Annotated in this window: 104 protein-coding genes, 3 tRNA genes and 1 other RNA gene (2 of these 108 running past the window's edge); 40 read left to right on the top strand and 68 right to left on the bottom strand. The window is 62.4% G+C overall.

From position 1 onward, the window contains the following. The 3 genes from DWB85_RS05905 to htpG form a co-directional block, all read right to left on the bottom strand. Window positions 1-406: the 5' portion of a SixA phosphatase family protein gene (locus DWB85_RS05905; protein WP_117953280.1), read on the bottom strand. The gene continues 98 nt to the left of window position 1, outside the view; the window shows 406 of its 504 coding nt (coding positions 1-406); it begins with the start codon at window positions 404-406; its stop codon lies beyond the left edge, outside the window. Window positions 407-427: 21 nt separating this feature from the next. Then, window positions 428-1,444: an NAD(P)H-dependent glycerol-3-phosphate dehydrogenase gene (locus DWB85_RS05900; RefSeq protein ID WP_117953279.1), complete on the bottom strand. Its 1,017-nt coding sequence runs from the start codon at window positions 1,442-1,444 to the stop codon at window positions 428-430. An 89-nt stretch (window positions 1,445-1,533) separates the two neighbouring features. Next, window positions 1,534-3,450, bottom strand: coding sequence for a molecular chaperone HtpG (gene htpG / locus DWB85_RS05895; protein WP_117953278.1), 1,917 nt, complete (start codon window positions 3,448-3,450; stop codon window positions 1,534-1,536). Between the two features lie 167 nt (window positions 3,451-3,617). On the opposite strand from htpG, the gene DWB85_RS05890 reads away from it, so the two are divergent. Then, window positions 3,618-4,151: a hypothetical protein gene (locus DWB85_RS05890; protein WP_117953296.1), complete on the top strand. Its 534-nt coding sequence runs from the start codon at window positions 3,618-3,620 to the stop codon at window positions 4,149-4,151. A gap of 69 nt (window positions 4,152-4,220) precedes the next feature. On the opposite strand, the gene sucD is transcribed toward DWB85_RS05890, so the two are convergent. The 9 genes from sucD to sdhC all read right to left on the bottom strand — a co-directional run bounded on the left by sucD (window position 4,221) and on the right by sdhC (window position 15,428). Next, window positions 4,221-5,093, bottom strand: coding sequence for a succinate--CoA ligase subunit alpha (sucD, locus tag DWB85_RS05885; RefSeq protein ID WP_117953277.1), 873 nt, complete (start codon window positions 5,091-5,093; stop codon window positions 4,221-4,223). Continuing rightward, window positions 5,093-6,262: an ADP-forming succinate--CoA ligase subunit beta gene (sucC, locus tag DWB85_RS05880; protein WP_117953276.1), complete on the bottom strand. Its 1,170-nt coding sequence runs from the start codon at window positions 6,260-6,262 to the stop codon at window positions 5,093-5,095. The genes sucD and sucC overlap by 1 nt, the downstream gene beginning before the upstream one ends. Before the next feature lie 129 nt (window positions 6,263-6,391). Continuing rightward, window positions 6,392-7,831: a dihydrolipoyl dehydrogenase gene (gene lpdA, locus DWB85_RS05875; protein ID WP_117953275.1), complete on the bottom strand. Its 1,440-nt coding sequence runs from the start codon at window positions 7,829-7,831 to the stop codon at window positions 6,392-6,394. A 64-nt stretch (window positions 7,832-7,895) separates the two neighbouring features. Then, complete coding sequence (gene odhB / locus DWB85_RS05870; RefSeq protein ID WP_117953274.1) at window positions 7,896-9,122, bottom strand: 2-oxoglutarate dehydrogenase complex dihydrolipoyllysine-residue succinyltransferase; 1,227 nt, start codon at window positions 9,120-9,122, stop codon at window positions 7,896-7,898. 21 nt (window positions 9,123-9,143) lie between these two features. Continuing rightward, window positions 9,144-11,996 carry a 2-oxoglutarate dehydrogenase E1 component gene (locus DWB85_RS05865; protein WP_162846024.1) on the bottom strand — a complete coding sequence of 951 codons (2,853 nt, stop codon included), beginning with the start codon at window positions 11,994-11,996 and terminating at the stop codon, window positions 9,144-9,146. A gap of 209 nt (window positions 11,997-12,205) precedes the next feature. Beyond that, window positions 12,206-12,910 carry a succinate dehydrogenase iron-sulfur subunit gene (locus DWB85_RS05860; protein WP_117953273.1) on the bottom strand — a complete coding sequence of 235 codons (705 nt, stop codon included), beginning with the start codon at window positions 12,908-12,910 and terminating at the stop codon, window positions 12,206-12,208. Between the two features lie 12 nt (window positions 12,911-12,922). Beyond that, window positions 12,923-14,695 carry a succinate dehydrogenase flavoprotein subunit gene (gene sdhA / locus DWB85_RS05855; RefSeq protein ID WP_117953272.1) on the bottom strand — a complete coding sequence of 591 codons (1,773 nt, stop codon included), beginning with the start codon at window positions 14,693-14,695 and terminating at the stop codon, window positions 12,923-12,925. Window positions 14,696-14,700: 5 nt separating this feature from the next. Next, window positions 14,701-15,060: a succinate dehydrogenase, hydrophobic membrane anchor protein gene (gene sdhD / locus DWB85_RS05850; RefSeq protein WP_117953271.1), complete on the bottom strand. Its 360-nt coding sequence runs from the start codon at window positions 15,058-15,060 to the stop codon at window positions 14,701-14,703. Further along, window positions 15,054-15,428 (bottom strand): succinate dehydrogenase, cytochrome b556 subunit, encoded by a 375-nt coding sequence (gene sdhC / locus DWB85_RS05845; RefSeq protein ID WP_162846023.1) that lies wholly within the window; start codon window positions 15,426-15,428, stop codon window positions 15,054-15,056. The genes sdhD and sdhC overlap by 7 nt, the downstream gene beginning before the upstream one ends. Window positions 15,429-15,743: 315 nt before the next feature. Between sdhC and gltA the strand changes: the two genes are divergently transcribed. Further along, window positions 15,744-17,033, top strand: coding sequence for a citrate synthase (gene gltA / locus DWB85_RS05840; protein WP_117953269.1), 1,290 nt, complete (start codon window positions 15,744-15,746; stop codon window positions 17,031-17,033). A 117-nt stretch (window positions 17,034-17,150) separates the two neighbouring features. Then, window positions 17,151-18,272, top strand: a complete 1,122-nt coding sequence (locus tag DWB85_RS05835; RefSeq protein ID WP_117953268.1) for a beta-ketoacyl-ACP synthase III — start codon at window positions 17,151-17,153, stop codon at window positions 18,270-18,272. Between the two features lie 3 nt (window positions 18,273-18,275). Here DWB85_RS05835 and hisC read toward each other — a convergent pair whose 3' ends face one another. Next, window positions 18,276-19,334: a histidinol-phosphate transaminase gene (gene hisC / locus DWB85_RS05830; RefSeq protein WP_117953267.1), complete on the bottom strand. Its 1,059-nt coding sequence runs from the start codon at window positions 19,332-19,334 to the stop codon at window positions 18,276-18,278. A 297-nt stretch (window positions 19,335-19,631) separates the two neighbouring features. On the opposite strand from hisC, the gene DWB85_RS05825 reads away from it, so the two are divergent. From DWB85_RS05825 to DWB85_RS05815, 3 genes are read left to right on the top strand one after another with little or no spacing between them, the layout of a single operon-like run. Continuing rightward, a complete protein-coding gene (locus DWB85_RS05825) occupies window positions 19,632-20,606 on the top strand; it encodes an FHA domain-containing protein (protein WP_117953266.1) in 975 nt (324 codons plus the stop codon). 33 nt (window positions 20,607-20,639) lie between these two features. After that, complete coding sequence (locus DWB85_RS05820; RefSeq protein ID WP_117953265.1) at window positions 20,640-22,349, top strand: SulP family inorganic anion transporter; 1,710 nt, start codon at window positions 20,640-20,642, stop codon at window positions 22,347-22,349. Between the two features lie 45 nt (window positions 22,350-22,394). Further along, a complete protein-coding gene (locus tag DWB85_RS05815; RefSeq protein WP_117953264.1) occupies window positions 22,395-24,935 on the top strand; it encodes a fatty acid cis/trans isomerase in 2,541 nt (846 codons plus the stop codon). 9 nt (window positions 24,936-24,944) lie between these two features. Here DWB85_RS05815 and sohB read toward each other — a convergent pair whose 3' ends face one another. Both sohB and nudC read right to left on the bottom strand, forming a co-directional pair. Then, window positions 24,945-26,003 carry a protease SohB gene (gene sohB / locus DWB85_RS05810; RefSeq protein WP_117953263.1) on the bottom strand — a complete coding sequence of 353 codons (1,059 nt, stop codon included), beginning with the start codon at window positions 26,001-26,003 and terminating at the stop codon, window positions 24,945-24,947. Between the two features lie 14 nt (window positions 26,004-26,017). Further along, entirely contained in the window at window positions 26,018-26,830 is an 813-nt protein-coding gene (nudC, locus tag DWB85_RS05805) for an NAD(+) diphosphatase (RefSeq protein WP_117953262.1), read from the bottom strand. A 163-nt stretch (window positions 26,831-26,993) separates the two neighbouring features. On the opposite strand from nudC, the gene nhaB reads away from it, so the two are divergent. Next, window positions 26,994-28,499 (top strand): sodium/proton antiporter NhaB, encoded by a 1,506-nt coding sequence (nhaB, locus tag DWB85_RS05800; RefSeq protein ID WP_117953261.1) that lies wholly within the window; start codon window positions 26,994-26,996, stop codon window positions 28,497-28,499. Between the two features lies 1 nt (window position 28,500). On the opposite strand, the gene dnaQ is transcribed toward nhaB, so the two are convergent. From dnaQ to DWB85_RS05785, 3 genes are read right to left on the bottom strand one after another with little or no spacing between them, the layout of a single operon-like run. After that, window positions 28,501-29,250: a DNA polymerase III subunit epsilon gene (gene dnaQ / locus DWB85_RS05795; protein ID WP_117953260.1), complete on the bottom strand. Its 750-nt coding sequence runs from the start codon at window positions 29,248-29,250 to the stop codon at window positions 28,501-28,503. Window positions 29,251-29,283: 33 nt separating this feature from the next. Further along, window positions 29,284-29,718, bottom strand: coding sequence for a ribonuclease HI (gene rnhA / locus DWB85_RS05790; protein WP_117953259.1), 435 nt, complete (start codon window positions 29,716-29,718; stop codon window positions 29,284-29,286). Further along, on the bottom strand, window positions 29,715-30,530 hold the full coding sequence (locus DWB85_RS05785) for a methyltransferase domain-containing protein (RefSeq protein WP_117953258.1): 816 nt from the start codon (window positions 30,528-30,530) through the stop codon (window positions 29,715-29,717). Before DWB85_RS05785 ends, rnhA begins: the two co-directional genes overlap by 4 nt. A gap of 73 nt (window positions 30,531-30,603) precedes the next feature. On the opposite strand from DWB85_RS05785, the gene gloB reads away from it, so the two are divergent. From gloB to DWB85_RS05765, 4 genes are all read left to right on the top strand, one after another. After that, window positions 30,604-31,377 carry a hydroxyacylglutathione hydrolase gene (gloB, locus tag DWB85_RS05780; protein ID WP_117953257.1) on the top strand — a complete coding sequence of 258 codons (774 nt, stop codon included), beginning with the start codon at window positions 30,604-30,606 and terminating at the stop codon, window positions 31,375-31,377. A gap of 170 nt (window positions 31,378-31,547) precedes the next feature. Beyond that, complete coding sequence (locus DWB85_RS05775; protein WP_239017229.1) at window positions 31,548-32,828, top strand: LysM peptidoglycan-binding domain-containing protein; 1,281 nt, start codon at window positions 31,548-31,550, stop codon at window positions 32,826-32,828. Window positions 32,829-32,836: 8 nt separating this feature from the next. Beyond that, a complete protein-coding gene (locus DWB85_RS05770) occupies window positions 32,837-33,952 on the top strand; it encodes a class I SAM-dependent methyltransferase (RefSeq protein WP_117953255.1) in 1,116 nt (371 codons plus the stop codon). A 114-nt stretch (window positions 33,953-34,066) separates the two neighbouring features. Next, on the top strand, window positions 34,067-34,936 hold the full coding sequence (locus tag DWB85_RS05765; RefSeq protein WP_117953254.1) for an LLM class F420-dependent oxidoreductase: 870 nt from the start codon (window positions 34,067-34,069) through the stop codon (window positions 34,934-34,936). Here the strand turns inward: DWB85_RS05765 and DWB85_RS05760 are convergent. After that, window positions 34,933-38,274, bottom strand: a complete 3,342-nt coding sequence (locus DWB85_RS05760) for a UvrD-helicase domain-containing protein (protein ID WP_133300569.1) — start codon at window positions 38,272-38,274, stop codon at window positions 34,933-34,935. The two genes, DWB85_RS05765 and DWB85_RS05760, sit on opposite strands and share 4 nt — an antisense overlap. Beyond that, on the bottom strand, window positions 38,271-40,949 hold the full coding sequence (locus tag DWB85_RS05755; protein ID WP_162846022.1) for a PD-(D/E)XK nuclease family protein: 2,679 nt from the start codon (window positions 40,947-40,949) through the stop codon (window positions 38,271-38,273). Before DWB85_RS05755 ends, DWB85_RS05760 begins: the two co-directional genes overlap by 4 nt. Window positions 40,950-41,070: 121 nt before the next feature. On the opposite strand from DWB85_RS05755, the gene DWB85_RS05750 reads away from it, so the two are divergent. Next, window positions 41,071-42,147: a 3-deoxy-7-phosphoheptulonate synthase gene (locus tag DWB85_RS05750; RefSeq protein ID WP_117953251.1), complete on the top strand. Its 1,077-nt coding sequence runs from the start codon at window positions 41,071-41,073 to the stop codon at window positions 42,145-42,147. Between the two features lie 646 nt (window positions 42,148-42,793). Here DWB85_RS05750 and nfuA read toward each other — a convergent pair. Further along, window positions 42,794-43,369, bottom strand: coding sequence for a Fe-S biogenesis protein NfuA (gene nfuA / locus DWB85_RS05745; RefSeq protein WP_117953250.1), 576 nt, complete (start codon window positions 43,367-43,369; stop codon window positions 42,794-42,796). Between the two features lie 157 nt (window positions 43,370-43,526). On the opposite strand from nfuA, the gene metH reads away from it, so the two are divergent. Continuing rightward, window positions 43,527-47,213, top strand: a complete 3,687-nt coding sequence (gene metH / locus DWB85_RS05740; RefSeq protein WP_117953249.1) for a methionine synthase — start codon at window positions 43,527-43,529, stop codon at window positions 47,211-47,213. Between the two features lie 15 nt (window positions 47,214-47,228). Next, window positions 47,229-47,456 (top strand): DUF2970 domain-containing protein, encoded by a 228-nt coding sequence (locus DWB85_RS05735; protein ID WP_117953248.1) that lies wholly within the window; start codon window positions 47,229-47,231, stop codon window positions 47,454-47,456. A 22-nt stretch (window positions 47,457-47,478) separates the two neighbouring features. Here DWB85_RS05735 and DWB85_RS19635 read toward each other — a convergent pair whose 3' ends face one another. Then, entirely contained in the window at window positions 47,479-47,601 is a 123-nt protein-coding gene (locus tag DWB85_RS19635; RefSeq protein WP_205422666.1) for a methionine synthase, read from the bottom strand. A gap of 191 nt (window positions 47,602-47,792) precedes the next feature. Here DWB85_RS19635 and DWB85_RS05730 point away from each other — a divergent pair, with 191 nt between their 5' ends. The 3 genes from DWB85_RS05730 to DWB85_RS05720 all read left to right on the top strand — a co-directional run bounded on the left by DWB85_RS05730 (window position 47,793) and on the right by DWB85_RS05720 (window position 51,300). After that, the gene (locus tag DWB85_RS05730) at window positions 47,793-49,457 is read left to right on the top strand and encodes a nitrite/sulfite reductase (RefSeq protein ID WP_117953247.1); all 1,665 of its coding nucleotides are present in this window, start codon (window positions 47,793-47,795) and stop codon (window positions 49,455-49,457) included. After that, complete coding sequence (locus DWB85_RS05725) at window positions 49,441-49,872, top strand: DUF934 domain-containing protein (protein WP_117953246.1); 432 nt, start codon at window positions 49,441-49,443, stop codon at window positions 49,870-49,872. The genes DWB85_RS05730 and DWB85_RS05725 overlap by 17 nt, the downstream gene beginning before the upstream one ends. Window positions 49,873-50,130: 258 nt before the next feature. After that, on the top strand, window positions 50,131-51,300 hold the full coding sequence (locus tag DWB85_RS05720) for a cation:proton antiporter domain-containing protein (protein ID WP_117953245.1): 1,170 nt from the start codon (window positions 50,131-50,133) through the stop codon (window positions 51,298-51,300). 55 nt (window positions 51,301-51,355) lie between these two features. Here DWB85_RS05720 and DWB85_RS05715 read toward each other — a convergent pair whose 3' ends face one another. Beyond that, entirely contained in the window at window positions 51,356-52,285 is a 930-nt protein-coding gene (locus DWB85_RS05715) for an electron transfer flavoprotein subunit alpha/FixB family protein (protein ID WP_117953244.1), read from the bottom strand. Then, on the bottom strand, window positions 52,282-53,034 hold the full coding sequence (locus DWB85_RS05710; RefSeq protein ID WP_117953243.1) for an electron transfer flavoprotein subunit beta/FixA family protein: 753 nt from the start codon (window positions 53,032-53,034) through the stop codon (window positions 52,282-52,284). Before DWB85_RS05710 ends, DWB85_RS05715 begins: the two co-directional genes overlap by 4 nt. A 324-nt stretch (window positions 53,035-53,358) precedes the next feature. Here DWB85_RS05710 and DWB85_RS05705 point away from each other — a divergent pair, with 324 nt between their 5' ends. After that, window positions 53,359-55,011: an electron transfer flavoprotein-ubiquinone oxidoreductase gene (locus DWB85_RS05705; RefSeq protein ID WP_117953242.1), complete on the top strand. Its 1,653-nt coding sequence runs from the start codon at window positions 53,359-53,361 to the stop codon at window positions 55,009-55,011. A gap of 95 nt (window positions 55,012-55,106) precedes the next feature. On the opposite strand, the gene DWB85_RS05700 is transcribed toward DWB85_RS05705, so the two are convergent. From DWB85_RS05700 to DWB85_RS05690, 3 genes are all read right to left on the bottom strand, one after another. After that, window positions 55,107-55,568: a hypothetical protein gene (locus DWB85_RS05700; RefSeq protein WP_117953241.1), complete on the bottom strand. Its 462-nt coding sequence runs from the start codon at window positions 55,566-55,568 to the stop codon at window positions 55,107-55,109. Between the two features lies 1 nt (window position 55,569). Continuing rightward, complete coding sequence (gene topA / locus DWB85_RS05695; RefSeq protein ID WP_117953240.1) at window positions 55,570-58,221, bottom strand: type I DNA topoisomerase; 2,652 nt, start codon at window positions 58,219-58,221, stop codon at window positions 55,570-55,572. 142 nt (window positions 58,222-58,363) lie between these two features. Further along, entirely contained in the window at window positions 58,364-58,822 is a 459-nt protein-coding gene (locus DWB85_RS05690) for a hypothetical protein (protein ID WP_117953239.1), read from the bottom strand. A 105-nt stretch (window positions 58,823-58,927) separates the two neighbouring features. Here DWB85_RS05690 and DWB85_RS05685 point away from each other — a divergent pair, with 105 nt between their 5' ends. Continuing rightward, on the top strand, window positions 58,928-59,368 hold the full coding sequence (locus DWB85_RS05685; RefSeq protein ID WP_117953238.1) for a universal stress protein: 441 nt from the start codon (window positions 58,928-58,930) through the stop codon (window positions 59,366-59,368). A gap of 23 nt (window positions 59,369-59,391) precedes the next feature. Here the strand turns inward: DWB85_RS05685 and DWB85_RS05680 are convergent, their stop codons facing one another. Continuing rightward, a complete protein-coding gene (locus DWB85_RS05680) occupies window positions 59,392-59,607 on the bottom strand; it encodes a glutaredoxin family protein (RefSeq protein ID WP_117953237.1) in 216 nt (71 codons plus the stop codon). 177 nt (window positions 59,608-59,784) lie between these two features. Between DWB85_RS05680 and DWB85_RS05675 the strand changes: the two genes are divergently transcribed. From DWB85_RS05675 to DWB85_RS05665, 3 genes are read left to right on the top strand one after another with little or no spacing between them, the layout of a single operon-like run. Further along, a complete protein-coding gene (locus DWB85_RS05675) occupies window positions 59,785-60,699 on the top strand; it encodes an IclR family transcriptional regulator (RefSeq protein WP_117953236.1) in 915 nt (304 codons plus the stop codon). Window positions 60,700-60,725: 26 nt separating this feature from the next. Beyond that, window positions 60,726-61,781 (top strand): AraC family transcriptional regulator, encoded by a 1,056-nt coding sequence (locus DWB85_RS05670; protein WP_162846021.1) that lies wholly within the window; start codon window positions 60,726-60,728, stop codon window positions 61,779-61,781. Continuing rightward, window positions 61,778-62,560: a TrmH family RNA methyltransferase gene (locus DWB85_RS05665; protein WP_117953234.1), complete on the top strand. Its 783-nt coding sequence runs from the start codon at window positions 61,778-61,780 to the stop codon at window positions 62,558-62,560. The genes DWB85_RS05670 and DWB85_RS05665 overlap by 4 nt, the downstream gene beginning before the upstream one ends. A gap of 6 nt (window positions 62,561-62,566) precedes the next feature. Here DWB85_RS05665 and DWB85_RS05660 read toward each other — a convergent pair whose 3' ends face one another. The 11 genes from DWB85_RS05660 to ffs all read right to left on the bottom strand — a co-directional run bounded on the left by DWB85_RS05660 (window position 62,567) and on the right by ffs (window position 71,165). After that, entirely contained in the window at window positions 62,567-63,742 is a 1,176-nt protein-coding gene (locus DWB85_RS05660; RefSeq protein ID WP_117953233.1) for a vWA domain-containing protein, read from the bottom strand. Window positions 63,743-63,752: 10 nt separating this feature from the next. Further along, window positions 63,753-64,598: an AAA family ATPase gene (locus DWB85_RS05655; RefSeq protein ID WP_117953232.1), complete on the bottom strand. Its 846-nt coding sequence runs from the start codon at window positions 64,596-64,598 to the stop codon at window positions 63,753-63,755. A gap of 56 nt (window positions 64,599-64,654) precedes the next feature. Next, a complete protein-coding gene (locus DWB85_RS05650; protein ID WP_117953231.1) occupies window positions 64,655-66,151 on the bottom strand; it encodes a vWA domain-containing protein in 1,497 nt (498 codons plus the stop codon). Then, window positions 66,152-66,508 (bottom strand): hypothetical protein, encoded by a 357-nt coding sequence (locus DWB85_RS05645; RefSeq protein WP_117953230.1) that lies wholly within the window; start codon window positions 66,506-66,508, stop codon window positions 66,152-66,154. It abuts the gene before it with no gap. Then, window positions 66,498-66,956: a YcgN family cysteine cluster protein gene (locus DWB85_RS05640; protein WP_117953229.1), complete on the bottom strand. Its 459-nt coding sequence runs from the start codon at window positions 66,954-66,956 to the stop codon at window positions 66,498-66,500. Before DWB85_RS05640 ends, DWB85_RS05645 begins: the two co-directional genes overlap by 11 nt. Then, complete coding sequence (locus DWB85_RS05635) at window positions 66,949-67,221, bottom strand: YcgL domain-containing protein (protein WP_117953228.1); 273 nt, start codon at window positions 67,219-67,221, stop codon at window positions 66,949-66,951. The genes DWB85_RS05640 and DWB85_RS05635 overlap by 8 nt, the downstream gene beginning before the upstream one ends. Beyond that, window positions 67,218-68,336, bottom strand: coding sequence for a ribonuclease D (gene rnd, locus DWB85_RS05630; RefSeq protein ID WP_117953227.1), 1,119 nt, complete (start codon window positions 68,334-68,336; stop codon window positions 67,218-67,220). Before rnd ends, DWB85_RS05635 begins: the two co-directional genes overlap by 4 nt. Before the next feature lie 3 nt (window positions 68,337-68,339). Further along, entirely contained in the window at window positions 68,340-68,939 is a 600-nt protein-coding gene (gene recR, locus DWB85_RS05625; protein WP_117953226.1) for a recombination mediator RecR, read from the bottom strand. A 16-nt stretch (window positions 68,940-68,955) separates the two neighbouring features. Then, window positions 68,956-69,276 carry a YbaB/EbfC family nucleoid-associated protein gene (locus DWB85_RS05620; RefSeq protein ID WP_117953225.1) on the bottom strand — a complete coding sequence of 107 codons (321 nt, stop codon included), beginning with the start codon at window positions 69,274-69,276 and terminating at the stop codon, window positions 68,956-68,958. Window positions 69,277-69,292: 16 nt separating this feature from the next. Further along, window positions 69,293-70,996, bottom strand: coding sequence for a DNA polymerase III subunit gamma/tau (gene dnaX, locus DWB85_RS05615; protein WP_117953224.1), 1,704 nt, complete (start codon window positions 70,994-70,996; stop codon window positions 69,293-69,295). Window positions 70,997-71,068: 72 nt separating this feature from the next. Then, window positions 71,069-71,165, bottom strand: an RNA gene (ffs, locus tag DWB85_RS05610) — signal recognition particle sRNA small type. A 153-nt stretch (window positions 71,166-71,318) separates the two neighbouring features. On the opposite strand from ffs, the gene DWB85_RS05605 reads away from it, so the two are divergent. Genes DWB85_RS05605 through DWB85_RS05595 form a run of 3 tightly spaced genes read left to right on the top strand, consistent with a single transcriptional unit; the run spans window position 71,319 to window position 76,172 of the window. Next, on the top strand, window positions 71,319-72,437 hold the full coding sequence (locus tag DWB85_RS05605) for an efflux RND transporter periplasmic adaptor subunit (RefSeq protein WP_117953223.1): 1,119 nt from the start codon (window positions 71,319-71,321) through the stop codon (window positions 72,435-72,437). Between the two features lies 1 nt (window position 72,438). After that, window positions 72,439-75,555, top strand: a complete 3,117-nt coding sequence (locus DWB85_RS05600; RefSeq protein ID WP_117953222.1) for an efflux RND transporter permease subunit — start codon at window positions 72,439-72,441, stop codon at window positions 75,553-75,555. Further along, a complete protein-coding gene (locus tag DWB85_RS05595; protein ID WP_117953221.1) occupies window positions 75,552-76,172 on the top strand; it encodes a TetR/AcrR family transcriptional regulator in 621 nt (206 codons plus the stop codon). Before DWB85_RS05600 ends, DWB85_RS05595 begins: the two co-directional genes overlap by 4 nt. Window positions 76,173-76,292: 120 nt before the next feature. On the opposite strand, the gene DWB85_RS19845 is transcribed toward DWB85_RS05595, so the two are convergent. From DWB85_RS19845 to DWB85_RS05575, 5 genes are all read right to left on the bottom strand, one after another. Next, window positions 76,293-76,415 carry a hypothetical protein gene (locus DWB85_RS19845; protein ID WP_275399760.1) on the bottom strand — a complete coding sequence of 41 codons (123 nt, stop codon included), beginning with the start codon at window positions 76,413-76,415 and terminating at the stop codon, window positions 76,293-76,295. A 292-nt stretch (window positions 76,416-76,707) separates the two neighbouring features. Then, window positions 76,708-77,970 carry an NADH:flavin oxidoreductase gene (locus tag DWB85_RS05590; protein WP_117953220.1) on the bottom strand — a complete coding sequence of 421 codons (1,263 nt, stop codon included), beginning with the start codon at window positions 77,968-77,970 and terminating at the stop codon, window positions 76,708-76,710. Between the two features lie 140 nt (window positions 77,971-78,110). Beyond that, window positions 78,111-79,505 (bottom strand): hypothetical protein, encoded by a 1,395-nt coding sequence (locus DWB85_RS05585; protein ID WP_133300568.1) that lies wholly within the window; start codon window positions 79,503-79,505, stop codon window positions 78,111-78,113. Then, window positions 79,502-80,662, bottom strand: a complete 1,161-nt coding sequence (locus tag DWB85_RS05580) for a sulfotransferase family protein (RefSeq protein ID WP_117953218.1) — start codon at window positions 80,660-80,662, stop codon at window positions 79,502-79,504. The genes DWB85_RS05585 and DWB85_RS05580 overlap by 4 nt, the downstream gene beginning before the upstream one ends. A 75-nt stretch (window positions 80,663-80,737) precedes the next feature. Beyond that, window positions 80,738-81,586: an SDR family NAD(P)-dependent oxidoreductase gene (locus DWB85_RS05575; protein ID WP_117953217.1), complete on the bottom strand. Its 849-nt coding sequence runs from the start codon at window positions 81,584-81,586 to the stop codon at window positions 80,738-80,740. Window positions 81,587-81,788: 202 nt separating this feature from the next. On the opposite strand from DWB85_RS05575, the gene DWB85_RS05570 reads away from it, so the two are divergent. The 3 genes from DWB85_RS05570 to DWB85_RS05560 are packed head-to-tail and all read left to right on the top strand — an operon-like array spanning window position 81,789 to window position 85,173. Further along, entirely contained in the window at window positions 81,789-82,445 is a 657-nt protein-coding gene (locus DWB85_RS05570) for a TetR/AcrR family transcriptional regulator (RefSeq protein WP_162846020.1), read from the top strand. Window positions 82,446-82,504: 59 nt separating this feature from the next. After that, on the top strand, window positions 82,505-83,770 hold the full coding sequence (locus DWB85_RS05565; protein ID WP_117953215.1) for an acyl-CoA dehydrogenase family protein: 1,266 nt from the start codon (window positions 82,505-82,507) through the stop codon (window positions 83,768-83,770). Beyond that, on the top strand, window positions 83,770-85,173 hold the full coding sequence (locus DWB85_RS05560) for a phosphotransferase family protein (protein ID WP_239017228.1): 1,404 nt from the start codon (window positions 83,770-83,772) through the stop codon (window positions 85,171-85,173). Before DWB85_RS05565 ends, DWB85_RS05560 begins: the two co-directional genes overlap by 1 nt. An 83-nt stretch (window positions 85,174-85,256) precedes the next feature. Here the strand turns inward: DWB85_RS05560 and DWB85_RS05555 are convergent. From DWB85_RS05555 to DWB85_RS19840, 4 genes are all read right to left on the bottom strand, one after another. Beyond that, window positions 85,257-85,333, bottom strand: a tRNA-Arg gene (locus tag DWB85_RS05555). Window positions 85,334-85,362: 29 nt separating this feature from the next. Next, window positions 85,363-85,438: transfer RNA gene (locus DWB85_RS05550), tRNA-His, on the bottom strand. Between the two features lie 49 nt (window positions 85,439-85,487). Next, window positions 85,488-85,564, bottom strand: a tRNA-Pro gene (locus tag DWB85_RS05545). 35 nt (window positions 85,565-85,599) lie between these two features. Beyond that, on the bottom strand, window positions 85,600-85,722 hold the full coding sequence (locus DWB85_RS19840) for a hypothetical protein (protein ID WP_275399755.1): 123 nt from the start codon (window positions 85,720-85,722) through the stop codon (window positions 85,600-85,602). A 77-nt stretch (window positions 85,723-85,799) separates the two neighbouring features. On the opposite strand from DWB85_RS19840, the gene folD reads away from it, so the two are divergent. Together folD and DWB85_RS05535 are read left to right on the top strand one after the other, a co-directional pair. After that, on the top strand, window positions 85,800-86,645 hold the full coding sequence (gene folD, locus DWB85_RS05540) for a bifunctional methylenetetrahydrofolate dehydrogenase/methenyltetrahydrofolate cyclohydrolase FolD (RefSeq protein ID WP_117953214.1): 846 nt from the start codon (window positions 85,800-85,802) through the stop codon (window positions 86,643-86,645). A gap of 333 nt (window positions 86,646-86,978) precedes the next feature. Beyond that, window positions 86,979-88,202, top strand: coding sequence for an aminotransferase class I/II-fold pyridoxal phosphate-dependent enzyme (locus DWB85_RS05535; protein WP_117953213.1), 1,224 nt, complete (start codon window positions 86,979-86,981; stop codon window positions 88,200-88,202). Window positions 88,203-88,255: 53 nt separating this feature from the next. On the opposite strand, the gene cysS is transcribed toward DWB85_RS05535, so the two are convergent. After that, window positions 88,256-89,632 carry a cysteine--tRNA ligase gene (gene cysS, locus DWB85_RS05530; protein WP_117953212.1) on the bottom strand — a complete coding sequence of 459 codons (1,377 nt, stop codon included), beginning with the start codon at window positions 89,630-89,632 and terminating at the stop codon, window positions 88,256-88,258. Window positions 89,633-89,710: 78 nt separating this feature from the next. Continuing rightward, window positions 89,711-91,369: a glutamine--tRNA ligase/YqeY domain fusion protein gene (locus DWB85_RS05525; RefSeq protein ID WP_117953211.1), complete on the bottom strand. Its 1,659-nt coding sequence runs from the start codon at window positions 91,367-91,369 to the stop codon at window positions 89,711-89,713. 192 nt (window positions 91,370-91,561) lie between these two features. On the opposite strand from DWB85_RS05525, the gene DWB85_RS05520 reads away from it, so the two are divergent. Together DWB85_RS05520 and DWB85_RS05515 are read left to right on the top strand one after the other, a co-directional pair. Beyond that, window positions 91,562-92,059, top strand: a complete 498-nt coding sequence (locus tag DWB85_RS05520) for a peptidylprolyl isomerase (protein WP_117953210.1) — start codon at window positions 91,562-91,564, stop codon at window positions 92,057-92,059. Then, window positions 92,060-92,776 (top strand): UDP-2,3-diacylglucosamine diphosphatase, encoded by a 717-nt coding sequence (locus tag DWB85_RS05515; protein ID WP_117953209.1) that lies wholly within the window; start codon window positions 92,060-92,062, stop codon window positions 92,774-92,776. Window positions 92,777-92,814: 38 nt separating this feature from the next. On the opposite strand, the gene DWB85_RS05510 is transcribed toward DWB85_RS05515, so the two are convergent. Next, entirely contained in the window at window positions 92,815-93,429 is a 615-nt protein-coding gene (locus DWB85_RS05510; protein WP_117953208.1) for a MiaE family protein, read from the bottom strand. Then, on the bottom strand, window positions 93,426-93,896 hold the full coding sequence (locus DWB85_RS05505) for a DUF1289 domain-containing protein (RefSeq protein WP_117953207.1): 471 nt from the start codon (window positions 93,894-93,896) through the stop codon (window positions 93,426-93,428). Before DWB85_RS05505 ends, DWB85_RS05510 begins: the two co-directional genes overlap by 4 nt. Window positions 93,897-94,079: 183 nt before the next feature. On the opposite strand from DWB85_RS05505, the gene acnB reads away from it, so the two are divergent. The 6 genes from acnB (at window position 94,080) to DWB85_RS05475 (ending at window position 99,850) form a co-directional block, all read left to right on the top strand. Further along, complete coding sequence (gene acnB, locus DWB85_RS05500; RefSeq protein ID WP_117953206.1) at window positions 94,080-96,695, top strand: bifunctional aconitate hydratase 2/2-methylisocitrate dehydratase; 2,616 nt, start codon at window positions 94,080-94,082, stop codon at window positions 96,693-96,695. 102 nt (window positions 96,696-96,797) lie between these two features. Further along, window positions 96,798-97,337, top strand: a complete 540-nt coding sequence (locus DWB85_RS05495; protein ID WP_117953205.1) for a manganese efflux pump MntP — start codon at window positions 96,798-96,800, stop codon at window positions 97,335-97,337. A gap of 138 nt (window positions 97,338-97,475) precedes the next feature. Further along, window positions 97,476-97,667 carry a CPXCG motif-containing cysteine-rich protein gene (locus DWB85_RS05490; RefSeq protein ID WP_205422665.1) on the top strand — a complete coding sequence of 64 codons (192 nt, stop codon included), beginning with the start codon at window positions 97,476-97,478 and terminating at the stop codon, window positions 97,665-97,667. A gap of 44 nt (window positions 97,668-97,711) precedes the next feature. Further along, window positions 97,712-98,041 (top strand): DMT family transporter, encoded by a 330-nt coding sequence (locus DWB85_RS05485; protein WP_117953203.1) that lies wholly within the window; start codon window positions 97,712-97,714, stop codon window positions 98,039-98,041. Window positions 98,042-98,097: 56 nt separating this feature from the next. Then, complete coding sequence (locus tag DWB85_RS05480) at window positions 98,098-98,316, top strand: amphi-Trp domain-containing protein (protein WP_205422664.1); 219 nt, start codon at window positions 98,098-98,100, stop codon at window positions 98,314-98,316. A 178-nt stretch (window positions 98,317-98,494) separates the two neighbouring features. Further along, on the top strand, window positions 98,495-99,850 hold the full coding sequence (locus tag DWB85_RS05475; RefSeq protein WP_133300567.1) for a phthalyl amidase: 1,356 nt from the start codon (window positions 98,495-98,497) through the stop codon (window positions 99,848-99,850). Here the strand turns inward: DWB85_RS05475 and DWB85_RS05470 are convergent. Then, window positions 99,807-100,049, bottom strand: coding sequence for a hypothetical protein (locus DWB85_RS05470; protein WP_117953201.1), 243 nt, complete (start codon window positions 100,047-100,049; stop codon window positions 99,807-99,809). The genes DWB85_RS05475 and DWB85_RS05470 overlap by 44 nt on opposite strands. Window positions 100,050-100,157: 108 nt before the next feature. Here DWB85_RS05470 and DWB85_RS05465 point away from each other — a divergent pair, with 108 nt between their 5' ends. Together DWB85_RS05465 and DWB85_RS19500 are read left to right on the top strand one after the other, a co-directional pair. Next, on the top strand, window positions 100,158-100,697 hold the full coding sequence (locus DWB85_RS05465) for a PepSY-associated TM helix domain-containing protein (RefSeq protein WP_117953200.1): 540 nt from the start codon (window positions 100,158-100,160) through the stop codon (window positions 100,695-100,697). Between the two features lie 60 nt (window positions 100,698-100,757). Continuing rightward, complete coding sequence (locus DWB85_RS19500) at window positions 100,758-100,925, top strand: hypothetical protein (protein WP_162846019.1); 168 nt, start codon at window positions 100,758-100,760, stop codon at window positions 100,923-100,925. A 60-nt stretch (window positions 100,926-100,985) separates the two neighbouring features. Here DWB85_RS19500 and DWB85_RS05460 read toward each other — a convergent pair whose 3' ends face one another. The 15 genes from DWB85_RS05460 to DWB85_RS05390 form a co-directional block, all read right to left on the bottom strand. Continuing rightward, the gene (locus DWB85_RS05460) at window positions 100,986-101,471 is read right to left on the bottom strand and encodes an arsinothricin resistance N-acetyltransferase ArsN1 family B (protein ID WP_117953199.1); all 486 of its coding nucleotides are present in this window, start codon (window positions 101,469-101,471) and stop codon (window positions 100,986-100,988) included. After that, the gene (locus DWB85_RS05455) at window positions 101,471-103,456 is read right to left on the bottom strand and encodes a transglutaminase TgpA family protein (RefSeq protein ID WP_117953198.1); all 1,986 of its coding nucleotides are present in this window, start codon (window positions 103,454-103,456) and stop codon (window positions 101,471-101,473) included. Before DWB85_RS05455 ends, DWB85_RS05460 begins: the two co-directional genes overlap by 1 nt. After that, a complete protein-coding gene (locus DWB85_RS05450; RefSeq protein WP_117953197.1) occupies window positions 103,453-104,451 on the bottom strand; it encodes a DUF58 domain-containing protein in 999 nt (332 codons plus the stop codon). Before DWB85_RS05450 ends, DWB85_RS05455 begins: the two co-directional genes overlap by 4 nt. Before the next feature lie 11 nt (window positions 104,452-104,462). Continuing rightward, entirely contained in the window at window positions 104,463-105,392 is a 930-nt protein-coding gene (locus DWB85_RS05445; RefSeq protein WP_117953196.1) for an AAA family ATPase, read from the bottom strand. Between the two features lie 31 nt (window positions 105,393-105,423). Beyond that, window positions 105,424-106,623: an O-succinylhomoserine sulfhydrylase gene (locus DWB85_RS05440; protein ID WP_117953195.1), complete on the bottom strand. Its 1,200-nt coding sequence runs from the start codon at window positions 106,621-106,623 to the stop codon at window positions 105,424-105,426. Window positions 106,624-106,629: 6 nt separating this feature from the next. Then, window positions 106,630-108,153, bottom strand: a complete 1,524-nt coding sequence (purF, locus tag DWB85_RS05435; protein ID WP_117953194.1) for an amidophosphoribosyltransferase — start codon at window positions 108,151-108,153, stop codon at window positions 106,630-106,632. A 19-nt stretch (window positions 108,154-108,172) separates the two neighbouring features. Then, on the bottom strand, window positions 108,173-108,685 hold the full coding sequence (locus DWB85_RS05430) for a CvpA family protein (RefSeq protein ID WP_117953193.1): 513 nt from the start codon (window positions 108,683-108,685) through the stop codon (window positions 108,173-108,175). Between the two features lie 67 nt (window positions 108,686-108,752). Continuing rightward, entirely contained in the window at window positions 108,753-109,379 is a 627-nt protein-coding gene (locus tag DWB85_RS05425) for an SPOR domain-containing protein (RefSeq protein ID WP_117953192.1), read from the bottom strand. Next, on the bottom strand, window positions 109,372-110,664 hold the full coding sequence (gene folC / locus DWB85_RS05420) for a bifunctional tetrahydrofolate synthase/dihydrofolate synthase (protein WP_162846018.1): 1,293 nt from the start codon (window positions 110,662-110,664) through the stop codon (window positions 109,372-109,374). The genes DWB85_RS05425 and folC overlap by 8 nt, the downstream gene beginning before the upstream one ends. Next, window positions 110,657-111,616 (bottom strand): acetyl-CoA carboxylase, carboxyltransferase subunit beta, encoded by a 960-nt coding sequence (accD, locus tag DWB85_RS05415; protein WP_117953190.1) that lies wholly within the window; start codon window positions 111,614-111,616, stop codon window positions 110,657-110,659. Before accD ends, folC begins: the two co-directional genes overlap by 8 nt. 49 nt (window positions 111,617-111,665) lie before the next feature. Further along, window positions 111,666-112,487 carry a tryptophan synthase subunit alpha gene (gene trpA, locus DWB85_RS05410; protein ID WP_117953189.1) on the bottom strand — a complete coding sequence of 274 codons (822 nt, stop codon included), beginning with the start codon at window positions 112,485-112,487 and terminating at the stop codon, window positions 111,666-111,668. Window positions 112,488-112,497: 10 nt separating this feature from the next. After that, window positions 112,498-113,718 carry a tryptophan synthase subunit beta gene (gene trpB, locus DWB85_RS05405; protein ID WP_117953188.1) on the bottom strand — a complete coding sequence of 407 codons (1,221 nt, stop codon included), beginning with the start codon at window positions 113,716-113,718 and terminating at the stop codon, window positions 112,498-112,500. Next, window positions 113,719-114,360, bottom strand: coding sequence for a phosphoribosylanthranilate isomerase (locus DWB85_RS05400; RefSeq protein ID WP_117953292.1), 642 nt, complete (start codon window positions 114,358-114,360; stop codon window positions 113,719-113,721). A gap of 64 nt (window positions 114,361-114,424) precedes the next feature. After that, the gene (gene truA / locus DWB85_RS05395) at window positions 114,425-115,279 is read right to left on the bottom strand and encodes a tRNA pseudouridine(38-40) synthase TruA (protein ID WP_239017227.1); all 855 of its coding nucleotides are present in this window, start codon (window positions 115,277-115,279) and stop codon (window positions 114,425-114,427) included. Next, on the bottom strand, window positions 115,272-115,343 hold the end of the coding sequence (locus DWB85_RS05390; protein WP_162846017.1) for a type IV pilus assembly protein FimV. 2,094 nt of this gene lie beyond the right edge of the window; 72 of the gene's 2,166 nt are visible here — the last part of the coding sequence; its start codon lies off the right edge, out of view — the gene reads right to left on this strand; it ends in the stop codon at window positions 115,272-115,274. Before DWB85_RS05390 ends, truA begins: the two co-directional genes overlap by 8 nt.

The following is a 115,343-nucleotide window of genomic DNA, read 5'->3' as shown; positions in this document are numbered from 1 at the left end:
GGACGAGAGGCGCCACCTGGCCCCGCTCCCCCAGGTAATAATCCACCAGCTGCGATACCAGCGGCTGGTGAGACACCAGCACGAGGTGTTCAGGGCCGTCGCCAGGCTCCAGCTGCTGCGCAAGCAAGGCATCTACCTGGGCCACCCGGCTGCCGGGGATCAGCGCCGGACTGCACTCGCAGCGGGCATGGGTGAAGGCACCGGCGATAAGGTCAGCGGTTTCAGTGGTGCGTAACCATTCACTGTACAGAATCAGCCCGGGCGCGGGCAGCGACCTGGCCTCGCAGTGCTCGCGGAAGCGCTGGCTGCCATAGCCGATATCGTCACGCCCGTTATCCGTCAGCGTGCGCTGCCTGTCCGTCGCGGCGCGGCCGGCCTCGCCGTGCCGCCATATGGTTACGATCAACTCCGCCCCCCGGGTATTACTTCACTGGGTAACAAACTCGACATCCTGCTGCTCTTCCTTGTGCATCATATCATCGAAGACATCGGCGACCGGCCGGTGCTCGTACAGAATAGCGTACAAACCATTGACCAGGGGCATGTGGATGCCACGACGGTCCGCCTCGGACTTCAGCAGGGCCAGGGTGTTGATGCCTTCCGCCACCTGGTCCATTGTGCCGACAATATCATCCAGCGGTTGTCCCCGTCCCAGCGCCAGGCCGACGCGGTAGTTTCGCGACAGGGGCGAGGAGCAGGTGACAAACAGGTCCCCCACTCCCGACAGTCCCAGAAAGGTCATCGGGTTGGCCCCCAGGTGAACGGCAAAGCGTGACATCTCGGCCAGGGAACGGGTCAGCAGCATACCCACTGTATTCTCACCAAACTCCAGGGCCGCACCAATGCCGGCCAGAATCGCATAGACGTTCTTGAGCGCCCCGCCCAGTTCCACCCCGAACATATCGCTGGAACTGTATATGAGGAAAGCGTCACTGTGCAGCAAATCGTGAATCAGGCTATTGATAGCGGGGCTTGCGCTGGCGATCACCGAACCGGCGACCTGGCCGGCGGCGATCTCAGTGGCGAGATTGGGGCCGGACAGCACGCCGCGGGGATTGCCTGGCAATTCCTCGCGCAGAATCTCACTCATCAGCCGGAAACCACCCGGCTCAATACCCTTGGTAAGGCTGATCACCAGGGTCTCTCCGGGCAGGAGCTGGGCCAGTTCCCGGACTACAGCGCGAAACGACTTGCTGGGAACGGCCACGAATACAATATCAACCGCCGCCACCGCGTCGGCGAGCACGCAGGTAGCAGTCAGTTTGCTGTCCAGGGTGTAGCGTGGCAGGTAATCACTGTTTTGGTGCTGCTGGTTGATTTCATCGGCGCGATCGCGGTTGCGCAGCCAGAGCCTGACCCGGTGGCCGTTGCAGGCGATAATGTTGCCGATGACCGTGCCGAAACTGCCACCGCCCAGCACTGCGACGGTGTATGCATCTGCCATGACTTGTCCTTGTATGTTTATCCGGCGAGGCCTGCAGTCTAACAAAAAAGCGGGCCTTACAGCCCGCTCCTGTTACCGCAGACGGCCGCCTATCTGGCGTCGAGCTCAAGCAACAGCTTGTTCAGGGTCGCCACGTAGGCCGCCGGATCCTCAAGCTGGCCGCCCTCGGCCAGGTTGGCCTGGTCAAAGACCACGGAGGCGAGGTCGGCAAACCGATCCTCATCTGCCTCCTTGTCGAGCATGGTCAGCAGCGGGTGCCCGGGGTTGATTTCCAGGATGGGTTTGGAATCCGGCACCGGCTGCCCCGCGGCCTCCATGATGCGCTTCATCTGCGCGCCCATGTCGAAGTCGCCAACCACCAGGCAGGCCGGCGAGTCTGTCAGGCGCGCGGTGGCCCGCACTTCCGCGACCTTGTTTTCCAGCACCCTGGCCATGCGCTCTACCAGGGCCTCGCTCTCCTTCTCCAGTTTTTCCTGTTCGGCCTTGTCTTCCTCGGAAGCATTGCCCAGGTCCAGGGAACCGCGGGCCACGTCCTGGAAGGACTTGCCGTCAAAGTCCTGCAGGTGATTCATCAGCCAGTCATCCACCCGGTCAGAGAGCAGCAGTACTTCGATGCCCTTCTTCCGGAATACCTCCAGGTGCGGGCTGCTCTTCGCGGTATTGAAGTTTTCCGCCACCACGTAGAAGATCTTTTCCTGGCCTTCCTGCATCCGCGCGATGTAGTCCGCCAGTGACTGGTCCTGGTCTTCCTTGTCGGTGTGGGTGGTGGAGAAGCGCAGCAGGCTGGCGATTTTCTCCTTGTTGGCAAAATCTTCCGCCGGGCCTTCCTTGAGTACCTGGCCAAACTCCTTCCAGAACGTGGCGTAGTCATCCCCGTCCTTCTTCGCCAGCTTTGACAGCATGTCCAGCACCCGCTTGGTCAATGCGCTGCGCATGGAATCGACCGCCCCGTCCTGCTGCAGAATCTCGCGGGACACGTTGAGCGGCAGGTCATTGGAATCCACCACACCCTTGACGAAGCGCAGGTACAGCGGCAGGAACTGTTCGGCGTCGTCCATGATAAAGGTGCGCTGCACGTACAGCTTGAGCCCGCGAGCCATGTCGCGATTCCACAGGTCGAAAGGTGCGCGCCGCGGCAGGTACAGCAGGCTGGTGTACTCGAGTTTTCCCTCTACCCGGTTGTGGCTCCAGCTCAGCGGCTCGTCAAAGTCATGGGAAACGTGCTTGTAGAATTCCTTGTACTCGTCGTCGGAAATCTCGGTGCGACCGCGGGTCCACAGCGCGGTGGCTTCGTTCACGGCTTCGTATTCCGGACTTTCCCCAGCCTGCTCTTCCTCACCCTCGGCCGCTGGCGCTGCGGGCTTGAGCATCATCACCGGCACCGAAATATGGTCGGAGTACTTCTTGATGACGCTGCGCACGCGGAAGTCCTCGGCAAACTCTTCGCAGCCGTCCTTCAGGAACAGGGTAATACGGGTGCCGCGGGTGGGCTTTTCCCGCGCTTCAACCGAGAATTCCGATTCGCCGTGGGATTCCCAGACTACACCCGCCTCCGGCGCGTCCCCGGCCTTGCGGCTGTGCACTTCCACCCGGTCGGCGACAATGAACGCGGAATAAAAACCGACGCCGAACTGGCCGATGAGCTGCGAGTCTTTCTGCTGGTCGCCAGTGAGGTTTTCCAGGAACGCCGCCGTGCCGGATTTGGCGATGGTGCCCAGGTGCTCGACGACCTCGTCACGGTTCATGCCGATGCCGTTGTCGGCGATGGTGATCGTTTTCGCGTCCTTGTCGACGTCAACCTGGATCTGGTAGTCGCCCTGTCCCTCCAGCAGGGACTCGTCCGACAGCGCGGCAAAGCGCAGTTTGTCGATAGCATCGGAGGCGTTGGAGATCAGCTCACGGAGGAAAATCTCCTGGTTGGAATACAGCGAGTGGATCATCAGGTGAAGCAGTTGCTTCGCCTCGGTCTGGAAGCCCAGTGTCTCTTTTTGGACGTCGGCAGTCATGAATTAACCTCGGATTGTAACTGGTTGATATTAAAAGATTTGTTTCTGTTAGAGCGATATGGGGACAAGCCCCGGGGTTTTCAAGGCCTGGGGCCGGCCAATGGCGAATTCGCGCAAACAGGAGCCATGGTCTACCTTTTGATGGGAATTCCGTGGAGGAATCAAGCATGCACAACTTCAAGTTTGCTGTACAAACCACCCTGGGCGCACTGGCGCTGGCACTTTCAAGCTCTCCCTCGCTCGCCGCCGACAAGGACGAACTGATCGCCCTGGCGCGGTCCGCCGCGCCGGCCATGGTCAGCGCCGACGCTACGGTGCTGTATCGCGGTGAGGTACTGGCCGAAGGCAGCAACGGCTGGACCTGCCTGCCGGAGACCCTGCCCGACGATGGCGCTCCCATGTGCAACGACGCGGTGTGGATGGAGATGATGCAGGCCATGGGCCAGCAGGCCGACTTCGAGGCCAGCGGCATTGGTATCTCCTACATGTTGCAGGGCGATGCCGGGGTCAGCAATTCCAACCCAATGCACCCCATGGGCAAGAACGCCCCCGACTTCATCAAGGAAGGGGCCCACCTTATGGTGATTGTGCCGAAAGCGATGCTCGAGGGGATTACCGACGACCCGCATGGTGGCGGACCCTATGTGATGTGGGGGGATACGCCCTACGCCCACATCATGATCCCGCTGGAGGATCGCTGAAGCGCTAACCCGCGGGCACAAAAAAGGCCCGTCCGCAGACGAGCCTTTGCGAGTACCCAACCGGGTCTGTTACCAGCCGGTAATCTCCGCGAGGGCGGAACCGATGTCCGCCAGTGAGCGTACCGTCTTCACCCCGGCGTCTTCCAGCGCAGCGAATTTCTCGTCCGCCGTACCCTTACCGCCGGAGATGATAGCGCCTGCGTGGCCCATCCGCTTGCCTTTGGGGGCCGTCACGCCGGCAATGTAGGACACAACCGGCTTGGTGACGTTGGCCTTGATATAAGCCGCAGCCTCTTCCTCGGCGGTGCCGCCGATTTCGCCAATCATCACGATGGCCTCAGTGGCCGGGTCGTTCTGGAACAACTCCAGGATATCGATGAAGTTGGATCCGGGAATGGGGTCACCGCCAATACCGACACAGGTGGACTGACCGTAGCCGGCGTCGGTGGTCTGCTTGACCGCCTCGTAAGTGAGGGTGCCGGAACGGGACACGATGCCGACCTTGCCGGGCAGGTGAATGTGACCGGGCATAATGCCGATCTTGCATTCCCCGGGAGTGATCACGCCCGGGCAGTTGGGACCAATCAGGCGCACGCCCAGTTCATCGCACTTGACCTTGGCTTCGAGCATATCGAGCGTCGGAATGCCCTCGGTGATACACACGATCAGTTTGATGCCGCCGTTGGCCGCCTCCAGGATTGAATCCTTGCAGAACGGCGCCGGCACGTAGATCACGGAGGCATCTGCGCCGGTTGCCTCGACGGCCTCGGCAACGGTGTTGAACACCGGCAGGCCCAGGTGCTCCTGGCCGCCCTTGCCGGGGGTAACACCACCGACCATCTGGGTGCCGTAATCAATCGCCTGCTCCGAGTGGAAAGTCCCCTGGGAGCCGGTGAAGCCCTGGCAGATAACCTTGGTGTTTTTGTCGATAAGAACACTCATTATGCTGCTCCTCCTGCTGCTTTAACCGCTTGCTGTGCAGCATCTGTAAGGCTGGTGGCAGCAATAATATTCAACCCGCTGTCCGCCAGTACTTTCTGGCCCAGCTCCGCGTTGTTGCCCTCGAGACGCACCACGACGGGTACCTCCACGCCGATCTCTTCCACGGCGCCAATCACGCCCTCGGCGATCAGGTCGCAACGGACGATACCGCCGAAGATATTGATCAGTACCGCTTTCACATTGTCGTCAGAGAGGATGATCTTGAATGCCTCGGAGACTCGCTCCTTGGTCGCGCCGCCACCCACATCGAGGAAGTTGGCGGGGAAGCCGCCGTGCAGGGCAACAATGTCCATGGTCCCCATGGCCAGGCCTGCGCCGTTGACCATGCAGCCAATATTGCCATCCAGGGCAACGTAGTTGAGTTCCCAGCGGGCCGCGTGGGCCTCGCGCTCGTCTTCCTGCGAGGGGTCGTGCATCTCACGCAGAGTGTGCTGGCGGTACAGGGCGTTGCTGTCGACGCCGATCTTGGCGTCCAGGCAGTGCAGGTCGCCCTTATCGGTAATGACCAGCGGGTTGACTTCGATCAGCGCCAGGTCCTTGTCGATAAACAGCTGTGCCAGGCCCATGAAAATTTTCACGAACTGCTTGATCTGCTCGCCGGCGAGACCCAGTTTGAAGGCCAGTTCGCGGCCCTGGTAGGGCTGGGGACCGGTCAGCGGGTCGATAGTGGCGCGCAGGATCTTTTCCGGCGTTTCCTCAGCCACTTTCTCGATTTCAACACCGCCCTCGGTAGACGCCATGAACACAATGCGGCGGGAAGAGCGGTCGACCACCGCGCCCAGGTACAACTCCTCGGCGATATCGGTACAGGATTCAACCAGAATCTTGCTGACGGGCTGGCCGTTTTCATCGGTCTGGTAGGTCACCAGGTTCCTGCCCAGCCAGTGGGAGGCAAATTCCCGTATTTCGTCTTTGGTCTTGACCAGCTTTACCCCGCCGGCCTTACCGCGACCACCGGCATGCACCTGGGCTTTTACCACCCACATGTCGCCGCCAATCATGTCTGCCGCTTCTACCGCTTCCTGCGGGCTATCTACTGCGTAACCCTTGGAGACCGGCAGTCCGTATTCGGCAAACAGTTGCTTGCCCTGATACTCATGAAGATTCATGTGCTGTCCTGCTCTTCTTTAATCAGCCTATGCTGCTTTCATTTCGGCATTTCGCGACACAGCTGCAAAACACCCCTCGATACCCACACACGCCGGCGATTGGTTTTATTGTACGCGCGCGGGCGAATTCTACTTGCGTTTCTTCCGGTTGGCGATATGAATGGCGTGGCCATCTACCGCCAGTGCAGCCTCGTGAACCGCTTCCGACAGGGTCGGGTGACCAAATACGGTCAACGCCAGGTCTTCGGCGCTGGAGCCGAATTCCATGGCGATTACCACCTGCTGCACCAGATCCGCCGCCGAGGGGCCGGCAATATGGCAGCCCAGGATGCGGTCGGTCTCTTCGTGAGCCAGCAGTTTCACCAGGCCATCGGACTCGTTGGAGGCCAGTGCCCTGCCGCTGGCGGCAAAGGGAAAGGTGCCGGACTTGTAGGGCACACCTTCTGCCTTGAGTTGCTGCTCGGTCTTGCCCACCGCTGCAACTTCCGGGTGCGTGTAAATAATTGACGGAATGCAGTCGTAGTTCATTTGTGCGGGCTTGCCGGCAATTCGCTCGGCGACCATCACCCCCTCTTCCGAACCCTTGTGGGCCAGCATCGGGCCACGGACCACATCGCCCACGGCGTAGACCCGCGGCGCCTCGGTCTCGCAGAAGTCGTTGACGAAGATGAAGCCGCGCTCGTCCAGGGTAATGCCGCTGTCGGTGGAGAACAGTTCTTCCGAGCGCGGGCGACGGCCCACCGCAACGATAAGTTTGTCGAAAGTCTCGCTGTGCTCGCCATCGGCGGTGCTGTAGGACACGGTGACCTTGCCGTCTTTGACCTCGCTACCGGTGACCCTGGCTCCCAGGCGGATATCCAGGCCCTGCTTCTTGAAAATCTTGGCTGACTCCTTGGCAATCTGCTGGTCCATCATGGGCAGGAACTCGTCCAGCGCTTCCAGCATTACCACCTCGGACCCCAGGCGACCCCAGACACTGCCCAGTTCGAGGCCGATCACGCCGGCGCCGATCACGCCCAGCCGCCCGGGTACTTCCTGGAACTCCAGGGCGCCGGTGGAATCGACAATCAGGTCATCGTCAACTGGGGCCGGCGGGATGTTCACCGGCAGGGAGCCGGCGGCAATAATAATGTGCCCCGCCTCCAGCACCTGTACCTTGCCGTCCTTGTCCGTCACCTCAACCCTGGTACCCGCCAGTACTTTGCCGGTGCCGGAAACGGCGGTCACGCCGTTGTGCTTGAACAGGCCGGTGATGCCGCCCGTCAGCTGGTCGACGATCTTGGTCTTGCGGGCAATCATTGCCGGCACATCGATCGTGGTATCGCTCACGCCGATCCCGTGAACCCCGAGTTCGGCCCTGGTTTCGTGATACTTGTAGCTTGAGTCAAGCAAGGCCTTGGAGGGGATACAGCCCACATTGAGGCAGGTGCCGCCAAGACGAACCTTACCCTTGTCGTCCAGCCACTGCTCCACGCAAGCTGTTGACAGGCCCAGTTGTGCTGCCTTGATGGCCGCCACATAGCCGGCCGGCCCCGCACCGATCACCACGACATCGAATTTATCTGACATGTTTCTTCCCGTTAAAAATTAAAATTCAAGGTCCCGTGAACCCCGGGGCCGGATGCGTATCTGTCTACAGCTGCAGCAGGATCCGCGCGGGATCCTCGATCAGATCCTTGACCGCCACCAGGAACTGCACCGCGGTCTTGCCGTCAATCAGGCGATGATCGTAAGACAGGGCCAGGTACATCATCGGCAGGATAACCACCTCGCCATTGATCGCCATCGGCCGCTCCTGGATCTTGTGCATCCCGAGAATCCCGGTTTGCGGCGGATTCAGGATCGGCGTCGACATCAGCGAGCCGAAAACGCCGCCATTGGTCACGGTAAAGGTGCCGCCGGTCATGTCGTCGATGGTCAGCTTGTTATCGCGGGCGCGCAGCCCCAGGTCGCGAATCGCCGCCTCGACATCGGCGATGCTCATGAAATCCGCATCGCGCAGTACCGGCACCACCAGTCCGTTCTCGGTGGACACTGCCACGCCGATATCCTGGTAACCGTGATATACCACGTCATTGCCGTCGATGGAGGCATTGACCTCCGGGAAGCGCTTGAGAGCCTCACAGGCGGCCTTGACGAACATACCCATAAAGCCCAGCCGGGTACCATTGTGGGCTTTCTCGAACTGATCCTTGTACTTGCTGCGCAGGGCCATCATCGGCGCCATGTTCACCTCGTTGAAGGTGGTCAGCATGGCGGTTTCCTGGGTGGCATTGAGCAGGCGCTCGGCGATCTTGGCCCGCATCCGGGTCATCGGTACACGCTTTTCAACCCGCTCGCCCGAGGGTAGCGGTTTCTCGGCCACTGCTGCCGGCGCTGCTGCAGCGGCGGGCTTTGCCGCCTCCGCCTTCCGGGCACCACCACCGGCTTTCATGAACTTGAGAATGTCTTCCTTGGTAATGCGGCCATTCTTGCCACTGCCCTGGATCTGGCTGATATCGAGCTGGTGTTCCTCCACCAGCTGGCGCGCGGCCGGGCCCAGCAGTGCGGCCAGGTCCTCATCAGCCGAGGCCGGGGGCGCCTCGGTTGCGGCCGCTGCGGCCGGTGCCGATGCGGCGGCTGCGCCCTGCTCCAGGGTAGCCAGCAGCTGCTCGCTCTGAATGGTCTCCCCTTCGGGGGCATGAATTTTGCTAATGACCCCGTCCTCGGGCGCCACCACTTCCATCACTACCTTGTCGGTTTCAATCTCGACGATCAGTTCGTCGCGGGATACCGACTCCCCTTCCTGCTTGTGCCAGGCAGCAACTTCACCGTCTGCTACCGACTCGGGAAAGGCCGGGGCCTTGATTTCAATCGCCATATCTCTTCCTTCGCGCTATGACTACCAGGGCACCTCAGGTGCCAGGGCCTTGTTGATAAATGCTTCCAGTTGTTCCAGGTGCAGGGCCATGTATCCCGCCGCCGGCGAGGCGGAACTGTCACGCCCCACGTAATGCAGGTATACATTCTGCTTGTGGTTGAACAATACCCGCCGCATGTGATGCTGGCTGGAGTACCAGGCGCCCTGGTTCATGGGCTCTTCCTGGCACCATACGGCCTCTTCCACATTCGGGTAGTGTTTCAGCACCGCCAGCAGGTCCTCTTCCGGGAACGGGTACAGTTGCTCGATCCTGATCAGGGCGATATGGTCGATTTCGCGCTCCCGACGCGCCGCCCGCAAATCATAGTAGACCTTGCCACTGCACATCACGACCCGTTTCACCTTGTCCTTGTCGAGATCATCGGTTTCATCGAGAACGTTGTAAAAGCGCCCGTCCGCCAGTTCGTCAATGGTGGAAATGGCCTCCTTGTGACGCAACAGGCTCTTGGGCGACATGACCACCAGCGGTTTGCGCAGCGGTCGAATCGCCTGCCGCCTGAGCATATGGAATACCTGGGCTGGCGTGGTGGGTACGCACACCTGGATATTGTGCTCGGCGCACAACTGCAGGAAACGTTCCAGCCTGGCCGATGAGTGCTCGGGACCCTGGCCCTCATAGCCGTGGGGCAGCAACATGGTGAGACCGCAGAGGCGCTGCCACTTGTGCTCGCCACTGGTAATGAACTGGTCGATGACCACCTGGGCGCCGTTGGCGAAATCACCAAACTGGGCCTCCCAGATGACCAGCCCCTTGGGCATGGTGGTGGCGTAGCCGTATTCGAAGGCCAGTACCGCCTCCTCCGACAACAGGGAATCGTAAATGACAAACGGAGCCTGGTCCGCGGCAATGTGCTGCAGCGGAATGTGGCAGCTCTCGTCATTCTGGTTGTGCAGCACCGCGTGCCGGTGGGAAAAGGTGCCGCGGCCCACATCCTGTCCGGTCAGCCGTACCGGGTAGCCCGCCTCGAGCAGCGTGGCGTAGGCCATGGTCTCGGCAAAGCCCCAGTTGATCGGGGTGGCGCCGGCGGCCATCTTGCGCCGGTCCTCCAGGATTTTGGATACCTGTCGCTGCAGCGGAAAATTCTCCGGCGCGACATTGATATCGTGGGCCAGGGTTTGGAGCCTGTGGATATCTATGGTGGTGTCCGCTTCATCCGTCCACACGTGGCCGATGTAGGGCGACCAGTCTACGAACAGGGTCTTGTTGGGTTCACTGACCAGGCTGCTGACCAGCGGTTCGCCGCGGTCCAGGGACTCGCGGTAGCGTTCCACCAGAAACTGGTCCTCACGCTCGGTGAGCGTCCCCGCACTGATCAGCCTGGCAGCGTACAGGTCGCGCGTGGTCTTGTGCTTGCGGATGGTCTTGTACATCAAGGGCTGGGTAACCGAGGGTTCATCAGCCTCGTTATGGCCGCGACGACGGTAACAGATCAGGTCGATTACCACATCTTTCCTGAATTCGGTGCGGTAATCCACCGCCATCTGGGTCACGAACAGGACGGCTTCCGGATCATCGGCATTAACGTGGAATATCGGCGCCTGCACCATCTTGGCAATGTCGGTGCAGTATTCGGTGGAGCGCGCATCCTCGCGCTTGTTGGTGGTGAACCCCACCTGGTTGTTGAGCACGATATGGATGGTGCCGCCGGTTTTGTAAGCCCGGGTCTGGGACATCTGGAATGTCTCCATCACCACGCCCTGGCCGGCAAAGGCCGCATCGCCGTGAATCACGATCGGGGTGACCCGCTCTCCGGTCTCGTCCTGGCGCCGCTCCTGGCGGGCACGCACTGAGCCTTCCACCACAGGCGAGACAATTTCCAGGTGCGAGGGATTGAACGCCAGGGCCAGGTGAATCTCGCCGCCGGGGGTCATCACGTTGGAGGAAAAACCCTGGTGGTACTTGACATCGCCCGAGCTGTCGTAGGCCACCTTGCCCTCGAACTCGTCGAACAGTTCGGACGGGTTCTTGCCGAGAATGTTGATCAGCACGTTGAGGCGCCCGCGGTGGGCCATGCCGATAACAATTTCCTGGACGCCGTAATTGCCCGAGCGCTGGATCATCTCCGCCAGCATGGGAATGAGGCTCTCGCCGCCCTCCAGGCCAAAACGCTTGGTGCCGGGATACTTGGATCCCAGTGACTTCTCCAGCCCCTCGGCCTTGATCAGCCGGCGCAGCAGGGTCAGCTGCACCTCCCTGCCGAAATCCGGGGCACTGCGCACCGACTCCATGCGGGTCATGATCCAGTGACGCTCGTCGGTATTGACGATGTGCATGAACTCCGCGCCGATGGATTTGCAGTAGGTGCGCTCCAGGGCATCGTGGATCTCGCCCAGGGTCGCATCGGACTTGCCGATATGCAGGCTGCCGGTCTGGAACACGGTGTCGTAATCCGCTTCCGACAGTTCGTGGAAGGAAAGCTCCAGGTCGCGAACATGCTCGCGCTCGGCGATGCCCAGCGGGTCCAGTTGGGCCTTCTGGTGGCCGCGCTGCCGGTAAGCTGAAATCAGCTGCACCACCCGCACCTGCTTGCGCTCGTATTCAGTGGCCTGGGAGTCATGGGCGACGGTGGCTTCCGTGCGCACCCGCATCTTGCTGATCTGGGCAAAGCGGTCGCGGATCACCGAGTGGGGTATGTCCTCGGTGTGCACGAAGTCGGATTCAACCCGCGGCAGTTTGTCGAAGTAGTCGCGCCATTGCTCAGGTACGCCATTGGGGTCCCTGAGGTAGGACTCGTAGAGGTCTTCAACGTAGGTGGCATTACCACCTGCTATGTGGGAACTCCGCCACAGGAGCTCCATTGAGCTTTCTTGCATTACAGCCCTTCCGGAAGTAGGGATTGCTTGCCCTTCGCGGGGCAGGTAGAACCGAAGTCTAGCAGCCAGCGGGGCACCCTGCCGACAGGCATCCGCCCCACTCACTTATTGCCGCGCCGGCGCCCCGTTCAAGCGCCGGCATTTAAAGCCAAAAATCGTTTTAAAACAGCCAGATAGACCACAGAGCTAATTCTGGCTATTAACTATTATCAGGTACCCCTGGCAAGCAGCATGTGGCGAATATGACCGATCGCGCGGGTCGGGTTCAGCCCCTTGGGGCACACATTCACGCAATTCTGGATGCCGTGACAGCGGAACACGCTGAAGGGATCATCCAGATTGGCCAGGCGCTCTGCGGTGGCCGTGTCACGGCTGTCGGCGAGAAAGCGATAGGCCTGCAACAGCCCTGCCGGGCCAATAAAACGGTCCGGGTTCCACCAGAATGAGGGACAGGAGGTGGAACAACAGGCGCAGAGGATGCACTCGTAGAGGCCGTCGAGCTTTTCCCGGTCCTCCGGCGACTGCAGGCGCTCGATCGCCGGCGCCGGCGTATCGTTCTGCAGGTAGGGCTGCACCTTTTCATACTGGGCGTAAAACATGCCCATATCCACCACCAGGTCGCGCACCACCGGCAGGCCCGGCAGCGGACGGATCACCAGTTTGTTGCCTTTCACGGTTTCGGACAGCGGCGTTATGCAGGCCAGGCCGTTCTTGCCGTTCATGTTCAGGCCGTCGGAGCCGCAGACACCCTCCCGGCACGAGCGACGATAGGCAACGGTGGTGTCCTGGGCCTTGATCAACTCCAGCACGTCGAGGACCATCAGGTCCTTGCCGCCGGTGTCGATCTGGAAATCCTGCATAGACGGCTCGGAATCCGTCTCGGGGTTGTAGCGATAAATACTGACTTGCAACATGTCCTGTGCCCCTTAGTAAGTCCGGATTTTCGGTTCGAAGGTGTCGACTGTCTTGGGTTCGAAGTTCACATCCCGCTTGCCGACCCGCTTGTCACCCGGGTAGTACATGGAGTGACACAGCCAGTTGTCGTCGTCGCGGTCCTGGAAATCCTCGCGGGCGTGGGCCCCGCGGCTTTCCTTGCGTTCTTCGGCGGTAATCGCGGTGGCTTCTGCCACCTCAAACAGGTTGTGCAGCTCGAGTGCCTCGATCCGCGCGGTGTTGTAGGCCTGGCTCTTGTCTTCCAGGTGGCAGTTCTCAATGCGCTCACGCAGATCGCCGAGCTTCTTGATACCTTCCTGCATGAATTCACCGTTACGGAATACACCGAAGTGATTCTGCATGGTGTTTTGCAGTTCCTTGCGCAGGTCGGCCACTTTCTCGCCGCTGGTAGAGTTGTTGAGCTTGTCAAGCCGGGCCATGGCCGCCTCGACATCGGATTCCGAGGCGTCGCGCATCTCGATACCCTCGCGCAGCGCGTTCTCGATGTACAGTCCGGAGGCGCGGCCGAACACGACCAGGTCCAGCAGTGAGTTGCCGCCCAGCCGGTTGGCGCCGTGCACCGATACGCAGGCTACCTCGCCGCAGGCGTAAAGCCCGGGGATGACCTGGTCGTTGCCGCTGGCGTCGACGGTCAGGGCCTGGCCGTGCACATTGGTGGGGATACCACCCATCATATAGTGACAGGTAGGCACCACCGGCACCGGCTCTTTCACCGGGTCGGCATGGGCGAAGGTGCGGGACAGTTCGCAAATACCGGGCAGACGGGACTCCAGGACCTCCTCGCCGAGGTGATCCAGCTTGAGATAGACGTGATCCGCGTCCGGGCCACAGCCGCGCCCTTCGAGAATCTCCTGAACCATGGAACGGGCTACCACATCGCGGCCTGCGAGGTCCTTGGCATTGGGGGCGTAGCGTTCCATGAACCGCTCGCCGTCCTTGTTGATCAGGTAGCCGCCTTCACCGCGGCAACCCTCGGTGACCAGCACCCCGGCCCCGGCGATGCCGGTGGGGTGGAACTGCCACATCTCGATATCCTGGACGGGGAAGCCGGCGCGCAGGGCCATGCCGATACCGTCGCCGGTATTGATATGGGCATTGGTTGTGGAGGCATAAATCCGGCCAGCGCCGCCGGTGGCGAATACGGTGGCCTTGGACTTCACATAAACGGTCTCACCGGTTTCCATGCAAATGGCGATGACACCGACGACGGCGCCGTCCTGGTTCTTCACCAGGTCGGTGGCATACCACTCATTGAAGAACACGGTGTTGTTCTTCATGTTGCCCTGGTACAGGGTGTGCAACAGGGCATGCCCGGTGCGGTCGGCCGCGGCACAGGTACGTGCAGCCTGGCCACCCTCACCGAAATTCTTGGACTGGCCACCAAAGGGGCGCTGGTAGATGCGGCCTTCTTCGGTGCGGGAAAACGGCAGCCCCATGTGCTCCAGTTCGAAAACGGCCTCGGGACCTACCGAACACATGTACTCGATAGCGTCCTGGTCACCAATGTAGTCCGAGCCCTTGACGGTGTCATACATGTGCCAGCGCCAGTCATCATTGGGGTCGGCACTGGCGATAGCACAGGTGATCCCGCCCTGGGCAGATACGGTGTGGGAACGGGTGGGGAAAACCTTGGAAATCACCGCAGTCTTGTATCCCGACTGGGCCAGTTGCAGCGCTGCGCGCATACCCGCGCCGCCACCGCCGACGATTACACCGTCAAAAGAGATAGTTCGAATACCTGACATAGCTATTAACCCCAGAGGATCTGGACGCCCCAGATCACGTAAATGAAGAGCACCAGGTTACAGCCAATCTGGAAAGCCAGGCGCAACAGGTTGCCTTTACTGCCCATCATGCGCTCGGTGAGGTAGTCCGTTCCTACCGCCCACATGCCAATCCAGGCATGGGCCGCCAGCGCCAGAATGGCCAGCATGGTGAAAATGCGCATGCCGGTGCCGGCGAACATGTCCCGCCATTCGGCGTAGGAAACCCCGCCCAGGAGTGACGCACCGATGCACAGGAAATAGGCGAGAAGAATGACACCACTGACGCGCTGCACCAGCCAATCGGTCGGCCCGGAACGGCCGAAGCTTGTTACTGACTTTACCATATCCAGATCACCGCAAGTAGAGAGAGTACGACAGACAGGGCGATGACGATGCGGGCGCCGGCAATGCCGCCCTCCATTGACTCTCCCACGCCAAAATCCATGATGAGATGTTTTACGCCCGCCAGGGCGTGATAGATCAGGGCGGTAACAATGGCCCAGACGATCAGCTTGGCCAGCAAGCTGTCGAGGCACTCCTTGACCGAGGCAAAGCCATCGGGCCCCGACAGGCTGGTATCGAGCAACCAGAGCAGAACGGCCATACCGACAAACAGTGCTACGCCGGTGGCGCGGTGAGTAATGGACGCCCATGCGGTAATGGGAAGCCGCATGGTACCGATGTCCAGGTTAACGGGACGATTGTCTTTCACATTGGATACCATCGTTAGCGCCAGAAGGCGGTTAAATGTGTGTGGCGCAGGGCCCTTTTTGCCTGCCAGCCTCCGGGCTGACAGTACAAAACGCGCGAAATTATAAGGACTTAGCCCTGTAATTACAAACCCGCGCCCAACTTTGTACCGATATTTTGATCTGCGCCTATCTTCGCCGAACTCCATAATTCGGATTCATGGATTTTAGCGCCTGTTCGCCGACAAGATAGGCGACTTTAGCCTAAGGTCGATTGACAAAAAGTGGGGAGACTCTATAGTGGGCAGCCCCACTGATTCTACTAGCAGGACTCCCCTATGAGCGAGAAAAAAGCCACTCTCAAGATGGACGGAATCGATGAGGCGATTGAGCTGCCCATCTATTCGGGGACCCTGGGCCCCGATGTCGTTGACGTGGGCAGCCTCACCGGCAAGGGCATGTTTACCTACGATCCGGGTTTTGTCTCCACGGCGGCCTGCGAGTCTCAAATCACCTACATCGACGGCGGCAAGGGTGTGCTGCTGCATCGCGGTTATCCTATCGAACAACTGGCAGAGCACTCCGACTACCTGGAAACCTGCTACCTGCTGCTCTACGGGGAGCTGCCCACCCGCGAAGAGAAAGAAAATTTCGTCAGCACCGTGACCAATCACACCATGGTGCACGAGCAGCTTGCTCACTTCTTTAACGGCTTCCGCCGCGACTCGCACCCCATGGCCATCATGTGTGGCGTGGTGGGTGCCCTGTCTGCCTTCTACCACGATTCCCTGGACATCTCCAACGAGCACAGCCGCCAGGTGGCGGCGTTCCGGCTGATCGCCAAGATGCCGACGATTGCCGCCATGAGCTACAAGTTCTCCATCGGCCAGCCTTTCATGTACCCCGACAACAGCATGAGCTATGCCGAGAATTTCCTGCACATGATGTTCGGTGTTCCCTGTGAGGACAGTAAGGTAAGCCCGGTACTGGCCAAGGCCATGGACCGTATCTTCCTGCTGCACGCCGACCACGAGCAGAACGCATCCACCTCCACCGTCCGGCTCGCCGGTTCCTCCGGCGCCAACCCCTTTGCCTGCATCGCGGCGGGCATCGCCGCGCTGTGGGGACCCTCCCACGGCGGCGCCAACGAGGCGGTCCTGGACATGCTGGAAGAGATCGGTGACGTCTCGCGGATCGACGAATTCGTCGCCCGCGCCAAGGACAAGAACGACCCCTTCCGCCTGATGGGCTTCGGCCACCGGGTTTACAAGAACTTCGACCCGCGCGCCAAGGTCATGAAAGAGGCCGCCGACGAGGTCCTGGCGGAGCTGGGCATCGAGAACGATCCGCTGCTGGCCATCGCCAAGCGCCTGGAAGAAATCGCCCTGGAGGACGAGTACTTCATCGAGAAGAAACTCTACCCCAACGTGGATTTCTACTCCGGCATCATCCTCAAGGCCATCGGTATCCCCACCAGCATGTTCACCGTGATTTTTGCCGTGGGCCGCACCGTGGGCTGGATCGCCCACTGGCACGAGATGATCAGCGGCAGCTACCGCATCGGTCGCCCCCGCCAGCTGTACACCGGCCACACCCAACGCGATTTCGTGCAGCTGGACGACCGCTAACAGGGTCCTTGTCGGCACCCACGCGGCGGGGGATAATCCCCGCTGGTCCGGGCGCCTGCGAACATCAAAGCCGCCCGGGCGGCTTTTTTATTGCCCCCCACAGTACAGGGATCCCCCATGACCGACATCGTCATCAGCGGCACCGGCCTATATACACCCCGCGAATCGATCAGCAATGCGGAGCTGGTAGCGTCCTATAACACCTACGTTGACCTCTACAACGAGGAGAACGCCGAAGCCATTGCCGCTGGCGAGTTGCCGCCCCTGCAGCATTCCTCCGCCGAATTCATCGAGAAAGCCTCGGGCATCAAATCCCGCTATGTCATGAACAAGTCGGGTATTCTCGACCCGCGGCGAATGGCCCCGCTGCTGGCCGAGCGAGCCAACGAGGAACCGTCGATACAGTGTGAGATGTCAGTGGCTGCAGCCACCGAGGCTATGGCCCAGGCTGGCAAAAAAGCCGCGGACATCGACGCCGTCATCGTCGCGGCGTCCAACCTGCAGCGCCCCTACCCCGCTGTGGCGGTCGAAATACAGGATGCGCTGGGTATCGACGGATTTGGCTTCGACATGAATGTAGCCTGTTCGTCGGCAACCTTCGGCATCCAGCAGGCCAGGGACATGATCGCCACTGGCAGCGCCGGCTGTGTGCTGATGCTCAACCCGGAGATCTGCACCGGCCACCTGAACTTCCGCGACCGCGACTCCCACTTTATTTTCGGCGATGTCTGTACCGCGGTGATTGTGGAGCGCGCCGAAACGGCAACAGCGGCAGAGCAGTACCAGATTGTCGACAGCAAACTGCAGACGATTTACTCCAACAACATCCGCAATAATTTCGGCTTCCTCAACCGCGGCGACGAATCCGGCATTGGCAAGCCGGACAAGCTGTTCGTACAGGAGGGACGCAAGGTATTCAAGGAGGTATGCCCGGCGGTGGCCCGGCAGATTTCCGAACAGCTGGAGCGCCTTGATATCGAGCCGCAGCAGCTCAAACGCATGTGGCTGCACCAGGCCAACCTGAGCATGAACCAGCTTATTTCCCGCCGCGTGCTCGGCCGCGACCCCAGCCCGGAAGAGTCCCCTACCATTCTCGACGAGTACGCCAATACCAGTTCTGCGGGGTCAGTTATCGCCTTCCACAAGCACCGCAGCGACCTGCGCAGCGGTGATCTCGGCGTGCTCTGCTCTTTCGGCGCGGGCTACTCCATTGGCAGCGTGGTGCTCAGGAAGCTGTAGCACTCAGGCCAGTATGTCCTCCAGGGCGCGGAGCATGGCGTCCATGTCCTCATCCGTACCGATACTGATGCGCAGGAATTCGCTGATTCTCGGCTTGTCGAAGTAGCGCACGATGATCTGGCGCTCGCGCAGCGCGGCGAACAGCTCGCCCGCGGCCACCTGTGGGTGGCTGGCGAACAGAAAGTTGGCCGCCGACGGCAACACCGCAAAGCCCAGGGCCTGCATGCGCGTCGCCGTTCTCTCCCGGGTCTGGATCACCCGCTCGCAGCAGTCGCTGAACCATTGTTCATCGGCCAGTGAGGCCAGCATCGCGCGCTGGGAGACCACGTCCATGGGATAGGAGTTGAAGGAGTCCTTGATGCGCACCAGCGCCTCAATGAGCTGCTCCTGGCCGAAAGCCGCACCCACCCTGAGCCCCGCCAGGGAGCGGGACTTGGAAGCCGTCTGCACGACCAGCAGGTTGTCGTGCTCGGGAATCAACCGGGTGGCGGACTCACCGCCGAAATCGATATAGGCCTCATCGATAACCACCACGGCGTCGGCGTGGTGCCGCAATAGCTGGCGGATTTCGTCCAGCCCCAACAGTACCCCCGTAGGCGCGTTGGGGTTGGGAATAATGATGCTGCCGCAGTCCTGGGGAAAGGCCTGGACATCCACCCGGAAGTCGGCGGTCAGCGGGACCTGGGTGAACTCGATCTCGTAGAGCGCACTCCACACCGGGTAGAAGCTGTAACTGATATCCGGAAACGCCAGCGGCCGCTCGTGCTTGAGCAGTCCCTGGAAGGTGTGGGCAAGCACCTCATCGGAACCGTTGCCGAGAAAGACCTGGCCAGGGGAAAGGCCCTCACGACGGGCGAAGGCAGCGCGCAATTCGCTGGAATCGGGATCGGGGTAGCGCCGGAGACTGTTGCCGCTGGTACCGGCGATAGCCGCCAGCACCCCCGGCGCCGGGGGGTAAGGGTTCTCATTGGTGTTGAGCTTGACCAGCCGCTCTCCCCGCGGCTGTTCGCCGGGCACATAGGGGCTGAGGCCAGCGGCCAGTTTGGTCCAGAAACGGCTCATGGCTTGACAGATTTCTCCGGATGGCAAAGCGCGCAGTTTAGCGCAGAGCACGGGGGAGGTCATGGCCATAAAAAAACGGCCATCCCTGGCCGCTAATTTCCGCGTGGTGTGCATTCCAATGCACGGGTGCATTATCTCTCGGCGGCGATGACATAACCATTACGGCTCATTACAGCGACAGTTGCGTGAGCCAGAGAATTCCTCTATTTTTACGGCTAACTTATTGAGCTTGTGGCTCTTTTTCTTACTTTGGCGCCAACCCAGGTAGCCTCCAGCGCGGAACAATACCCCCCCACAATGGCGCAGATACGTGATACCGAGAGCAACAAATCCTACCCCTTGCGAGCCCACCACACCTTCGGTCGCTGTACCGAGCGCTCGGACACGGTGGTCAGCAGCCCTATCACCTCCCGTATTCACCTGGCCCTGGAGTGGGACGGGCAGCGCTGGAACGCCCGCGACCTGAGTAAAAACGGTACCTGGCTGGGGAGCTCCCGGCTGACGATAAACGAGAGTACCCCGCTGCAGCGAGGCGACAGGTTGCACCTGGGGTCGCCGGAAATGCCTCCCCTTGAACTGATTGACGACAGCGCTCCGGTTACTTCGCTGCTGGGACTGGACGGCGCCCCGACCCTGGCACTGGAGCCTTTTGTGTTCCTGCCGGACCAGGAGCAGCCCCAAGCCGTGGTGACCTGGTCCTACCAGCAGCGCTCCTGGTTATTGCACCCCATGGAGCACGATGGCGCACAGCATGCCGACCTGCTCCTGCACCACGGCGACATCGTCAGCTTCGGCGGTCAACGCTGGCAGGTGTTCCTCACCGAAACCGAGCAGAGCACTGAAATCAACCAGCCTCCGGACAACAGCCTGGAGGACATAGAATTTGTGTTTGACCTCAGTCAGGACGAGGAAAACACCGCCCTGAAAATGAATCTGGCCGGGGCAGAAGTCCCGCTGGGCGAGCGCTCGCATCACTACCTGCTGCTGCACCTGGCTCGCCTGCGCGCCATGGAGGCCGCCAGGGGCTACGATGGCAAGACCCAGGGCTGGGTGGACAACGAGCAGATCAAGAAAGACCTGGGCATGGACATGCCCCACATCAACATCATGATTTTCCGGGCGCGCAAGCAGATAGCGGAGAAGCTTGCCGATACCTGGGACTCCGAGCACCTGGTGGAAAGAGGCAAGGGGCGCATGCGCTTTGGCGGGTCACGCTTCAAAATCTACAAGGGAGAACAGCTCGCTTTCGCCCTTTCCCCCGACGCATCCTGATTCCGTGGACACGCAAGAAGGCGCCCATTGATCATGCCCTGGCAGTGGTTGCGGGAATACCGCCGGGAAACCTTCGCCAGCGATTTGCTGGCCGGCGTGATTGTTACCATCATGCTTATCCCACAGTCCCTGGCTTACGCGCTGCTGGCCGGATTGCCCGCCGAAATGGGTCTTTACGCCAGTATTTTGCCGCTGCTTGCCTACGCGCTGCTCGGTAGCAGCCGCACCCTGTCAGTGGGGCCGGTAGCGGTGGTGTCGCTGATGACGGCCATGGCGGTGGGCAAGATCGCCGAAACCGGCAGCGTGGAGTACGCATCGGCGGCCATCGCCCTGGCGGCACTGTCGGGCCTGATGCTGCTGGCCCTGGGCTTCTTGTGCTTCGGTTTCCTCGCCAATTTCCTGTCTCACCCGGTGGTATCGGGGTTTATCACCGCCTCGGCGATCGTCATCGGGCTCAGCCAGGTGCGCCACCTGCTGGGTGTTGAGGCGAGCGGCGACAACCTGCCGCAACTGGTTCTCTCACTGTTTCGCCATATCGCCGACACCAATCCGCTTACCCTGTTGACCGGCCTGCTGGCACTGGTTTTTCTGGTGTGGTCACGCAAGTCCTTGCAGCCGCTGCTGCTGAAACTCGGCCTGCCGACCATCGCCGCAGGCATACTGTCCCGGGCCGGCCCTGTGCTGGTGATGATGGCAACCGTGGTCGCAAGCTACCTGCTGGACTTTACCCAGTACGACGTCGCCCTGGTCGGCGCCATCCCCAGCGGCCTGCCCTCGCTGAGCCTGCCTCCCCTGGATACAGCACTGTGGACACAACTGGCTGGCTCGGCACTCCTGATTTCCATCATCGGCTTCGTCGAATCAGTGTCGGTGGGCAAGACCCTGGCGGCCAAACGGCGGCAGCGCATCAACCCCAACCGGGAACTGGTCGCCCTCGGTGGCGCCAACATGGCATCGGCGGTATCTGGCGGCTTTCCGGTGACCGGCGGGTTCTCGCGCTCCGTGGTCAATTTCGATGCCGGGGCACAAACCCAGGCGGCGAGTATACTGGCGGCGATAGGTATTGCCCTGGCGGCCCTGTTTCTCACGCCAATACTGCGTTACCTGCCCAATGCCGCCCTCGCCGCCACCATTATTGTCGCAGTCTCCAGCCTGGTGGATCTCGAGCTGTTGCGCCGGGCCTGGCGCTATTCGGTGTCGGACTTTGCCGCAGTAATAACCACGATTATTGCCACCCTGCTGCTGGGCGTCGAGTTGGGGGTACTGGCGGGAATCGTGGTTTCCATCCTCCTGCACCTGTACAAAACCACGCGTCCGCACATGGCGGTAGTGGGCGCGGTGGCCGGCACCGAGCACTACCGCAACGTGGAGCGACACAATGTGATTACCCACCCGAACCTGGTGTCACTGCGGATTGACGAGAGCCTTTATTTCGCCAATGCCAGCTACCTGGAGGACTATATCTACGAGCTGGTGGCGGATAACGAGAAGCTGGAACATGTGATTCTCCAGTGCACGGCGGTCAATGAAATCGACATGAGCGCACTGGAGGCGCTGGAAGCCATAGACCACCGCCTGCGGGAACAGGGCATCACCCTGAACCTCAGCGAGGTCAAGGGGCCAGTAATGGACTCCCTGCAAAGCATCGACTTCCTTCCCCATTTATCGGGCAGGGTCTTTCTCAGCCATCACCAGGCGGTGAAAGCGCTCAAGACGGACGAGATAGAGCCCTACATCATTTGAAGCAGCGTCCTGTTAGTATCGACTGAAATCGAGGCGAATCACCATATGAGCAGTAAATTCCTTATCAGCAGCGGACTATTCCTGTTTGTGGTGCTGGCTATTGCCACCCTGGCCTACCTGACCCAGGAGGAAGAGCCCGACTGCAGCGACCTGCGCCAGGATATCACGGCGGCGGTGCTGGCCGATTCCGAAGGCGACCAGGACGCGCTGACCAACCGGGCGATCCTGATGCGCGGCGCCTGCAGCAAGCAGAGCAAGGACACTGCCCCCGCGGCCGGGGAGGCCCCAGCGGAGGACGAAGCCGGGAAGACCCCGGCTGCAGAGGCCGGGAAGGAGATAGCCCCGCTGTCGCTATCGACGCCGGCGACACAATCACCGGCCTCGCCGCCGGCAACGGTGGCCACCGACACCGCCATGGAAATCCTCGAACACCGCTGCATAGTCTGCCACGGGTGCTACGATGCGCCCTGCCAGCTCAAACTCGAAGCCATGGCCGGGCTCGAGCGCGGGGCAAGCAAGGATCTCGTTTACGATGGGACGAGACTGGTCGCGGATAACATGACCCGGCTGTTCGACGATGCGCTCAGCGAGCAGGGCTGGCGCGACAAGGGCTTTTATCCGGTGCTGGACGCGGACGATCCGCGCAAGGGCGTCATGTACCGGATGCTGCAGCTAAAGCAGGCCCATCCGCTTGCCGGCGACGGGCCCATGCCGGAGGGCTTCGATTTCTCCCTCTACCGGGACCAGCACTGCCCCAGGCAGGATGAATTTGACCAATACGCCAGCGAGAAACCGCTCTGGGGCATGCCCTATGGCTTCCCGGGGCTCAACAGCGAACAACACAGCACGCTCAGCGACTGGCTGCTCGCTGGCGCCCCGCGGACGCCGCCAGCACTGCTTGCTCCTGACCAGGCCGCACTGCTGGACCGCTGGGAGAGCTTCCTCAACCAGCCGGACCTGCGCCACCAGCTGGTTGCCCGCTACATTTACGAGCACCTGTTCCTGGCCACCCTGTATCTGGATATGGACGATAACAGAACCTGGTTCCGCCTGGTGCGCTCGCGCACCGGCCCCGGTAAACCGCTGGACCTGATCGCTACCCGCCGTCCCTACGATGATCCCGGCGTCGAGCGGGTCTATTACCGGCTGCAGCGCATGCCGGTGGTGACCATCGCCAAGACCCACATGCCCTATCGCATGGACCAGGCCCGGCTGGACTGGTACCGGGAGCTGTTCATCGACGCCGATTACCAGGTGAAAAAGCTGCCCGGCTACGACCCCAAGGTGGCGTCCAACCCGTTCCGCACCTTCCGCGCCCTGCCCATTAACTCGCGCTACCGCTTCCTGCTGGAAGAGTCGCGGTTCACCATCATGAATTTCATCAAGGGCCCCGTGTGTCGCGGCCAGATCGCCCTCAACGTTATCGACGATCACTTCTGGGTGATGTTCGCCAATCCGCGGGAGATCGATGTGGACCTCGACGCGGAATTCCTCGCCGAGGAGAGCGATAATCTGGGCCTGCCCCACCCCACTACCGGCACCGTCATCGACATCGTGCGCTGGCGCAGTTACGCCAAGGCGAATGCCCGTTACCAGAAAGCGCGCTCGAAGCTCATCGACGAACTGCTCAGCGAGGGCCAGCGCCTGACCATCGACTCGATCTGGGACGGGGATGGCAACAACGCCAATGCCTCGCTGACCGTGTTCCGCCACTTCGATACCGCCTCGGTAGTCAATGGCATGGTGGGCAACATTCCCAAAACCGCCTGGATCATCGACTATCCCCTGCTGGAGCGCATTCACTACCTGCTGGTGGCGGGTTTTGACGTTTACGGTGCGGTGGCCCACCAGCTGCAATCGCGGCTGTACATGGACTTCCTGCGCATGGAGGGCGAATTCAACTTCCTCCTGTTCATGCCCAGCGACCAACGCCTGGCGATGCACGATTACTGGTACCGCGACGCCCGCAGGGGCTACCGCGAGCACTATGTCGAGCTCAATGCGATGGCGGCGGAAACCATTGCCATCGACTACCAGACCGACGACCCGAAACGGGAGTTCCTGGAAATACAGCGAGAGCGGCTGTACGGCGCCACAGCCGGGCGTTTTGACTACCGCCGCGAGGGCGCTTCTGCCGCGGTTACCCAGGCGCTGGCCGCGTTGGAGAACAAGGTTGGCCGACACAACAGCTTCATGGAGAGCGTCAGCTTCGTCAACCTGATCGGCGACAGCCGCGACGAGTTCTACACCCTGGTGCGCAACAGCGCGCACTCCAATATCGCCGAGGCATTCAACGAGGATGAGCGGCGCCTGCCCGACGAGGATACCCTGACCGTGGTGCGCGGCTTCATCGGTGCCTACCCGAATTATTTCTTCCAGGTGGAAGAGAAGGAGATCGATCGGTTTGTCGCCGCGATCATGGCCATCGACAGCGCCGCGGACTACGAGCAGCTCAAGCAGGTTTACGGCGTACGGCGCAACGCCCCGTGGTTCTGGCGGGTGGTGGACAAGGTCCACGCCCGCTCGCGCTGGCTCAATCCCAGAGAGTACGGCATCTTTGACCTGAGCCGTTACGCCGGCACCTGAAGGCGCTGACTACAGCGGCGGCCTGCCCTGGCCCCGCTGCCAGATTTTCAGCAGGGCTTTTTCCAGCGCGCCCTCGGCGGCAATGCCGAGTTTTTCCTGCCAGTTTTTTTTCAGCACGAAGCGCACATCGTACACGTCCCAGTCCTGCAGGCGTTGCTGGATGAAGGCATCGGAGGTGACAAGCTCGTCCACCAGACCCTCGTCGAGCGCCTGCTTGCCGTACCAGACCTCGCCGGTGGCGACCTTGCTGATATCCAGCTGCGGCCGATGGGTGCTGACAAAGTCCTTGAACAGCTGGTGGGTTTTCTCCAGCTCCTCGGTAAACTTCTCCCGGCCCTTGTCGGTGTTTTCCCCGAACATGGTCACGGTGCGCTTGTACTCACCGGCGGTGAACAATTCGAAGTCGATGTCGTTCTTCTTCAGCAGGCGGTGGAAGTTGGGCAACTGGGCCAGCACGCCGATGGAGCCAATCACCGCAAACGGCGCCGCAATAATGCGGTCGGCCACGCAGGCCATCATATAGCCGCCGCTGGCCGCCACCTTGTCGACGGCAATGGTCAGCGGCACGCCGGCGTCGCGAATGCGCTGTAACTGGCTGGCAGCCAGGCCATAACCGTGCACCAGGCCGCCGGGGCTCTCCACCCTGACCAGCACCTCGTCGCCGTCCTCCGCCTGGTTGAGCACCGCACTGATCTCCTCCCGCAGGTTATCGCTGGCACTGGCCTTGAGATCGCCGTCGAAGCCCATCACATATAAACGCTTGCGTTGCCCGGCTGCCGCGGCGTCACCCTTGCCGGCCTTCTTTGCCGCTTTGGCGGCCTTTTTCTTCTCTTTTTTCTTTTCCTTGCGCTCGGCCTTCAGCCGCTCCGGGTCGCTGACCACATGCTGCAGCTGGTCGCGCATCTGCTCATACTTGTCGTTGAGATCGCGAATTTCGATATGGCCCTCGTGCTGTTCCGCCTTGCTGCGCTGGCCGACAGCGACCAGGCCAGCCACAACAACCAGGACGGCCCCCACCAGGGTGACCGCCTGGGCCAGGAAAAGTCCATACTCGTAAATAAATTCCAAGTGTTACTCCAAACTCAGGAAAGGGATTGCAGGTGGTGTTGAATCAGCTGTCCGGCAACCGAGGCCGGCGGTGGAATCATTGGCAGGCTGTGAGGGTGGAACCACTGGGCATCGGCTATTTCGCCGGGTTCGCAGACTATTTCGCCGCCGGCGTACTCGGCAAAATAACCGAGCATCAGCTGGTTGGGAAAAGGCCAGGACTGGGACTGGAAATAGCGCAGCGCGCCAACCTCCAGGCCAACTTCTTCCCTGACCTCGCGCACCAGGGTCTCTTCCGCTGTCTCGCCTGCTTCGATGAAGCCCGCCAGGGTACTGTACATTGGCCGGGGATTATTGGCAGCCCGCGCCAGCAGCATTTCCTCGCCCCGGGTCACCAGCACGATAATACAGGGCGCGATGCGCGGGTAATTGGTCATACCGCAGGGCTCGCAAACCATCGCCCGCTCTGCCGGGTGTGGGCGCATGGGAGAACCGCAGCGGCCGCAAAACTGGTGGTCGCGTTCCCAGGCCAGCACCTGTGCCGCGCGCCCGGCGAGGGAAAACAGTGGTTCGTCCACGCGCCCGAGAATTTGCCACAGGCTGCCCAGCTGGTAGTCCATGGGGTCCAGCTGGTGGCTGGCGTCTATTTCCACCGCGAAACAGGGCTGTTCGCGCCAGTAGCCCATGAAGTGGCGTTTACGCACCTGCCAGCCGCCCTGTTCAACCAGTGTCTGCTCCAGCAAACAGAGGCTCGACGAGCGCATGTTGCTCACCAGCTTGCCGTTCTGGAACACGATATGGAGGGCGTTGGCCGGGGAATCAGGGGCCTGGTTGTCGGGGCGGAACATGTTGGACGGCTATCGGCAAAACGACCGGCTATAGTATGCCCCCACCGGCCCCAACTCAAGGGCTCAGGGCCGGCAATATATGCCACTATAGTAGAAGGGCAAGCTGGCGAAAATTAGCGTAGAATCCGCACTCCGTTTTAGTCTCGCTGAAAATCCCGCCGCTATGAGTGACTCTGTAAGCAATGCCCTGTGGAAAAACTTCCTGGGATCATCACCTGTCTGGTACAAGCAGACCATCATCGCTTTCCTGGCCCTGAATCCGGTCTCGCTCTACCTCCTGGGGCCCTTTGTCACCGGCTGGTTCCTGATAGCGCAGTTCATTTTCACCCTCGCCCTGGCCCTGCGCTGTTATCCACTGCAGCCCGGCGGCCTGCTCGCCCTGGAGGCGATAATCCTCGGCATGACCAGCCCGCAAATGGTGTTCGAGGAAACCCTCGCCAACTTCGAGGTGATTCTGCTGCTGATGTTCATGGTGGCCGGCATTTACTTCATGAAAGAGATGCTGCTGTTCGTGTTCACCAAGATCCTGCTCAAGGTCAAGTCCAAGATTGTCCTGTCGCTGCTGTTCTCCATCACCGCCGCGATGCTGTCCGCCTTCCTCGATGCGCTGACCGTGACCGCCGTGCTGATCAGCGTCGGCGTGGGTTTCTATTCGGTGTATCACAAGGTCGCTTCCGGCAAGGGGCTCGGCCAGGAAGACCACGATCACTCCCAGGACGAGTCGATTCAGGAGGACAACCGGGACGATCTGGAGGAGTTTCGGGGCTTCCTGCGCAGCCTGTTGATGCACGGCGCCGTTGGCACCGCCCTCGGTGGCGTGTGCACTCTGGTGGGCGAGCCCCAGAACCTGCTGATCGCCACGGTGGCGAAGTGGGACTTTGTCAAATTCGTTACCATCATGGCGCCTGTCACCCTCCCCGTGCTGACCTGTGGCCTGCTGACCTGCCTGCTGCTGGAAGTCTCGGGCAAGTTCGGTTACGGCGCCCAGTTGCCCCCGAGGGTGCGGGCGGTGCTGGAAGAGTTCGAGGCCAATGAGCAGTCGCAGCGTAATTCACGCACCAATGCCCGTCTGGCGATACAGGCCCTGGCAGCCGTTATCCTGGTGCTGTCACTGGCCCTGCACCTGGCGGCCGTGGGCCTGGTCGGGCTGATGATTATTGTCCTGCTCACCGCCTTTAACGGCGTTGTCGAGGAACACCAGATTGGTCACGCCTTCGAAGAGGCCCTGCCCTTTACCGCCCTGCTGGTGGTATTTTTCTCCATTGTTGCGGTCATTCACGAACAGCACCTGTTTACCCCGGTGATCGATACGGTGTTGGCCATGGAGGCCACCATCCGTCCGGCCATGTTCTTCCTCGCCAATGGCGTTTTATCGATGATTAGCGACAATGTGTTTGTGGCCACGGTTTACATCACCGAGGTCAAGAATGCGCTGGACGCCGGAACCATCAGCCGCACGGAATTCGACCAGTTGGCGGTGGCTATCAACACTGGCACCAACCTGCCCTCGGTGGCCACGCCCAACGGCCAGGCGGCGTTCCTGTTCCTGCTCACCTCGCAGCTGGCACCGCTGATTCGCCTGTCCTACGGCCGCATGGTCATCATGGCCCTGCCCTACACCCTGGTTCTGGGCGGTGTTGGCCTGGCCTGCGTGAGCCTGTTTATCTGAGTTATCCCGCCGGACCGCTCTCCGGCCCGGCGCTCCCCAGTTCCTGCCACAGCACCCGGCCCCCGCTGGCAGCGGCTATGGCCTGTAACTGGGCCTGGTGGGCAGCCAGTTCATCCGCAGACGCCGGGATTACCGGCAGCGGCGCCCGGTCCGCGGGCAGGCGAATAATGCGCTCGGCGCGCCGGGCCCCACCCTCACCGTCGGAATCATTGTCAGACAACTGAAAGGTCGTCTGGCCGCCGGTCATCGTGAGGTAAACGTCGGCCAGAATCTCGGCGTCCAGCAGGGCCCCGTGCAGGTCCCGCTGTGAGTTGTCGACGTGGTACCGCTGGCACAGGGCGTCCAGGCTGTTGCGCTGGCCGGGGTGCTTGCCCCGGGCCATCACCAGGGTATCGACCACCCTGCAGCGCTCCTCCAGCGCAACGGCATCCGGGTCCAGTCGCTGGATTTCGCTGTTGAGGAAGCCCAGGTCAAAGGGGGCATTGTGGATGACCAGCTCCGCACCCTCGATAAAGGCCAGGAACTCGCTGACCACCCGTTCGAATGCAGGTTTATCGGCAAGAAACTCGTTGGTAATGCCGTGCACCTCGATGGCGCCCTGGTCGATTTCCCGCCCGGGGTTGATGTACTGGTGATAGTGGTTTCCGGTCAACCGCCGGGTATCTATTTCCACGCAGCCGATTTCGATGATCCGGTGGCCCTGGGATACCTCCAGGCCAGTGGTTTCAGTATCGAGGACAATTTGTCTCACGTAACGCTTATTCCCTGTTCTGTTCTGTTCTGTTCAGGCCAGTTCGTCGATGCCGCGGTTGGCCAGCTGATCGGCGATGTCGTTTTCCCGGTGCCCGCTGTGGCCCTTGACCCAGTGCCAGTCCACCTGGTGGCGCTGACTCTGTTCGTCCAGGGCCTGCCAGAGGTCGACGTTTTTCACCGGTTTCCTGCTGGCGGTTTTCCAGCCCTTGCGTTTCCAGCCCGGGAGCCAGCTGGTGATGCCGTTTTTCACGTAAACCGAATCGGTGGTCAATACCACCCGGCAGGGCTCCTTCAGCGCGCGCAGCCCCTCGATTGCCGCCTGCAGTTCCATGCGGTTATTGGTGGTCTCGGCCTCGCCGCCCCAGAGCTTTTTCTCGTTCCCCTGGAAACGCAGCAACACCCCCCAACCGCCGGGTCCCGGGTTACCGCGACAGGCCCCGTCGGTAAAGATTTCAACCTGCTTCAATGCAACAGCTCTCCGGTCGCCCGGCGCGCGGCAGCACCCGGGGTCCGGGTGGGGGCATTGGGTGCGGGTGTGGGAGCGACGCCCGGCCTGGGCACCGCCAGGTCGATCAGTTTCTCACCGTGCCGGCGCAGCCTCGAGCGTGGCCGGTTCTGCGCCGCCACCTGCTTGATCGCCCGCTGCAGGTAGAGCCCGCCAATGGGCAGCCGGTGCTGCTGGCACCAGTTATCCAGCGACTCTGTCATCCGCCGCACCCTGCCGCTGCCCACCGGCGGTACTGCATAGACGTGGGCGTGCTCGCACAGTTCAAAATTAAGCAGGTGCAGCCAGTCGGCCAGGCGGCTGTTGCTCACCGGGAAATGTCCGTGCCAGGGCGATTTGCGCGACAGCCCGCGGACCCTGGTCACCACCCCACGCAGGCTGTAGGGATTGAAGCCAATCAACAGCAGCTGGCCCTGGGGGGTCAGCACCCGCTGCAGCTCGCGCAGAACTTGGTGAGGATTGGCCACGAATTCGAGACTGTGATGGGCGAGGATGACGTCGACACTGTCGCTCTCCAGCGGTATCTCCCCGGACTCGCAAACCAGGCCAATATCCGAACCCGGCCGGTTGCAGGCCTGCACCCGGTGGTGGATCCGGCAGTCGCCGAACAGCGGCTCGCCCTGCAAGGGGCCAATCTGCAGGATGTGGTAGCCAAAGGCGTTGTCGAGGAAGGGGCTAAGCTCCGCGCGCAGCCTGGACAGCAGGTATTGACCCCGGTCGCGGCGGTACCAGGATTCCAGTTCTCGCAAAATGTCGTTAAACTGCCCGCTCATGGCGCCGGACTGCCTCCCTAGATCAGTTCAGGCCCCATGGTACTGCATTTCCCCCCTTTTGAAACGGTAAGCCATGCTCAATATCCGCCCCATCGAAGCATTCAGCGACAACTACATCTGGCTCATCACCGCTGATGAGCACCGGCAGGCCTTTGTGGTCGACCCGGGCGACGCCACCGTGGTTGAGCAGGCCCTGGCGGCCGAGGAACTGGACCTGGTCGGCATACTCATCACCCACCACCACTTCGACCACGTGGGGGGGCTGGCCGAACTCAAGGCGGCCCACCAGCCGCTGGTGTACGGTCCCGACAACCCCGCAATTGAAGGTATTGACCGCCGGGTGACAGCCGGCGACCGGGTCGACGTCCTGGGCCAGTCGTTCTCGGTAATGGAAGTGCCGGGTCACACGCTGGATCACATCGCCTATTTTGCCGGCGGCGACACGCCGCTGCTGTTCTGTGGCGACACCCTGTTTGCCGGCGGCTGCGGCCGGCTGTTCGAGGGGACGGCGCCGATGATGCACCGCTCCCTGCAGTCACTGATGGAACTGCCGGCATCGACCAGGGTCTACTGCGCTCATGAATACACCCTGGCCAACCTGGCCTTTGCCCAGGCCGTGGAGCCCGACAACGAGGCCCTGGCCCGCCGCATGGCCGAAGCCCGCGCTGCGCGCGACCGCGGCGAGGCTACCGTGCCCTCGACCCTGGCCCTGGAGCGGGCCACCAATCCCTTTGTCCGTTGCGACAGCGCCGAGCTGCAGGCCGCGCTGCAGGCCCAGCAGCGACTGGAGGATGCTTCGCCCGCGGCCGTGTTCGCCACCGTGCGGGCCTGGAAGGACAATTTCTGAATAATCCGGCAGAAATAACTGGCTCCAATGACGACTGTGGATTTAGATTGAGTCGTTACGCCACCCCAGACAAGCAAACAAAAAAGTCGATTAATCAACGAAATATCAATATGTTAAAAACGCTTCTTGTCGCTATTTCTATGTCTGTATGGCTGTCCGCGTGCCAGTCCATGCCGACCCCGGAAAGCACCGACACCAGCCCCGGCGCTGCCGCTATCAAGACACAGCCCGCCCCGGCGGAGGTCGAGAAGCAGGCAGTGGCAAAGGCGACTCGCAAGCCGCCAAAAGACCTCTGGGAGCGCATCCGGCGCCAGCTGAGCTGGCAAACCATCCACAATACGCAGGTGGGTGACGCCCGGGATGCCTATTTGCGCCAGCCCAACTACCTGCCCGTGGTGGCCGAGCGGGCCCGCCTCTATCTCTACTACATCGTCGAGGAGGTAGAACGCCGGGAGCTGCCGATAGAGCTGGCCCTGCTGCCGCTGGTGGAAAGCACACTCAATCCATTTGCCACCTCGTCGGAACGGGCGGCCGGTCTGTGGCAAATCATGCCGGCCACTGGCCAGTACCTCGGCCTGGAACAGAACTGGTGGTACGACGGGCGCCGGGACATTCGCGATTCCACCCGTATCGCGCTGGATTACCTGGAGTCGCTGTACGCCGAGTTCGACAACGACTGGATGCTGGCGCTGGCGGCCTACAACTCCGGCAAGGGCCGGGTGTCGCGGGCGCAACGCTCCAACAGGGCCGCCGGCAAGCCCACGGATTACTGGTCACTGAAACTGCCCCGGGAAACGCGCCACTACGTGCCCCGGCTGATCGCCCTGACCCAGATCGTGGCCTACCCGGAAGCCTTTGAGGTCGAAATCCCCCGGGTCCCCAACAAGCCTGCCTTCGTGGTAGCCACTACCGGCGGCCAGATCGAACTGGCCCGGGCCGCGGCGCTGGCAGAGGTGGAGATGCACGTGCTCAGGGCACTCAACCCCGGCCAGCTGCGCTGGGCCACCTCCCCGGACGTCGCCCAGGAACTGCTGCTGCCACCGGGCACGGAAGTCCGCTTCGCCGAGGGCGTTGCCGGCCTGACCGAGGCGGACCGGGTGCGCTGGGAGCACTACCGCATTCGCAGCGGCGACAACCTTATTCGCATCGCCAAAAAATTTGATACCGAGGTGGGCCTGTTACGGGAGGTAAACAACATCCGCGGCAGCATGATTCGCGCCGGTGATACCCTGATGATCCCCTATGGCAGCGACTGGGCCAGCAGTATGGCGATGGTATCCCGCGAGGAGCGCCAGCGCCGGGGTTACCGGGTGCGCCGGGGTGACTCCCTGTACCGGATCGCCGGCAAGTTCAACGTTTCGGTCAACGACATCATCGCCTGGAACTCGCTTGACCCCGGTGAGTACCTGCAGCCCGGGCAACGACTCACCCTGTACGTGGGCGGCAGCTAGCCGGAGCCATGGCGGCTTCCGCGCCTGTCCGCCTGGACTGCCCCCAGGGGTGCTTCGAACTGCGGCGCTATCCGGGCCGCAAGCAGGAACCCCTGCAGGCATGGACCAGCGCCGACCTGCTGCTGCTGGAAGCGGCCCAGGGGGACTCCGGACCCTGCCTGGTGGCCAATGACGAGCACGGTGCGCTTTCCACCGCCCTGGCGCCGGCCGCTCTGTGGACCGACTCGGCCCTCGCCGCGGCAGCAACGGCCAGCAACTGCCGGCGCAACGGGATCACTGCGCCGGTAATCATCTGGAGCACCGGGCCACCGTCCGGCCCCTTTGACCGGGTGTTCATGCGAGTGCCCAAGTCCCTGCCCTACTTTGAGTACCAGCTGGCCCGGCTCAACGCGGCCCTGCCCGCGGGTAGCAGACTACACTGCGCCGGCATGGACAAGCACCTGTCCCCCCAGACTGGCGACATCATGGAGCAGTATTGTGACCAGGTGCAGCGCCACCGGGGCCAGCGCAAGGCGCGCCTGTTTACCGCCCTGACCAGCGGCCGGCCTGCGCCGGCGACACCCGCATTGAGAGGCTATTACTGCGAGCCCGCCGGCGGTGAACTCACCGCCCTGCCCAACGTGTTCAGCGGCGACCGGCTGGACATTGGCAGTCGCTTTCTGCTGCAACACCTCAAGCAGCTGGGACCGGCAGGACACGCCGCTGACCTGGCCTGCGGCAACGGCGTACTGGGCATTGCGGCCCTGCGCCAGGGCATTGCCTCCAGCATGCTGTTTGCCGACGAATCGGCAATGGCCATTGCCTCAGCCCGCGCCAATTGCGCGCGCCTGCTGCCGGGAGCAGAGCCGGTTTTTCATCACGGGGATGGACTCCTGGCCTGCGCGGACCGCTTCGACCTGGTGCTCTGCAATCCCCCTTTTCACCTCGGCCATACAGTCGATGACTACGCGGGGAAGAGGCTATTGCAACAGGCTGCCGCGCGCCTGCGTACCGCTGGCAGCCTGCTGCTGGTCGCCAATCGCCACCTGCATTACGGGCCCGGGCTCAGGCGCCGGTTCCGCCAGGTGGAGAGACTGGCCCAGAACAACAAGTTCATTATCTGGCGGGCCGCGGGCGCTTGCTAAGCACAGCGCCGGGGGCTATGTTATCTGCCCCGTCCCGCGCTGGATCAACCGGGTCTGCGCGTTGTGACAGCTGAACAACTATAAAAGGAAAGTCAATAATACAGGGAGCAGCGGGTGAAGTTTGTTCTTTCTACCTCCTTCAGCACGGTGGCGCACCTCACCGAACTGGCGCCGGTCGCCGACACCCACGGCTGGCACGCCATGTCATTCTCCGATCACGTGGTGCACCCGGAAAACATCAGCACCCCCTACCCCTATACCAGCGACGGCACTCGCCGCTGGCAGGCGTATACCGACTGGCCCGACCCATGGGTAACCATCGGGGCACTGGCGGCCATCACCAGCCGACTGCGTTTCACCAACAATGTGTTTGTGCTGCCCATGCGCAATCCCTACCTGGCGGCCAAGGCCATCAGCACCGCCGCGATTATCTCCAACAACCGCATCACCCCCGCTTTCGGTGTGGGCTGGTCGCGGGATGAATTCGCGCTGATGGAACAGGACTTCACTACCCGCGGCAAGCGCACGGACGAGATAATCGAAATCATGCGCCTGCTGTGGACCGGGGAAATGGTCAGTTACCGCGGCAGCTATTACCAGTTCGAGCCCATGGAAATGAACCCGGCTCCCACCGCCCCCATCCCGATCTGGATCGGCGGTATATCCGAGCCGGCCATGCGTCGGGCGGCGCGACTCGCGGATGGCTGGGTCTCCGACCTGCAGACATCGGCCGAGATCGTCGACTGCATTGCCAGCATTCGCCGTTGGCGCAGCGAGTACGGTCGCGACAGGGAACCGTTTGAGGTCATGGCCACCCCTTCCGACGCCTGGGATATAGACGGCTACCGGCGGCTGGAGGATGCGGGGGTCACCCACATCATGACCATGCCCTGGCCCTTTTATCACGGTGACAGCGATGCCCTGGCGGACAAGCAGGACGCCATCCGCCGCTTTGCCGATGACGTTATCGCCCGCTTCGACTAGGGCGGCGCGTCTACCGGGTGGAGCAGGCCCAGGCTGGTAAAGTACAGGGCGCAACGCACCGGCTCTGGCCCCAGCCCCTGCACGGCACAGCGATAAAGCGCCAGTTGCTGACGGTAGCGCTCACTCTCGTCGGCCAGGAATTCCTGCTGCGCAACACCCGCGGCGGGCCCGCTGCTCTTGTAGTCAATGACCCAGCGCACCCCGCTGGCAGCGTCGACAAAGGTGCGGTCGATCACGATATCGCGTGCGATACCGCCATCGTCCAGCGTCAACGCCAGTTCGCTGTGGGCCTGCTCATGTGAGGAGGCCAACAGCCAGCGGCCGCAGCGCTCGTCGGCCAGGGTCCGCTGCACAGCCGCTGCCACCCGCTCCCGGGCGTCGCCAAGTGCCTCGCCCGCCAGGCCCAGCGCGGCAAGCCGTTGTTGCGCCCGCTCCAGCAGCGCCGCCGGCAGCGCCTGGGGCAGGTCCCGCTCAAGGCTCAGGGCTTCCAGCAGCTCATGGATAACCGTGCCCACGTGACGTTCCCGCCAGTTGAGGGCCGGGACCGGCAGGTTGGCGCCGGCCTCGGCGACAGCTGCCGCAACAGGTGCGGCGGGGAGTGACTGCAGGCTCAGCAGGCCAGCGGGGCCCCGCTGCCGCTCCCGTTCCAGCGCGGCAGGAGCGTGCACCACCATCTGCTGCTCAAATACCGGCCAGATCGGCGCCAGCAGAGCGCCATCGCCGGGCGGCCGCAGGTCCGGCTGCTCACCCTCGGCGCAATCGTCACCGCCGCCCAGGCAGGCACTGAGCGTGAGCCGCTTGATGGCCCGGGTAGCGCCGACATAGAGCAGGCGCGTGGTTTCCAGACGGTACTTTTCCCGCCGTTGTTTTTTCAGGAAGTTGTACAGCCCCGGCGTCTTGTCATCGGAGTGGTCGTCGGCTGCCAGCAGGAAACCCCGTTCCCCAGCACTGCTGTTGTATTCGTCCCACAGCAGCAGATCACGGCTGTCGCCGCGAGTGGCCTGCCCCAGGGCGGGAATCAGCACCCAGTCGAATTCCAGGCCCTTGGACTTGTGCAGGGTCATCACCTGCAGCCGCGCATCCGGGTCGTCGCCGGAGGCGTACAGCCGGGCTATGCGCTGCTCGAGCCACTGCACATCGAGGCCTATGCCTTCCGCGTCTGCGTCCTGCAGCAGACCGAGAAAACGCTCGGCATCAGCGAGAAAGCGAGTCTCGCGCAGGCAGCCTGGGCCACCGAGGAACTGCCACAGCTGCTCTACCCACACCCGCAGTGACAGCCGGTCACGTTTCTGCTCGGCCCAGCGCAGGCACTGGCCGACCCGGGACAGGCGTGCCGCGCCCTCCGCGCTCATGCCACCGGGCACCTGGCCACTGCCCAGCAGTGCCGGAATGTTCTGCAAGCGTGGCTCGCTCGAGGCCGCCGACAGCGCCGCGAGATCAGCCAGCGACAGGGCGCACCAGGGCGCCCGCAACAGGGCGTAAGCGGCGACCCGGTCCGCCGGATTGGCCAGCACCCGACAGAGCGTCATCAGGTCGACGATGGCGGGTGAGCCCGCCAGCGCGTCCATTTCCTGTGACGCAAAGGGCAGCCCCTGATGGCGCAGCAGCTGCAGGACAGGCGCCAGCTGCCCGCGGCTGCGGCCGAGGATGGCGATGCTCTGCAGCTGCGGATCCGCCAGCCCGTCCCTGAGCTGGGCTAATAACCACCGGGCTTCCTGGTCCCGCGCCTGCTCGCCCCAGAAGGCGTTCAGGGACACCGCGGGCTGCTCGCCCGGCTCCTTCACCGCTACCGCATCGGTAAAACTCACCCGCCCGCGGCGGACGTTGTCCTCGCTGGGAAACGCAATGCTGAAGGTGGCGTTGACCCAGTCGACCACGCCCTGCTGCGAGCGAAAGTTGCAGCGCAGGGCCAGGGTTTCCGGCACCAGGCCGTTGAAACCCTCTTCTCTGGCCTTGAGAAACAGTCCCACATTGGCGTTGCGGAAACCGTAGATAGACTGCATGCCGTCACCGACGATAAACACCGTACGCGGATTTAGCGGATTGCTTTCATTGTGTTCCGCCCAGCCCCGGGTCAGGCGGGTGACCAGCCGGTACTGGTTGATGGCCGTATCCTGGAACTCATCCACGAGAATGTGTTCGATACTGTAATCGAGACGCAAGGCCAGTTCGGTGGGGGCGTCATCCTCCCCCAGGGCATCGAGTGCCGACAACGCGACCTGGCTGTGATCCACCACGCCGCGGCGCTCGAACACCAGCAACAGGCAGGCGGCCAACAGCGGCAGCACGTGGGAGAGGTGCAGCACCAGTTGCCAGGCCTCACTGTGATTGTCCATGCTGGGCAGCGAGGACAGCGCCGCCAGGTCCGCGGCCAACCCTGGCACCGCGCTCATCCGGGTGACCAGGTCCTTGAAATGTTCCTTGCGCTCCCTGGCCTCGTCGCTGCCGGTGGGAAAGCCGTTGTTGACCGTCACCGACTTGCGGAAGCTGCCACCCTGGGTCAACAGCATCTGCCCCAGAGAGCGCCACTGCTCGAGCTTATCGGCGCTGGCCGCGGGAAATTCCGCCGGCACACTCTCACCCAGGTTTTGCCTGGCGTAGCAGAACAGGTCCAGCAGTTCGTCCTGCCAGGGATCCAGCAGGGTCGCCAGTTCGCCCAGGGTTTCGCTGATCACCGACGCCACGGTGTGCCGCAGCGCCCGCTCGGCGTCAGCGGACGAACGCCGGGCCCCCATGTAGTCGTGCCACTGGTCGCGCTTGGCCAGCATGGTCACCAGCAATTCGCTCAGCCGTTCCCAGTTGTTGTCAAAGTGCAGCAGCAGTTGATCGAGGTCCTGCGCTTCCGGGCGCCGGGAGCCGACCAGTGAAAACAGTTCGGCCACCGCTTCCCGGTACAGGGGCGCGGCATCGTCCACTGCCTGCACCTGGCCGCCAAAGCGGCTGAGGATTGGCATTTGCCGGGTCAGTCCGGCACAGAAACTGTCGATGGTCTTGATATTGAGGCGGGAGATGTCCCGCGACAGGTGCCAGTTTTCAGCGTCGCTTCTGCGCAGGGCTGCCAGCGCGAGCTCGCGCGTGACCTGCTGGTGAGCACCGGCTACCGGCAATCCCTGCCGGGCTGCCTCCAGGGCCTGCAGCACCCGCTCGCGCATTTCGGCGGCGGCCTTGCGGGTAAAGGTAATGGCCAGCACCTGTTCCGGACGCTGCACCCTGCCCAGCAGCCCCAGCAGACGCTGGATCAGCAGTTCGGTCTTGCCCGAGCCCGCCGGCGCGGTGACACAGAAACTGCGGCTGACATCCAGCGCTTCGGCGCGCTCCCTGGCATCGGCAATGGTCACGCCCCGTCCTCCCCAGCAACGGCGACCCGGCACAGGGCGTCCAGGCCACAGAAATTACAGGCGCTGGCCAGCGGATCTACCGCGGCCTCGCCGGCGATAAAATCCTCCGCCAGGCGCGACAGGTTGCGCTGCCACTCGCCGAGCAGGGAATCCCAGTCCTCGCAGGCGGAATAGCGCTTCACGCCCTTTGCTATATCATCCTGGACGCCGCTGACACCGCTCACCTGCCCGAGTCCCAGAAAGCGGCTCTGGCGGGGCCTGACCTCGGCAAATGCCAGCGCCGCGACCGGGGACGCCAGCCCGTACAGCGGCAACTGCGGCTGTGACGGGCGCTCCCCCAGCCAGTGGGCCAGGCTGTTGCGGCCGGACTTGTAATCGATCAGCAGGCGGGAACCGTCGCCGAGCTCGTCGATCCGGTCCACCCGCAGCTTCAGTTCCAGTTCGCCCAGCCTGAAACTCAGCGGGGCTTCCCGGGCGATCACGGTAAACGGTGCCCGGCTGCGCTCCAGTTGCAGCCACTCCTGCAGCAGCTGCCGCAGGCGCTCCCGCTCCAGGTCCAGGCAGTGCATGCCGACCAGCTGGCGCAGGCCCTCGGGCACCGCCGCCAGCGCACTGTCGACGGCGCTGCCCACCGCCGCGGCGATAGCCGCCTCGTCGGCGGCGTGCAGCCGGTCGCTGTTTTCCAGGCTGCCCCAGAGGGCATACAGGGCGTCGTGCAGAATACTGCCGCGGTCGGCCGCACTGAGCCCGGCCCGGGTGTCGGCCAGCGGTTCCAGCCGCAGCCGTTTGCCGGCAAAGGCCTGGAACGGGCAGTTCGCCTGGGCCTGGATGATACCGCTGCCGCCGCGAACGGCGGCCAGCTCAGCCTCCGTCAGGGGCGGCGCCTGATGGTCGCGGCGGTACAGTAGCTGCGCCTCGCCGGCCAGTTGCAGCCACTGGGCGGGTGGCCCGGCGGCGGTATCCACAGCGTCCAGGCTGGCGCCCCGCAGCAGTGGGCTGGGCAGTTCCGGGGCGCCGTCCAGCTGGCGGGCGTAGCTTCCGGTCATGTGCCGGCAGCCGGCACGGTACTGGCGCATCAGCGTCGCGGCATACTGCCACTCGCGCTCACTGCTGCTGTGCGGCATTTCATGCCTGCGCTGCAGCACCATGGGAATAAAGGGGTTGGGCCTGGCCGGCGCCGGCCAGCGGCTACCCTGCAGGCCGCAAAACCAGATATCGTCGAACTGCAGCCCTGCCGCTTCCAGCGGCCCCAGCACCTGGATACGACTGTCGGCGGTCTGGGGCTGTGATACCTGCGCCTGGCAGCAGCGTTGCAGCAGGGCCACCGCCGGACCCAGGTCCAGCTCGCCGCAAAGGGAGTCGTGGGAAGCGAAAGTCTCCAGCACCCGGTACCAGGATTCCACCTGCTGGTACTCCAGGGAATCCAGCGGGCCGGAGCCGGGCCAGCCCCAGGCGTCCAGCACCCGGGTCAGGTCGGCAACCCAGGCGGAGGGCGCTTGCCGCAGCCGCTGCAGGCGCATTTCGCTGCACTGGGATAAGACTGTACCGAGGCTGAGGCCCTGCTCGTCGGCCACTTTTACCCGCCTGGCAAGGTAGCGCAGCCGGCCGCTATCGACCTGCTCCGCGCCGTCCTCGAACAACTGCTGCAGCAGCTTCACGCAGCGCGCATCGTCCCGGTCAGGCAGCGCGACGAAGCGCGAGCGGACCAGGCCGAGGATATCGGCCATGGGCAGCTGGCTGCCGCAGCTCGCCAGCACCCGCAGGGCATCGCGCACCACCGGGGCCCGGTCCAGGCTGATGCCGGTGGAGAAATTGACCGGCAGGGCCGTGTAATTTTCGCCGAGGCAATCAAACTCCCGGCGCAACAGGTACTCAAGCGGCGCCCGGTCAGCGTGCATGTCCGCCAGCAGTATCCCCAGCCGCGCCTGCGGCCGCTGACGGTACTGCTCCGCCGCCCACCGGGCGACGGCGCCCAGCTCTGCCTGCCGGTCCGGATAGCTGCGGGCCACCAGGGGAGCCTCGCCCGCCGCGCTGGCGACCTCGACCACCTCAGTCGCCAGCCGCTTGAGACAGGCCCGGTGCAGTGGGGTCACGTCATCGAAGTCAACCAGGGCTACCCGCGGCAGCTCCCCGCCTGCAGCCACACCGGCCAGCGCCACCAGGCGGTCAACCGTCGTCAGCGCCTGCAGTTGCGCCAGCCGCTGTTCAAAGGCCTGCAGCCAGCGCTGGAAGGTGCTGCAATCGGGGTCCAGGCGAAACTCGCTGGCCACCGCGGGCCGGGCCATGTCCAGCTGCGCCCGCAGCAGGTTGTCACGGGCCTGGCGGGCGAGGTCGGCGGCCGAGCCGCTCTGCAACAGGCTGTATTCGCCGTGTTGCGCCCGATCATCCTCGATCACCAGCCGCCACAGCTCCGACTCCTGCTGGCCGGTCAACACCCGCCCTGCCTCGACCTGGCCCTTGTTCACCGCCGCCTGCCAGCACTGTTCCAGCCAGTGCTCGAGCGCCTTCACGGCGGCGGGGCGCCATACCTGTTTGCCGGCGCCCATTTGTTGCCGATCCCATTCCGCCTTGATGCGACGTGCCAGGCGCAGGTTTGGCGTCAGCAGCAGGACGCCGTCGTCAAGCAGGGCTTGCAGCCTGCCCAGATCAAAAAGGGGGGAACTGTTCGTGGGCACCAAAGCCTCCTGCCGCGCCCGGATGGCGCCTACCCAAATGCCGGACTCTGCTATAGAATGGCCCGCCTTCAAACAACGTATCGGGCCCCGGAGCGGGGATTTACTGTATCAGGTAACAGGCATGAGCAACAACGAAGTCCACAACATCAACGTCGATTCCCAGGGTGTACTGGTGACGCCGGAGCAGCTGTGGGACGCACTGCCGATGTCCGCGGCCGTCAGCCAGACCGTGGCCGACAGTCGCCAGGTGATCTGGGACATCCTCGACCGCAAGGATCATCGGCTGTTCGTCGTGGTCGGCCCCTGCTCCATCCATGACCCCAAGGCCGCCATGGACTATGCCCGCAAACTGAAAGCGCTGGCCGATGAGCTTGAGGACAGCCTGTACATCGTCATGCGTGTGTACTTTGAAAAGCCGCGCACCACCGTGGGCTGGAAAGGCCTGATCAACGACCCCCACCTGGATGACTCGTTCAAGATCGAGGAAGGCCTGCATATCGGTCGCAAACTGCTGCTGGATATCCTGGAACTGGGTCTGCCCACCTCCACCGAGGCGCTGGACCCGATTTCCCCCCAGTACCTGCAGGACCTGATCAGCTGGTCAGCCATTGGCGCCCGCACTACCGAGTCCCAGACCCACCGGGAGATGGCCAGCGGCCTGTCCTCCGCCGTCGGTTTCAAGAATGGCACCGACGGTGGGTTGACGGTGGCCACCAACGCGCTCAACTCGGTATCCAAGCCCCACCGTTTTCTCGGCATCAACCACCTGGGCCAGGTTTCGGTGTTCACCACCAAGGGCAACCGGCACGGCCATATTGTCCTGCGCGGCGGCAGCAGCGGCCCGAACTACGACTCGGTTCATATCCGCCTGTGTGAGGAGGCCCTGGAAAAGGCCGGGCTGGCGAAAAACATCATGGTTGACTGCTCCCATGCCAATTCCAACAAGCAGCCGGAGCTGCAACCGCTGGTGGTGGAAAACGTGGGCAACCAGGTGCTGGAGGGCAATGACTCCATTGTCGGCCTGATGATCGAATCCAATATCCACGCGGGCAACCAGTCGATTCCGGACAATCTCGATGATCTCCAGTACGGCGTTTCGGTTACGGATGGCTGTATTGACTGGGAGACCACCGAGGCTTCGCTGCGCAAACTGCGCGACACGGTGAAGGACGCACTGAAGGCACGCCAGTCTGGCTGAGGTCGGGCTTCACGCACTCTGAAAGGCGGGCTTTGGCTCGCCTTTTTTGCTCGGCACTTCGCACCCGGTCCGGCGTCGGGATATACCTTCCTCCACGGCCCCAAGCTCCGCCGGGTTTTTGGGCTGCTGCGCAACTCGACCATTTTTTGCTGCGCAAAAAATCGGGACTCAGACAGTGCTCGCAGAAGGCCCCCAAAAACCCGGCTGGGCAAAAAGCAGGGGCCTGATTGTTCCGGAAGGTATATCCCGACACCGGGCCTCACCACCGCGATAACTACAGGGAAGGCCAGTCGAATTCGGATAATCAGGACAGGCCTGTTTCGAGGGCCTCTGTAGTGTGAAGCTATGTCATCGGCCGGGATGGGCAAGCGTGGCAGGAAGCAAGGCCTGGCACTGGGGTTTACCTTGCGGAACAATCAGGCCACCGCTTTTTGCGCAGTGGAGTTTTCGGGGGCTGTCCGCGAGGACTGTCTGAGCCTGCCTAGGGGTTGCGTACAGCAACCCCTGGCGAGTTCCGCAGCGGCCCGAAAACGGAACGGAGCTTGTGGCCGTGGAGCAAGGTAAACCCCAGTGCCGGGCCGGGTGCAAAGTCGCAAACAGGAAAAGGCCAGCCAAAAGCCCGCCTTTCAGGTAAACAGCATCAAGTCTAATAGAAGGCCTGGGAACGGTCCGAATGGTCGGTCATGTCGCGGACGCCGGCGAGTTGCGGCACCTGCTCCATGAGGGTTTTCTCGACCCCGCCCTTGAGCGTCTGATCCACCGCGGAACAGCCCTGGCAGCCACCGCCAAAGCGCAGCACCGCATAGTTGTCTTCGGTGAGCTCCACCAGGCTGACCTCGCCGCCGTGGGCGGCCAGGGCCGGGTTGACCTCGTTGTAGAGGACGTAGTTGATACGGTCTTCCAGCGGGCTGTTCTCGTCCACCCGGGGCATCTTCGCGTTCGGCGCCTTGATGGTGAGCTGCCCGCCCATGCGGTCCTTGGAGTAGTCGACCAGGGCGTCCTCCAGGAATGGCAGGGAACGGCCCTCAAACCAGGCAGTGAATTTGTCGAACTCGTGCTCCTCATCGCCCTCTTTCACGTCGCCGTCGCGACAATAGGCGATACAGGTCTCGGCGCGGGGTGTACCAGGCTGGTTGATGAAGACCCTGACACCCAGGGCATCGTCCTGTTTGGCGAGCAATTCCGCCAGGTAGTCCTGGGCGGATTCGGTAATGGTAACCATAATACGTTCTTTCCGAGTAATTTAGTCAGGTATTCTAAAAGATTGGGGGCGCGATCGCGAGTTTTCAAGCCTGCCGACCGGAAACCTATATCAAAATATTTTGATATAGGTTGGTCGCTCTGTTAGGATGCGCGTCTTTCACAGCATAGCGACCACCATGAGCAGCACTCAAGCGAAAGCCCTCGAACAGGCACTGCAACAGCGTATTCTGGTCATCGACGGTGCCATGGGCACCATGATCCAGCAGGAAGCCCTGGCGGAATCTGATTATCGCGGCGAGCGATTTGCCAGCCACCATGTGGATCTCAAGGGCAACAATGACCTGCTGTCCCTGACCCGGCCCGAGGTCATCGAGAATATCCACCGGGCCTACCTCGACGCCGGCGCGGATATCATTGAGACCAACAGTTTCAACTCCACCTCCATTGCCCAGGACGACTACCAGCTGGGCGAGCTGGCCTACGAACTGAGCCTGGCTTCGGCGCGGCTGGCGCGCAAGGCCGCCGACGCGGTCACCGCCACTAATCCGGACAAACCGCGCTTTGTTGCCGGCGTGCTGGGCCCCACGCCGAAAACCGCGTCGATATCCCCGGACGTCAACGACCCGGGCGCGCGCGGGGTCAGCTTCGACCAGCTGCGGGAAGCCTACCTGGAATCGACCCTGGCCCTGATTGAGGGTCAGGTGGACCTGCTGCTGATCGAGACGGTATTCGACACCCTCAATGCCAAGGCGGCTATCTTCGCGGTGCAACAGGCCTTTGAACAGGCCGGCACCGAGTTGCCGTTGATGATTTCGGTCACCTTCCCCGATGTCAGTGGCCGGGTGCTGTCCGGGCAGAACCCGGAGGCCTTTTACAATGCCATCGCCCACGCCCGGCCGCTCATCGTCGGCTCCAACTGCGGCCGCCGCTACAAGGAAATCCGCCCCTTCCTGGAGGAGCTGGCCAACGTGGCCGACTGCTACTTCAGCGCGCACCTCAACGCCGGCCTGCCCAACGCCTTCGGTGAGTTCGATGAAACCCCGGAGATCATGCACGATGATTTCCGCGAATTTGCCAGTCGCGGTTTTCTCAACCTGGCCGGCGGTTGTTGCGGTACCTCCCCCGCCCACATCCGCGCGATCGCCGATGCGGTGGAGGGTGTGGAACCGCGCAAACTGCCTACGCTGGCGCCCGCCTGCCGACTCGGTGGCCTGGAAGCCTTCAACATCACCGCCGACAGCCTGTTCGTCAACGTCGGGGAGCGCTGTAACGTCACCGGATCGGCCAGGTTCAAACGCCTGGTTCTCGACGATGACTACGAAACCGCGCTCGACGTGGCCCGCACCCAGGTTGAAGATGGCGCCCAGGTCATCGATGTGAACATGGATGAAGGCATGCTCGATGCCGAGCGCGCCATGGTCACCTTCCTCAACCTGGTTGCCTCCGAGCCCGACATCGCCCGCGTGCCGATCATGGTCGATTCTTCCAAGTGGGAGATAATCGAGGCCGGACTCAAGTGCATTCCCGGCAAGCCGGTGGTGAACTCCATCAGCCTCAAGGCCGGCGAGTGGGAATTTATCGAGCAGGCCAGGCTGTGCCTGCGCTACGGCGCAGCCGTGGTGGTGATGGCTTTCGACGAGGACGGCCAGGCCGACAACCTGCAGCGCCGCCAGGACATCTGCAAGCGCTCCTACAACCTGCTGGTGGATGTTGTCGGCTTCAATCCCAACGACATCATCTTCGACCCCAACATTTTTGCCATTGCCACCGGCATCGAGGAACACAACAACTACGCGGTAGACTTTATCGAGGCTAGCCGCTACATCAAGCAGGCCCTGCCCGGGGCCCTGGTGTCCGGCGGCGTGTCCAACGTGTCGTTCTCCTTCCGCGGCAACAACGCGGTGCGCGAAGCCATCCATTCGGTATTCCTCTACCACGCGATCAAGGCGGGCATGGACATGGGCATCGTCAACGCCGGCCAGCTGGCGGTATACGATGAATTGCCCGCCGCGCTGCGCGACGCGGTCGAGGACGTGGTACTCAATCGCCGTGACGATGGCACCGAGCGGCTGCTGGAGATGGCCGAGAACTATCGCGACAGCGGCGGCGCGGCGGCGCGCCAGGAAGACCTCAGCTGGCGCGAGCTGGAGGTCAGCAAGCGGCTCGAGCACGCCCTGGTCAAGGGTATTAACAGTTTTATCCTGGAGGATGCTGAACAGGCGCGACAAGAGTTCGAGCGGCCGATACAGGTTATCGAAGGGCCGCTGATGGACGGCATGAACGTGGTCGGCGACCTGTTCGGCGAGGGCAAGATGTTCCTGCCCCAGGTGGTCAAGAGCGCCCGGGTGATGAAGCAGGCGGTCGCCTACCTGCAGCCTTTTATCGAGGAAGAAAAGACCGAGGCCTCCAGCAGCAACGGCAAGATTCTGATGGCCACGGTCAAGGGCGACGTCCACGATATCGGCAAGAACATCGTCGGCGTGGTGCTGCAGTGCAATAACTTCGAAGTTATCGACCTAGGGGTCATGGTCGCCTGCGACGAAATCCTGCGCGTGGCCCGGGAGGAACAGGTGGATATCATCGGCCTCTCCGGCCTGATTACCCCTTCCCTCGATGAAATGGTGCACGTGGCGGCGGAGATGCAGCGCGAGGACTTCCAGATCCCGCTGTTGATCGGTGGCGCAACCACCTCCAATGCCCACACTGCGGTAAAAATAGAGCCGCACTACAGCAACGATATCGTCGCCTACGTGGCGGATGCGTCCCGCAGCGTATCCGTGGCCACCCAGTTGATGAACGAGAGCAAGGCCGCGTTCATCGATGAACGTCGCCAGCAGTACGCCAAGGTCAGGGAGCGTATGGCCAATCGTGAGCCCCGGGCCAAGCCTCTCAGCTACGCCGATGCTGTGGCCAACCGCCTGCAGCTGGACTGGGCGAACTATCAACCGCCCCGCCCCAGTTTCCTCGGCACCCGGGTATTCGATGATTTTCCCCTCGAGGAGCTGGTGGACACCATCGACTGGACACCGTTTTTCATTACCTGGGAACTGGCCGGCAAGTACCCGGCGATACTGGAAGACGACAAGGTTGGCGCCCAGGCCTCCGAGCTCTACCGCGATGCCCGGGACATGCTCAGGCGAATCGTCGACGAGAAGTGGCTCACCGCGCGCGCGGTCGTCGGCTTCTGGCCAGCCGCCCGCAAGGGCACTGACGATATACAGCTGTACCGCGATGAGGCCCGCACGGAACCGCTGGCCGTGCTGCACCACCTGCGCCAGCAGACCGCCAAGGCCGATGACAAGCCCAACCTGAGCCTTGCCGACTATGTCGCTCCCGCCGACAGCGGCGTGGCGGACTATGTGGGCGGTTTTTGCGTCACTACCGGTCACGGTGTCAGCGAACGGGCGGCGCAATACGCCGCGGAACACGATGATTACAGCAGCATCATGCTCAAGGCACTGGCGGATCGCCTGGCCGAGTCTTTCGCCGAACACATGCATAGACTGGTGCGCACCCAGTTGTGGGGCTATGCCGCGGACGAGTCCCTGGACAATGAGGCGCTGATCCGCGAGCGCTACCAGGGCATCCGCCCGGCCCCCGGCTATCCCGCCTGTCCGGACCATACCGAGAAGGCCACTCTGTTTGCCCTGCTCGATGCCAGCGCGGCCACCGGGGTCACCCTGTCAGACAGCTACGCCATGAGCCCGGCCTCTTCGGTCAGCGGCTTTTACTATGCACACCCGGAGAGCAAATACTTCGCTATCGGCAAAGTAGGCAAGGATCAGCTTGAAGACCTGGCCGCGCGTAAGGGAGAATCAGTGGCCGTGATGGAACGCTGGTTACGCCCGAATCTCAATTACTGAGGAGTTGCAACAACAATGACTGACGACAACGAGGGCCGGAAGAAGAAGTCCCTCAACCCGCTGCAGGTGATAGCAAGTGTGTTCGCGGCTGGCCTGGGCGTGCAAAGCAGCAAGAACCGGGAGCGCGATTTCAACCAGGGCCGGGCGGGCGTATTCATTGCCGCCGGGCTTATTTTTACCCTCGGCTTTATCGCCCTGATGGTGGTAATTGTGCAGCTGGTGCTCAGTGGCGCGGGCAACTAGCCAGTGGCCCGCGCCAGTGGCTTCAGGAAGGCATTCCTGACAGCCAGATGTACAGGGTCAGGACCAGCAGTGAAATCACTGCGGTAGCGGCAATCGCATCGGCAGCGCCGTCACCGGCGTGTTTGTGGTTACTGTTTTCGCTCATTGTTTCGCTCCTCGGGCGGTCTTGGGCGGCGCCATTATAGCAGCTCGGGGTAGAATCCCAAGCCCCCGGCGCGTCCTAACTAATCGTTCTAACCATATGAATAATATGACTATTTAAGGCTGTGCGTTTCTGCTAATGTACCGCCTCCCCACGCCGGCCCGAACCCGGCCAAAGTAACACAGGAACCTTCGATGTACGTTTATGACGAGTACGACCAGAAAATAGTCGATGACCGGGTGGCCCAGTTCCGCGACCAGACCCGGCGCTATCTGGACGGTGAACTCAGCGAAGAGCAGTTCCTCCCGCTGCGCCTGCAAAATGGACTGTATATACAGCGCCTCGCGCCGATGCTCAGGGTTGCCGTGCCCTACGGCATGATAAACACCCGCCAGCTGCGCAAGATTGCCCAGCTGTCGCGGGATTACGACAAAGGCTATGTGCACATCAGCACGCGCCAGAACATCCAGTTCAACTGGCCGCAGCTGGCGGAGGTCCCCGATATACTGGCTGAACTGGCCACGGTGCAAATGCACGCAATCCAGACCTCCGGCAACTGCATCCGCAATACCACCACAGACCAGTTCGCCGGCGTCGCCACCGATGAACTGGAGGATCCCCGCCCCTGGTGCGAGATCATTCGCCAGTGGTCCACGCTGCACCCGGAATTCGCTTTCCTGCCACGCAAATTCAAAATAGCGGTATGCAGCAGCAAACAGGATCGGGCCGCGATCCACGCCCACGACATTGGCGTGGAGTTAGTGCATAACGCGGCCGGCGAGACCGGCTTTCGTGTGCTTGTCGGCGGCGGCCTGGGCCGCACGCCCGTCATTGGTGTTGAAATCTGTGAGTTCCTGCCGGCTGAGCACCTGCTGACCTACCTGGAAGCCATACTGCGGGTTTACAACCAGCACGGACGCCGCGACAACAAGTTCAAGGCGCGGATCAAGATCCTGGTCAAGGCCATGGGCAGCGATGCGTTCCGGGAAGCCGTGGAACACGAATGGGAACCGATCAAGAATGGCCCCAGCACCCTCATCCCGGAAGAAGTCGAGCGCGCCCGCTCCTTCTTTACCGCACCCGACTATGCCGCCGTGGATGCCAGCGCCGCCCGGACCACGCTGCAGGCGCACTGTGACAAGGACCCGATATTCAGCAACTGGGTAAAGCGCAATACGGTCGAGCACCGCGTTCCCGGTTACCGCATCGTCAACGTCTCCCTGAAGGCAACCGGCCATACACCCGGCGACATTACCGCCAGGCAGCTGGATCTGGTCGCCGACCTGGCGGACCGCTATTCCTTCGGCGAAATCCGCACCACCCACGAGCAGAACCTGGTGCTGGCCGATGTCGAGCAGTCCAGGCTGTACGAACTCTGGCAAAGCCTGCAGCAGGCCGGACTTGCCACCGCCAACATCGGCTACCTGACCGATGTGATCTGCTGCCCGGGTGGCGACTACTGCTCGCTGGCCAACGCCAAGTCGATTCCGGTGGCGGAAGCTATCCAGGCCCGCTTTGACGACATGGACTACGTCTACGATCTCGGCCCGCTGGAACTGAACATCAGCGGGTGCATGAATGCCTGCGGCCACCACCACATCGGCCACATCGGCATTCTCGGCGTGGACAAGAAAGGACAGGAATTCTACCAGGTCAGTCTCGGCGGCAGTCAGGGCAAGGACACGTCCATTGGCAAGATCCTCGGCCCCTCTTTCAAGCAGGATGACATGCCGGATGTCATGGACAAACTGCTGACCACTTTCGTCGAACTGCGCCAGGGCGAGGAAACGTTTCTCGACACCTATCGCCGTGTCGGCATCGACCCTTTCAAGGAGCGTGTCTATGCCCCTGCTCATTAAGAACGGCGCCATCGTCGAGGACCACGGCCCCGAGGTACTGGATCTCGAACAGTGGCTACAGTGCCAGGATCGGGCCCATCGCGCAGTCGTGCTGGAGCCCGGCGAGACCCTCGCCCCCCTGCTCGAGCACATCGAGGAAATCCCGCTGGTGCTGGTCAACTTCCCGACCTTCACCGATGGCCGCGGGTTTTCCTACGGCAGGGAACTGCGGGAGCGGGGTTACAAGGGCGAATTGCGCGCCGTCGGGCACTTTATCCGCGACCAGCTCACCTACCTCTCCCGCTGCGGCTTTGACGCCTTCCAGTTCGACGACGAGTCGGACCTCGAGGACGCGCTGGACAGCCTGGCCGATTTCAGCGAGTACTACCAGGCTTCCGTGAACCAGCCCCAGCCCCTGTTCCGGCGCAGGGCCTAGGCAAAGGCGGGCACAGGGTTCAGGCGCAGGGCAAGCACAGAGCTGAGGCACAGAACTCGGGTCTCAGGCGCAGCGCTCAGGCCCGCTTGCCAGACCTCGGGAGTCAGCCCCGGTGTTGGCAAATTTCCTATCCTCATACGGGTTGTTTACACTCCCGACTATCGCCATTCCCGCGCAGGCGACGGCCGGCGCTCCGGGAATTCAGTGGCTGCTGTACACAACGGCATGCTAGCAGCAACAGCAACGGGAGCCCCCTGAATGGATGTATCCATCACATTCTCATTCTTTCTCATCTTCACCGGTGCGGCGGTCTTTGCCTCGCTGGCCCTGGCTACCCGCCAGCCACTGATCATCGCCTATATCGCCCTGGGCGCCTTTATCGGCCCCCACGGGCTGTCCCTGGTCAGCGGCACCAAGTTACTGGCAGACATCGGCCATGTCGGGATTATTTTCCTGCTGTTCCTGCTGGGACTGGACATGCAGCCCCAGGCGCTGTGGTCCACCCTGCGCAAATCCACCGTGGTGGCAGTCGCCAGTTCTGCCCTGTTCCTGGCCATGGGCTTCGCTGTCACCCGGCTGTTCGGTTACAGCAATGTGGAGGCGCTGATCGTGGGTGCGGCGATGATGTTTTCCTCGACCATCATCGGCATCAAGTTACTCCCCACCACCGTGCTGCATCACCGCCACATCGGGGAACTGATGATAGGCATGCTGTTACTGCAGGACCTGCTGGCGATTATCGTGCTCATGGTGTTGTTCAGCGCATCCACTGGCGATGGCAATATGGGCCGGGACCTGGCCCTGTCCCTGCTGGGCCTGCCGCTGCTGGCAGGGGCCGCCCTGCTCGTCGTGCGCTTTGTACTGCTGCCGCTGATCGCCCGTTTTGACCGCTTCCACGAGTACATTTTCCTGCTGGCCCTGGGCTGGTGCCTGGGCCTGGCCGAGGCCGCCAGGGCCCTCGGCCTGTCAGAGGAAATCGGCGCCTTTATCGCCGGCATCACCATTGCCACCAGCCCCATATCGCAGTACATCGCGGTCAACCTGAAGCCCCTGCGCGACTTTTTCCTGATTCTGTTCTTCTTCGCCGTCGGCGCCCGCTTCGACCTGTCCATGCTGGGACAGGTGTGGCTGCCGGCGCTGGTGCTGGCGGTGCTGGTGCTGGCGGTTAAACCCCCCACCTATCGCTGGCTGCTCAAGGGCGTCAGTGAAAAACGCAGCCTGGCCTGGGACCTGGGTTTCCGCCTGGGGCAGGCATCGGAGTTTTCCCTGCTGATCGCCTACGTGGCGGCGGGCGCGGCGCTTATTTCCGAGGAAGCGTCGCTGCTGATCCAGGCAGCCACCCTTATCACCCTGCTCGCCTCGTCCTATATCGTGGTGCTGAACTACCCTACCCCGATTGCGATCTCCGACCGCCTGCGGCGGGATTAGCCGGGCATAAAAAAACCGGCCGCAGGGCCGGTTTTTGCAGTGCGCCAGCGAGATCCTAGATCTTGCTTTCCAGCTCTGGCAGCGCGTCGAACAGGTCTGCCACCAGGCCGTAATCCGCTACCTGGAAGATCGGCGCATCCTCGTCCTTGTTGATGGCAACAATCACCTTGGAGTCTTTCATGCCCGCCAGGTGCTGGATCGCGCCGGAGATGCCCACGGCGATGTACAGGTCGGGGGCGACGATCTTGCCGGTCTGGCCGACCTGCATGTCGTTGGGCACGAAGCCTGCGTCCACCGCGGCACGGGAGGCACCAATGGCGGCGCCCAGCTTGTCGGCAATGCCTTCCAGCAGCTTGAAGTTCTCACCGTTCTGCATCCCACGGCCACCGGAGATCACGACCGGCGCGGCCGTCAGTTCCGGGCGATCGGATTCGGCCACTTCTTCCCCGACGAAGCTGGAGATGCCGGCATCGTGTACCGCGTCCACGGCTTCGACAGTGGCCGAGCCGCCTTCAGCAGCAGCGGCGTCGAAGGCCGTGGTGCGCACGGTGATGACTTTCTTGGCATCGGCGCTCTTGACGGTGGCGATCACGTTACCGGCGTAGATGGGGCGCTTGAAGGTATCGGCGGATTCAACGGAAGTAATTTCCGAAATCTGGGCAACGTCCAGCAGGGCCGCCACGCGAGGCATGGTGTTCTTGGCGTTGGCGGTGGCCGGGGCAATGATGTTGTCATAGCCGGCACCCACTTCCGCGACCAGCAGGCTGACATTCTCCGCCAGCTGGTGCTCGTAGGCGGCATTGTCGGCGACCAGCACCTTGCTGACGCCGGCAACAGCGGCTGCGGCCTGGGCAGCGCCATCACAGCCGGCGCCCGCAACCAGGATATCGATATCCGCACCCATGGCCTGGGCAGCGGTGACCGCGTTCAGGGTGGCGCCCTTCAGGGAGCCATTGTCGTGTTCTGCAATTACCAGAGTGCTCATGAGATTACTTTCGCCTCGTTTTTCAGTTTGTCGACCAGCTGATCCACATCTTCAACCTTGATGCCGGCCTGACGCTCGGCCGGCGGCTCGACGCTGACCTGGGTCAGGTGGGAAGTGACTTCAACGCCCAGGTCGCCGGGAGTGAGCACATCCAGGGGCTTCTTCTTGGCCTTCATGATATTCGGCAGGGAAGCGTAGCGCGGCTCGTTCAGGCGCAGGTCGGTGGTGACGATAGCAGGCAGGTTCAGGGCCACGGTCTGCAGACCGCCGTCAACCTCACGAGTCACGTTGACCTTGTCACCGTCGATGACGACTTCCGAGGCGAATGTGCCCTGCGGCATGCCAGCCAGAGCGCCCAGCATCTGACCAGTCTGGTTGTTGTCGCCGTCGATAGATTGCTTGCCGAGGATAACCAGCTGCGGCTCTTCCTTCTCGATGACGCCCTTGAGCAGTTTGGCCACCACCAGCGGCTCTACACCGCATTCGGTCTCTACCTGGATACCGCGGTCGGCGCCCAGCGCCAGCGCGGTACGGATTTGCTCCTGGCAGGCCTTGTCACCGATGGAAACGGCGACGACTTCAGTCGCAGTACCGGCTTCCTTGAGGCGTACAGCCTCCTCGACAGCAATTTCACAGAAGGGGTTGATAGCCATCTTGACATTATTCAGGTCAACATCACTACCATCGGCTTTGGCGCGGACCTTGACGTTGTAATCAACGACGCGCTTAACGGCAACAAGAACCTTCATGGATTCTCCAATAGATCATTTAAGGTGGGTTTGTGGTGCCGGGCTGAACACCAAACGCCCGGTACGTGTAAGTTCGGCGAGGTATCTTGCCCATATTGCTGTCCGGGGTCAATAGCCCCACGTGACAGTGAAGTTGTCCAAATGAGCCAGATCAAGGATAGCCACCATTTATCCCTGTGATGGTCTTTTATCCATTAGAATTATATACTTGCGGCTTTTTGGGGGGCGGGCTTCAGCGCTTATTGAGGTCCGCGACACACAAGCCAGGCAGGTAATCGGGCCCAGACCCGGCGCCAGCCCTGGACAACAGCAGAGGACACCGCAGTGGAACGTGAATCGATGGAATTTGATGTGGTGATTGTCGGTGCAGGCCCCGCGGGCCTGTCAGCCGCCTGTCGCATCATGCAACTGGCAGAGGAAAAAGAGCAGGAAATCACCGTGTGCGTGGTGGAAAAAGGGTCGGAGGTCGGCGCCCACATCCTGTCCGGTGCCGTGCTGGAACCCCGCGCGCTGAACGAATTGTTCCCCAACTGGCAGGAACTGGGCGCACCGCTCAATACCCCGGTCAAAGGCGACAAGTTTTACTTCTATACCAGCGCCACCGGGGCCGTCACCCTGCCAAACTTTTTCATTCCCAAGCCCACCCACAATGACGGCAACTACATTGTCTCCATGGGCAACGTATGCCGCTGGCTGGCGGAACAGGCCGAGGGCCTGGGGGTGGAGGTCTACCCCGGTTTTGCCGCCGCTGAAGTGCTGTTCAATGAAGACGGCAGCGTCAAGGGGATCGCCACCGGCGACATGGGCATCGCCGAGGACGGCAGCCACAAGGATTCCTACATGCCGGGCATGGAACTGCATGCCAAGTACACCCTCTTTGCCGAGGGCTGTCGCGGCCACCTCGGCAAGCAGCTGATGGAGAAGTTCGCGCTGGATGCCGGCAAGGACCCCCAGCACTACGGCATCGGCATCAAGGAAATCTGGGAAATCGACCCCGCCCGGCACAACGAAGGCACTGTCGAACACGGCCTGGGCTGGCCCCTGTCCGAAAACGGCGCCACCGGCGGCGGTTTCCTCTATCACGCGGAGAACAACCAGGTATATCTCGGCCTGATCACCGACCTCAATTATGCCAACCCGCACCTGAGCCCCTACGAAGAGTTCCAGCGCTGGAAACACCACCCCACCGTGAGCAAGCTGCTCGAAGGCGCCACCCGCATCACCTACGGGGCCCGCGCCATTACCAAGGGCGGCTACAACTCCCTGCCGAAAATGCACTTCCCCGGCGGCCTCATCATCGGCTGCGACGCCGGCACCCTGAACTCGGTGAAGATCAAGGGTAACCACACCGCGATGAAGAGTGGCATGGTGGCAGCGGAAGCCGTGGTGGAGGCGCTTGGCCAGGGCGAGGAACGCAAGGCCGACCTGGATTCCTTTGCCAGCAAGTTCGAATCCTCCTGGGCCTACCAGGAACTGTACACGACCCGTAACTTCTCCGGTTTCATGCACAAGTTCGGTTTCCTGATCGGCTCGGCGCTGGTCTGGCTGGACCAGAACATCTTCGGCGGCAAACTGCCCTTCACCCTCAACGATGACAAGCCCGACTACGCGGCAATGAAGCCCGCCGCCGACAGCAAGCAGATCGAGTACCCCAAGCCGGACAACAAAATCAGCTTCGACCGCCTGTCATCGGTATTCCTCTCCAACACCAACCATGAAGAGGACCAGCCCTGCCACCTGACCCTCAAGGACCCCGAGATTCCGATTGCGGTAAACCTGCCCAGGTGGGACGAGCCAGCGCAGCGCTACTGCCCGGCAGGCGTCTATGAGGTGGTGGAAGACGAGAATGGCAAGCGCTTCCAGATCAACGGCCAGAACTGCGTGCACTGCAAAACCTGCGATATCAAGGACCCCTCGCAAAACATCGTCTGGGTAACCCCGGAGGGCTTCGGCGGGCCGAATTACCCGAATATGTAGGGCGGCCCTGCAGGGAGCTTGAGCAGCAGAACAGGCGAACTTCGGTTCGCCTTTTTTGTGGGCGGCGGAAGCAGGCAGCGTTATTCGCCGCCGGCTCAGTACTCGTCCAGTGAATCGCCCATGCGATCGAACAGTGACTGCAGCTGCCCGGCCCACTGGCTGGCCTGCTCGGGGCCGGATGCGGGTGCACCCCTGGCCAGGTTACCGCTGGAAGCCACGCTCTCCTCCGCCGTATCATCAGCGAGCATGTCGCCGATCCAGCCTCCTGCTTCCAGGCGCTGGAACTCCACTATTTCGCCGGGTAGCGCCTTGCCAGCGTCAATTCCGGGCAACTCCGCCAGGGATGCCGGTGGTTGCGGCGGTAAGGCACCGGGGCGAGTGATTTCCAGCAGGAACCAGCCATAGGCATGGCGCAGGTGCGCCCGTATGGCCGGCAGGTAGGCCTGGTTCAGGGTGACTGCGGCCACAGACTCCTCGGCCAGGTCCCGGCGCCAGGCGGCGAGGAGGATATTCGCCAGGTACAGCGCGTGATTGGCCTGTCCACGAGCGGAACTCATACTACTTGCGCGCTCCCCTGCCCTTGCTGCGTTCCTGCTCCCACTTGCCCTTGCGGTAGAAGGCCTTCCAGCCGGTCGCCTTGCCATCGGCCTCGGTCATCACGTACTGCTCCTTGGTTTTACGGCTGTAGCGGACCTGGGCCCGGTTGCCGTCGTCGTCCTCGGTAGGCGCAGAAAAAATGAACTTGTACTTGGGATCGATCTCATCCTTGTGCGGCAGCAATTCGTCGACAAACGGTGCCCGGGTTTCACGGTTGCGCGGGAACTGGCTGGCCGCGAGGAACATCCCGGCGGCGCCATCGCGCAGCACATAGTGGTCATCCACCTTCTGGCAGGCCAGTTCCGGCATGGGCACCGGATCCATTTTTGGCGGCGCGGCCTCGCCGTTGCGCAGCAGTTTGCGGGTGTTTTTGCAGCTGTCCGAGGTGCAGCCGAAGTACTTGCCGAAACGGCCGTTTTTCAGCTGCATTTCGGCACCGCACTTGTCGCACTCCAGGGTGGGGCCATCGTAACCCTTTATTTTGAACTTGCCGTGTTCCACCTCGAAGCCGTCACAATCGGGGTTGTTGCCGCAGACATGCAGCTTGCGGGACTCGTCTATCAGGTAACTGTCCATGGCCGCGTTACACTTCTTGCAACGATGGCGTTCGAGCAGCTGGCGTGACTCGGCCTCGTCGTCGGCATCCTCGCGGATGGCCTCATCCCCCGGGGTGAGGTTAATGGTGTGCTTGCAGCGCTCCTTGGGCGGCAGGGCGTAACCGGAACAACCCAGGAACACCCCCGTGCTGGCGGTTCTGATCTGCATCGGGCGTCCGCACTTGGCACACTCGATATCGGTCATGGTCGGCGAGTTGGGCTCCATGCCGACCGGTTCCGGTTCCCCGGCTTTTTCCAGCAGGCCGCGGAACTCGCCATAAAACGCATCCAGCAGGTCGCGCCAGTCGCGCTCGCCCTCAGCCACGTCGTCCAGGCGCTCCTCCATGCCGGCGGTAAAACCATAGTCCAGCAGGTCAGGGAAGCTTTTCTGCAGACGCTGGGTGACGATATCGCCCATTTTCTCGGCGTAAAAGCGCTTGTTCTCCAGCCGCACGTAGCCGCGGTCCTGGATGGTGGAAATGATCGAGGCATAGGTCGACGGCCGGCCGATCCCGCGCTTTTCCAGCTCACGCACCAGGCTCGCCTCGCCATAACGGGGCGCGGGTTTGGTGAAATGCTGTACAGGATCCAGCTTCTTCAGCTCCAGTTGATCACCTTTGTTGACGTCCGGCAAAACACCGTCGTCTCCCTTGCGGCTGGCCGGGGGCTGGACTCTGGTGTAGCCGTCGAAGCGGATGATACGGCCCTTGGCGTTCAGCTCGTAGTCACCGGCGGTGGCGGTAATCGTGGTCGAGGTGTACTCTGCCGCAGGCATCTGGCAGGCGACAAACTGGCGCCAGATCAGCTCGTACAGTCGCTCCGCGTCCCGCTCCATGCCTTTGAGCGCGGTTTGCGCCACATTGACATCAGAAGGCCTGATCGCCTCGTGCGCCTCCTGGGCACCCTCTTTTGAGGAATAGGAATTGGGCGCATCGGGCAGGTACTGACGGGGAAAATTGGCGCCGATGTAGTCGCGACAGGCCGCCACTGCCTCGGCGCTGAGGTTGGTGGAATCGGTCCGCATGTAAGTAATGTAGCCCGCTTCATACAGGCGCTGCGCCAGCATCATGGTTTTCTTGACACTGAAGCCCAGCCGGGTGCTCGCCGATTGCTGCAAGGTCGAGGTAATGAACGGCGCTGGTGGTTTGGAGCGGGTGGGCTTGTCCTCGCGACCGCTGATCACGTAGGGCAGTGACTCCAGCTCGGCAGTTGCCTTTTTGGTGGTCGCTTCGTCGCCGGGGCGGAAATTTTCGCCCTTGTGCTTGCGCACCTGAAAACGCACATCCTCCTTGGCCCGGGTGAGCAGATCAGCGTGAACTTCCCAGTATTCCTCGGGTATGAATGCGTGGATCTCCCGTTCCCGCTCGACAATCAGGCGCACGGCGACCGACTGGACCCGGCCCGCTGACAGCCCCCGGGCGACTTTCGACCACAACAGCGGCGACACCATATAACCCACGACACGGTCGAGAAAGCGACGGGCCTGCTGGGCGTTGACCCGGTTCTGGTCCAGGTGCGAGGGTTCCTCAAAGGCCTCGGTAATGGCCTTCTTGGTGATTTCGTTGAACACCACCCGCTGGTAGCGGTCGTCGTCGCCGCCAATGGCTTCACGCAGGTGCCAGGCAATCGCCTCCCCCTCGCGGTCAAGGTCGGTCGCCAGGTAAATGGCGTCCGCGTCGGCGGCCAGCTTCTTCAACTCGTTGACCACTTTTTCCTTGCCGGGCAACACCTGATAGTTGGCCGCCCAGCCATTCTCCGGGTCTATGCCCATGCGCCGGATCAGCTGCTCGCGGGCCTTCTTTTTCTTGTGTGCGGCTTTTTCCTCCGCGGCCATCTTGCGGGTAATGGCCGCCTGGGCCGCGCGTTCCTTGGGGTCAACCCCGGCACTGCTGCTGCCAGCGGTTGGCAAATCCCGGATGTGACCGACGCTGGATTTCACCACGTAGTCTTTTCCCAGGTATTTGTTGATCGTCTTGGCTTTGGCCGGTGACTCGACAATTACTAGTGATTTACCCATTGGTCCCTACTGTTTAAACGGTCCAGGCGCCAGAAATGGACGCCCGGCGCGGCGCCAAAAAGGGGCATATATAAGTCCCCATCCGGCCAGGGTCAAGGAAAATCGCGAAATGAAGCGACCGCCTGCACCCGCCTGGAGCCGCTCAGGCGCCCTCCTGCAACAGCCGGACCCAGGCCTCCAGAGCGGCCACAATCTGCTCCACATCGGCCTCTGCGCCGGCCTCCTGCCAATAGGCACCGCAGGAGCCCTCATCAACGCTGATGGCCAGCACCGAGGCGGGCAGGCCGGCGGCTGCCGCTGGCGCCGCAACCCGCCTGCCCAGCGACCGCCAGCCGTCATCCTCGCGCAACCAGGCGGTGCGCAGACGTCGCTCCCGGCGGGAGGGTGGCAGCCGCTTGCCATAATAAATGACCTGCTGGCTGCGCCCGCCACTGCCGCTTACCGGGGTCCGCGACGGCAGGTCGCGAAACTCCACAAACAGGCCATGCACCGCCGCATACTCACGCATGCGCGCCACCAGTCGCTGCCGCTTGCTAGGCAAAAAATGGGTCAATGGCGCCAGCGCCAGGGCCACAATGAACAAAATAAGCAGAAATTTCACTGGATCTTCCTGATTCAAGTCAACGATGGCCGGTGACTGCGTTGCCCGGGCCATCGACTATGCTATACATTACAGCTCCGAGTCCGGGAAAACAGGGAGAGCAATATGTCGAATTATAAAAGAGTCCTCGTGGCCATTGACCTCAGCGATGAATCCAGCGAAGTCGCCGAGCGAGCCAAGGGCATTGTCGCCGGTGGCGGTAGCGAGTTGCACATTATCCACGTGATCGAGCCATTGAGCTTTGCCTACGGGGTCGACATCCCCATGGATTTTTCCGGGCTCCAGGACGAAATCCAGTCCCAGGCAACGGAACAGCTGCGGCGGTTTTCCGAACAAAACGCTATCGATCACGACCACCAGCATATCGTTCTCGGCCGCCCGGAGGTGGAGATTCACGCCATGGCCGAAGAAATCAACGCCGACCTGATTGTCGTGGGCAGTCACGGCCGTTACGGCCTGGCGTTGCTAATGGGCTCGACGGCCAATGGCGTCCTCCATGGCGCGACCTGTGACGTACTCGCTGTTCGCGTCGGCAAAAGCGACTAGGGCCACTTCCATCAGCCCTGTACTCACTCGAGGAAGCGTGCCAGCGCTTCCTCGTCAAACGGCCAGTTGAGTTCCTCGCCGTCCGCCCGGCGCAGTACCGGTATGGTGACACCGTAGCGGGCAAACAAGTCATCGGACTCGCTGATATCCACCTCCTCGAAATCCACGCCGGCTGCCTGCAGCAGGGCTGCAGCGCGTTCACACAAATGACAGGCTGAGGTTCCGAATAAAGTCAACATAGACTGGGTTGTCCCTGGGGCTGTGCCTGACGGCGTGGTCACTATATACTGGTCGCCCCTCACGCCGGGGGCTTGCTGCGAGCCCCCTGCCGGCGTTAACATTGCGGCGCAAGTACAACATCTTATACTAAAATTGCGTGCGCCAAACAGTCTGGCGCCAGTCACGGGAGTTTTCTTTTGGCCTTATTTTCGCAACCCACAGCCCGCGCGCTAGCGATACTCGATCTGCTGATGGCCAACCCCAACCAGGCATTCGGACTCACCGAAATGACCCGCAGGCTCAACCTGAACAAAGCGACCTGCCACGCAATCCTCACCACCATGGCCAATTACGGCTTCCTGGTGCAACACCCCAAGACCAAGGCCTACCGCCTGGGCCCGTCCATTATCGCCGCCGGTAACGCAGCCTTTGCCCAGTTCCCGGTGCTTGAATACGCCCGGCCGGAACTGGAGAGCCTGCAGCAGGACCTGGATGTGGGCTTTGCGGTCACCGGGCGCTCCAAGCGCCACATGGTGCTGCTGGCCCTGTATGGCAAGGCCCAGCCGCTGATTGATTCGTTTCAACTGGGCCTGCGGCTGCCCAATGTCGCACCGGTGGCCGCCTGTTTTACCGCCTTTTCCCCGGCCAAGCACCTGGAAGCCTGGCTGACCCGCGCCCACGAATCCCGCGGCGAGTACAATGAAAAGCTGGACCAGAAGCTACGGGTGGCGCTGATCGCCATCCGCGCCCGGGGTTACGAGGTAACCCTGAAGACCAGGGCCGAGGCCGAGCTGACCCGGGAGCTGGAGCGCATTCATTCCTCCTGGAGCCTTACCGAACTGGAGGACGCAGCCAACCGCTACCAGCACGACCTGTGTGATGAATATTTCCATCTGGACCGGATCGACCCCAAGGCCCGCTACGATGTCAGTACCATCTCCGTGCCGGTTTTCGTCGACAACAAATTGCCCGTCATGTGCTTTGTTGCCGGTTCTCTGGGGGGGCCGGTCAGCGGTGCCCGGATTGAGGAAATTGCCGCCCGCATGAAGCAGTCGGCTGACCGGGTAACCGCCCTGGCCGAAGGCCGGGAGCCGCCCGCTGCCGAGCCCTGACCACCGCCCCCTGCGCCATGAATACCATGCCCCTCAAATCCCTCAACTCCCTGTTGCGGGTGTTGATAGATCATGGCTATCCACTGGAGCGGGCACTGCAGCACGCGGGGCTGACGTTCAACCCGCTGGAGGCCAGCAACCCGGACAGCACTGAAATCGCCAGCAGCAGTTATAGCAAGCTCTATGGCCTGCTGATGGAGTTGCTCCAGGATGAGGCCTTCGGCCTGGGTCAGGAGTATCGTGCGCCACCCGGCACCTTTCGCATGATGTGCCTGTTCATCATCCACTGCCGCACACTCGAACAGGCACTGCTGCGTGCCTGGGAGTTTCACCACTACTGTGACCAGTATCGTGACTGCCCCGGGGAACGTCCCGCCAGCCCCTTCGTTGAACTGGATGATGAGCGGGTACTGTGCCTGTTCCAGCGCTCCCAGGTCCTGGCAGAAGAGCGGGTAGAGATCGGCCACGTCAACATACTGCTGATGATGTTCCGTTTCTACAGCTGGTTGATTGGCCGCGAGTTGCCCCTGCGGGAAGTCCACCTGCGGGGCACAGTGCCGGAGACCTCAACGCACTATGAAGACCTGTTCGGCTGCCCGGTGCGTTTCGGCCGGGAACATTCCGGACTGGTGCTGCCCCGGCAATTGCTGCAGTACCCACTGGCCCAGAACGAAGACAGCCTGCGCGAGTTTCTGCGCCAGGCCCCCTACCCACTGGTGCGGCGGGACAACCCCGGGAAATCCCGGCCACTGTCGCGCCAGATCGAGCAATTGCTACTGGCTTCCGGGCCGGAAAATCTGCCTACCGCCAGCGACGTTGCCGGCCAGTTGAATATGTCCGCCCGCACCCTGCACCGCAGGCTTACTGCCGAGGGCACCAGTTTCCAGCAGCTGAAAGACGACCTGCGGCGGGAAATTGCGGTGCACTATATCCAGCGAGATGATTTATCGATAGACACTATCGCCGCGGTGATGGGCTTCCAGGACAACTCGGCCTTCTACCGCTCTTTCAAAAAATGGACCGGCACCTCGCCCGGCCAGTACCGGCAGCAACTACAGAATGAAAGGAAGTCGCAGCAGTGACTCGCCAGGACAGCAGCAGTTACCGGGCGAAGAAGGCCTTTTACGAGCGGGTGCTTACGGTCTATGGCCGCAAACCGGTGCTGGAGGCCCTGCGCGATCCGCGCCTGCAGTGCCACACCCTGCACCTGGCCAGCAGCAACCGTTCAGGCGGCATCATCGCCGAGTTGACCGCCGCGGCAGGCGCGCGCGACATTCCCGTGCGCGAGCACAGCCGGGAGGCGCTGTCGCGTATTTCCAGAAACGGCAGGCAGGACCAGGGCGTGGCCCTGGACATCCTCTGTCCGGCGTTTCGCTCGCTGCAGACCTACCTGGATGAACTCCCGGGGCTACCCCGCCAGCGGGTGCTGGCATTGGACGGTATCAGCAACCCCCAGAACCTGGGCATGATCCTGCGCTCCGCCAGCGCCGGCAGCATCGACGCCGTGCTCTGGTCCCGCCGGGGCAACGCGGCCCTGGGGCCGCTGGTCATCAAGGCCAGTGCCGGCACCCTGTACCGGGCGCCGCTGGTGCTGTGCGACAGCCAGGTCGAGGCCTTGCGGGAACTGTCCGGCCGCGGCTTCGAGATCTGCAGCCTGGAGGCCAGCGCCCGCCAGACACTGTTTGCCCATCGCCCCCGGGGCCACGCCGCTTTCGTGCTGGGCAATGAGACCGAGGGGGTATCAGCAGAGGTAGCGGCGCTGGCGGACTGTGCCCTGTCCATCCCCATGAACAACGGCGTTGAATCGCTCAATGTCGCGGTCACCGCCAGCCTCATCGCCTATGCCGACACTATTGGCTAGCAGGCCCTATTTGGAGAGGTAGCTCATGCCCTCTTCCAGACCCTTGAGAGTCAGCGGGAACATCTTGCCTGCCAGCAGTTTGTGGGTGATGGCCACGCTCTGGGTGTACTGCCACTCGTCCTCTGGCACCGGGTTGATCCAGATGACCTTGTCGTAGACCTCCTGCAGGCGGCGCATCCAGACCTCGCCGGACTCCTCGTTCCAGTGCTCGACGCTGCCGCCGGGCTGCAGGATTTCGTAGGGTGACATGGAGGCGTCGCCGACGAAGATTACCTTGTAGTCGTGACTGTACTTGTGCAGCACGTCGAGCAGTGGCGTGCGCTCGTTGTGGCGGCGAATATTGTTTTTCCACACACTCTCATAAATGAAGTTGTGGAAATAGAAATATTCCATGTGCTTGAACTCGGTGCGGGCGGCGGAAAACAGTTCTTCGCAGACCTTCACATGGGGGTCCATGGAGCCACCGACATCGAAGAACAGCAGCACTTTTACCGCATTATGGCGCTCCGGCACCATCTTGATATCCAGCAAACCCGCATTGCGGGCGGTGGAACCGATGGTGTCGTCCAGGTCCAGTTCGTCGGCGGCCCCGGTGCGGGCGAACTTGCGCAGGCGGCGCATGGCAACCTTGATGTTGCGGGTACCCAGTTCCACACTGTCGTCCAGGTTCCTGAAATCGCGCTTCTCCCAGACCTTGACCGCTTTCTTGTTCCTGCCGTTGGGGCCGACGCGAATTCCTTCGGGGTGGTATCCCTCCTGGCCGAAGGGCGAGGTGCCGCCGGTGCCAATCCACTTGTTGCCGCCCTCGTGGCGCTTTTCCTGCTCCTCAAGGCGTTTCTTGAATTCCTCGATCAGCTTTTCCAGTCCGCCCAGTGACTCGATTTTAGCCTTTTCTTCCGCGGACAGGTTTTTGATGAACTCTGAACGCAACCAGTCATCCGGGATCAGCGCCTCGATCACATCGTCCAGTGCTTCCAGGTCCTTGAAATGCAGGCCAAAGGCGCGGTCGAAGCGATCAAAGTACTTTTCATCCTTGACCATGCAGGTGCGGCTGAAGAAGTAGAACTCATCCATGGAGCCGAACGCCACCCGCTGTTTCATGCCTTCCAGCAGATCCAGCAACTCCCGGGTGGTCACCGGAACGCCCGCATCGCGCAGGCCGTGAAAGAAGTTAATCAGCACGGTGGAGGCCTCAGCGCGACTCGCGCCGGTGCATGAAAGCCAGGCGCTCCAGCAGGTGAACGTCCTGCTCGTTCTTCATCAGCGCGCCATAGAGGGGCGGAATGGCCTTGGTGGGGTCGCGGTCCTTGAGAATTTCGTCGGGAATGTCATCGGCCATCAGCAGCTTCAGCCAGTCGATCAGCTCTGAAGTCGACGGTTTCTTCTTCAGGCCCGGAATAGCGCGCAGGTCGAAGAATACTTCCATCGCCTCCTGGACCAGTTCCCTGGCGATGTCCGGGTAGTGCACCGCAACGATTTCACGCATGGTGTCGCGGTCGGGGAAGTTGATGAAGTGGAAAAAACAGCGGCGCAGGAACGCATCCGGCAGCTCTTTCTCGTTGTTACTGGTGATGATGATAATCGGGCGGTGTTTGGCCTTGACCGTTTCGCCGGTCTCGTAAACAAAGAACTCCATCCGGTCCAGTTCCACCAGCAAATCGTTGGGGAACTCTATGTCCGCCTTGTCGATCTCATCGATCAGCAGCACCACCTGCTCGTCGGAATCGAAGGCCTCCCAGAGTTTGCCCTTCTTGATGTAGTTGGCGATATCGTGGACTTTCTCGTCGCCCAGCTGGGAGTCCCGCAGCCGTGACACCGCATCGTATTCGTACAGACCCTGCTGGGCCTTGGTGGTGGACTTGATGTGCCACTGGATAAGGCGCTTGCCGAGGCCCGCAGCCACTTCCTCCGCCAGCATGGTCTTGCCGGTGCCCGGCTCGCCCTTGATCAGCAGTGGGCGCTCCAGGGCGACAGCGGCGTTGACAGCCATGCGCAGGTCATCAGTCGCTACGTACCTTTGGGTTCCTTCAAATTTCATGCGTGTGCTTACCTGTTGAATTTGCAAAGCAGACAAGCGTACCGATCAGGAATCGACTAATCAAGCGAACCGGTGCCCTGCCCCGGTGGTTCACCACTCTGGGCCGGGTCAGCACTCAGGAAGTCGTGTTTGCCGCTCTTGCCCAGGTCCCGGGCGCGCTTCTGCCACAGCGCCAGCTTGCGTTGTTTGCGCCGCCGCAGGAGATACCAGACCAGCACCAGTATGCTGGTGACTATTCCCGTCAACCAGAACAGCGGCGCCTTGAAGTCGTCTTCCAGCAGCGCCTCACCCCGGGTCACCAGCGTGGGCTGTTGAGCGGCCATGTTCACGGTCACATAAACGGGGATTTCACGCGCTATGCCGTCTCCTTCCAGCCTGGCCAGCAACCGGTAGCGGCCGGGGTCGTTCAGCGGCCCGGTGCCCACCGTGAGCAGGCCATCGCCATCCGCAGCGCCCGGGCGATAGCGCTCGGTCTCGCCCCCGGGTGTGGTCAACTCCAGGAACACTGCGTAGCGGGCCAGAACCTGCGGATCGGTGACCCTGGTGCCGTCGGCAACAAGGGTAAGACTGACCAGAGCCTCTTCACCCGCCGTAATAAAATGCGGCAGGGGGCCCACCCGCAATTCAATGTCAGAATCCACGTAGACCCGGGCAGTGGATTTATCCGGATAACGCAGGCGCCAGCTTCCTGCCGCTGGCGAGGTCACCCGGGCCATACTGATGTGCTCGTTGCGGAACCAGTGAATGTCGCCGGGATTGTCGCCGGCAGAAAACAGGGTACCGTCGGGGGCAAGCAATTGCAGCTTGCCCACCATCCGGGGTCGCTGGGCCAGCACCACAAAGCCGGTTACACCCGGGTCTATGCTGAACTCGCGGCCAAAAACCGGCAGCCGGGTCGCCGGCATGACCATTTCCAGCGTGTTCAGGAAAATGCTCCCCCATTCGGTGGCGTCCTCTGCCTGCACCGAGGTGCCGCCGGTCTGCTGCGCCAGTGAACGCAACAGCTGGCTGTCCGCTTCCCGCGACAGTGCGATGGTATGCACCGGCACCCCCTTGTCGCCGAGTTCCACCGCCAGTTCGCCCAGCAGTTTGCGCGCGGCGCTGACGTTGACCATCGGCGAGTCTGCGACGTTGACCCCACCGGCGGTCAACAATAACACGCTGCTGCTATAACCCGGGCCGAGCCCGTCCAGGTCGGCCGTCGCTGCCGCCAGGGCAGCGGGGATATTGCTTCGTTCTCCGCCCTGTTCGAGGCCGGCAAGCGCCCCGATGGCCTGCTCGCGCCACTGCTCGTCCACACTGCCGGCGGGCACCAGCGCGCGCACCGTGTCATCGAATACCCAGATGCTGGCACGGGACCCCGCCGGCAGCAGGCGAACCATCATTTGCAGCGCCCGGCTACGCCGGTTCTCCGGGTCCAGTCGCTGCATGTTGGCGGAAACGTCAACCAGCAAGCGCAAATCGGACACCGGGCCCGGTTCCGCCAGCACCGGTGACAGCAGGACACTGGCCAGCAGGGCGAAGGCAAGGCATGTGCGCGCTGCCAGCGACATTCAGCCGTCTTCCTCTGCCACCGGTTTACGGCGCCGCAGCAGGGTCACCCGCAACAGCACAGCCAGACCCACCGCAACGCCGCAACTATAGGCCAGTGGTTTGATGGCGTGGCGCGCCGAATCCAGCCCCTCGGTCGCCAGCTGGAAACCGGCGACAACGACAGCCGGCGCCATAGTCTGCGCCTCCGGGCTCTGGTAGGCCGGGGTAAGCAAGAGGGCGGCGGCCAGCAGCACCAGCACCGCGGTCCAGCCGTTGGGCCAGCGTCGGCCCAGCCACCAGGCCAGGCACAGCACGATCATGATGGCAGCACCGCAATAGACATAAATTGCGGTGATATACGAACTCTCACTCAGCACTCGCTTGCTCCTCGCCGACCCAGGTCACAATATGCTCTGCAAAATCTTCCGGGTGTATGTGTTCTTCCGATACCGTGCGGCCGCGCACTGAAGCACCTGCCTGGTGTACTGTCTGGCGGCTACCCGACACCAGGTAATGCCACTCCGGCAGCGGCTCGCCCCGCGACCGCAACCGGTAGGCGCAGCTGTCCGGCAACCAGTCCAGGCTCGCGACGGTATCCGGGCCCAGGCTGACGCACTCGGGGACCAGTTCCAGGCGGCGGGTATAATCACCACAGCGGCACTTCTCCTGATCCAGGTAGCGACAATGTATACGGGTGTAAAAAATCTCGCCGCTGTCTTCATCCTGCAGTTTGTGCAGACAGCAGCGGGCGCAACCGTCACAGAGCGCTTCCCACTGCTCCTGATCCAGCTCCTGCAGGCTCAGCTGGTGCCACCAGTCACTCACGGCTGCCCTCCCGGCGCAGCAGTTCCTCTGCCGTGGGCGGCATCTGCAGGTAAAAACCCTGCTCCTCGATATTCTGCAGCACCTCTGCGGCGTTGGCCCGGGCCAGCTTCCTGTCCGGATCGAGCACCAGGGTCATCACACTCTGCGCTTCACCAAACTGTTTCATTAAAGGCTCGGGCACATCCATCAGGCCCCGGGCCTTTGCCACGTAGAGATACATTTCCTGCTTGCACGAGCTGCGGAAAATTTCGATCAGGTGTTTCACTCGACCTCCCTGGCAAGCAGGGCCTGCAATGGCTCGATGATCAGCTCGCGCCGCCACCCTGACCAGGAGTCGGGTTGCTCGGCATCGCCGCGGATCAGCGCCTCGTAGTCCTTGCCCGCCACCAGCGCCTGCGGCGCGACTCCCAGACCGCGGGCGATATTCTCGGTCTCCCGCTTCAGGCGTTTGAGCGTGTTGCGCTGGCTGGCGTCCAGCGGGGCCGGCAGGCGCGCGGGCAGGTCCACATCCCCGCAGGCGGACTGCTCCGCCAGTACATCCAGCAGCGCCTCGCCATAGCGGCGCAGGGACGCCGGGTGCAGTTCCACCGCCGCTCGCAATTCATTCATATTCGCCGGGCTTTTTTGCGCCAGCTGCAAACAGGCCTTGTCATCGATAATCCAGCTGCGCGGCTTGTCTTTGTCGCGGGCGGTTGTTTCCCGCCAGTCACATATCGCTACCAGCTTAGCCAGCTCCCGGGGCGAGAGTTTCCAGGCACTCTTGATCTTCCGGTAGTAATCACCGGCGGTCGACGCCAGGCCCTGGCAGGCGACCTCGCCATCCTCCAGCACCCAGTCGTACCTGCCCTGCTCGCGACAACGCTGCTCGATGGTGCGATAGGCGTCCAGTAACCAGATGACATCCTGGGCGGCGTAGTGACACTGGGACTCGGTCAGTGGTCGCTGCAGCCAGTCCGAGCGCGTCTCACCCTTGGGCAGATCCTCACCGCATAACTCCAGTACCATCGCGCGGTATCCAAGACCGAAATCCAGTCCCACCATGGCGGCGGCTTTCTGGGTATCAAACAGCGGTCGCGGCAGTACGCCCAGCCAGTGCTGGAAGACCTCCAGGTCCTCACTGGCCGAGTGCAGCACTTTCACCACCTGCGGATCCGCAAACAGGGCGGCCAGCGGAGCAGGATCCCCGATCTGCAGTGGATCGACCAGCCAGGCCGTGCCGGCGGCATTGCTGCCGGCAAAACACAGCTGCACCAGTGCCACCTGGGGATAGAAGGTATTGCGGCGCATGAACTCGGTATCCACCATAACCGCCTGGCTGCCGGCGGCACTGGCCAGCAGTTCGGCAAGGGCCGCATCCGATTCGATCAGGGTCCAGTCCATCAGTTACTCCACCGGCCGGCGGCCGGAAAATGCGTGCGCCAGGGTGCTGCCGTCGACATATTCCAGCTCGCCGCCGAGGGGCACACCATGGGCTATCCGCGACACCTTGACTCCTTCCCGCTGCAAGACATCGGACAGATAATAGGCAGTGGCCTCGCCTTCCACGGTGGGATTGGTGGCCAGTATGACCTCGGCAGTACCCTCATCGATTACCCGCTGCTGGAAACGATCGAGACCAATTTCGGCGGGGCCTATGCCGTCAATAGGTGACAGGTGCCCCATCAGCACAAAATAAACACCGCGATAACTGCCGCTCTGCTCTACCGCCAGCACATCGGCCGGGGTCTCAACCACACAGATTGTGCTGGCGTCGCGGCGCGGGTCAGCGCAGATTTCACAGATATCCAGCTCGGTGAAATTGCGGCAGCGGGAACAGTGGTCGACCTTGTCGACGGCGCTCTGCAGGGCCACGGCCAGGGCGGACGCACCTTCCCGATCGCGCTCCAACAGGTGCAGGGTCATGCGCTGGGCCGATTTTGGCCCAACGCCAGGCAAACAACGCAGGGCCTCTATCAATTCCTGCAGTGCGGGACTGAATTTCATGTTCGGGCCGGTCGCGTCAGAATGGCATCTTGAAGCCAGGGGGCAGGTTCAGCCCGGCGGCCAGGCCTGACATGGCCTCCTTGTTGTGCGTCTCCACCTTGCGCACCGCGTCGTTAACCGCGGCCGCCAGCAGGTCTTCCAGCACTTCCTTGTCCTCGCCCAGTACGGCCGGGTCTATGGTCACCCGTTTCACATCGTGGCGTCCGGTCATGATGACGCTGACAAGCCCGGCACCGGCCTCGCCACAAATTTCGGCATCGGCCAGTTCTTCCTGGGCTTTTTGCATGTCGGCTTGCATCTTCTGGGCCTGTTGCATCAGGTCCGACAGGTTTTTCATGGGTTTATCCTCGAATTCAATCCAGTGGTGCGATGGATGCGGGGTCCAGCTCACCGTCAAAGTTGGCAATTAAGGCCCGCAGTCGCGGGTCACTCTCGATTTCGGCAACCGCTCTCTGCTGGCGCTCGTTTCTCGCCCGCGCCTGGCGCATCGCCGGTGTTTCCCCGGGCGGCGTGCCAACGCTTATGACAACAGACAGTTCCCGCTCAAAGTAGTTCTGCAGGGCCAGGCGGATCTTGTCCCGGTGTCCGTCATTGAACAGGGAGGCGTTATCGGCGTCGAGGACAAACTCCAGCCGGTCCCCGTTCACCTCGAGCAGCTGCATGTTGCTGGCAATATTCTGCACCATGCCCAGCAGCCCCAGCCGGGGCAGCAGCTGACACCAGTTTTCCGGTGTCGCGCCGGTAATACTTGCGCCCTCCTCCGCGCCGGTCTGCGGGCTTGCCGCAGCGGGCCTGGCGGCCGGTAGCGGCGCCGCTGGTGACTGCACGGGTGGCGCCGGGGGAGGCGCCGCCTCCGCCGCCGGGTCAGGTGACTTTTTTACGGGTGAGCCGACCTCCTCGGCGGCGCTGGCCCCGGCGGAATCCGCCGGCGCGGGCTGCAGGTCCGCGGCGCTGATCGACTCGTCCAGCACCGCCACCGGGCGGAACGCCAGCATGCGCAGCAACAACATCTCGAAACCGGCGCGGGGGTCCGGCGCCAGGGCCATATCGCGCTTGCCGTTGAGGGCTATCTGGTAAAACAGCTGGGCATCCTCGGCGGTGATCGAGCGGGCCAGGCTGGCGACACGATCGGCATCGCCCCAGCTGTTGTCGATCGCCTCCGGCACCACCTGGGCGAGCGCCACCCGGTGGACCAGGGAAATCAGCTCGTCGGTACTGCCCTCAAAGTCGGGCGCGTGTTCGGCCATTCGCGCCACGATCGCCAGCAATTCGGCGGGATCGCCGGCGGCTATGCCTGCCAGCAACTGGTAGACAAAACTCAGGTCGACGCTGCCCAGCATGCGGCGAACATCGGTCTCGAGCAATTTGCCCGAGCCAAAAGCGATGGCCTGGTCGGTCAGGCTCAGGGCGTCGCGCATGCTGCCCGCCGCCGCCCGGCCCAGCAGCCACAGGGCCGGCTCCTCGAAGCTGACCATTTCTTGTTCCAGCACATTGGCGAGGTGACCGACGATTTGCTCGGGCGGCATGTTCTTCAGGTTGAACTGCAGGCAGCGGGACAGCACCGTGGCGGGCAGTTTTTGCGGGTCGGTGGTCGCCAGCAGGAATTTCACGTGGGGCGGCGGCTCTTCCAGAGTCTTCAGCAGCGCATTGAAGCTGCTGGTGGACAGCATGTGCACCTCGTCGATGAGGTACACCTTGTAACGCGAACGGGTGGGCGCGTACTGGACGTTTTCCAGCAGCTCGCGGGTATCCTCGACCTTGGTGCGGGAGGCGGCATCCACCTCCAGCAGGTCGACGCTGCGGCCCTCGGCGATTTCCACACAGGAAGCGCACTCGCCACAGGGCTCGGAGCTCACTCCCTGCTCACAGTTGACGCACTTGGCGAGGATGCGGGCGATGGTGGTCTTGCCCACCCCCCGAGTGCCCGTGAACAGGTAGGCGTGATGCAGCCGGTCGTGGTCCAGCGCGTTGATCAGCGCCTGGAGCACATGCTCCTGGCCGACCATTTCCCGGAAACTCTTGGGTCGCCACTTGCGCGCGAGAACCTGGTAGGACATGCCCCGAATAGCCTTGTTATCTGTAAAGGAGGAAAGGATACACCACAGGCGGTAGGGAGAAAATGGAGATGGCCCAGACAGCCACACCCCGGCACACGAGTCGATAACTACGGTTGCTCCCTTCCGGGCCTGGCCGGGTTCGCTATCTATCGTTGCGGGGGGACCGCCTGGACCACCACAGCGCCTGCAGCAGGCTGCAGAGGGCGCGTATTGTGCGGTAATCCAGCGAACGCTGCAAGCCGTAGTTGGAATATGGCATTGACTTTTATGTTAATGCGCTTAACATAAATGTTATTGTCATTAACATCCTGGATTCCCCCCCATGAACACGGGCAAGAACAGCAGATTACCGGGCCTGATCGGGGTGGTCTTGGCCGCCATCATCACCATTGGACTGACCGGGCTACTCCACGCCCGCCTGGCCATGGGCGACAAGCCCGTGGACCGTGTCCCGCTGACGGTAGCGACAACCCCTTACCACTTACAGGACAGCTACCAGCGGAAAGTGTCTTACCTCGGCCTGGTCGCCGCGGGCCGCAAGGCACGACTGGGGTTCGAGATTGCCGGAACCATCGCCGAGCTGCCCTGGCGCGAGGGCAGCCCGGTGGCCAGGGGCCAGCTGATCGCCCGCCTCGACGACGCCTCGCTGCAGGCCAGCTACCGGGCGACCAGTGCCGACCTCGCCCAGGCCCGGTCGGAACTGGAGCTGGCGAAACTGAAAGCCCGGCGCCAGGCGGAACTGCGGGAGACCGGCGCGGTCTCCCGGGAAGCGGTTGACGAGACCCGGCTGCGGGCGAAAGCCCTGGAGTCGCGGGTCGAGGCGGTGGCCGCCCGCCTGCGCAGCATAGAAATACAAATTGACAAGGCCACCCTGCGGGCGCCCTACGCCGGGGTGATCGCAGACCGGTTCGTGCAGGAAGGTGCGGTGGTCAACCCGGGAACGCCGGTGGTGCAGCTCATCGAAACCGCGGGTCGCGAAGCCAACATCGGGGTGGCAGTGGCCAAGGCCAGGTCGCTGCAGCCGGGCAGTGAGTACACCCTCAGGCTGCGCGGCAAAACCTTTGCCAGTTCCCTGCTGACAGTGCGGCCCGATGTCGACCCGGTAACCCGGGTCACCACAGCGGTATTCGCCATTCCCGAGGGGATTGACGCGGTGGACGGTGAACCCATTACCCTGATCATGGAGGAAACCGTTCAGGGCCGGGGCGGCTGGCTGCCCATTGCCGCCCTGCTGGAGAGCAGCCGCGGACTGTGGACGGTGCTGCGCCTGGAACCGTCTGCCGAGGGCATGCGCACCGCCCGCGAGGTTGTCGAGGTACTGGAAACCCAGGGCGATATGGCCTACGTCAGGGGCTCACTGGGCGACGGCAGCCAGGTGGTGGCAACCGGCGTGCACCGCACCACCCCGGGCACCCTGGTCGCGGTAGCAGGAACAGACTGACATGCTGGCCCGCTATATTTACCGCCACTCGCGCTATTTCGCGTTGATCATCATCTGTGTCATCGCCGTTGGCCTGAACAGCTTCCAGAACATTCCGCGCCAGGAAGAACCAACCCTGACCAACTTTGCCGGCACCATCACCACGTTTTACCCCGGCGCCACCCCGGACCGGGTGGAAGCCCTGGTGACCAAGCCACTGGAGGACGAACTACGCAAGATATCAGAGGTGGACAAGCTGGAGTCGAGCAGTAGCTCCGGGGTTTCCTTCATCAACATCCGCCTTGTCGACACCCTGGCAGAGGAGGAACTGGAAAGGATCTGGTCAGAGGTGCGCGATGCCATGAGCGATGCGGCCAGCCAGTTTCCCGCGGGGGTGGCCGACCCCTCTTTCGATAACGATCGCCTGCGCTCGTTCACGGCCATCGTCGCCATTTCCGCCGATCCCGCGCACGGGGTACCGCTGGCTCTTACCGCGCGCATCGGTGAGGACTTTGCCGACCACGCCCGCAACCTCGACGGCACCAAATTCGCGGAAGTATTCGGCGAGCCGCTGGAGGAAATACGGGTGGAGATCGACGAGGATGCACTGGTGTCCCGCGGCCTTAGCCTGCAGCAGGTCACCGCGGCGCTGCGGGCGGCGGACGCCAAGGTCTCCTCCGGCCGGGCCGCCGGTGCGGGCACTGATATGCTGATCGAACTGGCCGGCGATTTCGACTCCCTGACCCGCATCCGTGACGTCATCGTGGTTACCTCAAGCCAGGGCAGTGCCACCCGCATCTCCGACCTTGGCCGTGTCTACAAGGCGGCCGTGTCACCGCCTCCAGCCATGGCGCTGATCCAGGGACGCCCCGGTGTGCTTGTCGGGGTCGCCATGGAAGACGGCCGGCAGGTCGACAAGTGGGCGGACAGCTTCCAGCAGTTGCTGGACGATTACAGCGCCGGGGCGCCGGCAAGCCTGCGCTTCGAGAAGACCTTCGACCAGAGTATCTACGCCGAGAGCCGTCTGCTTGAAGTCAGCAAAAACCTGGCGATCGGTATTGTGCTGGTCATCCTGGTGTTGTTGTTCACCCTGGGCTGGCGCGCCGCGGTGGTGGTCGCCGTCATTCTGCCCCTGTGTGGACTGATCTCCGTCGCCATCATGGAGCGCAACGGTCTGGCCCTGCACCAGATGTCCATTACCGGCCTGATCGTCGCCCTCGGCCTGCTGGTTGACGGATCCATTGTCATGACCGACGAGATTCGCAAGCGACTGCTGCAGGGCCAGCTCCCCCTGGAGGCGATTTCCGGCTCGGTTGACCGGCTGCGTATTCCGCTGCTGTCCTCGGCGGTGACCACCATCCTGGCCTTCATGCCCATGGCTATCATGCCGGGCCCCGGTGGCGACTTTATCGGCGCCGTGGCGACCGCCGTCATCATCATGCTGATTTCCTCGACCCTGCTGGCCATCATTGTCACGCCGGTGCTGGCCGCCTGGGTACTGCCGCGGAGCGCCGAGGAATCCGCGCACTGGTATACTGGCGGCATGGCCAGCGGGCGCCTGGGCGAAGCGCTGGCAAGGGCCATGGACTGGAGCCTGCAACACCCGGTGGGCGCCATCGCCCTTGCGCTGGCCCTGCCAGTGACAGGCTTTCTCGCCTTCCCTACCCTCACCGCCCAGTTCTTCCCCGGCACCGACCGCGACCAGATGTATATCCAGGTCAAGCTCGCTGATGGGCGCTCGATTTACGATACCCGGGCACTGGTAGAGCGCCTGGACCAACGGCTGCGGGACGACCCGCTGATCAAGCGGGTAGACTGGACGCTCGGCGAGAGCGCACCGGCCTTCTACTACAATATGTACCGCTCCCGGGAAGGCATTCCCTCCTGGGCTGAGGCGCTGGTTATCACCACTGACCCGCGCGCCACCGATGAGCTCATCCGCAGGCTGCAGCGGGAACTCGACCGCGACTACCCGCAGGCCCGTATTATCGTCCGCGGTATCTACCAGGGTCCGCCGGTAACAGCGCCGCTGGAAATCGAGATACACGGCCCCAATCTCGCGGTTCTGCAAAGCCTTGGCGATGAATACCGCCGGCGGATGGAACAAACGCCGCAGGTGATTCACACCACCACCACCCTGATCGGTGGCGCCCCCAAGGTGGTATTTCATCTCGACGAGGAACGCCTGCGGCTGGCCAAGCTGCAGCTGACCGATGCGGCGGCAGCGCTCAATGACTCCCTGAGCGGACAGGTAGGCGGCGAGGTGCTGGAAGGCACCGAACGCCTGCCGGTGCGGGTACGCCTCAGTGAGTCCGACTGGAGCACGCCAGACCAGATCGCTGATATCCGCCTGCCGGTGGGCATGAATCCCGGCTCCGCGGCGGCGGGCTTGCCGCTGAACGCCCTCGGCCAGCCCGCCCTGGAGCCCTCGCAAAGCCCCATTACCCGTATTAACGGTGAGCGGGTAAATATCGTCCAGGGCTACATCACCCGCGGTACCCTGCCGGAAGAGGCCCTGAAGCCGCTGGTAGCCGACCTCAAGGCCAACCCCATCGAGATGCCGCCGGGGTACCGGATCGTCTACGGCGGCGACACCGACGAGAGAGCCAAGGTAGTCGACAAGATCATGGCTCCGATGGGCCTGATCCTGTCGGCCCTGGTGGCGACCATTGTACTGACCTTCAATTCCTGGCGACTGTCGGGCGTGGCCCTGCTGGTCTGCGTTTGCTCCCTGGGGCTGTCACTGCTGTCGCTGGCGGTGTTCCAGTACCCCTTCGGCATCATGTCGCTGATCGGGGTGATCGGTTCCATCGGCGTATCCATCAACGCGGCGATTATCATCATGACCGCCCTGCAGCAGAACGCGCACGCCCTGCAGGGCGATGCGTACGCCATCCGCAGTGTGGTCATGGACTCAAGCCGGCACATTGTGTCCACCACCCTGACCACCTTCGGCGGATTCCTGCCACTGATCCTGGAGGGCAGCCAGTTCTGGCCGCCATTCGCCATGGCCATTGCCGGTGGCGTGTTGTTGTCGACCATCATCTCGTTCTTCCTGGTCCCGCCCCTGTTTCTGTTGAGCGTTCGACTGGGCAGGCCGCTGTCGCTGCTGCAGCGCCTGGCAGGGAGCGCAACATGAGCAAAAACTACCACCACGGCGACCTGCGTAATGCCCTGATCATCGCGGCTGCAGAATTGATCGAGGAAGCCGGCTGCCCGGATTTCACCATCTCCGACGCCGCCAAACGGGCCGGTGTCAGCGCCGCCGCCCCCTACCGTCACTTTCGGGACCGGGATGACCTGCTGAATGCGGTTGCACAGCTGTGCTTCATCGGCCTGGCGGACAGCGCCCTGCAGACCCGCGAGCAGCACGACCTGGGCTCACGCGAGTGCGTTATTGCCCTGGGCCTGGCATACATCAAATATGTCTCCGAGCGCCCCGCTTTCTACCAGCTGATGTGGAACGAGCGGCAAGCCATCGCAGCGGCGACTGCAGGGGACACCGAGGCGATCAACCAGCCGGGCTTTACGATTTTCCTGCAGGCGGTTCAGGCCTGGTGCGACCGGCAGCATTTCGTTGACGTCGACGCGCTCGACCTGGCGGTAAAGATGTGGGCGCTGGCCCACGGCCTGGCGGTGCTGAACATCAACGGCAAGCTCTCGCTATTCCTGCCCGAGGCCAATGTCTATGACATGCTGCGCAGCAGCGCCAGCACCTTTCTTGACGGGGTCGAGAGAAGCCACCAGGGGCAATGAGGGCTTCTCCCTACCCCATCACGAAAAGCGCCGCGCGCAAGGCCAAGGAGCGCCTCGACGGCAAATTCCGGGCACAAAAAAGTAGGCCGCAGCCCCCTTCAGGATGACAGTGTCCCGCGCTTAGTTGCGCAGTTCCACCTGGCTAGCGCCGGTGTCGACAGCCACGTCTCCGGCAACGGCGATCTTGGCGCCAATCAAAGCAGACATGACAGCGATAAATACAAAAGGTACGAACTTTTTCATAACACTCTCCCGAGGAAAAAAGCAAACAGTCACTATGGAATTGCTGCAAAGTGTAGGGCTGGAAAGCCCTGGACAGGATGGCCGTCCGCGACAACAGCATGGCGCGAGACGACAGGCCTGCGGCACCCGGGGGCGCCGGCGCGCATAGTAGGAGCGGACCGGCCCGGGAGCAACCGGTTCTCGCTAATAGTCGTTATAAGCTGTACAAGTATTGATCCAGGACATGATTGTCCCGGTGCAGGGGTAAATTACGGTAGTTGTCGCGGCGACCCTGGCGGGGCCGCCGGCAGGATCAACCCGCGTCGGCAGCAAATATCCGGTTGGCCTGCGGGTCGTTCGCATCCCGGTGGATACAGCGCGTGCCGTCCGGATGGTAGATATAGGCAACGCAGGCGTTACAGTTGTCACAACGCGACTGGCGCATCTGCCCGCCCTGGAACTGGGCCACCAGGTCCGGGTCGCGCAACAGCGCGCGGGCCAGCACCACAGTCTCGAAACCATCGGCCATGGCCGTTTCGACATTGTCCAGTGACTTGACGCCCCCAAGGTAGGCCAGCGGCAGGTCCACGGCGGCGCGAATCTTCTGCGAGTACTCGCGGAAGTACATTTCCCGGAAGTCGATCTTGCGCTCGGAGAATGCCGCTACCTTCATCATCAGGGCACTGAGCCAATCGCCGGTCAGCTTCATCACCTTCATGATCTCCTCGCGGTTCATGTTGCTACCAAACATGAACCAGGTGGACTCGACGTTGCGGCCACCGGACAGCACCAGCATGTGGGCGCCAGCCTGCTGCAGGGCCCTGGCAGTGACGATGGCATCTTCTACCGTGGCGCCGCGGCTGGGGCCATCGGCGACATTGATCTTGGCCAGCACGGCCACATCGTCCCCCACCGCCTCGCGCACCGCGGCCAGTACCCGGGCCGGGAAACGAACCCGGTTTTCAGCACTGCCGCCGTATTCATCGGTCCGCTTGTTGCTCATGGGGGAGATGAACTGGTTGAGCAGGTAGCCATGGCCCATGTGAATCTCTACCGCGTCGAAGCCCGCCTCGCGGGCCAGTTTCGCCGCCTCGACGAATTCGGCCGTCACCCGATCCATATCCGCCTGGTTCATCTTGCGCTGCAGGAAATTGGCCTTCATCAGTCCCGCAGGGTTGAACCCCGAGGAGGCACTGATCAGCCGGCCGCGCACGTGCATGCCGGTGACGAAGGATCCACCGTGGGTAATCTGGGCGGAAATCGCCCCTCCCTCGGCGTGTACCGCATCGGTAAGCACGCGCAGGTCGGGCACTATTTCCGGCCGCATCCAGGTCTGGTTGGGCAGGGTGCGCCCCACCGACGCCACCGCCAGGTAAGCCACCGTGGTCATGCCCACGCCACCCGCGGCAAGCTCGCGATGGTGGTTTACCAGCGCCGCGGTGGGGCGCCCCTGCAGGCACATGCCCTCATTGGCACCGGACTTGATAAAGCGGTTGCGCAGGGTGATGGGGCCCAGCTTGAGTGGCTCGAACGGCGACGGGGCCGCGGGGACTTCAGTGTTTTCCAGTGTGGTCATATGAACAGTTAACAGCGCCGGCAATGGTTGGGGAACGTAAGCCTGCAACTTTGCAGGAGACTATCCGGTAATGATAGCCCCCTGCCCGGTTGCACGGTGAAACAGATTAAACCACCGGCGACTGCCGGGGCCTGCCCACACTAAAACACCCGGTAGCGCCGCTGCACGTGTCGCTGCCGCTTGCGAATTTCCTCTCGCCTTTGCGCCGGGGTCACCTTCGGCTGGTCCTCGGGAAAAGCGGACTCAATCTCATCGAAGGCAATCACCCGGCACTGAATTTTGGGCCACTGGTCCTTTGGCGGTAACTCCGGATAGGCCCAGCGGTGACTGAGATAGCCGCGTGGCAGCCCAGTGGTATCCACCCAGTTCTGCACACCGGGATCGCGGTGGGCGACCACCCAGCGCTGCTTGCCGTCGGCGCCGATGTGCATCTGGGCGAGGTTCAGGCTGCTCTGGTGGTTGGCGTAATCCGGCGATTCCCCCCACAGGTTGCCAAGGTGCATGCTGGTGTACACCGGTTCACCGCTGAACTCGGCTTCGATGAACAGCGCCTCGTCTTCACCCAGGTCGTATATACCGCCAGCATAGATGTTGGTACTCATGCCACCGCCGGTATCTCCGGAAGCCGCATTGGGCGTGTTATAGGCATTGACCGGCATGAAATAGGGCCGGCCGTCGTCCTCGTGGGTCTGGTTGCAGTTCAGAACGACGTCATAAAATTCCAGCCAGAAACGCATCTGGCCGCGAATGATGCCGCCCATCTTGCGCAGGTTTGCTGCCACCTGCGCCGCACTCAGCGGCTCGGGATGGTAACCGGCGGTATCCAGGCACTCGATCTCCAGGTGGATGGCCTCCTCCTGGTCCCAGTCATAAAACAGCTGCCGGCCGCTGACAATATCGGCGAAACGTTCACCCCCGTCGGGATTGCGCTTGCTCGGCGGCTTGCGCGTGCAGATAAAGTTGCCCTCGTAGCCCTCGGGCCGATCCGGCGCGAGGATCAACTCGAAGGACCCATCGCTCTCGATTTTGATGGTGGATGAATCCAGCGTTCCGAATCCGAGCCGCTGTCCGGGGACCAGCTCAGACAGTTTGCCGGTGTCGCCCGAGATCGGCCCGGACGTGACCTCGAATATCAGGTACTGCGGGGCAAAGGGCCCCTCGCCGCTGCGCTGACCGCCGCGCCAGTGGCTGTGGTTACCCGGCCTGCCCTTGACGCGATAGCGCTTGCGGCCATCGATGCCGGCATAAAAATAAATCGCGTCGGCGTTGTCGATGGTGGACTTGTTGAAGATCGACAGGGTATTGCGAAACGCGGGGAAATCGGGGTCGTCGTGAAAACAGCGCTCGATGGCGTGGTGCATGAAGCCCGACAGATAGCGATAGCCTTCCGCCAGGTTGCGATCACTCGGCTCCGGGGGGAAGTAACGCGGGTTGTCGATGGTGTCCCGGGCGGCCTGCAGCTCACCCATGAAATCGGCGAACGCGGCCTTCAACTCAAGTTCTGCTGCTTTGGCGTCATTGTCTGTGTGTGTCATGATTCGCTCTCTTTCACCTCATCGTTGTACGGGTCTGATTTCCACTGGTAAACCTCATAGAAGTCATCCAGCCGCTGGCGAATTTCCTCCCGGCTCAGGCGGAAGTCGCCCAGACTATACTCGAACTTGCTGTTGTGTTTCTTTTCCCGTTCCGCCTGCTGGCGCAGCCAGTGGTCAAACTCGTCGGTGACCGTCATACCCAGTGCCTGGTAGACCGCCAGCAGCGTCTCCCGCGGTGCACTGGTGAGTTCACGGTAATCGACCACGGTTTGCGGCGTTTCCGGATGGGCCGCCAGCACGGCTTTCGGATTATCAAACGTGTCAAAGGACACCTCGGTCAGCAGGGCCAGCGAACGCTCGTAGTCAGCCGGCTGCCAGCCCTTGCCCTTCCAGCTGTGTTCCACCAGTTTCAGGCAGCTGGGTATGCACTCGGCCGGGTCGCGCATCATCACCACGATACGGGCATCCGGGAACTCTTCGATAATTGAATCGACCCAGCCACTCATCAGCGGATTCTTCGACAGGTGCACCTTGTCACCGCCATTGAGCAGTAACTGGCGCTTGACCAGTTGCCGGTAATGCCCCATCCAGCGCCGACGCTTGTCCGCCATCTGGTCGAGGTGGAAAAAGTCCACCACATCCATCATCGGTATTTCCAGCGACCACTGCTGGGTGACAAATGCCGAGCCCATGGCGAAACAGTCTTCCTCGGCACTCCACAGGCTCATGTAATGCATGTGCCGGTAGGGCCCGAACTTCTTGTCGTCCCAGATTTTTAGCCTGTTGTGCACAAACCCGCGCAGCAACTTCGCGTCGATCCAGCCCAGGCCGCGAATGATCTTTTTCTGCAGCAGTGACGGAAAGAACATTTCCCAGTACAGAAAATAGCTGAAGCGCTCGCCGTCGGCGCTCATCAGCCGGTGCATCAGGGTTGTTCCTGAGCGGCCATGGCCGACGATAAAGACCGGTTGCTCTACCCGTTGCGACCAGAGCCGCCAGAACAGCAGGTAGTCGAGCATAAAGCACAGGCCATGGAACAGGCTCACCAGTGGAACCACCAGCAACAGGCGCAGCAGCATACGCGTGCGTCCATCCCAACCCCGCAGGCCCCAGACGTGGCGGACGACCCGCCACCAGTAGTCATAATCGAAGTACATAAGTCATATCCCGGTTGCGTGAAAGACTGCCGAAAACTGGCGTTAGCGGCTGCTTATCGCCTGCTTACCCCCTTGCTACCTGTCGTCGAGCGCGGCGGGGGTGAAGGCGTCGCCGATGACCTGTGTACCGCTGAGGTCATGCAGTTTTCGCCCCGTGGCGTGAATGATGTTGCGGCTGTAGGCCACCTCGCCCACATGGCGACCGGTACACAGTTCGAGGGCCGCCTCGGCCATCATCTCGATGGGTTCCACCATGTCTGGCCGGCGCCGGGCAATATCCTCTACCGCCGCGCCGACGTTGGTGAGCACAATATTATTGGGCGCAAGGGCGTTGACGAAAATGTCATGTTCGGCCAGTTCGTCCGCCAGGGCCACGGTATAGCGATTGAGGGCCGCCTTGGTCGCGCCATAGGGGCCGATCACGTGCGCCGCCATTTTCGAATCAGGATAAGGCGGCTCGACGCGCTCGGCCGTGCGGCTGGAAATGTTCAGGCACCAGCCGCCACCTTTCTCCCGCATGCCAGGCAAAGCCTGTTGCAGCAATTCCACGGGCACATTGACGTTCAGATCGAAGACGCGATTACGCGAGGCCGTGGAATTCATGCTGGGCAGTTCATAATCCGCCCGCGCGGCGTTGTTCACCAGCACGTCCACCGGGCCAAAGTGTTCGCTCGCGCGTGCGACCAGGTCCGATCGTGCCTCGGGGTCTGCCAGGTTGCAGGCCAGGGCGGCCACTTTGCCGCCGGCGGAGGCAATCACATCCACCGTTTCCTCCAGGGTGCCCTGCATATCGCCGTGAGCCCCCAGGCGGGAGGCACAGACCACCACCGCAGCACCCTCGGCCGCGAAGCGCAGGGCAATGGCCCGGCCAATTCCGCGGCTGGCGCCGGTTACCAGTGCTACCCGTCCAGCAAGTTCTCCCATGTTGAAGCTCCTCTGATTTTCTGATTGTCGCGATAAGCTGCGTGTGCCTCCTACTGGCAAGCGCGTCCATTTCCAGACTATATAACCCGCGCCAAGCCGTGAACAACTGGCGTTAGCGGTATCGGCCTGAATAGCTATCTTCTTGATTTATATGCTTATTTGTTGCACATTCAGGCGACGTTCAACTGCCGCTTACATTCCGATGCCCAAGCCCGACCTGCCACAGCCGCGAAAACAGCCCAAGCAGTCCCGCTCCGTCATGCTGGTGGAAGCGATCCAGCAGGCCTGCCTGAAAATCCTCGAACAGGAAGGCCCCGAACAACTGACCACCCAGCGTATCGCGGATGTGGCCGGTATCAACATCGCCTCCCTGTACCAGTATTTCCCCAACAAGGAAGCGGTGCTCGCCGAAGTGTTCCAGGACCAGGTCAGGCAGTATAAGGAAGCAGCGGTAAAGCGCCTGGGCGAGATTGATCGCCTGTCGCGAGTCTCACTGGAGGACACGCTGGCCGCTATCATCGCGATGGAAATCGAGCAGCGGCTGATACTGCACCGCATGGACCCGGCCTTCTACCAGGCCTACCAGCACAGCTTTGACATCCATCGGCAGATCAACGACCTGCAACTTTCGCAGAGTTTCCCCGGCTGGGACGACTGGCTGCGGGAATTCCTCGAACTTCACCGGCAGCGATTGCGTACGGACGACATTGACAGCCTCAGCCGAATGCTTTCCCACACCTTGTCCGGGGTATTACTGTCGGTGAGTTCGGAGGAACCGGAGCTGCTGGAGCAGACCGCTTTCAGGGAAGAACTCCTCACGCTGCTGCTGCGCTATCTGTGTCGCCCCGGCATGGAGTAGCAAATCAGCGCCAATGCTGAGGCGGGTCCTGTGACTCTTAATGGTAGAGGAAATCCCCCATGAACTTTGAAATCCCGCAAGAAATCGTCGAATTCCTCCAGGAAATAGATGAGTTCATTGAAAGTGTAATCAAGCCGCTGGAGCAGACAAACGACAACATCCGCTTTTTCGATCACCGCCGCGAAGATGCCCGCACCGACTGGGACAGGCAGGGCTTGCCCAACCAGGAATGGGAAGCACTGCTGGCGCAGGCCAAGCACCTCGCCATTGAGTCCGGCATATTCAACTACCCTTTTCCCGCGGAATACGGCGGCCGCGATGGCAGCAACCTGGGTATGGCGATCATTCGAGAGCATCTTGCTGCGAAAGGCCTGGGTCTGCACAACGACCTGCAGAACGAACACTCCATCGTGGGTAACAATGTCGGCCTGTTACTGATGCTGGAATACGGCAGCGAGGCACAACAGGCGCATTGGCTGGAAGGGCTGAAAAATGCCAGCGCCGCCTTTGCCTTCGGCATTACCGAGCCGGCCCACGGTTCCGACGCCACCTATATGGAAACGACCGCGACCCGGGATGGCGACCACTGGGTCATCCAGGGAGAGAAGACCTGGAACACCGGCGTACACAGCGCCCAGTGCGACATGGTCATGGCGCGCACCTCGGGGGCCCCGGGCGACGCCCGTGGCATCACCGCCTTCCTGGTTCCGATGGACGCCCCCGGGGTGAAGGTCGAGGAATACCTGTGGACTTTCAATATGCCCACAGACCACGCCCGGGTCAGTTTCTCTGGGGTGCGTGTACCCGCCTCGGCGATCTTCGGCGGCGAGGGCCGGGGGCTGCAGGTTGTCCAGCACTTCTTCAACGAGAACCGGATCCGCCAGGCTGCGTCCAGTCTGGGAGCGGCACAGTACTGCGTTAATGAGGCGGTCACCTACGCCAGGGAACGCAAACCCTTCGGCAAGCCCCTGGCGACCAACCAGGGCATCCAGTTCCCACTGGTGGACCTGCAGGCCCGCTGCGAAATGCTGAGAGCCCTGATTCACAAGACTGCCTGGCTGATGGACAGGGACGGTGCTTTCAGTGTGTCGGACAAGGTCTCCATCTGTAACTACCAGGCCAACCGGCTGTGCTGCGAGGCCGCCGATACCGCCATGCAGGTATGCGGCGGCATGGGCTACTCACGTTACCTGCCCTTCGAGCATATTTACCGCCACCACCGTCGCTATCGCATTACCGAGGGCGCCGATGAAATTCAGATGCGCCGGGTAGCCGGCTACCTGTTCGGTTTTATGAGCCAGCAAAAACCCAAGGGAGTGAGCTGATGAGCGCTGGCAAGGCCATGCAGGCCGCCCTGGCAGGGGTTCTGGCGCGAGAGATCGACGGTTTTGACAAGCTGCTTGCCTGCGAACAGCTGACCGCCGGGGCCAGCCAGGAAACATTCTGCGTCCGGGCCGGCACCGAGCGGGGCGAGATCAAGATCGCCCTGCGTCGCAGCCAGCCTGTGGTCAACCGTGAAACCACTCCCGGCCACATCGACCTGGCAACCGAAGCGCGACTTCTGCAGCTGGCGGCAAATGCCGGCATTCCGGTCCCCGCCGTTATCTGTGTACTGCAGCCGGGCGACGGACTCGGTGCAGGCTACCTGATGGAGTGGCTTGAGGGTGAAACGCTCGGCCAGCGCATTGTTAACGCCGAGGCACTGGCGCAGGTTCGACCCCGACTCGCTCGCCAGTGCGGCGAGGCGCTTGCCCGCGTTCATAGCATCGAGCTGGACGCAAGCTTGCGGCAACTGCTGCCCACTTACACCCCCGAGCAACTGGTTGTGGACACCTGGGAGGTATACAGGGCACTGGATGTACCACAGCCGATGATCGATTTCAGCGCCCGCTGGCTGCTGGACAACCTGCCTGCCGAGTCCGGCACTGCCCTCGTGCACGGCGACTTTCGCAACGGCAACCTGATGATTGGCGAGGACGGTATCCGCGCCGTACTGGACTGGGAAATCGCCCATATCGGGGATCCGCTCCGGGATCTGGGCTGGCTCTGTGTGAATTCCTGGCGCTTCGGCCGGACAGAACTTCCGGTCGGCGGTTTTGGCTCCTTGAACGACCTGGTGGCCGGCTACCAGGCAGTGTCCGGTATTGAGCTGTCGCGCTCAGACCTCACTTTCTGGCAAGTTTTCGGCTCTTTCTGGTGGTCAGTAACAACCCTGAGTATGGCATCCACCTGGCGCAGCGGGGAAACACCCAGCCTGGAGCGCCCGGTCATCGGCCGCCGTTCCTCCGAGGGGCAAATGGATTGCGTGAACCTGATTATTCCCGGCACATTCCAGCTTCCCGGGCCACAGGGGCTGGACCACGGCACGCAACTCCCGATGCCGGCCGAACTCCTCGAGAGCGTGAGAGGCTTTCTCCGCAACGAGGTCGCGAACTCGCAACAAGGCCGTCCTGCCTTCCTGGCAAAGGTTGCCGCCAACGCACTGGGCATCGCCCAGCGCGAAATACTCCACGGCCCGGCGCTGGCCAGCCAGGAGCATCAGCGACTGCTCGACCTGGTGGGCAGCGGAGATCTGGAAGTGCTGCGCTGGCGCCTCGTCAAGCAGCTGCGAGAGCACATGCCGCTCACCACCCCCGGCCTTGCCGGCCACCTGCGGCAGACAGTGGCCGGCCAGCTGGCCATAGACCAGCCCCACTACTCCGCCCTCGCTGCGCGGCCGGGGGCCTGACGCCGGAATACCGGGGACACGTAGTGATGAGGCCAGCCGGAATAAAATGTCACCTATCCGACCGGAACAGACCAAGGAGTTAATGGCGGGGGTAGAAGGATTCGAACCCTCGACCCACGGCTTAGAAGGCCGTTGCTCTATCCAACTGAGCTATACCCCCGGGGAAGGCTCGATCTTGCATCGAGAAAATGGGGTGGCCGAGGGGTCTCGAACCCCCCACCTCCGGAGCCACAATCCGGTGCTCTACCTGATGAGCTACGGCCACCATCGCTGGTCCTGAATGAATCACCCGTCTTCCCGTGTGGCTGGGAAGTTGGTCGGGGTAGAGAGATTCGAACTCCCGACATCCTGCTCCCAAAGCAGGCGCGCTACCAGACTGCGCTATACCCCGATGATTCCCTCAAAGGCGCCAGATGGCCCCTGATTTCAGGAGCGCGCATAATACTCACCCGCCGCAGAGGCGTCAACGCCAATTCTATGATCACACAGCGCTTCCTGCACCTCTGCCAGCGCCGATGCCGCGCCCTGCCGGGGGGTATTAGTAGCCACTGCACACCTTTCCCTGAGGCCTCCCTTCTGGGACAATGGCGCGCTTGCCCCTACCCCCGATCGAAAGGAAGATATTGATGTCTGCACAGGTACTTGACGGTAAGGCTCTGGCCGCACAAACCGAGGCTGAACTGCTGGCCCGGGTGGAAAACCTGAAAGCGAAGTCCGGCGGCAAGACGCCCATTCTCGCCACCATCCTGGTGGGCGATGACCCGGCCTCTGCTACCTACGTGAAGATGAAAGGCAATGCCTGTCGCCGGGTGGGTATGGATTCCCTGGCGGTGGAGATGCCCGCCTCCACCAGCACCGAAGAACTGCTGGCGAAAATCGACGAACTCAACAGCAATCCGGACGTCCACGGCATCCTGCTGCAGCACCCGGTACCCCCCCAGATCGACGAGCGCGCCTGCTTTGACGCCATCGATCTGGGCAAGGACGTGGACGGCGTCACCTGCCTGGGCTTCGGCCGCATGGCCATGGGTGAAGACGCCTACGGCTGCGCCACCCCCCAGGGCATCATGCGCATGCTGGATCACTACGGCGTCGAGATCGAGGGCAAGCACGCGGTGGTGGTTGGCCGCTCCCCCATTCTCGGCAAGCCCATGGCGATGATGCTGCTGCAGAAGAACGCCACGGTCACCATCTGCCATTCCCGCACCAAAAATCTCCCGGCCCTGGTCGCCCAGGCCGACATCCTGGTCGGCGCCGTGGGCAAACCCGAGTTCATCAGGGCGGACTGGGTCAAGGAAGGCGCAGTGGTGGTCGACGCCGGCTACCACCCCGGTGGCGTCGGCGACATCGAACTGTCCGCCCTCAGCGACAAGGCTTCAGCCTATACCCCGGTGCCCGGCGGCGTTGGCCCGATGACCATCAATACCCTGATCTACCAGACCGTCGAATCCGGGGAAAAAAGCCTGGCTTAACTCTTCCCAACCGGGTGGCCCCACACTCACCGGAGCGTCGACCCACCTGCGCTAAGGTGAGTACGTAATCGTAAAAGGACGCCACGTCCTCGGCGGTGTGCTGCCTGCGGCGCACGGCGATCAGCTCTCCACACCAATGCCCAGTGCCTGCGGGTCGATATGGCGAGGGAGCCGGGAATCACCCCCGCCGCTCCAGTCGTCCCGTCCTCACCAGTGCCATCGACGGTGCCAGGCCTTGACGAACTTCATTCGTCATTGAGCATTCTCGCAGAATTTATCGCACAATGATGAGGACCGAGAAGCATTTACCATGGACAGTCCAGGAGCACACTAATGACACATGAAAGCCCGGTAGAAGCCCTGGCCACCCTGCGCCACGAGTTCGGCGAGCACGGCGGCGTCAACATGTCCATCGAAGCCAGCTCCACCTTTACCGTGGTGGACTCAAGCACCATGCCGGATATCTTCGCTGGCCGTAAGGGTCCCGAAGAAGGCGGCTGTTACCTCTACGGCCGCCATTTCAACCCCACGGTCTACAATCTCGGGCGCCAGCTCGCCGCACTGGAGGGTGTGGAGGCCGCTTATTGCAGCGCCAGCGGCATGGGCGCCATTTCCGCGGTAATCATGGCCCTGTGCAATGCCGGCGATCACGTGGTTGCCAGCAATACCATTTACGGCGGCACCTGGGCACTGCTACATGATTTCATGCCACTGAAAACCGGAGTCACTACCAGTTTTGTGGACAGTACCAGGCTGCAAGCCGTGCGCGAGGCCATCAGTGAACGCACCCGCCTGATCTACGTGGAGAGCATGTCCAACCCGACCCTGAGGGTGGCGGATATACCCGCGCTGGCTGCGCTGGCGCACGAAGCGGGACTGCCACTGGTGGTAGACAACACCTTTGCGCCGCTGCTCATCTCTCCCGCACCACTGGGGGCCGACATCGTGGTACACAGCATGACCAAGTTTATTGGCGGAGCCTCGGACCTGATCGGTGGTGCGGTCTGTGCGAGCAGCGAGTTCATCGGCAGCCTGATGGACCTGCACACCGGTCCCCTGATGATTCTCGGCCCGACCCTGGACCCGCGCATTGCCGCAGACATATCCCTGCGTCTGCCACACCTTCCACTGCGAATGAAGGCGCACAGCGAACGCTGCCTGGCCCTGGCCGAGCGCACCGCTGCCCTGGGGGTCCCGGTCATGTACCCTGGCCTGGCAGCCCACCCGGACCACGCGCTGCTGGGCAGGCTGCACAATCCCGAGTTCGGCTACGGCGGCCTGCTCACCATCGACGCGGGCAGCGAGGCGAGGGCCATGGCGCTGATGAACACCCTGCAGAATGAGCACCAGTTTGGGTATGTAGCGGTCAGCCTCGGTTACTTCGACACCCTGATGTCCTGCTCGGCATCCAGCACTTCCAGCGAGATGCCCGACGAGGCACTGGCCGCTGCAGCTATCTCGCCGGGGCTGGTACGTATGGCGGTGGGTTATAGCGGCAGCCTGGAACAGCGCTGGGGGCAGCTGGAGGCGGCGCTGAAAGCCACCGGCCTGGCCTGAACGCTGCGGCAGTGATTGCTGCCGCGTCTCTGTATTGCGGGTGAGGGCTGTCCCTACGCCCGCTTCCACTTGGTTCCCTCGCGGGAATCCTCCAGCACCACGCCGCGGGCCTGCAACTCCGCGCGGATCTCGTCAGCGCGGGCGAAGTCCTTGCCGGCCTTGGCATCTGCGCGGGCCTGGATCAGGACCTCGATCTCCTCGGCGGAAATGGCGTCGTCGGCCCCCGCGTCCTGCAACCACTGCTGCGGGCCCTGGCCCAGAATCCCCAGCAGGTTGCCGGCGGCAAGCATTCGCGCCTTGAGTGCCGGCTTGTCCGCATCCGCAGCCTTGTGCAGCTGTTTCGCCAGGGCATGGATCTCGGCAATGGCTACCGGCGTGTTGAGATCGTCGTTGAGGGCCTGGTAAAAGGCCTCGTCCGCCAGAGGCACATCCATATCCAGTTCGATATCCTCCACCTCGCGCAGGGTGCTGTAGAGACTGTCCAGGGTGGCCTGGGCCTGGTCCAGCAGTTCCGCTGAAAAATTCAGCGGCGAACGGTAATGGGCGGACAGGAGGGCAAAGCGCAGCACTTCGCCGCGGTAGCTCTGCAGCAGGTCGCGCACGGTACGGAAGTTGCCCAGCGATTTGGACATTTTCTCGCCGTCGATATCCAGGTAGGCGTTGTGCATCCAGTAGCGCACGTAGTCGCCGCCATGGGCGCAGCGGCTCTGGGCGATTTCGTTCTCGTGGTGCGGAAAAATCAGGTCGCGACCGCCGCCGTGAATATCAATGGTCTCACCCAGGTGGGCGCGAATCATGGCCGAGCATTCCAGGTGCCAGCCGGGCCGTCCACGGCCCCAGGGGCTGTCCCAGCCCGGGTCGGCGGCGTCGGCGGGCTTCCACAGCACAAAGTCTCCCGGGTGGCGCTTGTAGTCCGCCACCTCGACCCGGGCACCCGCCAGCATGTCGTCCAGGGAACGCCCGGAGAGCTTGCCATAATCCTCCATGGAATCCACCGCAAACAGCACATGGCCCTGGGATTCGTAGGCGTGACCCTTGTCGATCAGGGCCTGCGTCAGCGCGATCATGGCATCGATATTGTGGGTGGCGTGGGGTTCCAGGGTGGGCTGCAGGGCATTGAGCGCCGCCATGTCCTCGCGATACTTGGCGGTGTATTCCGCGGTGACCGACTCGATACTGCGGTCGCCCTCCTTCGCCGCGGCGATAATCTTGTCATCCACGTCGGTAATGTTGCGAGCGTAGACCACCTTGCCGTAGTGGGTTTGCAGCAGGCGGAACAGGGTATCGAACACCACCACCGGACGGGCGTTGCCGATATGGGCCAGATTGTAGACCGTGGGGCCGCACACGTACATGGTGACGGTGTCGGGAACCAGAGGCTTGAATAGCTCTTTTTCGCCGCTCATGGTGTTGTAGAGCTTTAGGGACATGGCTTTTATTCCGGTGGTTGCTGGATCCCGGCTTGCGCCGGGATGACGATGGGTGGGGTTGGGATGACGGTGAATGGATCAGTCGCTCCAGGTGTCACGCAGGCCGATGGTCTTGTTGAACACCGGCTGCTCGGCGCTGTGCTCATAGCGGTCGGCCACAAAGTAACCCTCGCGCTCGAACTGGAAGCCCTGCTCGGGCCGGGCATTGACCAGCGCGGGCTCGATCCAGGCCTGTTCCACTACCTGCAGTGATTCCGGGTTCAGGTGGTCCATGAACTCGCCCTCGGCGCGGTCCGGCGATTCGTGATTGAACAGCCGATCGTACAGCCGCACCTCGGCGCGCCTGCCGTGACTGGCGGAGACCCACTGGATTACGCCCTTGGGCTTGACGCCATCCTCCGGGTTCTCGCCAATGGTATTGGCGATGGTGTGGGCGTGAATCTCGACAATAGTGCCGTCGGCGTCCCTGATCACCTCGTCCGCCTCGATCACATAGGCGTGGCGCAGCCGCACCCGCTTGCCCAGCACCAGCCGCTTGTACTTGCGGTTGGCCTCCTCGCGGAAATCGTCGGCATCTATATACAGTTCGCGGGTAAAGGGCAGCTGGCGCTCGCCCAGGTCCTCCCGGGAGGGATGGTGCGGGGCGGACAATGCTTCCACCTTGTCTTCCGGGTAGTCTGTGAGCACCACCTTCAATGGATTGAGTACCGCCATCGCCCGGGGCGCATTCTCGTTCAGGTCCTCGCGAATCGCAAACTCCAGCATGGCCACATCGACCACGCCGTCGGAGCGGGTGGTGCCGATCATGTCGCAGAACTTGCGGATCGCGGCCGGGGTATAGCCACGGCGGCGCATGCCGGACACGGTGGGCATGCGCGGATCATCCCAGCCGGCGACAACGCCCTCGTCGACCAGCAATTTCAGCTTGCGCTTGCTGGTGATGGTATAGCTGGGATTGAGGCGGCCAAACTCATACTGGCGCGGGCGGCTCTGCACCGGCAGGTTATCGATAAACCAGTCGTACAGCGGCCGGTGGTCCTCAAACTCCAGGGTACAGATCGAGTGGGTAACGCCCTCGATGGCATCCTCCTGGCCGTGGGCGAAGTCGTAGGTGGGGTAAATCACCCAGTCAGTGCCCGTCTGGTGGTGAGCGACCTTGCGGATGCGGTAGAGGATGGGGTCGCGCATGTTCATATTGGGCGAGGCCATGTCGATTTTGGCCCGCAGCACCTTCTGCCCCTCGTCGAACTCCCCCGCCTTCATCCGTTGCAGCAGGTCCAGGTTTTCTGCCACGCTGCGCTCGCGGTAGGGGCTGTTGCGCCCGGGCTCGGTCAGGGTGCCGCGGTACTCCCGGGCCTGCTCGCCGTTGAGGTCGCAAACATAGGCCCTGCCCTGCTCCACCAGGTACACCGCCCAGTCATAGAGCTGCTGGAAATAGGCCGAGGCAAAACGCACCTTCCCATGCCACTGGTAGCCCAGCCAGCGCACATCCTCCTGGATGGACTCGATAAATTCCTGGCTCTCTTTCTCCGGGTTGGTGTCATCGAAGCGCAGGTTGCAGCGCCCGCCATTGGCCTCGGCGAGGCCAAAATTGACGCTGATCGACTTGGCATGGCCGATATGCAGGTAGCCGTTGGGCTCCGGCGGGAAGCGGGTGACCACCTCGGTGACCCGGCCGCTGGCGAGGTCATCCCTGATGATGGTCTGTAAAAAGTTACTGGCGGGGGTCGTTTCCATAGTTCCTACCGGGCCTGGACTGGCAAAAGGCGCGTATTATAGCTGCGAACCGGGGCCGCTTTAAGCCAATTGCTACCGTCTTTGTGAATCAGGCCGCAATTGTAGGGCGACCGGCGCTAATCTTGTTTTCCTGCGCGATAAAAGCCCGTATCATTGCCGACCCGCTAGACAAAGACCCACAGGGACGGACATATGGTTATCATTCGCACCACTTTCGGTGAAATCAAACTGGAACTGGATGCTGAAAAAGCGCCCAAGACCGTGGAAAACTTCCTCAACTACGCCCGCGACGGCTTTTATGACGGCACCATCTTCCACCGCGTCATCGACAATTTCATGATCCAGGGCGGCGGTTTCGACACCGACATGCAGCAAAAGCCCACTGGCGAGCCCATCGAGAACGAGGCTGACAATGGCCTCAAGAACGATTTCGGCACTATCGCCATGGCCCGCACCATGGACCCTCACTCCGCCACTGCCCAGTTCTTTATCAACGTGAAGGACAATGACTTCCTCAATCACTCGGGCAAGAACATGCAGGGCTGGGGCTACACCGTCTTCGGCAAGATCACCGAAGGCGCCGAGGTGCTGGACAGGATCCGCGCCGTGCCCACCGGTTCCACCGGCGGCCACCAGGACGTACCCAGGGACCCGGTGATCATCGAGACCGTGGAAGTCATCGCCGACTAAGTGTCCCGCACCCTCTTCATCTCGGATATCCACCTGGACCCCGCCAGGCCCGCCGTCACAGCGGCCCTGGCGGACTTCCTGCAAAAAAACCACGATTGCGACGCGCTCTACATCCTCGGGGATATCTTCGAGGCCTGGGTCGGTGATGACGACGATGCGCCACTGGCGGCCGAGGTCGCAGGGCTGTTCCAGGCATTTACCGCTGCCGGCCCGGCCTTATACCTGATGGTGGGCAACCGGGATTTCCTGCTGGGAGAGGATTTCTGCGCCAGGGTGGGCGCCGAGTTGCTGCCCGACCCCAGCATCATCAGCGTCTATGGCCGGCCCACGCTGCTGCTGCACGGCGACAGCCTGTGTACCGGCGATGCCGAATACATGAAATTTCGCGCCATGGTCCGCAGCCCCGAGTGGCAGGCCCAGTTGCTGGCCAGCAGCCTGGAGGAGCGCCGCGGGCTGGCGGCCCGCTTGCGCGCCGCCAGCAAGGACGCCAGCTCCAACAAGGCCGAGGACATCATGGACGTCACCCCCTCAGAGGTGGACCGGGTAATGCTGGAGGCCGATGTCAGCCTGCTGATTCACGGCCATACCCACCGCCCGGCACGGCACGAAGTCGCCTGTGGGGAGCGCGTGGTACTCGGTGACTGGGCGGCCACAGGCTGGTACATGGAGGCAAGCTCAAGTGGTTTCGAGCTTATTGAATTCGATATTGATCAGTAAGTTAGAAGAATAACTTAAGACCATCCCGAGAGAGCGTGTCAGCCCGGCACACCGCTGTGAAAACGAAATTCCGAGTCCGGTGACTCGATCAGCTGCCGCTCCAGCTGCAGGAATAGCGGCAGGCGCTGCGCCACCTCGTCAGCCGACCCCGCCTCCTCGGCCAGTGCCAGATAATCGGCAAAGTGGCGCGACTCGGACTTCAGCAGGGAGCGGTAAAACCCCGCCAGTTCCCCGTCCAGTTCCGGGGCGATACAGGCAAAACGCTCACAGGAGCGGGCCTCGATGATGGCCCCCACAATCAGGGTGTCAACCAGCTTGCCCGGCTCGTGGGTACGCACCGGCTTGCGCAGTTCCCCGGCATAGCGCGCCGCGGCAATCTGCGGGTAGGCCACCTTGCGCTTTTTCATAATCGCGATCACCTGCTCAAAATGGCGCAACTCCTCCCGCGCCAGCCGCGACAGCTTGTTCAGCAGCCGGTAATGCTCCACATAGCGGTACATCAGGTTCAGCGCCGTGGAAGCGGCTTTTTTCTCGCAATTGGCGTGGTCCACCAGCAGGATCTCGGGATTCTCCAGCGCCCAGTCCACCCAGGCCCGGGGCGTGGGACAGGCGAGGAAATCCAGTATCGGGCTGATATCGACGGCAGTAGTCATTCAATGGTTCCGGAAAACAGGTCTGGCATGGCGATATAGCGGTCGTAGTGGGCCTGGGACAGCAGCAGGTACTCGGCATCGACCTGCTCGCGCAGCTCCACCAGGGACAGCTCGCAGTAGCGCAGGTCAACGGCAAAACCGAAGTCGCGGGTGTTGTCTATCTGCCCTGCCCCGGCCTTGAGCACACTGAACACCCAGCAGTACTCGTCGTGGTGCGCCACATGGCGGATATTCTGCACCTGCAGTTGCCATTTGAGCAGGGCCCTGTCGGTCACCCGCAGCTTGTTGCTCACACACTGGGACAGGAAACCGGCCAGGCGATCGTCGATGATGCGCTTCTGCGCGGGACTGTAACTGTTCCAGTGAATCACCTCGTGGCTGAAACGCTTGCAGCCGCGGCACACGGTGTCGCCGATGCCGGTGGAGCAGACGCCTATACAGGGAGTTTTTACGGGACTGTCGAGCATGGAAAGCGGATTGGGAGCCTGGCCCGGGAGTGTAGAATATCACCCGGGTGAATGCACGATATAGGAGCCAATTCATTTATCTTATTTCAGGCGTGGGCTATAATTCGCGCCGATTTTTCTCCACAGGAGCCGCGTGCCATACCCCCGCCCGCGGCACCCTTCAAACGCTAAAGGAGCTCTACCGTGCTAGAAGCATATCGTGAACATGTGGCCGAACGGGCCGCCCAGGACATTCCCCCCAAACCCCTGAATGCCGAACAGGTCGCCGGGGTGGTAGAGCTGCTGAAGAACCCGCCGGCGGGGGAAGAGGACTATATCCTCGACCTGATTACCAACCGCGTGCCTCCGGGCGTCGACGAGGCAGCCTACGTGAAAGCGGGCTTCCTCTCCGCCGTGGCCAAGGGCGAGACAGCCTGCCCGCTGATCGACCGGCCGGCGGCCGTCAAGCTGCTGGGCAACATGCACGGCGGTTACAACATCGAAACCCTGGTGGGCCTGCTGCAAGACGCGGAACTGGGCGCCCGGGCCGCGGCAGAGCTCAAGCACACCCTGCTGATGTTTGACGCCTTTCACGATGTGGATGAACTGGCCAGGGCCGGCAACGACAACGCCAAAGCGGTCATGCAGTCCTGGGCCGACGGCGAGTGGTTCACCAGCCAGCAGGAAGTGCCCCAGTCGATCAAGGTCGCGGTATTCAAGGTCACCGGTGAAACCAACACCGACGACCTCTCCCCTGCCCCCGATGCCTGGTCCCGCCCGGACATCCCCCTGCACGCATTGGCGGCCTACAAGATGACCCGCGACGGCCTGGAGCCGGAAGAGCACGGCGTCAAGGGCCCGATGAAGCAGATCAAGGAAATCCAGGACAAGGGCCTGCCGGTTGCCTTCGTCGGCGACGTGGTGGGCACCGGTTCTTCCCGCAAATCCGCCACCAACTCGGTGCTGTGGTTCTTCGGCGACGACATTCCCGGCGTACCCAACAAGCGCGGCGGCGGCATCTGCATCGGCGGCAAGGTCGCGCCCATCTTCTACAACACCATGGAAGACGCCGGCGCGCTGGTATTCGAAGCGCCGGTTGACGACCTGGGCATGGGGGACATCATCGAAATCCGCCCCTACGAGGGGAAGATCCTCAACGAGGCCGGCGAGGTCATTTCCGAGTTTGAACTGAAGTCCGAGGTGCTGCTGGATGAGGTACGCGCTGGCGGCCGCATCAATCTGATTATCGGTCGTGGCCTGACCACCCGGGCCCGCGAGGCCCTGGGCCTGCCCGCCTCCGACCTGTTCCGCACCCCGGAGCAACCTGCCGACAGCGGCAAGGGCTTCTCCCTGGCCCAGAAAATGGTCGGCCGCGCCTGTGGTACCGACGGTATCCGCCCCGGCACCTACTGCGAACCGAAGATGACCACCGTGGGTTCCCAGGACACCACCGGCCCGATGACCCGGGACGAGCTGAAAGACCTGGCCTGCCTGGGCTTCTCCGCCGACCTGACCATGCAGTCCTTCTGTCACACTGCGGCCTACCCCAAGCCGGTGGATATCGACACCCAGCACACCCTGCCGGACTTCATCATGACCCGCGGCGGTGTCTCCCTGCGCCCCGGTGACGGCATCATCCACAGCTGGCTGAACCGCATGCTGCTGCCCGACACCGTCGGCACCGGTGGCGACTCCCACACCCGCTTCCCCATGGGCATTTCCTTCCCCGCCGGCTCCGGTCTGGTGGCCTTTGCCGCGGCTACCGGCGTCATGCCGCTGGATATGCCCGAGTCGGTGCTGGTGCGCTTCAAGGGCGAAATGCAGCCCGGCATCACCCTGCGCGACCTGGTCCATGCCATTCCCTACTACGCGATTCAGGAAGGCCTGCTGACCGTGGAAAAGAAAGGCAAGAAGAACATCTTCTCCGGCCGCATCCTGGAGATCGAGGGGCTGGACGACCTGACCGTCGAACAGGCCTTTGAGCTGTCCGATGCCTCCGCCGAGCGCTCCGCAGCCGGCTGCACCATCAAGCTGCCCGAAGATGCCATCGCCGAGTACCTGCGCTCCAACATCGTGCTGCTGCGCTCCATGATCGCCGACGGCTACGGCGACGCGCGCACGCTGGAGCGCCGCGCCCAGAAGATGGAAGAGTGGCTGGCCAACCCGGAACTGATGGAAGCGGATGCCGACGCCGAGTACGCGGCGGTCATCGAGATCGACCTGGCAGAAGTTACCGAGCCGATCGTCTGCTGCCCCAACGACCCGGATGACGCCAGGCTGCTGTCCCAGGTCGCCGGCGACAACGTGGACGAGGTATTTATCGGATCCTGCATGACCAACATCGGTCACTTCCGGGCCGCCGGTAAACTGCTGGAACAGCACAAGGGCGGTATCTCCACTCGCATGTGGCTGTCGCCGCCGACCAAGATGGACGAGCACCAGCTGATGGAAGAAGGCTACTACAACATCTTTGGCGCGGCCGGTGCCCGCACCGAGATGCCGGGATGCTCCCTGTGCATGGGCAACCAGGCGCGGGTAGCAGCCAACTCCACGGTACTGTCGACCTCCACCCGTAACTTCCCCAACCGCCTCGGCGACGGTGCCAACGTGTACCTGACCAGCGCGGAGCTGGCTGCCGTCGGCGCCATCCTGGGCAAGCTGCCAACCCCGGAGGAGTATCTCGAGTACGCCCGCGACCTGGACTCCATGTCCGAGGAAATCTACCGCTACCTCAACTTCGACCAGATCGCCGAATTCCAGGCCAAGTCTGCCGAGGGTGCGCGTATCGCCGCGGTGGAAGTGCAGGAAATCAGCGCCTGACGGACTAAACCGCCAGGCAGGCTCAGGAAACCCCGCTGCGGCGGGGTTTTTTGTGGCGGCCGGTTAGTGCCGGGCGCCCGTCTCTGGGAGTAACCGTTGCCAATGATAGAAGTGTTTGTCCTCGCCATAGCCTTGAGCATGGATGCATTTGCGGTTTCCGTGGGTCTGGGCTCTAAAAGAGTCAGGCAAACCAGCTCGCTTGCTGTAATCGCCGCGAGTTATTTTGCGCTGTTCCAGGCACTGATGCCGCTGGTCGGTTTTCTGGGTGGAAAAGGTGTTCTCGGGTGGATTGAAGCCTATGCCAACTGGATAGCATTTCTGCTCCTGCTAGTGGTGGGGGCGAAGATGATATACGAGGCCTTGAGCGAAGGGATAGAAGAGGATATCGCCCAGGTTACCCACAGGGTAATACTTATTCTGGCTATCGCGACCAGCATCGACGCGATGGCTGCCGGATTTACATTGAATCTACTTGCGGTCAATCCGCTGGTCGCCTGTGCGATTATTGGTGCCACCACGTTTATTTGCAGCGTTATCGGCGTTCTGGTTGGCGCCAGGAGTGGCACGTGGCTGGAAAGCAAGGCGGAAATACTGGGCGGGACAGTGCTCATTCTTATCGGAGTGAAATTTCTGCTATCTTGAACGCCTGGACTGGAGCCAATATCGTTGGGCGGGCGCAAGCGCAGACAGCGCCAGCGTGAGCCACAAGCGCACAAACCTGTGCACCATTGTTTATTGCCATCAGCACGCAATGTGGCGCGTGATTCAAGGACTGAAAATTTGCTCACTCAACAAACCGTCAGCTGCCCCTACTGCGGTGAAAGCATTGAGGTCCTGATCGACGAGGAAGAGGTGGGGCACGAGTACATTGAGGACTGTCAGGTATGCTGCCGGCCTATCACTTTCGTTCTGTCCATGGATTTTGCCGGTCAGTTATCAGTGTCGGTTCACGATGAAAATGACTCGCGGTAACAATCAGGGTTTTGAGATTTCGAGGGTCGCCACAGGTGGCTAGCATGGGATACATTTATCTGGCGATTGCGATAGTCGCGGAAGTGATAGCGACCAGTGCGCTCAAGGCGTCTGACCAGTTCACCAGGCTGGGGCCCAGCCTCATCGTCATTGTGGGTTACGGTATTGCCTTCTATTTTTTGTCGCTGGTGTTGAAGACAATTCCAATCGGCCTTGCCTATGCAATATGGTCGGGCCTGGGTATTGTCCTGATTTCAATCGTGGGGCTGCTGGCTTTCGGCCAGAAGCTGGACGCTGCCGCGATAATCGGCATTGTGCTGATCATCAGTGGTGTCATTGTAATCAATGCATTTTCAAATACAGTTGGGCATTGAGAGATACCCGGCGATTAATGTGGGAATCACAAGCAGAAACTCAAAGAGGAAACAGCATGGATCTTATGGAAATTTCCGAGAAACGCAGCATGAAGCGGGAGGAAGCAGCGAAGTTGCTGCACGAGCTGGCCGACTCACTGGCCCGCCACAACGGAGTGGATTTTAACCAGGACGGCACCCGGATCAATGTCAGGGTAGCCGACACGGTGTCGGTGGAGCTGGAACTTGAAATCGAAAGCGACGAATCCAGCATCGAGATCGAAATCAGCTGGTAGGCGGTCATTCCGGTGCTGCGGCCCCCTGTTGCCTCGCCGGCCGCGGCTTGCCAATCCCTGAATAGCGACTAGTCTTAAGCAGCACTGGTTGGCGACCGGGCAGGCCGGCTGCCTGCCCGGGTCTTTCTTTAGTGGCTGTCGATGCATGTCGGTCGACTCCGAAATGGAGAATAACAGGATGAGGCAATCTGAATGGCTTTGGCGGGACACTACCCGCAACAGCGTTTTATCCTTCATGGCATCGCTGCTGTTGCTGCTGGCAAGCGGCAGTCAGGCGGCCAAGCCCCCGCAATACTACGTAGACCAGAGCAAACTACCCTTCGAGGCATTGCCAGGGGCGCAAGCTTACTGGGGGGTTCATGCCGGGGCCGGGTACCAGATCGAAGTACCCGACAACTGGAACGGCAGTCTGGTGGTATGGGCCCATGGATATCGGGGCACCGGCCTTGAACTGACCGTTGACCCGCACCCCCTGCGCCAGGCATTGATACCGAATGGCTACGCCTGGGCCGCGTCAAGTTATACCCGTAACGACTACGACATCAGCGCCGGCGTCCAGAGCACCCATGCCCTGATCAAGCGATTCAGGGGCCTGGTGGGCAAGCCCTCACAAATCCTGATGACCGGCGCCTCCATGGGCGGCCATATCACCGGCGTAATCATCGAGCAGTACCCCGGCCTGTTTGCTGGTGCCATGCCCATTTGCGGGGTAATGGCAGATCACGAACTGTTCGATTTCTTCCTCGACTTCAATCTCGCGGCCCAGCAGCTTGGGGTGGGCGGCAGCACGTATCCCATCGATGCCGCAACCTACCTGTTCGGTACTGTGCCGGCGATCAAGTCCAACCTCGAGGCGGTGCCGGGCGGCTGGCCGGGGGCACTGAACGACACCGGCAATAACTTCAAAAACCTGGTCGAAATCCGTTCAGGTGGTGAGCGCCCCAATTTCGACGAGGCCTGGTTCTTCTGGAACACCGTCCCGAACAATGGTTCCGGGCCTGGAAATTTCCTGTTTGACCTCGCCGTGGGCGACGGCTCGCTGCCGCGAGCGCCGGGCAGTGTGGTAGACAATCTCGACACCGTGTACCAGTTCGATACCGACCCTGCGCTGACGCCGGAAGAGCAGGCGCTGAACGACCTGATCTTCCGCATCGGCGCCGACCCCCAGACGCGCCGCAAGCAGGGGCTGGCGCAGGTGCCCACCATCACTGGCGATATCGATATCCCCGTGCTCACCCTGCACAACCTGGGGGACCTGTTTGTGCCGGTCCTGAACCAGGTGGAATATGCCAAGCGGGTGTTCGACCAGGGCAACTCGGACCTGTTGGTACAGCGCGCTATCCGGGGCGTGGCTCACTGCGGTTTTACCGGCAATGAACTGGTGACCGCCTTCTTTGACCTGGTTAACTGGATAGAAAGCGGCCAGCAGCCGGCCGGTGACAACTTCCTCGACCCCGCGGCGGTTGCAGACCCTGAGTTCGGCTGCCAGTTCAGCGACGCTGCCGGACACCTGCTGGCAACCCCCTGTCCCTGATGGCCCGCGGCCCGGGCGGCACCCCGTCGCGCCCGGGCCCACTCTGGAAATTGCGGCTCAGGTACACCCTGACCTGTCGGGGCTCAAACACATGGAAGTGAATATCTTCCACGCCCCCGGTCGCTTCTCCGGGCAGCCGTGAGGCGTAGAAGTAATCGATGTCGTGGTCGTCAGAGTCAAACAGCTTGAGGGCATCCACCTGCAGCCGCCAGCGATCCCCTGTCCAGCCCGGATTAAAATTCAGCGATGAATCTGCCAGCGGTTACCGGTAGAATTCCGGCAGTCTTTTTCCAACTGGAGCCCAACCATGGACCGCAAACTTTTGATCAAGATACACATGTACCTGGCGGCATTTTTCGTCCCGGCGGTCCTGCTCGTGGCCATATCCGGCGGCCTCTACCTACTGGGCATCAAGGGCGAGGTCAACGAACAGACCATCTACAGTAAAGCCGGCGCCAGCATCGATACCGACTCCTCCTCGCTGCAGGCGGATGTAGACGCGCTGCTGCAGGAAGCGGGGGTGGAGTCTTTCAGCTATGAATATGTCAAGGTCAGCGGCAACCGCCTGTATACCCGCCCCACGTCGTCCGATCACTATGTGGTTGAATCCACTGCCTCCGGGCTGGACATTATCCAGGCCGAGCCCAGCCTGCAGCAGCGCCTGATTGAACTTCACAAAGGTCACGGCCCCGGCGCTTTCAAGACCTTCCAGAAAGTGTTCGCGCTTGGCCTGTTATTCATCATGCTCAGCGGACTCTGGCTGGGGCTGGCCAACGCCCGGCTGCGCCGTTCGACGCTGGCGACCGCAGGCGCTGGCCTCGTCGTTTTTGCCCTGCTGCTGGTTTGAGCACGCCATGGATACGCGCAGCGTGCAACCGGCGGGGTAAATCCTGCTACTATTGATCGTATGCCAGACAAACAGACAAAACCGGTAAAGCAGAGCCAGTGGCTGAAGCTGATGCTCGAGGGGCAGCTGACCCGCGACCGTGTGCTGAAGACCAGGACCGAAATCGAGGAGGACCAGCGGCGCGCGGCACAGCTCGATGCCCTGCGCCAGAGCCCCCCCAAGCATTGACTGAAAGCCAAGCGAGCCCTGGTTATCGGCGCCGGACCAGGCAGAGGGATCTGCCAGGCACTAGAAATTGCGCTGCCAGTAACCCACGTCCAGCCACTGCCCCTGCTTGAAACCCACCTGCGGAAACTCGGCCACCTTGCGCATGCCCATTTTTTCGTGGAGGGCAACGCTGGCCGGATTGGGCAGGGTAATGCCCCCGATCACCGCGTGTACGCCCAGCTCCTTCAGTTCGTCGAACAGCGCCGAGTACAACTGCGTGCCCCAGCCCCTGCCGCCTGCGGCCGGTGCCAGGTAGACAGTGCTCTCCACCGAAAACCGGTAGGCGCTGCGCTCCCGCCAGCGCGTGGCGTAGGCGTAGCCGCAAATGGCACCGCCCTCCTCTGCTACCAGCCAGGGATAGCCCAGTTCGGCAACGCGCTGCATGCGCTCCCGCATTGCCCCGCTATCCAGTTCCTGTTCCTCGAAGGTGGCCAGCGAGTGACGAATGTAGTGGTTGTAGATTGCCGCCAGCTGCTCACTGTCGGACGGTTGCGCCGCACGAATCATCAGCGGATTCTCCTCACTGCCCGGGCGAACTCGCCGAGCTGCCCGTCTGCCGCGGTATTGTCTGCGTAAGCCAGCTGGTCGTAACGCCGCGTCACATCGGCGATCTGTTCCGCCAGCCGGGGCAGCTTCTGCTGCGCGCGCCGGGCGTAATCCTGTGGCGTTTCCCCGGCCTCCCTGGCCACGCCCATTTTTCCCAGCCGCTGGCAGAAGCCGAGATAGAGCTTGTCCAGCCGGCTCAGAGCATGGGTCCTGCGCCGCAGCAGCAACAGCGCCGCCACCGGTACCAGCACCAGCGCCCAGCTCCCCAACAACACCAGGGCGAACTTGCGGGCGCTGAAATCGCCGAAGAACCCTTTCAGCAGGTCGAACTGCTTGTCGGCGTCAAAGCCCACCACCCAGGCCTGCCAGCTGTAGGTCAGGGCGTCATAGCGCAGGCGGATTTTATTGATCAGGTCAATTTTACGGTAGCGCAGGGGCGACAGGGGCGAGTCGGCCAGAAAGGTCCCCTCCTCCGCCAGGGCATCCTCCAGCCCCAGCTCGATGCGCTCGGGGGCCACGGCGGCGGTGGGGTCGACCCGCACCCAACCCTGGCCCTGCAGCCACACTTCGGCCCAGGCATGGGCGTCGAACTGGTGCACGATCACCGTACCGTTAACCGGGTTGACCTCGCCGCCCTGGTAGCCCGCTACAACCCGGGCCGGTATGCCCGCGGCCCGCATCATGATGACAAAGGCCGACGCATAGTGCTCGCAGAAACCGCGGCGGGTATCGAACAGGAAGGCATCCATGCGGTCGCTCTGGGGCAGCAGCGGTGGCTGCAGGGTGTAAACGAACGGCTCACGGGTAAACAGGTCGAGGGCGCGCTGCACGACTTCCTCGGGTCCGGTGGACTCGGCGGCAAACTGGGCCGCCAGCTGGCGGGTTCTGGGGTTGGCAGCGGCCGGCAGTTCCAGCTCGACTCGGCGGCGCCAGGCGGACAGTTCGGGCTCCAGTACCGCGTTCGGCCAGGACCGCACCTGGTAGAGATAGTCATCCTCGATCACCACCGGCCGGAATATCCGGTAATCCGCCGAGTGCATGACACCGGAACTGCTGGAGCGCGCATAGCGCAAACCATAGAGCCAGCGCTGCTGGGTGGGCTGCATGATAATCGAGTAGCGCAGGGGTTCCCCCACCGGCTCCGGCTGGTTTTGCCGGCGTTCCGAGGCCGGTGCCTCATAAAAATTGAGCGCACTCCAGGTACCCTGGCGCAGCCGGCTCATGACCAGGCCGCGCCAGTAGAGTTGTGCTTGCGGCGGCACCTCGCCATCGAACGCCACCCGGAAAGCCACCTCGCCGGAGCGGCTGAGGCGGGACACATCCCCCGGGCTCATGAACTCACTCATGCCGGTTTTCGCCTGCTGGCTCTTGATGGGCACCGTCCACAGGGGCCCGATGCGGGGGAACAGGAAAAACAGCACCAGCATCAGCGGCGCCGCCTGCAACACCATGACCCCGGCCTGGCGCATGGGACGCAGGTTGAAACTGTTGTCCCCGGGCCGGTGCAGGGCCACCAGGGCAGTAGTGACAATAATCACGTTGAGCAGGCACAGCAGAACGATGAGCAGGTCCTGGCTGAACAGGAACTCAGTGAGCACCACGAAATAGCCCAGGAACAGCAGCACGTAGGCGTCCTTGCGCTCCGCCAGCTCCAGCAGTTTGAGGGCGAATGCCGTCAGCAGCAGGGCCACCGTCGGCTCCAGTCCCACCAGGCTGCGAAAACTGAACAGGATACCGGCAAAGCCGGCGAAGATAAGGCCCAGCTTTACCGGCCAGCGGGGAAAGGACCAGCGCCCCCGGTACACCATGATCCGCCAGACCGCCGCGAACAGGTACACGGCAAGCACCCAGGGCGGAATGCGCTCGATATGCGGCAGCACCAGGGTGAACATGCTGAGAATGGCCCAGCCCAGGGCATTGCGCGGTATCTGTTCCTGCGCTTTCACGAACCGCCCTCCAGACCGTAGAGCGCCAGCGCCCGCAATACCTGCTCCCGATGGCGCTCACCGCAATCCGGGGCAATGGCCAGCCCCGGCAGGCGCAGGCCGTACTCGTCGCCGGCCCGGTCGAATTCCAGCGCCCAGAAGCAGAGGTGGGACAGGCGCTGCTCGATGCCCAGGCCGGGAAACATCTCCCAGTCCAGCCACACGCTGCGATCGGCGTACGCGGCATACTGCTTGACTTGTACCGACTGGCCCCGCGCCAGCCCTTTCCAGTAGATGTGGCGCAGCGAGTCGCCCTGGCGGTAATCGCGGAAGCCGTAAAAGTCATCGCTGCCTTCTACGGCGACCGCGGCACCGTCGGGGCTCTCCGCCGCCAGGCCCGGCAGTTCCGGGGACGGCAGGGGGCGGGGATAAACCAGGGCGTGCAAGTCGAGGTCTATCCAGCTCCAGCAGCGCAGCAGGCCCAGCGGGTAGCTGGACTGCAGCAGCAGGCGCCCGGGGCTGTGCCAGCCCCGCTGCTTGCCTGCCGGCGCATGCAACTGTACCCGCAGCTGGTCTTCAGCCACCAGGCTGACGGTGCGCGCGTTGCTGCCCGGCCATTTCAGGTAGAGGCCGATGTGCTCCTTCTGCCGGCTGCGCTCCAGTTGCAGCTCGAACTCGGTCAGCTGGCCGGGAAAGGCGGGTTTGGCATGCACGGCCCGGACCGTCAGGCCCGAGAGATTGGCATAGGTGTGCAAGACCGCAACGATGAACAGGGTGGTGAGCAGGAAGGTCAGGCCGTAGCTGAGATTGCTCTGGAAATTGATCGCCGCCAGCAACATCACTAGCAGGCAGACGGCGAAAAACAGCCCTACCCGGTTGGGGAAGATAAAGATCCGGCGCTGGTTGAGGGTGACCACCCGCGCCGGCGGAATCCGTTTGTTGATCCAGACGCGAAACCGACCGCGCAGGCCGGAAAGCAATTGCCTACCGCCGTCTGTTGCCGCCGCTGCACGCATGGGCCGCTCCGTCAGGGACGGATGACATCCACGTTGCGCTGCAGCAGGGTGACCAGCGCGGCGCTGTCGCCGGAGTAATCACCGCTGGGCGTGAGCCGGTGCCCGGCCACCGCCGGCAGCACCAACTGCAGGTCTTCCGGTACCACGTGACCGCGGCTGTGCATCACCGCCCAGGTGCGGGCGCAATCCAGCAGCGCCAGCCCCCCGCGCGGCGAGAGCCCGACCTCGAATTCCGGGCTGTTGCGGGTATAGGCCACCAGTCGCTGCAGGTAGTCCAGCAGGTTGTCCGAGGCGTGAACCTGGCCTACCGCATCGCGGATTGCGGCCAGCTGTTCATCGCTGATGACCCGGGGCAGTGGCACCCGTTCGGTGCTGTTGTGCCGTTGCCGCTGGAACATTTCCCGCTCCGCCTGGGGATGGGGATAACCCAGTTCCAGGCGCATGAGGAAGCGGTCCAGTTGCGACTCCGGCAGCGGGTAGGTGCCCGACTGGTGCACCGGATTCTGGGTGGCGATGACAAAAAACGGTTCGGGCAGAGGCCGGGTTTCGCCTTCTACGGTCACCTGGCCCTCGGCCATCGCCTCCAGCAGGGCGCTCTGGGTGCGCGGGGTGGTGCGATTGATCTCATCGGCCAGCAGCAGTTGGGTAAAAATGGGACCGGGATGGAAACTGAAGCTGGCATCGTTGTGGTCGTAAACCGACACCCCGAGTATGTCCGCCGGCAGCAGGTCGCTGGTGAACTGCACCCGCTTCCAGGACAGGCCCAGCACATCGGCCAGGGCGTGGGAGAGCGTGGTTTTGCCCATCCCCGGCAGGTCTTCTATCAGCAGGTGACCGCGCGCAAACAGGCAGCACAGCGCCAGGCGAATCTGCGGCTCCTTGCCCAGCAGCACCGTGCCCACCTCGGCCACGGCCGCATCGATAACATCCTGTAAGTGCATCTGCTTGCCCCGGTTTGGTAAGGGTTTCGACTCAGGCGAGTGCGGCAAATCCCCGCTGCAGGTCGGCCTTGAGATCGTCCACGTGCTCCAGTCCCACCGAGACTCGAATCAGGTTGCGGCCAATACCTGCCTGCTCGCGCTGTGCATCGCTGAGCCGGCCGTGGGTGGTCGTCGCCGGATGGACAATGGTGGTCTTGGTGTCGCCGAGATTGGCCGTCAGCGACATGATGCGGGTGCCGTCGATAAGCTGCCAGGCCTGTTGCTGGCCGCCCCTTACCTCGAACGACAGCACCCCGCCGAAGGCACTTTGCTGGCGCTTCGCCAGCGCGTGTCCGGGGTGCGATTCCAGCCCCGCGTAGTACACCCGCGCCACCGCCGGCTGCTCCACCAGCCAGCGCGCCAGCTCCAGCGCAGAGTGGCTGTGGGCCTCCATCCGCAGGCGCAGGGTTTCCAGGCCTTTGAGGAAAACCCAGGCGTTGAAGGCGCTCATGGTGGGGCCGCAGGTGCGCAGGAAGGTTGCCACCTCGGTCATGTGCGCAGCACTGCCGACCACCGCGCCGCCGACACAGCGACCCTGGCCGTCGAGGTACTTGGTGGCGGAATGGACAACGATGTCGGCGCCGAGCGCCAGCGGGCGCTGCAGCGCCGGTGTGCAGAAGCAGTTGTCGACCACCAGCAGGCAATCGTGAGCCCGGGCCAGCGCTGAAAATGCGCCGAGGTCCGCTACCTCACACAGTGGGTTGCTGGGGGTCTCCATAAACAGCATCGCGGTCTGCGGATTTATCGCCCGCTCCCAGGCGTCGAGGTCCAGCAGGGGCACAAAGCTGACATCGACTCCAAACCTTGCCAGGTACTTGCCAAACAGGTTGGTGGTGGTACCGAATACGTCTCGGGAACAGACCACGTGGTCGCCGGCCTTGAGCAGGGCCATGGCCGTGGCCAGTATGGCCGCCATGCCGGAAGAGGTCCCCAGCGCCGCCTCGCCGCCCTCCAGGGCGGCTATGCGCTGCTCAAAGGTCCGCACCGTGGGATTGGTATAGCGCGAGTAGACATTGCCGTCCTGCTCGCCACTAAAGCGCGCTGCGGCTTCGGCAGCGCTGTTGAACACGTAACTGGAGGTCGCAAAGATGGGTTCGGAATGCTCCCCTTCCGCGGTGCGGGCTATACCGGCCCGAATCGCCAGGGTATCAAAGTCCGCCCCATCCAGACCGTCATCGAATAAGTCAGTCATCGTCTGTCAGGCGTTGTTGTGGATACCAACAACCGCTCCCTCCTCCTGTGCCGCCAGGCGCTTGCTGGCCTGGGCCTCATCGTTGCGCTGGGCATCGATGCGATCCAGGTATTGCTGGTCGACATCCCCGGTAATGTATTCGCCGCTGAAGACCGAGCAGTCAAACTGTTCGATATCCGGGTTGCCTTCGCCGGAACAGAGAACCAGGTCTTCCAGGTCCTGGTAGACCAGCCAGTCAGCACCGATTAGCTCACACACTTCTTCCACGCTGCGGCCATGGGCGATCAGTTCGGAGGCGGACGGCATGTCAATGCCGTAGACGTTGGGATAGCGCACCGGGGGCGCCGCCGAAGCGAAGAACACATTGGCGGCGCCGGCATCACGGGCCATGTCGATAATCTGCCGGCAGGTGGTACCGCGCACAATCGAATCATCCACCAGCATCACGTTCTTGCCTTCAAATTCCAGCGGTACCGGGTTCAGTTTCTGGCGCACGGACTTCTTGCGCTGGCTCTGGCCGGGCATGATGAAGGTGCGGCCGATATAGCGGTTCTTCATAAAGCCTTCGCGAAACTTGATTCCCAGCTCGTAGGCCATGGACTGGCCGGCGATACGGCTGGTATCGGGAATCGGGATCACCACGTCGATATGCAGGTCCGGGCGCTCGCGCCGCACCTTCTTGGCCAGCGCCTCGCCCTGGCGCATGCGGGTCTTGTACACCGAGATGCCGTCCATCATCGAGTCCGGGCGGGCAAAATAGACGTGCTCGAATATACAGGGCTTGAGGCTGGCGTTCTGCGCGCACTGGCGGCGGTGCAGTTGCCCGTCCATATCAATAAACACCGCCTCGCCGGGGGCAACATCACCCAGCAGGGTGAATCCCAGCACATCCAGGGCGACACTTTCGGAGGCAATCATGTGCGCCTTCCTGCCGCTGGCGTCGACCCGCTCGCCCACCACCAGTGGGCGAATACCCAGCGGGTCGCGGAAACCGACCACGCCGTAATCGACGATCAGGCTCACCGCGGCATAGCCGCCGACACAGCGCTTGTGCACGGCGCTGACGGCATGAAAAATCTCATCAGGGCCCGGGCTTAACTTGCCCAGCGTCTGCAGCTCGTGGGCGAACACATTGAGCAGTACCTCGGAATCGGAATCGGTATTGAGATGGCGCAGGTCGTCCTGGAACAGCTCCCGGGTCAACTGCTCAGTATTGGTGAGATTGCCGTTATGGGCCAGGGCAATGCCGTAGGGGGAATTGACATAAAACGGCTGGGCCAGTGCCGGACCGGAGCTGCCGGCCGTCGGGTAGCGCACGTGGCCGATGCCGACCTTACCCTCCAGCCGTTGCATGTGTTGCTGGCGGAACACGTCGCGCACCAGGCCCTCACTCTTGCGCAGGCTGAAACGCCCCCTGTCACAGGTCATGATGCCCGCCGCATCCTGTCCCCGGTGCTGCAGCACGGTTAACGCGTCGTATATATCGGGGGCCACGTTGTTGCCCGCCACCAGTCCTACCAGGCCACACATCCTGCTATCACCTCTTGCTTCAGGTCGAAATCCGCTCACCGGGGACAGTATTGGCAAACACCGCCTGCACCCAGTCAGCGAGCATTGTTAAATGGGGCATCAACACGGACTGATGCAGCCATTGCTGGTTCTGCGCGGGGATCAGCTGTTTGATCACGTAGGCAGCAACCAGGATCAGTATTACCCCCCGGGCGAAACCGAAAATTGTACCCAGCACCCGGTCGAGAAAACTCAGGCCGGCGGCCCTGACCAGGCTGGTGGCGACCTTTACCACCAGCGTGAACACCACCAGCGTCGACACAAACAGGATGGCATAGGCTGCAACATATCGCCCGGTAACGTTGGCGATCAGCGATGACAGTTGCAGCGCCAGCTGGTCGACGAACAGGTGGGCCACGATAAACGCCGCTACCCAGGCCAGCAGTGACAGGGCCTCGCGAACGAAACCCCGCCACAGACTCAGCAATGTCGACACACTGAGGACGACAATAATCACCCAGTCGGCGGCGGTCAGCTGCGCGATATCTATCACCGGGCACCTTTACTGGAGCGCATTCTAGCAAAGCATTGGCGGCCCTGGAAAAGGCATTGTGCCGCCATCAGGGATAATACCGCGTGATCAGGCTACTGACCCCGAATTCGCGATCGATCGGGCCCTGGATCCGCTCCAGGCGGGCTTTTTCCGCCTTGGGCCCCACATAAACCCGGTACAGGGTCTTGCCGTTGCTCCTGATCTTCTTCACATAGGCCTTGTGGCCCATATCCAGCAGCTCCCGGCGCAAGCGGTCGGCGTTGTCGGCGCTGCTGACGCTGGCCACTCGCAATATCCAGCTAATGGGAATGCCCTCGGCGTCCAGGGCTGGCTTTACCGGTGCCTCACTGCGGGTTTTCTGCGCTGCCGGTAGCGGCGCTGGCTCCGGTTCAGGTGCGGTTTCTGCCGCGGCCGGAGGCGCCTCGCCGGCCTGCGCCGACGGTGTTTCCGGCGCCAGGGTGAGCCGTTCTGTGTCCTCCGGCTCGGGCTCCCTGGCGATGTCTCGCGAGGGGCGCAATCCGGCGATGTCCGGCGCCGCCACCGGCGTCGCCTGGACCTGGGGCCGGGGCGGGATCCGGGCTTCGGTGGCACCGCCCTGCTCCCCCGGCTCGACAAAGATAATCGGCCAGAACACGACGCCCAGCGCTACCAGGATCAACGCTCCGACCAGGCGTTGTTTTAAAACTTCATTCATCGGCCCCGATCTTCCTTCGGTCCTTGTCCAACTGCGGCATCACGGCGGCAACGGTGAAAAAAGAACCAAACACGACCAGCAGGTCGTCCCGGTCCAGCAGCGATTGCGCGCGGCGAAACGCCTGGCGCAGGTTGGCGCTGACACTGATCATACCCTGCCCCCGCGCGCGCAAAAATTCCGCAATTTGTGCCGCCGGCATGGCCCGCGGATTAGCCGCCTGATCCCCGAGGAACCAGGCGTCAAAGCAACCGACACAGGCATCCAGCATCTCCGCCACCGGCTTGTCCTTCATGGCGGAAAATAAAGCAATAACCTTTCCATTACAAGGACTTGCGGCAATATTTTCCAGCAGCTTGTGAACAGCAGCCGGATTGTGCGCCACGTCCAGCAGGTAGTGCTTGCCGGCAATTTGCAGGCGCTGCAGGCGGCCCGGACGAATACTGTCTGCTGCCGCCTGCTGCAGTTGCTGCTGACTGAACTCAACACCCAGCAGGGCCACCGCCTGGGCGGCGGCACACACATTCTGCGGCAGCAGTGAGGGTGTTTGCATGCCCGCCAGGGGGACAGCCCCGGGGGCGCCGCTGATGCTTCCGCGCCAGTTATCACCCGCCCCACTGCAGCTAAACTCCGCGCCGAGACTGTATACCGGGCTGGCGCCGATGGCCTGCGCCTGCTCAGCCAGTTCAGGCGGCGGGTCCGGGTCGGCGATCACCACCGGCCGCCCCGGGCGCATGATTCCCGCCTTTTCCCGCGCAATAGCGCCACGGGTATCACCCAGCCACTCCTGGTGGTCCAGTGCGATACTGCTGATCACCGCCACATCGGCATCTACCATATTGGCGGAGTCCAGCCTGCCGCCCAGGCCCACCTCCAGCAGGATAAAGTCGACTTCGCGGGCCCTGAACACGGCCAGTGCCGCCAGGTTGGCGAATTCAAAATAAGTCAGAGAGGTTTCGCCACGGGCAGCCTCGATAGCCTCGAAAGCGGTGACAATCTCCTCGTCACCTGCCTCCTCGCCAGAGACCCGGATACGTTCGTTAAAGCGCAGGAAGTGCGGTGATGTAAAAGCGCCGACCCGGTAGCCGCAGCCGCTGAGCAGTGCCTCCATGACCGCAACGGTGGTTCCCTTGCCATTGGTTCCGGCCACCGTGACCACCGGAACAGCGGGTTGTTTCAATGCCAGCAGGTCGGCGACGCGGGCGACGCGCTCCACCCCCAGGTCCATTTCGCTGGGGTGCAGGGTCTCGAGGTACTGTAACCACTGCGCCAGTGACTGCTTATTCATCCCCTTCCGGTTTGCGCTCAGCCTCAAGCTGTTCTTCGGGCTCCGGTTCAAGCAGTTCGAAGGTAGGCTCTGGATCCACCGCGAGATCGGCGTCAATCTCGACATTGCCCAGCTTGGACAGCAGGCGGCCGAGAGTATCGCGCATCTCGGTACGGTGCACAATCATGTCTATAGCGCCGTGCTCAAGCAGGAATTCGCTGCGCTGGAAGCCCTTGGGCAGCTTCTGGCGTATGGTCTGTTCGATGATGTTGGGGCCGGCAAAACCCGCCCGGGCGTCGGGCTCGGCGACATTGATATCACCGAGCAGCGCCAGCGAGGCGGACACACCGCCGTAAATGGGGTCGGTCATCACCGAGATATAGGGCACACCGGCCAGCTTCAGGCGCTCCAGCACGGCGCTGGTCTTGGCCATTTGCATCAGCGAAATGAGCGCTTCCTGCATGCGCGCGCCACCGGAGGCGGCAAAACAGACCAGTGGCATGCGCTTTTCCAGGGCAAGCTGTGCCGCGCGGGTAAACTTCTCCCCCACCGCGTAGCCCATGGAGCCGCCGTGAAAATTGAATTCAAAAGCCACTGCTACCACCGGCATACCCTTGAGGGTACCCTGCATGGCGATGAGCGCGTCTTTCTCACCGGTGGACTTCTGCGCGGCTGCCAGGCGGTCACGATAGCGTTTCTTGTCCTTGAACTTGAGCCGGTCAACCGGCTCCACATCGGTGAGGATCTCTTCGCGCCCCTCTTCATCGAGGAAAATATCGAGGCGCCGGCGGGCTCCAATGCGCATGTGGTGATCACACTTGGGACAGACGTCGTTGTTGCGCTCCAGATCGGGCCGATACAGCACCGCATCGCACTTGACGCACTTTTTCCACAGGCCTTCCGGCACGCTCGAGCGCTTCTTACCCTCGCCCTTGCTCACCCCGGAAGGGAGAATCTTGTCAATCCAACTCATGGTTTCCCCCACACAATGCAGGCCCCATTATAAACGCCTGCAGGGCTCACTAGGAAGCGGCGCTATCGACTCCCCGGCGGATTTGTGCCAGCAGTTCAACGGCTGCAGACTGGGCCTGCTGCAAATCGCCACCCGCTTCCAGTTGCCGGGCCATGGCGTTGATCAGGGCGCTGCCCACCACCACGCCGTCGGCGACGCCGGCCACCGCCGCTGCCGACTCGGCGTCCTTGATGCCAAAACCGACGGCCAGCGGCAACCCGGTCTCCCGCCGAATGCGCGCCAGGTGGCTGGCGACATCGTCGATATCGAGATGGCCGGCACCGGTAACCCCCTTCAGCGACACATAGTACACGAATCCGCTGGCCTGGCTGACGATGCGGCTAATCCGCTCGTCCGGGGTTGTCGGGGCCACCAGGAAAATATTGTCCATGCCCACGCGGTGCAACTCGGCATTGACCTGGCTGACCTCCTCCGGCGGGATATCCACGGTTAACAGCGCGTCCACTCCCGCCGCCGCGGCGGCATCGGCGAACCTGGCATAGCCCATATGCTCTACCGGGTTGGCGTAGCCCATTAACAATACCGGCGTGGTGCTGTCTTGCTCCCGAAAGCTGCGCACCACGTCCAGCGCATCGCGCAGGCTTATCTTGTGGGCCAGCGCGCGCTCATGGGCAAGCTGGATGACCGGCCCCTCGGACATGGGGTCCGAAAATGGCACCCCCAGTTCAATGATGTCGGCGCCATTTTCCACCAGGGCGTGCATCAGCGGCACCGTGACCTCGGGGGCCGGATCGCCCACCACTATGTATGGAATCAGCGCCTTGCGGCCCTCGCTGGCCAGCTGCTGGAAACGCCCCGCTATACGACTCACTCTGTGCTCCCTAAAACTGGATGCCGTCTATTTCGGCAACCGTATGTATGTCCTTGTCTCCGCGACCAGACAGGTTGATCACGATACACTGCTCTGGACTCATCCCGGCAGCCAGCTTTTCTGCATAGGCCAGGGCGTGGCTGCTCTCCAGTGCCGGCATGATGCCCTCAACCCGGGTCAGGGTATGGAAAGCCCGCAGCGCCTCGTCGTCGTCCGCCACCACATATTTCACCCGGCCAATGTCTTTCAGCCAGCTGTGTTCCGGCCCCACGCCGGGATAATCCAGACCCGCTGACACCGAATGGGTGTGCATGATCTGGCCGTCCTCATCCTGCATCAGGTAGGTCCGGTTGCCGTGCAGCACACCCGGCGTACCGGCGGTCAGCGGTGCCGCGTGCTGTGCCGTGGCGACGCCATAGCCCCCGGCCTCAACACCGTACATGGCAACGCCCTCGTCCTCCAGGAAGGGGTGAAACAGGCCGATGGCATTGGACCCCCCACCGACGCAAGCCACCAGTGCATCCGGGAGTCGACCGGTCTGGTCCAGGGACTGCGCCCGGGCCTCACGGCCGATCACGCACTGGAAATCGCGGACCAGCATCGGGTAGGGGTGGGGTCCGGCGACGGTGCCGATGATGTAAAAGGTGTCGTCGACATTGGTTACCCAGTCCCGCATGGCCTCGTTCATGGCGTCCTTGAGGGTGCGCGACCCGGAGGTTACCGGAATCACCTCGGCGCCGAGCAGCTTCATCCGGTACACGTTAAGCGCCTGCCGGCGCACGTCTTCCTCGCCCATGAACACCTGGCACTCCAGGCCCAGGCGGGCGGCAATGGTGGCGGTCGCCACACCGTGCTGGCCGGCGCCGGTTTCGGCGATGACCCTTTTCTTGCCCATGTACTTGGCCAGCAATGCCTGGCCAACGGTATTGTTCACTTTATGGGCGCCAGTGTGATTGAGGTCTTCCCGCTTGAGAAACAGGCGGGCGCCACCCACCTGTGCCGACCAGCGCTTGGCTTCGTACAGGGGTGATGGCCTGCCCACATACTGGGCCAGGTCGGCATCCAGCTCACGCTGGAATGCCTCGTCGCCCTTGAGCCTGTTATACAGGGTTTCCAGCTCGTCGAGGGCGCTCATCAGCGTCTCGGCGACAAACCTGCCCCCGTAAATGCCAAACCGCCCTTCCGCATCCGGTACCGAGGCAAATTGCCCGGTCTTCACTTCACTATTCATCTAGTCTTCCAGTCGTTGCCGATCCGCGGCGCGCACCGCCGCGACAAAGCGTTTAATTTTTTCACTGTCTTTAATGCCGGGAGTGGACTCCACCCCGCCACTCACATCCACAGCCCAGGGTTTGACCCGGGTGATAGCGTCACCGACATTTTCCGGCGTCAGGCCACCGGCAAGCACCAGCGGCAGTGACTGCTCCTGGACTGCCAGTCGCCAGTCGAAAGTTTTGCCCGTACCACCGGGCACGCCCTCCTGCCAGGCGTCCAGCAGAATACCGCTACCGCCGGCATAGGCCCTGCTTGCGGTTGCCACATCCGTGTCGCTACGCACTCGCAGCGCCTTGATCCAGGGGCGCTCGAAGGAGGCGCAAAACGCGGCGTCTTCATCGCCGTGGAACTGGATCAATCCTACCGGCAGGCGGGAGACCACGTCTGCCACGGTATCCGCCTCGGCGTTAACGAACAACGACACAAGAGTGACAAAGGGCGGCACGACTGCGGCAATGTCTGCGGCCTGCATCGCCGTCACCGCCCGGGCACTGTTGGCGTAGAACACCAGGCCGAGGGCGTCGGCACCGGCATCGATTGCAGCCAGGGCGTCTTCCGGCCTTGTTATACCGCAAATTTTGATACGTGTGGGAGCCAACTTCAGACCTGGTGACAGCGCAAAATCAAGCGCGCAATCATAGCAGACGCTCAGGCGCCTGTCTTTACGGAGCACCCGCCATCGGCGCCAGTAAAAGCGGCCCATAGGGGGTAGCTGGCAGGCCGAACCGGGCCGGGTACAACACGTCCACGAGGTACAGGCCGTCGGGGGGCGCGGTGTCCGCCGCCAGCGCCCTGTCACCCCCGGCCAGCAGCTCGGCTATCCAGGTCTCGGGCTGGCGGCCACTGCCCACTGCCAACAGTGAACCGACAATATTGCGCACCATGTGATGGAGGAAGGCGTTGGCCTGTATGTCCACTACCAGCAGGTCGCCGCGGCGCGTCACCGACACCGCCTCCACATTGCGCATGGGTGTGCTCGACTGGCAGGCGGCGGCACGAAAAGCGGAAAAGTCCTGTTCACCCAGCAAGCTGCGGGCGCTGCGATGCATCAGGCCAGCGTCCAGTGGGTAACGGTACCAGCTTACCTGGCCGCCGAGCATGGCCGGGCGCACCGGGGTATTGGCGATCAGGTAGCGGTAACGCCGGGACACCGCTGAGAAGCGGGCGTGAAAATCATCCGCCACCGCGGTTGCCCAGTGCAGCCTGACATCGGCCGCCATGCTGGCGTTGGAGCCCAGCACCCAGGCTTTGGGGGCTCGCGCTACCGGCGCATCGAAGTGCACGATCTGGCAGTGGCCGTGCACGCCGGTGTCCGTGCGACCGGCACAGTGCACCCGCACCGGCGCGTTGGCCACTGTCGACAGCGCCGCTTCGACTTCCTGTTGAACGGTAATGACATCGAGATGGGGCTGGCTTTGCCAGCCGTTGTAACGCGCGCCGTTGTACTCTACGCGGCAGGCGATGCGGCTGCCCGCAGGGAGCGGGTCAGCGCTCAACCGGGGAAACGAATCAGCCAATACGCTCCAGCAGTGCTCCCGCTTCGGCCTTCTGCTCCTCTGAGCCTTCGGCGACGACTTCTTC

This window comes from Seongchinamella sediminis, assembly GCF_003457605.1.
In the GTDB taxonomy this organism is placed as follows: Bacteria; Pseudomonadota; Gammaproteobacteria; order Pseudomonadales; family Halieaceae; genus Halioglobus; species Halioglobus sediminis.
This window is presented reverse-complemented; position numbering and strand designations above follow the sequence as displayed.

Bases quoted from the DNA above. Each gene is read 5' to 3' on its own strand.
- cysS (WP_117953212.1), bottom strand. From the start codon at position 89,632: ATGTCCCTAAAGCTCTACAACACCATGAGCGGCGAAAAAGAGCTATTC.
- recR (WP_117953226.1), bottom strand. From the start codon at position 68,939: ATGAAATTCAGTCCCGCACTGCAGGAATTGATAGAGGCCCTGCGTTGT.
- DWB85_RS05835 (WP_117953268.1), top strand. From the start codon at position 17,151: ATGACCGACATCGTCATCAGCGGCACCGGCCTATATACACCCCGCGAA.
- DWB85_RS05570 (WP_162846020.1), top strand. From the start codon at position 81,789: ATGCCCAAGCCCGACCTGCCACAGCCGCGAAAACAGCCCAAGCAGTCC.
- DWB85_RS05600 (WP_117953222.1), top strand. From the start codon at position 72,439: ATGCTGGCCCGCTATATTTACCGCCACTCGCGCTATTTCGCGTTGATC.
- nfuA (WP_117953250.1), bottom strand. From the start codon at position 43,369: ATGGTTACCATTACCGAATCCGCCCAGGACTACCTGGCGGAATTGCTC.
- DWB85_RS05560 (WP_239017228.1), top strand. From the start codon at position 83,770: ATGAGCGCTGGCAAGGCCATGCAGGCCGCCCTGGCAGGGGTTCTGGCG.
- DWB85_RS05735 (WP_117953248.1), top strand. From the start codon at position 47,229: ATGACTGACGACAACGAGGGCCGGAAGAAGAAGTCCCTCAACCCGCTG.
- gloB (WP_117953257.1), top strand. From the start codon at position 30,604: ATGCTCAATATCCGCCCCATCGAAGCATTCAGCGACAACTACATCTGG.
- DWB85_RS05620 (WP_117953225.1), bottom strand. From the start codon at position 69,276: ATGAAAAACCTGTCGGACCTGATGCAACAGGCCCAGAAGATGCAAGCC.
- DWB85_RS19635 (WP_205422666.1), bottom strand. From the start codon at position 47,601: ATGAGCGAAAACAGTAACCACAAACACGCCGGTGACGGCGCTGCCGAT.
- DWB85_RS05860 (WP_117953273.1), bottom strand. From the start codon at position 12,910: ATGTTGCAAGTCAGTATTTATCGCTACAACCCCGAGACGGATTCCGAG.
- accD (WP_117953190.1), bottom strand. From the start codon at position 111,616: ATGAGTTGGATTGACAAGATTCTCCCTTCCGGGGTGAGCAAGGGCGAG.
- DWB85_RS05475 (WP_133300567.1), top strand. From the start codon at position 98,495: ATGAGGCAATCTGAATGGCTTTGGCGGGACACTACCCGCAACAGCGTT.
- metH (WP_117953249.1), top strand. From the start codon at position 43,527: ATGAGCAGCACTCAAGCGAAAGCCCTCGAACAGGCACTGCAACAGCGT.
- DWB85_RS05495 (WP_117953205.1), top strand. From the start codon at position 96,798: ATGATAGAAGTGTTTGTCCTCGCCATAGCCTTGAGCATGGATGCATTT.
- DWB85_RS05685 (WP_117953238.1), top strand. From the start codon at position 58,928: ATGTCGAATTATAAAAGAGTCCTCGTGGCCATTGACCTCAGCGATGAA.
- DWB85_RS05680 (WP_117953237.1), bottom strand. From the start codon at position 59,607: ATGTTGACTTTATTCGGAACCTCAGCCTGTCATTTGTGTGAACGCGCT.
- DWB85_RS05900 (WP_117953279.1), bottom strand. From the start codon at position 1,444: ATGGCAGATGCATACACCGTCGCAGTGCTGGGCGGTGGCAGTTTCGGC.
- trpB (WP_117953188.1), bottom strand. From the start codon at position 113,718: ATGAATAGTGAAGTGAAGACCGGGCAATTTGCCTCGGTACCGGATGCG.
- DWB85_RS05595 (WP_117953221.1), top strand. From the start codon at position 75,552: ATGAGCAAAAACTACCACCACGGCGACCTGCGTAATGCCCTGATCATC.
- DWB85_RS05425 (WP_117953192.1), bottom strand. From the start codon at position 109,379: ATGAATGAAGTTTTAAAACAACGCCTGGTCGGAGCGTTGATCCTGGTA.
- DWB85_RS05700 (WP_117953241.1), bottom strand. From the start codon at position 55,568: ATGAGTTCCGCTCGTGGACAGGCCAATCACGCGCTGTACCTGGCGAAT.
- htpG (WP_117953278.1), bottom strand. From the start codon at position 3,450: ATGACTGCCGACGTCCAAAAAGAGACACTGGGCTTCCAGACCGAGGCG.
- DWB85_RS05770 (WP_117953255.1), top strand. From the start codon at position 32,837: ATGGCGGCTTCCGCGCCTGTCCGCCTGGACTGCCCCCAGGGGTGCTTC.
- DWB85_RS05520 (WP_117953210.1), top strand. From the start codon at position 91,562: ATGGTTATCATTCGCACCACTTTCGGTGAAATCAAACTGGAACTGGAT.
- sdhA (WP_117953272.1), bottom strand. From the start codon at position 14,695: ATGTCAGGTATTCGAACTATCTCTTTTGACGGTGTAATCGTCGGCGGT.
- DWB85_RS05480 (WP_205422664.1), top strand. From the start codon at position 98,098: ATGGATCTTATGGAAATTTCCGAGAAACGCAGCATGAAGCGGGAGGAA.
- DWB85_RS05460 (WP_117953199.1), bottom strand. From the start codon at position 101,471: ATGATTCGTGCGGCGCAACCGTCCGACAGTGAGCAGCTGGCGGCAATC.
- DWB85_RS05750 (WP_117953251.1), top strand. From the start codon at position 41,071: ATGAGCAACAACGAAGTCCACAACATCAACGTCGATTCCCAGGGTGTA.
- DWB85_RS05450 (WP_117953197.1), bottom strand. From the start codon at position 104,451: ATGCGTGCAGCGGCGGCAACAGACGGCGGTAGGCAATTGCTTTCCGGC.
- rnd (WP_117953227.1), bottom strand. From the start codon at position 68,336: ATGGACTGGACCCTGATCGAATCGGATGCGGCCCTTGCCGAACTGCTG.
- DWB85_RS05585 (WP_133300568.1), bottom strand. From the start codon at position 79,505: ATGACACACACAGACAATGACGCCAAAGCAGCAGAACTTGAGTTGAAG.
- DWB85_RS05725 (WP_117953246.1), top strand. From the start codon at position 49,441: ATGCCCCTGCTCATTAAGAACGGCGCCATCGTCGAGGACCACGGCCCC.
- DWB85_RS05785 (WP_117953258.1), bottom strand. From the start codon at position 30,530: ATGAGCGGGCAGTTTAACGACATTTTGCGAGAACTGGAATCCTGGTAC.
- DWB85_RS05820 (WP_117953265.1), top strand. From the start codon at position 20,640: ATGCCCTGGCAGTGGTTGCGGGAATACCGCCGGGAAACCTTCGCCAGC.
- DWB85_RS05720 (WP_117953245.1), top strand. From the start codon at position 50,131: ATGGATGTATCCATCACATTCTCATTCTTTCTCATCTTCACCGGTGCG.
- DWB85_RS05580 (WP_117953218.1), bottom strand. From the start codon at position 80,662: ATGTACTTCGATTATGACTACTGGTGGCGGGTCGTCCGCCACGTCTGG.
- DWB85_RS05525 (WP_117953211.1), bottom strand. From the start codon at position 91,369: ATGGAAACGACCCCCGCCAGTAACTTTTTACAGACCATCATCAGGGAT.
- DWB85_RS05655 (WP_117953232.1), bottom strand. From the start codon at position 64,598: ATGAAATTTGAAGGAACCCAAAGGTACGTAGCGACTGATGACCTGCGC.
- DWB85_RS05605 (WP_117953223.1), top strand. From the start codon at position 71,319: ATGAACACGGGCAAGAACAGCAGATTACCGGGCCTGATCGGGGTGGTC.
- DWB85_RS05485 (WP_117953203.1), top strand. From the start codon at position 97,712: ATGGGATACATTTATCTGGCGATTGCGATAGTCGCGGAAGTGATAGCG.
- DWB85_RS05565 (WP_117953215.1), top strand. From the start codon at position 82,505: ATGAACTTTGAAATCCCGCAAGAAATCGTCGAATTCCTCCAGGAAATA.
- DWB85_RS05670 (WP_162846021.1), top strand. From the start codon at position 60,726: ATGCCCCTCAAATCCCTCAACTCCCTGTTGCGGGTGTTGATAGATCAT.
- DWB85_RS05575 (WP_117953217.1), bottom strand. From the start codon at position 81,586: ATGGGAGAACTTGCTGGACGGGTAGCACTGGTAACCGGCGCCAGCCGC.
- purF (WP_117953194.1), bottom strand. From the start codon at position 108,153: ATGTGTGGCCTGGTAGGACTGGTGGCGGGCAACAACGTGGCCCCCGAT.
- DWB85_RS05590 (WP_117953220.1), bottom strand. From the start codon at position 77,970: ATGACCACACTGGAAAACACTGAAGTCCCCGCGGCCCCGTCGCCGTTC.
- DWB85_RS05715 (WP_117953244.1), bottom strand. From the start codon at position 52,285: ATGAGCACTCTGGTAATTGCAGAACACGACAATGGCTCCCTGAAGGGC.
- hisC (WP_117953267.1), bottom strand. From the start codon at position 19,334: ATGAGCCGTTTCTGGACCAAACTGGCCGCTGGCCTCAGCCCCTATGTG.
- DWB85_RS05510 (WP_117953208.1), bottom strand. From the start codon at position 93,429: ATGACTACTGCCGTCGATATCAGCCCGATACTGGATTTCCTCGCCTGT.
- DWB85_RS05535 (WP_117953213.1), top strand. From the start codon at position 86,979: ATGACACATGAAAGCCCGGTAGAAGCCCTGGCCACCCTGCGCCACGAG.
- sucD (WP_117953277.1), bottom strand. From the start codon at position 5,093: ATGAGTGTTCTTATCGACAAAAACACCAAGGTTATCTGCCAGGGCTTC.
- folD (WP_117953214.1), top strand. From the start codon at position 85,800: ATGTCTGCACAGGTACTTGACGGTAAGGCTCTGGCCGCACAAACCGAG.
- DWB85_RS05710 (WP_117953243.1), bottom strand. From the start codon at position 53,034: ATGAAGGTTCTTGTTGCCGTTAAGCGCGTCGTTGATTACAACGTCAAG.
- DWB85_RS05865 (WP_162846024.1), bottom strand. From the start codon at position 11,996: ATGCAAGAAAGCTCAATGGAGCTCCTGTGGCGGAGTTCCCACATAGCA.
- sdhD (WP_117953271.1), bottom strand. From the start codon at position 15,060: ATGGTAAAGTCAGTAACAAGCTTCGGCCGTTCCGGGCCGACCGATTGG.
- DWB85_RS05815 (WP_117953264.1), top strand. From the start codon at position 22,395: ATGAGCAGTAAATTCCTTATCAGCAGCGGACTATTCCTGTTTGTGGTG.
- gltA (WP_117953269.1), top strand. From the start codon at position 15,744: ATGAGCGAGAAAAAAGCCACTCTCAAGATGGACGGAATCGATGAGGCG.
- odhB (WP_117953274.1), bottom strand. From the start codon at position 9,122: ATGGCGATTGAAATCAAGGCCCCGGCCTTTCCCGAGTCGGTAGCAGAC.
- DWB85_RS05890 (WP_117953296.1), top strand. From the start codon at position 3,618: ATGCACAACTTCAAGTTTGCTGTACAAACCACCCTGGGCGCACTGGCG.
- folC (WP_162846018.1), bottom strand. From the start codon at position 110,664: ATGAATAAGCAGTCACTGGCGCAGTGGTTACAGTACCTCGAGACCCTG.
- DWB85_RS05505 (WP_117953207.1), bottom strand. From the start codon at position 93,896: ATGCTCGACAGTCCCGTAAAAACTCCCTGTATAGGCGTCTGCTCCACC.
- topA (WP_117953240.1), bottom strand. From the start codon at position 58,221: ATGGGTAAATCACTAGTAATTGTCGAGTCACCGGCCAAAGCCAAGACG.
- DWB85_RS05445 (WP_117953196.1), bottom strand. From the start codon at position 105,392: ATGCACTTACAGGATGTTATCGATGCGGCCGTGGCCGAGGTGGGCACG.
- sucC (WP_117953276.1), bottom strand. From the start codon at position 6,262: ATGAATCTTCATGAGTATCAGGGCAAGCAACTGTTTGCCGAATACGGA.
- DWB85_RS05465 (WP_117953200.1), top strand. From the start codon at position 100,158: ATGGACCGCAAACTTTTGATCAAGATACACATGTACCTGGCGGCATTT.
- DWB85_RS05825 (WP_117953266.1), top strand. From the start codon at position 19,632: ATGGCGCAGATACGTGATACCGAGAGCAACAAATCCTACCCCTTGCGA.
- DWB85_RS19845 (WP_275399760.1), bottom strand. From the start codon at position 76,415: ATGAAAAAGTTCGTACCTTTTGTATTTATCGCTGTCATGTCTGCTTTG.
- DWB85_RS05730 (WP_117953247.1), top strand. From the start codon at position 47,793: ATGTACGTTTATGACGAGTACGACCAGAAAATAGTCGATGACCGGGTG.
- nudC (WP_117953262.1), bottom strand. From the start codon at position 26,830: ATGTTCCGCCCCGACAACCAGGCCCCTGATTCCCCGGCCAACGCCCTC.
- DWB85_RS05650 (WP_117953231.1), bottom strand. From the start codon at position 66,151: ATGTCGCTGGCAGCGCGCACATGCCTTGCCTTCGCCCTGCTGGCCAGT.
- dnaX (WP_117953224.1), bottom strand. From the start codon at position 70,996: ATGTCCTACCAGGTTCTCGCGCGCAAGTGGCGACCCAAGAGTTTCCGG.
- lpdA (WP_117953275.1), bottom strand. From the start codon at position 7,831: ATGTCAGATAAATTCGATGTCGTGGTGATCGGTGCGGGGCCGGCCGGC.
- nhaB (WP_117953261.1), top strand. From the start codon at position 26,994: ATGAGTGACTCTGTAAGCAATGCCCTGTGGAAAAACTTCCTGGGATCA.
- DWB85_RS05775 (WP_239017229.1), top strand. From the start codon at position 31,548: ATGCCGACCCCGGAAAGCACCGACACCAGCCCCGGCGCTGCCGCTATC.
- DWB85_RS05440 (WP_117953195.1), bottom strand. From the start codon at position 106,623: ATGACTGACTTATTCGATGACGGTCTGGATGGGGCGGACTTTGATACC.
- DWB85_RS19500 (WP_162846019.1), top strand. From the start codon at position 100,758: ATGCCAGACAAACAGACAAAACCGGTAAAGCAGAGCCAGTGGCTGAAG.